95 protein-coding genes, 1 tRNA gene and 2 riboswitches (1 of these 98 running past the window's edge) are annotated in these 115,343 nt (G+C 72.6%); of the genes, 49 read left to right on the top strand and 47 right to left on the bottom strand.

What is annotated here, in order from left to right:
• Positions 1–217: 217 nt before the first annotated feature.
• Positions 218–1,942: a DUF885 domain-containing protein gene (locus ACIQ87_RS04215; RefSeq protein WP_402401239.1), complete on the bottom strand. Its 1,725-nt coding sequence runs from the start codon at positions 1,940–1,942 to the stop codon at positions 218–220.
• A 119-nt stretch (positions 1,943–2,061) separates the two neighbouring features.
• Between ACIQ87_RS04215 and ACIQ87_RS04220 the strand changes: the two genes are divergently transcribed.
• A complete protein-coding gene (locus tag ACIQ87_RS04220) occupies positions 2,062–2,811 on the top strand; it encodes a TetR/AcrR family transcriptional regulator (protein ID WP_402401242.1) in 750 nt (249 codons plus the stop codon).
• A gap of 65 nt (positions 2,812–2,876) precedes the next feature.
• Here ACIQ87_RS04220 and ACIQ87_RS04225 read toward each other — a convergent pair whose 3' ends face one another.
• From ACIQ87_RS04225 to ACIQ87_RS04255, 7 genes are all read right to left on the bottom strand, one after another.
• Positions 2,877–4,082, bottom strand: coding sequence for a protein kinase (locus ACIQ87_RS04225; RefSeq protein ID WP_402401244.1), 1,206 nt, complete (start codon positions 4,080–4,082; stop codon positions 2,877–2,879).
• A 112-nt stretch (positions 4,083–4,194) separates the two neighbouring features.
• Positions 4,195–5,181 carry an ABC transporter substrate-binding protein gene (locus tag ACIQ87_RS04230; RefSeq protein WP_402401247.1) on the bottom strand — a complete coding sequence of 329 codons (987 nt, stop codon included), beginning with the start codon at positions 5,179–5,181 and terminating at the stop codon, positions 4,195–4,197.
• A gap of 59 nt (positions 5,182–5,240) precedes the next feature.
• A complete protein-coding gene (locus tag ACIQ87_RS04235; RefSeq protein ID WP_402401846.1) occupies positions 5,241–5,993 on the bottom strand; it encodes an amino acid ABC transporter ATP-binding protein in 753 nt (250 codons plus the stop codon).
• 38 nt (positions 5,994–6,031) lie between these two features.
• The gene (locus tag ACIQ87_RS04240) at positions 6,032–7,024 is read right to left on the bottom strand and encodes an amino acid ABC transporter permease (RefSeq protein WP_402401249.1); all 993 of its coding nucleotides are present in this window, start codon (positions 7,022–7,024) and stop codon (positions 6,032–6,034) included.
• A 28-nt stretch (positions 7,025–7,052) separates the two neighbouring features.
• The gene (locus tag ACIQ87_RS04245) at positions 7,053–8,003 is read right to left on the bottom strand and encodes an ABC transporter substrate-binding protein (RefSeq protein WP_402401251.1); all 951 of its coding nucleotides are present in this window, start codon (positions 8,001–8,003) and stop codon (positions 7,053–7,055) included.
• Between the two features lie 10 nt (positions 8,004–8,013).
• Positions 8,014–8,532, bottom strand: coding sequence for a GNAT family N-acetyltransferase (locus ACIQ87_RS04250; RefSeq protein ID WP_402401253.1), 519 nt, complete (start codon positions 8,530–8,532; stop codon positions 8,014–8,016).
• The gene (locus tag ACIQ87_RS04255) at positions 8,529–9,680 is read right to left on the bottom strand and encodes an LLM class flavin-dependent oxidoreductase (protein WP_402401256.1); all 1,152 of its coding nucleotides are present in this window, start codon (positions 9,678–9,680) and stop codon (positions 8,529–8,531) included. The genes ACIQ87_RS04250 and ACIQ87_RS04255 overlap by 4 nt, the downstream gene beginning before the upstream one ends.
• A 662-nt stretch (positions 9,681–10,342) precedes the next feature.
• Between ACIQ87_RS04255 and ACIQ87_RS04260 the strand changes: the two genes are divergently transcribed.
• A complete protein-coding gene (locus ACIQ87_RS04260) occupies positions 10,343–11,296 on the top strand; it encodes an amino acid ABC transporter permease (protein ID WP_402401259.1) in 954 nt (317 codons plus the stop codon).
• Positions 11,293–13,224, top strand: coding sequence for an FAD/NAD(P)-binding protein (locus ACIQ87_RS04265; protein WP_402401261.1), 1,932 nt, complete (start codon positions 11,293–11,295; stop codon positions 13,222–13,224). Before ACIQ87_RS04260 ends, ACIQ87_RS04265 begins: the two co-directional genes overlap by 4 nt.
• A 72-nt stretch (positions 13,225–13,296) precedes the next feature.
• On the opposite strand, the gene ACIQ87_RS04270 is transcribed toward ACIQ87_RS04265, so the two are convergent.
• Positions 13,297–15,159, bottom strand: a complete 1,863-nt coding sequence (locus tag ACIQ87_RS04270) for a protein kinase (protein WP_402401264.1) — start codon at positions 15,157–15,159, stop codon at positions 13,297–13,299.
• A gap of 157 nt (positions 15,160–15,316) precedes the next feature.
• Here ACIQ87_RS04270 and ACIQ87_RS04275 point away from each other — a divergent pair, with 157 nt between their 5' ends.
• Entirely contained in the window at positions 15,317–17,596 is a 2,280-nt protein-coding gene (locus ACIQ87_RS04275; protein ID WP_402401266.1) for an FdhF/YdeP family oxidoreductase, read from the top strand.
• A gap of 72 nt (positions 17,597–17,668) precedes the next feature.
• Here the strand turns inward: ACIQ87_RS04275 and ACIQ87_RS04280 are convergent, their stop codons facing one another.
• Positions 17,669–19,207, bottom strand: a complete 1,539-nt coding sequence (locus ACIQ87_RS04280; RefSeq protein ID WP_402401269.1) for an NlpC/P60 family protein — start codon at positions 19,205–19,207, stop codon at positions 17,669–17,671.
• Between the two features lie 337 nt (positions 19,208–19,544).
• Here ACIQ87_RS04280 and ACIQ87_RS04285 point away from each other — a divergent pair, with 337 nt between their 5' ends.
• Positions 19,545–20,723 carry an anion permease gene (locus ACIQ87_RS04285; RefSeq protein WP_402401272.1) on the top strand — a complete coding sequence of 393 codons (1,179 nt, stop codon included), beginning with the start codon at positions 19,545–19,547 and terminating at the stop codon, positions 20,721–20,723.
• 20 nt (positions 20,724–20,743) lie between these two features.
• The gene (locus ACIQ87_RS04290; RefSeq protein WP_402401274.1) at positions 20,744–20,998 is read left to right on the top strand and encodes a hypothetical protein; all 255 of its coding nucleotides are present in this window, start codon (positions 20,744–20,746) and stop codon (positions 20,996–20,998) included.
• 113 nt (positions 20,999–21,111) lie between these two features.
• On the opposite strand, the gene ACIQ87_RS04295 is transcribed toward ACIQ87_RS04290, so the two are convergent.
• Positions 21,112–22,668: an MDR family MFS transporter gene (locus ACIQ87_RS04295; protein WP_402401277.1), complete on the bottom strand. Its 1,557-nt coding sequence runs from the start codon at positions 22,666–22,668 to the stop codon at positions 21,112–21,114.
• A 174-nt stretch (positions 22,669–22,842) separates the two neighbouring features.
• Positions 22,843–23,292, bottom strand: coding sequence for a MarR family winged helix-turn-helix transcriptional regulator (locus ACIQ87_RS04300; protein WP_402401279.1), 450 nt, complete (start codon positions 23,290–23,292; stop codon positions 22,843–22,845).
• Between the two features lie 126 nt (positions 23,293–23,418).
• Here ACIQ87_RS04300 and ACIQ87_RS04305 point away from each other — a divergent pair, with 126 nt between their 5' ends.
• Positions 23,419–24,489, top strand: coding sequence for a DUF3533 domain-containing protein (locus ACIQ87_RS04305; RefSeq protein WP_402401282.1), 1,071 nt, complete (start codon positions 23,419–23,421; stop codon positions 24,487–24,489).
• Between the two features lie 119 nt (positions 24,490–24,608).
• On the opposite strand, the gene ACIQ87_RS04310 is transcribed toward ACIQ87_RS04305, so the two are convergent.
• From ACIQ87_RS04310 to ACIQ87_RS04325, 4 genes are all read right to left on the bottom strand, one after another.
• Positions 24,609–25,799: an ROK family protein gene (locus ACIQ87_RS04310; RefSeq protein WP_402401849.1), complete on the bottom strand. Its 1,191-nt coding sequence runs from the start codon at positions 25,797–25,799 to the stop codon at positions 24,609–24,611.
• Between the two features lie 66 nt (positions 25,800–25,865).
• Complete coding sequence (locus tag ACIQ87_RS04315; protein ID WP_402401285.1) at positions 25,866–26,435, bottom strand: GtrA family protein; 570 nt, start codon at positions 26,433–26,435, stop codon at positions 25,866–25,868.
• A gap of 110 nt (positions 26,436–26,545) precedes the next feature.
• A complete protein-coding gene (lon, locus tag ACIQ87_RS04320) occupies positions 26,546–28,960 on the bottom strand; it encodes an endopeptidase La (protein ID WP_402401287.1) in 2,415 nt (804 codons plus the stop codon).
• A gap of 206 nt (positions 28,961–29,166) precedes the next feature.
• Positions 29,167–29,934 carry a rhomboid-like protein gene (locus ACIQ87_RS04325; RefSeq protein WP_402401290.1) on the bottom strand — a complete coding sequence of 256 codons (768 nt, stop codon included), beginning with the start codon at positions 29,932–29,934 and terminating at the stop codon, positions 29,167–29,169.
• A 561-nt stretch (positions 29,935–30,495) separates the two neighbouring features.
• On the opposite strand from ACIQ87_RS04325, the gene ACIQ87_RS04330 reads away from it, so the two are divergent.
• The 7 genes from ACIQ87_RS04330 (at position 30,496) to ACIQ87_RS04360 (ending at position 41,145) form a co-directional block, all read left to right on the top strand.
• On the top strand, positions 30,496–31,233 hold the full coding sequence (locus ACIQ87_RS04330; RefSeq protein WP_392874216.1) for a response regulator transcription factor: 738 nt from the start codon (positions 30,496–30,498) through the stop codon (positions 31,231–31,233).
• Between the two features lie 92 nt (positions 31,234–31,325).
• Positions 31,326–32,513, top strand: a complete 1,188-nt coding sequence (locus ACIQ87_RS04335; protein WP_402401292.1) for a sensor histidine kinase — start codon at positions 31,326–31,328, stop codon at positions 32,511–32,513.
• A gap of 233 nt (positions 32,514–32,746) precedes the next feature.
• Positions 32,747–36,505: a multifunctional oxoglutarate decarboxylase/oxoglutarate dehydrogenase thiamine pyrophosphate-binding subunit/dihydrolipoyllysine-residue succinyltransferase subunit gene (locus ACIQ87_RS04340; protein ID WP_402401295.1), complete on the top strand. Its 3,759-nt coding sequence runs from the start codon at positions 32,747–32,749 to the stop codon at positions 36,503–36,505.
• A 259-nt stretch (positions 36,506–36,764) separates the two neighbouring features.
• The gene (locus tag ACIQ87_RS04345; RefSeq protein ID WP_402401298.1) at positions 36,765–38,738 is read left to right on the top strand and encodes a serine/threonine-protein kinase; all 1,974 of its coding nucleotides are present in this window, start codon (positions 36,765–36,767) and stop codon (positions 38,736–38,738) included.
• A 60-nt stretch (positions 38,739–38,798) separates the two neighbouring features.
• Positions 38,799–38,978, top strand: a complete 180-nt coding sequence (locus ACIQ87_RS04350) for a DUF6104 family protein (protein ID WP_049649445.1) — start codon at positions 38,799–38,801, stop codon at positions 38,976–38,978.
• 222 nt (positions 38,979–39,200) lie between these two features.
• The gene (locus tag ACIQ87_RS04355) at positions 39,201–40,109 is read left to right on the top strand and encodes a DUF4097 family beta strand repeat-containing protein (protein ID WP_402401301.1); all 909 of its coding nucleotides are present in this window, start codon (positions 39,201–39,203) and stop codon (positions 40,107–40,109) included.
• 1 nt (position 40,110) lies between these two features.
• On the top strand, positions 40,111–41,145 hold the full coding sequence (locus ACIQ87_RS04360; protein ID WP_402401304.1) for a PadR family transcriptional regulator: 1,035 nt from the start codon (positions 40,111–40,113) through the stop codon (positions 41,143–41,145).
• A gap of 98 nt (positions 41,146–41,243) precedes the next feature.
• On the opposite strand, the gene ACIQ87_RS04365 is transcribed toward ACIQ87_RS04360, so the two are convergent.
• Both ACIQ87_RS04365 and ACIQ87_RS04370 read right to left on the bottom strand, forming a co-directional pair.
• Positions 41,244–42,206, bottom strand: coding sequence for a zinc-binding dehydrogenase (locus tag ACIQ87_RS04365; protein WP_402401307.1), 963 nt, complete (start codon positions 42,204–42,206; stop codon positions 41,244–41,246).
• A gap of 168 nt (positions 42,207–42,374) precedes the next feature.
• Positions 42,375–43,568, bottom strand: a complete 1,194-nt coding sequence (locus ACIQ87_RS04370; protein ID WP_402401310.1) for an NADP-dependent malic enzyme — start codon at positions 43,566–43,568, stop codon at positions 42,375–42,377.
• Between the two features lie 576 nt (positions 43,569–44,144).
• Between ACIQ87_RS04370 and ACIQ87_RS04375 the strand changes: the two genes are divergently transcribed.
• The 5 genes from ACIQ87_RS04375 (at position 44,145) to ACIQ87_RS04395 (ending at position 48,938) form a co-directional block, all read left to right on the top strand.
• Positions 44,145–45,071, top strand: coding sequence for an ABC transporter substrate-binding protein (locus ACIQ87_RS04375; RefSeq protein ID WP_402401313.1), 927 nt, complete (start codon positions 44,145–44,147; stop codon positions 45,069–45,071).
• Positions 45,072–45,489: 418 nt separating this feature from the next.
• Entirely contained in the window at positions 45,490–46,413 is a 924-nt protein-coding gene (locus ACIQ87_RS04380) for an ABC transporter substrate-binding protein (RefSeq protein ID WP_402401316.1), read from the top strand.
• Positions 46,414–46,449: 36 nt separating this feature from the next.
• A complete protein-coding gene (locus tag ACIQ87_RS04385; RefSeq protein ID WP_402401319.1) occupies positions 46,450–47,424 on the top strand; it encodes an amino acid ABC transporter permease in 975 nt (324 codons plus the stop codon).
• 47 nt (positions 47,425–47,471) lie between these two features.
• On the top strand, positions 47,472–48,224 hold the full coding sequence (locus ACIQ87_RS04390) for an amino acid ABC transporter ATP-binding protein (RefSeq protein ID WP_402401851.1): 753 nt from the start codon (positions 47,472–47,474) through the stop codon (positions 48,222–48,224).
• Between the two features lie 132 nt (positions 48,225–48,356).
• Positions 48,357–48,938, top strand: a complete 582-nt coding sequence (locus tag ACIQ87_RS04395; RefSeq protein WP_392913634.1) for a CGNR zinc finger domain-containing protein — start codon at positions 48,357–48,359, stop codon at positions 48,936–48,938.
• Positions 48,939–48,982: 44 nt separating this feature from the next.
• Here ACIQ87_RS04395 and sodX read toward each other — a convergent pair whose 3' ends face one another.
• Positions 48,983–49,345, bottom strand: a complete 363-nt coding sequence (gene sodX, locus ACIQ87_RS04400) for a nickel-type superoxide dismutase maturation protease (RefSeq protein ID WP_402401854.1) — start codon at positions 49,343–49,345, stop codon at positions 48,983–48,985.
• 268 nt (positions 49,346–49,613) lie between these two features.
• On the opposite strand from sodX, the gene sodN reads away from it, so the two are divergent.
• From sodN to ACIQ87_RS04440, 8 genes are all read left to right on the top strand, one after another.
• Positions 49,614–50,009: a superoxide dismutase, Ni gene (sodN, locus tag ACIQ87_RS04405; RefSeq protein WP_045699892.1), complete on the top strand. Its 396-nt coding sequence runs from the start codon at positions 49,614–49,616 to the stop codon at positions 50,007–50,009.
• A gap of 102 nt (positions 50,010–50,111) precedes the next feature.
• Positions 50,112–50,243: riboswitch (cobalamin riboswitch) on the top strand.
• Between the two features lie 95 nt (positions 50,244–50,338).
• Positions 50,339–51,418: a FecCD family ABC transporter permease gene (locus ACIQ87_RS04410; protein ID WP_402401321.1), complete on the top strand. Its 1,080-nt coding sequence runs from the start codon at positions 50,339–50,341 to the stop codon at positions 51,416–51,418.
• 5 nt (positions 51,419–51,423) lie between these two features.
• Positions 51,424–52,233 (top strand): ABC transporter ATP-binding protein, encoded by an 810-nt coding sequence (locus tag ACIQ87_RS04415; RefSeq protein WP_402401858.1) that lies wholly within the window; start codon positions 51,424–51,426, stop codon positions 52,231–52,233.
• Positions 52,234–52,254: 21 nt separating this feature from the next.
• Positions 52,255–53,247, top strand: a complete 993-nt coding sequence (locus tag ACIQ87_RS04420) for an ABC transporter substrate-binding protein (RefSeq protein ID WP_402401324.1) — start codon at positions 52,255–52,257, stop codon at positions 53,245–53,247.
• Between the two features lie 88 nt (positions 53,248–53,335).
• Positions 53,336–53,719: a nuclear transport factor 2 family protein gene (locus tag ACIQ87_RS04425; RefSeq protein ID WP_402401327.1), complete on the top strand. Its 384-nt coding sequence runs from the start codon at positions 53,336–53,338 to the stop codon at positions 53,717–53,719.
• A gap of 10 nt (positions 53,720–53,729) precedes the next feature.
• Positions 53,730–54,206, top strand: a complete 477-nt coding sequence (locus ACIQ87_RS04430; RefSeq protein WP_402401330.1) for a GNAT family N-acetyltransferase — start codon at positions 53,730–53,732, stop codon at positions 54,204–54,206.
• A 191-nt stretch (positions 54,207–54,397) separates the two neighbouring features.
• Positions 54,398–54,808, top strand: coding sequence for an anti-sigma regulatory factor (locus ACIQ87_RS04435; protein ID WP_402401333.1), 411 nt, complete (start codon positions 54,398–54,400; stop codon positions 54,806–54,808).
• A 169-nt stretch (positions 54,809–54,977) separates the two neighbouring features.
• Positions 54,978–55,991, top strand: coding sequence for an RNA polymerase sigma factor SigF (locus ACIQ87_RS04440; protein ID WP_402401336.1), 1,014 nt, complete (start codon positions 54,978–54,980; stop codon positions 55,989–55,991).
• Positions 55,992–56,047: 56 nt separating this feature from the next.
• Here the strand turns inward: ACIQ87_RS04440 and ACIQ87_RS04445 are convergent, their stop codons facing one another.
• Complete coding sequence (locus ACIQ87_RS04445; RefSeq protein WP_402401339.1) at positions 56,048–56,476, bottom strand: hypothetical protein; 429 nt, start codon at positions 56,474–56,476, stop codon at positions 56,048–56,050.
• Positions 56,477–56,526: 50 nt separating this feature from the next.
• Here ACIQ87_RS04445 and ACIQ87_RS04450 point away from each other — a divergent pair, with 50 nt between their 5' ends.
• Both ACIQ87_RS04450 and ACIQ87_RS04455 read left to right on the top strand, forming a co-directional pair.
• The gene (locus ACIQ87_RS04450; RefSeq protein ID WP_402401341.1) at positions 56,527–57,498 is read left to right on the top strand and encodes a diacylglycerol/lipid kinase family protein; all 972 of its coding nucleotides are present in this window, start codon (positions 56,527–56,529) and stop codon (positions 57,496–57,498) included.
• Between the two features lie 368 nt (positions 57,499–57,866).
• Positions 57,867–58,118, top strand: coding sequence for a WhiB family transcriptional regulator (locus tag ACIQ87_RS04455; protein ID WP_014138019.1), 252 nt, complete (start codon positions 57,867–57,869; stop codon positions 58,116–58,118).
• Between the two features lie 476 nt (positions 58,119–58,594).
• Here the strand turns inward: ACIQ87_RS04455 and ACIQ87_RS04460 are convergent, their stop codons facing one another.
• The 7 genes from ACIQ87_RS04460 to ACIQ87_RS04490 all read right to left on the bottom strand — a co-directional run bounded on the left by ACIQ87_RS04460 (position 58,595) and on the right by ACIQ87_RS04490 (position 68,379).
• A complete protein-coding gene (locus ACIQ87_RS04460) occupies positions 58,595–60,115 on the bottom strand; it encodes a sensor histidine kinase (protein WP_402401344.1) in 1,521 nt (506 codons plus the stop codon).
• A 461-nt stretch (positions 60,116–60,576) separates the two neighbouring features.
• Positions 60,577–61,635, bottom strand: a complete 1,059-nt coding sequence (locus ACIQ87_RS04465; RefSeq protein ID WP_402401347.1) for an SIS domain-containing protein — start codon at positions 61,633–61,635, stop codon at positions 60,577–60,579.
• 238 nt (positions 61,636–61,873) lie between these two features.
• Entirely contained in the window at positions 61,874–63,154 is a 1,281-nt protein-coding gene (locus ACIQ87_RS04470; RefSeq protein ID WP_402401350.1) for an extracellular solute-binding protein, read from the bottom strand.
• A gap of 455 nt (positions 63,155–63,609) precedes the next feature.
• Entirely contained in the window at positions 63,610–65,163 is a 1,554-nt protein-coding gene (locus ACIQ87_RS04475; protein WP_402401353.1) for a glycoside hydrolase family 3 protein, read from the bottom strand.
• A gap of 6 nt (positions 65,164–65,169) precedes the next feature.
• Positions 65,170–66,000 (bottom strand): carbohydrate ABC transporter permease, encoded by an 831-nt coding sequence (locus ACIQ87_RS04480; RefSeq protein WP_392873278.1) that lies wholly within the window; start codon positions 65,998–66,000, stop codon positions 65,170–65,172.
• Positions 65,997–67,016, bottom strand: a complete 1,020-nt coding sequence (locus tag ACIQ87_RS04485) for a carbohydrate ABC transporter permease (RefSeq protein WP_402401356.1) — start codon at positions 67,014–67,016, stop codon at positions 65,997–65,999. Before ACIQ87_RS04485 ends, ACIQ87_RS04480 begins: the two co-directional genes overlap by 4 nt.
• 91 nt (positions 67,017–67,107) lie before the next feature.
• A complete protein-coding gene (locus tag ACIQ87_RS04490; protein ID WP_402401359.1) occupies positions 67,108–68,379 on the bottom strand; it encodes an extracellular solute-binding protein in 1,272 nt (423 codons plus the stop codon).
• A 337-nt stretch (positions 68,380–68,716) separates the two neighbouring features.
• Between ACIQ87_RS04490 and ACIQ87_RS04495 the strand changes: the two genes are divergently transcribed.
• The 5 genes from ACIQ87_RS04495 to ACIQ87_RS04515 all read left to right on the top strand — a co-directional run bounded on the left by ACIQ87_RS04495 (position 68,717) and on the right by ACIQ87_RS04515 (position 73,456).
• Positions 68,717–69,508, top strand: a complete 792-nt coding sequence (locus tag ACIQ87_RS04495; RefSeq protein ID WP_402401362.1) for a GntR family transcriptional regulator — start codon at positions 68,717–68,719, stop codon at positions 69,506–69,508.
• A gap of 364 nt (positions 69,509–69,872) precedes the next feature.
• Positions 69,873–70,169 (top strand): DUF3311 domain-containing protein, encoded by a 297-nt coding sequence (locus ACIQ87_RS04500; RefSeq protein WP_402401366.1) that lies wholly within the window; start codon positions 69,873–69,875, stop codon positions 70,167–70,169.
• Positions 70,166–71,776 (top strand): monocarboxylate uptake permease MctP, encoded by a 1,611-nt coding sequence (gene mctP / locus ACIQ87_RS04505; RefSeq protein WP_402401369.1) that lies wholly within the window; start codon positions 70,166–70,168, stop codon positions 71,774–71,776. Before ACIQ87_RS04500 ends, mctP begins: the two co-directional genes overlap by 4 nt.
• Positions 71,777–71,930: 154 nt before the next feature.
• Complete coding sequence (locus ACIQ87_RS04510; RefSeq protein ID WP_402401372.1) at positions 71,931–72,809, top strand: histidine phosphatase family protein; 879 nt, start codon at positions 71,931–71,933, stop codon at positions 72,807–72,809.
• Positions 72,810–72,961: 152 nt separating this feature from the next.
• Complete coding sequence (locus ACIQ87_RS04515; protein ID WP_402401375.1) at positions 72,962–73,456, top strand: GNAT family N-acetyltransferase; 495 nt, start codon at positions 72,962–72,964, stop codon at positions 73,454–73,456.
• A 25-nt stretch (positions 73,457–73,481) separates the two neighbouring features.
• Here the strand turns inward: ACIQ87_RS04515 and ACIQ87_RS04520 are convergent, their stop codons facing one another.
• The 3 genes from ACIQ87_RS04520 to ACIQ87_RS04530 form a co-directional block, all read right to left on the bottom strand.
• On the bottom strand, positions 73,482–75,170 hold the full coding sequence (locus tag ACIQ87_RS04520; RefSeq protein ID WP_402401378.1) for an ArnT family glycosyltransferase: 1,689 nt from the start codon (positions 75,168–75,170) through the stop codon (positions 73,482–73,484).
• 182 nt (positions 75,171–75,352) lie between these two features.
• Positions 75,353–76,741: a LamG-like jellyroll fold domain-containing protein gene (locus ACIQ87_RS04525; RefSeq protein ID WP_402401381.1), complete on the bottom strand. Its 1,389-nt coding sequence runs from the start codon at positions 76,739–76,741 to the stop codon at positions 75,353–75,355.
• Positions 76,742–76,835: 94 nt separating this feature from the next.
• On the bottom strand, positions 76,836–78,050 hold the full coding sequence (locus ACIQ87_RS04530; protein ID WP_402401384.1) for a ricin-type beta-trefoil lectin domain protein: 1,215 nt from the start codon (positions 78,048–78,050) through the stop codon (positions 76,836–76,838).
• A gap of 435 nt (positions 78,051–78,485) precedes the next feature.
• Between ACIQ87_RS04530 and ACIQ87_RS04535 the strand changes: the two genes are divergently transcribed.
• From ACIQ87_RS04535 to ACIQ87_RS04560, 6 genes are all read left to right on the top strand, one after another.
• A complete protein-coding gene (locus ACIQ87_RS04535; RefSeq protein WP_402401861.1) occupies positions 78,486–79,904 on the top strand; it encodes a glycosyltransferase family 2 protein in 1,419 nt (472 codons plus the stop codon).
• Positions 79,905–79,909: 5 nt separating this feature from the next.
• Positions 79,910–80,995, top strand: a complete 1,086-nt coding sequence (locus ACIQ87_RS04540; protein WP_402401387.1) for a glycoside hydrolase family 26 protein — start codon at positions 79,910–79,912, stop codon at positions 80,993–80,995.
• Positions 80,992–82,671: a glycosyltransferase family 39 protein gene (locus ACIQ87_RS04545; RefSeq protein ID WP_402401390.1), complete on the top strand. Its 1,680-nt coding sequence runs from the start codon at positions 80,992–80,994 to the stop codon at positions 82,669–82,671. Before ACIQ87_RS04540 ends, ACIQ87_RS04545 begins: the two co-directional genes overlap by 4 nt.
• Before the next feature lie 49 nt (positions 82,672–82,720).
• Positions 82,721–82,876, top strand: a riboswitch (cobalamin riboswitch).
• A 191-nt stretch (positions 82,877–83,067) separates the two neighbouring features.
• On the top strand, positions 83,068–85,473 hold the full coding sequence (locus tag ACIQ87_RS04550; RefSeq protein WP_402401865.1) for a ribonucleoside-diphosphate reductase subunit alpha: 2,406 nt from the start codon (positions 83,068–83,070) through the stop codon (positions 85,471–85,473).
• Between the two features lie 20 nt (positions 85,474–85,493).
• Positions 85,494–86,489, top strand: coding sequence for a ribonucleotide-diphosphate reductase subunit beta (locus ACIQ87_RS04555; RefSeq protein ID WP_392874237.1), 996 nt, complete (start codon positions 85,494–85,496; stop codon positions 86,487–86,489).
• A 269-nt stretch (positions 86,490–86,758) separates the two neighbouring features.
• On the top strand, positions 86,759–87,817 hold the full coding sequence (locus ACIQ87_RS04560; protein WP_402401393.1) for a ferritin-like protein: 1,059 nt from the start codon (positions 86,759–86,761) through the stop codon (positions 87,815–87,817).
• 83 nt (positions 87,818–87,900) lie between these two features.
• Here the strand turns inward: ACIQ87_RS04560 and def are convergent, their stop codons facing one another.
• The 8 genes from def to ACIQ87_RS04600 form a co-directional block, all read right to left on the bottom strand.
• Positions 87,901–88,542, bottom strand: coding sequence for a peptide deformylase (def, locus tag ACIQ87_RS04565; protein ID WP_402401396.1), 642 nt, complete (start codon positions 88,540–88,542; stop codon positions 87,901–87,903).
• A gap of 43 nt (positions 88,543–88,585) precedes the next feature.
• Complete coding sequence (locus ACIQ87_RS04570) at positions 88,586–89,578, bottom strand: tetratricopeptide repeat protein (RefSeq protein ID WP_402401399.1); 993 nt, start codon at positions 89,576–89,578, stop codon at positions 88,586–88,588.
• Positions 89,579–89,920: 342 nt separating this feature from the next.
• Positions 89,921–91,183, bottom strand: coding sequence for an HD-GYP domain-containing protein (locus tag ACIQ87_RS04575; protein ID WP_402401402.1), 1,263 nt, complete (start codon positions 91,181–91,183; stop codon positions 89,921–89,923).
• Positions 91,184–91,329: 146 nt separating this feature from the next.
• On the bottom strand, positions 91,330–92,745 hold the full coding sequence (locus ACIQ87_RS04580) for an HD-GYP domain-containing protein (protein WP_402401405.1): 1,416 nt from the start codon (positions 92,743–92,745) through the stop codon (positions 91,330–91,332).
• A gap of 411 nt (positions 92,746–93,156) precedes the next feature.
• Entirely contained in the window at positions 93,157–93,564 is a 408-nt protein-coding gene (gene rsrA / locus ACIQ87_RS04585) for a mycothiol system anti-sigma-R factor (protein WP_402401408.1), read from the bottom strand.
• Positions 93,561–94,466 carry a sigma-70 family RNA polymerase sigma factor gene (locus ACIQ87_RS04590; RefSeq protein WP_402401411.1) on the bottom strand — a complete coding sequence of 302 codons (906 nt, stop codon included), beginning with the start codon at positions 94,464–94,466 and terminating at the stop codon, positions 93,561–93,563. The genes rsrA and ACIQ87_RS04590 overlap by 4 nt, the downstream gene beginning before the upstream one ends.
• Positions 94,467–94,618: 152 nt before the next feature.
• Positions 94,619–95,287 carry an alpha/beta family hydrolase gene (locus tag ACIQ87_RS04595; protein WP_402401414.1) on the bottom strand — a complete coding sequence of 223 codons (669 nt, stop codon included), beginning with the start codon at positions 95,285–95,287 and terminating at the stop codon, positions 94,619–94,621.
• Positions 95,288–95,308: 21 nt separating this feature from the next.
• Positions 95,309–96,061: an SOS response-associated peptidase gene (locus tag ACIQ87_RS04600; RefSeq protein ID WP_402401417.1), complete on the bottom strand. Its 753-nt coding sequence runs from the start codon at positions 96,059–96,061 to the stop codon at positions 95,309–95,311.
• A 151-nt stretch (positions 96,062–96,212) separates the two neighbouring features.
• Here ACIQ87_RS04600 and ACIQ87_RS04605 point away from each other — a divergent pair, with 151 nt between their 5' ends.
• From ACIQ87_RS04605 to hisN, 5 genes are all read left to right on the top strand, one after another.
• Positions 96,213–96,938, top strand: a complete 726-nt coding sequence (locus ACIQ87_RS04605) for a M50 family metallopeptidase (protein ID WP_402401419.1) — start codon at positions 96,213–96,215, stop codon at positions 96,936–96,938.
• 79 nt (positions 96,939–97,017) lie between these two features.
• Complete coding sequence (aroA, locus tag ACIQ87_RS04610) at positions 97,018–98,349, top strand: 3-phosphoshikimate 1-carboxyvinyltransferase (protein WP_402401422.1); 1,332 nt, start codon at positions 97,018–97,020, stop codon at positions 98,347–98,349.
• Between the two features lie 15 nt (positions 98,350–98,364).
• Complete coding sequence (gene rsgA, locus ACIQ87_RS04615) at positions 98,365–99,417, top strand: ribosome small subunit-dependent GTPase A (RefSeq protein WP_402401425.1); 1,053 nt, start codon at positions 98,365–98,367, stop codon at positions 99,415–99,417.
• Positions 99,418–99,544: 127 nt separating this feature from the next.
• Complete coding sequence (locus tag ACIQ87_RS04620) at positions 99,545–99,868, top strand: DMT family transporter (protein ID WP_402401428.1); 324 nt, start codon at positions 99,545–99,547, stop codon at positions 99,866–99,868.
• A 41-nt stretch (positions 99,869–99,909) separates the two neighbouring features.
• Entirely contained in the window at positions 99,910–100,707 is a 798-nt protein-coding gene (gene hisN / locus ACIQ87_RS04625) for a histidinol-phosphatase (protein ID WP_402401430.1), read from the top strand.
• A 131-nt stretch (positions 100,708–100,838) separates the two neighbouring features.
• Here the strand turns inward: hisN and ACIQ87_RS04630 are convergent, their stop codons facing one another.
• The gene (locus tag ACIQ87_RS04630) at positions 100,839–102,314 is read right to left on the bottom strand and encodes a catalase (protein ID WP_402401433.1); all 1,476 of its coding nucleotides are present in this window, start codon (positions 102,312–102,314) and stop codon (positions 100,839–100,841) included.
• A gap of 104 nt (positions 102,315–102,418) precedes the next feature.
• On the opposite strand from ACIQ87_RS04630, the gene ACIQ87_RS04635 reads away from it, so the two are divergent.
• A complete protein-coding gene (locus ACIQ87_RS04635) occupies positions 102,419–102,832 on the top strand; it encodes a Fur family transcriptional regulator (RefSeq protein WP_402401436.1) in 414 nt (137 codons plus the stop codon).
• 94 nt (positions 102,833–102,926) lie between these two features.
• Here the strand turns inward: ACIQ87_RS04635 and ACIQ87_RS04640 are convergent, their stop codons facing one another.
• From ACIQ87_RS04640 to ACIQ87_RS04650, 3 genes are all read right to left on the bottom strand, one after another.
• A complete protein-coding gene (locus tag ACIQ87_RS04640) occupies positions 102,927–104,903 on the bottom strand; it encodes a tetratricopeptide repeat protein (RefSeq protein ID WP_402401439.1) in 1,977 nt (658 codons plus the stop codon).
• 368 nt (positions 104,904–105,271) lie between these two features.
• Positions 105,272–105,345 (bottom strand) — tRNA-Met (locus ACIQ87_RS04645).
• A 64-nt stretch (positions 105,346–105,409) separates the two neighbouring features.
• Positions 105,410–108,358, bottom strand: coding sequence for a UPF0182 family protein (locus ACIQ87_RS04650; RefSeq protein ID WP_402401868.1), 2,949 nt, complete (start codon positions 108,356–108,358; stop codon positions 105,410–105,412).
• Positions 108,359–108,515: 157 nt separating this feature from the next.
• Here ACIQ87_RS04650 and ACIQ87_RS04655 point away from each other — a divergent pair, with 157 nt between their 5' ends.
• Positions 108,516–109,088 (top strand): PPA1309 family protein, encoded by a 573-nt coding sequence (locus ACIQ87_RS04655; RefSeq protein WP_402401442.1) that lies wholly within the window; start codon positions 108,516–108,518, stop codon positions 109,086–109,088.
• A gap of 112 nt (positions 109,089–109,200) precedes the next feature.
• Here ACIQ87_RS04655 and ACIQ87_RS04660 read toward each other — a convergent pair whose 3' ends face one another.
• The 4 genes from ACIQ87_RS04660 to ACIQ87_RS04675 all read right to left on the bottom strand — a co-directional run bounded on the left by ACIQ87_RS04660 (position 109,201) and on the right by ACIQ87_RS04675 (position 112,548).
• A complete protein-coding gene (locus ACIQ87_RS04660) occupies positions 109,201–110,310 on the bottom strand; it encodes a PDZ domain-containing protein (RefSeq protein ID WP_402401444.1) in 1,110 nt (369 codons plus the stop codon).
• Positions 110,311–110,352: 42 nt separating this feature from the next.
• Positions 110,353–110,544 (bottom strand): hypothetical protein, encoded by a 192-nt coding sequence (locus tag ACIQ87_RS04665; protein WP_392913660.1) that lies wholly within the window; start codon positions 110,542–110,544, stop codon positions 110,353–110,355.
• Between the two features lie 256 nt (positions 110,545–110,800).
• Complete coding sequence (locus ACIQ87_RS04670) at positions 110,801–111,241, bottom strand: molybdenum cofactor biosynthesis protein MoaE (RefSeq protein ID WP_392873376.1); 441 nt, start codon at positions 111,239–111,241, stop codon at positions 110,801–110,803.
• A gap of 158 nt (positions 111,242–111,399) precedes the next feature.
• On the bottom strand, positions 111,400–112,548 hold the full coding sequence (locus ACIQ87_RS04675) for an NAD-dependent epimerase/dehydratase family protein (RefSeq protein ID WP_402401448.1): 1,149 nt from the start codon (positions 112,546–112,548) through the stop codon (positions 111,400–111,402).
• A 199-nt stretch (positions 112,549–112,747) separates the two neighbouring features.
• Here ACIQ87_RS04675 and ACIQ87_RS04680 point away from each other — a divergent pair, with 199 nt between their 5' ends.
• Entirely contained in the window at positions 112,748–114,271 is a 1,524-nt protein-coding gene (locus tag ACIQ87_RS04680) for a zinc-dependent metalloprotease (RefSeq protein ID WP_402401451.1), read from the top strand.
• On the top strand, positions 114,268–114,855 hold the full coding sequence (locus tag ACIQ87_RS04685; RefSeq protein ID WP_402401453.1) for an NUDIX hydrolase: 588 nt from the start codon (positions 114,268–114,270) through the stop codon (positions 114,853–114,855). Before ACIQ87_RS04680 ends, ACIQ87_RS04685 begins: the two co-directional genes overlap by 4 nt.
• Before the next feature lie 127 nt (positions 114,856–114,982).
• Here the strand turns inward: ACIQ87_RS04685 and ACIQ87_RS04690 are convergent, their stop codons facing one another.
• Positions 114,983–115,343: the 3' portion of a M48 family metallopeptidase gene (locus ACIQ87_RS04690; protein ID WP_402401456.1), read on the bottom strand. 191 nt of this gene lie beyond the right edge of the window; only the last 361 of its 552 coding nucleotides appear in the window; its start codon lies beyond the right edge, outside the window — the gene reads right to left on this strand; it ends in the stop codon at positions 114,983–114,985.

The following is a 115,343-nucleotide window of genomic DNA, read 5'->3' on the forward strand; positions in this document are numbered from 1 at the left end:
CGAGCCTTCCGGTGTGGGGCGGAGAGGTCACGCAGTCGCCTTCCAGCGAAACTCCGACCGGGACGGATCGCAAGGAAAAACCTCACCAAACCGGACCTTTGGGACAAAAGAACCAGGCCCCGGGACTCCGGACCGAGTCCCGGGGGCCTGGTTCCCCCGATCGCGGCTACCGCGGGTGCCCCGGCCCGCTCAGCGCATCGTCACCGGGGCGCGGCCGTCACAGCGCCGAGAGCTCCTCGACCAGGTCGTCCAGCCCCAGCGAACCCTGCGAGAGCGCCGCCATGTGCCAGGCCTTGAGGTCGAACTCCTCGCCGCGCGCCTCGTGCGCCGCCTTCGCCGCCGCCCGCCCCCGCAGCCAGGCGCGCTCGCCGAGCTTGTAGCCGATCGCCTGGCCGGGCAGGCCCAGGTAGCGGACCAGCTCGCTGTCCAGGAACTCGGCGGACAGGCCGCAGTACAGGCCGAAGAACTCCCGGGCGTGCTCGGGGCCGACCGGCTCGCCCGGCCGGTACGGGGAGTCCGCCGGGAAGTCCATGCCCACGTGCATGCCGATGTCGACGATGACCCGCAGCGCGCGCATCATCTGCGCGTTGAGGTAGCCCAGGCGGTGGCCCGGGTCGGTGAGGTAGCCGAGCTCGTCCATCAGGCGCTCGGCGTACAGCGCCCAGCCCTCCAGGTTGGCGCTGACCCCGCCGAGGCTCACCTGGTAGGTGGAGAGCCGGTCGGCGACGTAGTTCCACTGCGCGAGCTGGAGGTGGTGGCCCGGCACGCCCTCGTGGTACCAGGTGGAGACCAGGTCCCAGACCGGGAAGCGGTCCCGGCCGACCAGCGGCAGCCAGGTCCGCCCCGGGCGGCTGAAGTCCAGCGAGGGCGCGGTGTAGTACGGCGCGGCGGCGCTGCCGGCCGGCGCGATCCTCGACTCGACCCGGGTGACCGGCTCGGCCAGGTCGAAGTGGGTGCCCTGGAGGTCCCCGATGGCCTGGTCCATCAGGCCCTGGAGGTACTCCCGGGTGGCCTCGGCGCCCTCGATCGCCGGGCCGTCGGACTCCAGCCACTGCATCGCCGCCAGCGGGCCCGCGCCCGGCAGGACCTTCTCGGCCTCGACCTCCATCTGCGCCAGCAGGTCGTGGAACTCGCTCCACGCCCAGGCGTAGGCCTCGTCCAGGTCCAGGTCGGCACCGGTCCAGTAGCGCACCCAGCGGGCGTAGCGCTCCCGGCCCGCGGTGTCCGGGGCGTCGGCCACGGCCGGGCCGTACACGTCGCGCAGCCAGTCGCGCAGCTCGGCCAGCGCGTCGGCGGCGGCCACCGCGTGCTTCGACAGCTCGGGCCGCAGCGATTCCGGCGCACCCTGGACGAACTGGCCGAACCACGCACCGGGAACCCGCTCCTCGGCGGGCTCGTCCTCCCCCAGCCACTCGGCGAACTGCACCAGCACCGTGGCCACCTGGCGCGGGCCGGACAGCAGCCCGCGCTCGACGCCCTCGGCCAGCGTCCGCCGGTACTGCTCGAACGCCACCGGGATCCTCGCCATGCGGCGGCCGATCACCTGCCACTCGGCCTCGGTGTCGGTGCCCATCAGGGTGAAGGACTCCCGCAGGTCGTGCACCGGGGACCCGAGGTTGCGCAGCGAGCGGAAGCTCTCCCCCGCGTCGTGGACGGCGAGTTCGGCGGACAGCCGCTCGCGCAGCAGCCGGGCGCAGCGGCGCTCCGCCTCGTCCTCGGCGGCACCGGCGCGCTCGGCCTCGTCGAGCTTCGCCAGGGTGCGGCGGGCGAGGTCGGCAACGGCCTCGGGACCGGCCGGGGAGAGGTCGGGCAGCCGGTCGTCGTCGAGGTTGAGGCCGAGGTAGACCGCGGTCAGCGGGTCGAGGTCGGCCAGTTCGCGGACGTGGTCGTCGGCGATGCGGCGGGGGGTGGCGCCGTCGGCGGTGATCAGTTCTTCAGGCATTCCGCCATCATTGCGTGGCACCGCCGCTTTGCAACCCCTTTGCGAGTGGGGTTCGTCTGCGAAAATCCGTTCGGCCCGACAGGATCGGATCGGCCCGACGCCGATTACGCTTGGCCGCCATGGAAGCCAGCCCCACTTCGGCAGGTCAGGCGCCCGTTCCGGCCTCGTCCGAGCCGCGTCCGCGCCGCACCGGCTACCGGCGGTTGCCGGTCCAGCAGCGGCGCGAGCAGCTGATCGCGGTCGCCCTGGAGCTGTTCGCCTCCCGGCCGCCCGAGGAGGTCGGCCTGGACGACGTCGCCGAGGCCGCCGGAGCCTCCCGCCCGCTGGTGTACCGCTACTTCGCGGGCGGCAAGCAGCAGTTGTACGAGGCCGCGCTGCGCACCGCGGCCGACGAGCTGACCAGCCGCTTCGCGGTACGGGTGAGCGGGACGCCGTCCGAACAGCTGTCGACGGTGCTGGACGGCTACTTCGCCTTCGTGGCCGAGCACGACGCGGGCTACTCCGCGCTGCTGCGCGGCGGTTCGGTGGTGGAGACGGCCCGCACCTCGGCGATCGTGGACGACGTCCGGCGGGCGGCGCTGCGCCGGACGCTGCGCCACCTGGGCGTGCGGGAGGCCGGGCCGCGGCTGACGCTGCTGGTGCGCTCCTGGATCGCGGTGGTCGAGGGGGCGTCACTGAGCTGGCTGGACGAGGGGCGCGCGCTGCCGGTGGCGGAGCTGCGCGACTGGCTGGTGGACCAGTTCACCGCGATGGCGGCGGCGACGGCGCTGCACGACCCGCAGACGGCCGAGGTGCTGGCGGGGGTGCTGGCGCTGGAGGGGCCGCGGCCGGAGCGGGCGGAGCGGCTGCGGGCGGTGCTGGGCGGCTGAGTGAGGCCCCCGGCCCCGTGCCAGGGTCGGGGCGGGTGACCGGGGTCGGCAGCCGCCGAGCCCGGTCACCCGCCGAGCAGCGCCCCCAGGCTCACCGCCTCGCCGGCCCGCGGCCTGCCCGGGCCTGACCGCGCGACCTCCCGCTGCCAGTGCGCGAGGTCGCGCCGCGCGTCCGCCCGGGCCTCCGGGGTGGCGCCGGGCGCCCGGGTCAGCTCGTCCAGCAGGTCGACGGCGGCGCCGGGGCTGCCGTCCGCGGCCAGCCAGAGGGCCAGGTCGTGGCAGGTGCGCAGGGTGCGCGGGTCCTCCGGGCCACAGATCCGGGCGAAGGCGGGGACGAGCGCGGTGAGGATCTCCACCGCCTCCGCCGTCTCGCCGGCCTCGCCGTGCCGCCAGGCCCGGTCGGCCCGCCGGCGCAGCTGCTCCGGGCTGGGGTCCTCCGGGCGCAGCATCCCGGGCCGGATGCCGCGCAGCCGCTCCAGCACCTCGGCGGCGCCGGCCGGCCGCTGTTCGGGCCGCTTGGCGAGCAGCTCGGCGATCAGCCCGGCCAGTGCCGGGTCCTTGCCGCGCACCCGGGGCGGGACCTCCTCCAGGTGCTTGTACATGTACTCGGCGGCCGAGGCGGCGCGGAACGGGCGCGCGCCGGTGCAGGCCTCGTACAGCATGATGCCGAGGGCGTAGAGGTCGGCCCGGCCGTCCACCGTGCCGCCGGACCAGCACTCGGGGGCCAGGTACGGGACGGTGCCGACCACGTTGCCGGTGGAGGTGAGCCGGACGGTCTGGGTGACCAGCCGGGCGATGCCGAAGTCCAGGACCTTGGCCCGCTCCCCCTCCTGCGCGATCATCACGTTCTCGGGCTTGATGTCCCGGTGGACGATCCCCGAGCGGTGCGCGGCGTCCAGCGCCTTGCACACGTGCCGCATCCAGCGCAGCGCCTGCTTGTGGTCCGGCCGGCCGGCCTTGAGCACCTCGGACAGCGCCCGGCCGCGGACCAGCTCCATGACCAGGTACGGGATCTTCCCGGAGCCGGTCTCGGTCCACCCGTAGTCGTACACCGTCACGATGTGCGGATTGTTGAGGCCGCCGGCCGTCCGGGCCTCGCGGACGAAGCGGCTGACCGCCTCCCGGTCGGTGGCGTGCTCGGCGAGCAGCACCTTGACCGCGACCTCCCGGTCGATGGTGGTGTCGGTCGCCCGCCAGACCACGCCGAACCCGCCCCTGCCCAGCTGCTGCTCCAGCCGGAAGCGACCGCCGAGCACCTCGCCCTTCTCCATGCCCTCCCCCAACTCGACCGCGCCCGCCCGGCGTTCGCCGTCGGAGGGGTCACCATAGCGGCGGGTGGGGACGAACGGGTGAACGACCGCGGGCCGGTGTGCCCGGATCCCGCTACGGCTTGGGCTTGGGAAGGCCGGGCGGGTTGATCTCGGACTTCTGCACCGCCTCGCCGTCCAGGCCCCAGCGCTTGAGCACCTGCCCGTACGTGCCGTTCCTGATCACCTCGTCGATCGCCCCGTTCAGCGCCCTGACCAGCCCGTTGTCCTTCCGGGTGGTCGCCGCGATCTTGCCGAGGACGTCCGCGCCGCCGCCCGAGTAGGTGCCGACGACCTCGGTCTCGCCGGTCTGCACGGCGTGGAAGGCCAGGCTGGGGTTGGGGCCGCTGTAGGCCTCGATCCGGCCGGAGGCGAGCGCCAGGTAGTACTCGGTGCCCTGGAAGTACTTGATGTCGATCGGCTTGAGGCCGTTCCTGACGTTCTCCTCGCTCCAGGAGACCAGCAGCTTCTCCTGGTTGGTGCCGGTGGCGACACCGACCGACCGGCCGGCGAGGTCCTTGGGGCCGGCGACCTTGAGGCCGCTGCCCTTCTTCGCCTCGAAGCCCAGGACGTCCAGCCGGTAGGTGGCGAAGTCGTACTTCTCCTTGCGCTCCTCGGTGACGGTGATGTTGGAGACGCCCGCGTCGTACTTGCCGCTGTCCAGGCCGACGAAGATGTTCTCCCAGGAGACCGTGTCGTACGCGACCTTGAGGCCCAGTACGTCGCCGATCAGCGAGGCGAGGTCCGGCTCGACGCCGATGATCGTCTTGTCGTCGTCGGCGTAGAAGCCCAGCGGCGGGATGCTGCCGACCGAGCCGACGACGGCCAGCGTCCCCTTCTTCCTGATCTCCTCCGGGACGAGCGCGGCGATCGCGTCGACCTTGGGCGTGGTGACCCGGTTCTGGTTCGGCGACAGGTTCACCACCGTGCCGTTCGGCGCGGTGCTGCCCTTGGCCGGGGCGGGGCCCGCCGCGCCGGTGGCACTGCCGCCGCAGCCGGTCAGGGCGAGGGCGGCGGTGAACGCGCCGGCGGCGGCCACCAGGGTGCGACGGGGTAGGGACATGGCGGAACTCCTGTTCGATGAAAGGGAATCGGTGCGTGTGTGAGAGAAAGGGGGACGGGTCAGAGGACCTTGGCCAGGAAGGCCCGGGTGCGCTCGTGCCGCGGCCGGTCCAGGACCTCGGCGGGCGGGCCCTGCTCGACCACCACACCGCCGTCCATGAAGACCACGGTGTCGGCGACCTCGCGGGCGAAGCCGATCTCGTGGGTGACCACGATCATCGTGGTGCCGCTGCGGGCCAGGTCCTTGATGACGTCCAGCACCTCGCCGACCAGCTCCGGGTCGAGCGCCGAGGTCGGCTCGTCGAACAGCAGCACCTTCGGCTCCAGCGCCAGCGCCCGGGCGATCGCCACCCGCTGCTGCTGCCCGCCGGACAGCTGCCGGGGGTAGGCGGCTGCCTTGTCGGCCAGCCCGACCCGCTCCAGCAGCGCCAGCGCCGTCGCCCTGGCCTCGGCCCTGGGGCGGCGCAGCGCGGCGACCGGCGCCTCGACCAGGTTCTCCAGCACGGTGAGGTGCGGGAACAGGTTGAAGTTCTGGAACACGAAGCCGATGCCGGTGCGCTGGCGCAGCACCTCGCGCTCCCTGAGCTCGTACAGCCGGTCGCCGGAGCGCCGGTAGCCGATCAGCTCGCCGTCGATGGCGACGTGGCCGCGGTCCAGCTTCTCCAGGTGGTTGATCGCCCGCAGCAGGGTGGACTTGCCGGAGCCGGACGGGCCGAGCACCACGGTCACCGAGCCGGCCGGGACGTCCAGGTCGACCCCGCGCAGCACCTCCAGCCGGCCGAAGCTCTTGTGCAGGCCGCGGACCTGCACCATCGGGGCGGCCGGGGCCGGGGCGGGCTTCGTCAGGGCGGTCACGACTGTCCTCCGGGGGTACGGGCGGCGGCGGGCCGGGTGCGGTCGGGCAGGCTCCGGGCGAAGGCCCGGACACGCTGCCACGGAGTGGGCGGCGGGGTGCGTTCGGCGCCGCGGGCGAAGTGGCGCTCGACGTAGTACTGGCCGATCGAGAGCACGGTGGTCAGCAGCACGTACCAGACGGTGGCGACCATCAGCAGCGGCACCACCCGGCCGGTGCGGCCGTAGATGACCTGCGCCTGGTAGAAGAGCTCGCCGATGGCCATCACGTAGACCACCGAGGTGCCCTTGAGCAGGGAGATCACCTCGTTGGCGGCGGCCGGCAGGATGCCCCGCATGGCCTGCGGCAGCACGATCCGCCACCCCTGGCGCCAGCGCGGGATGCCGAGCGCGGCGGCGGCCTCCCGCTGGCCGGGGTCCACCGCGATGATGCCGCCACGGATGATCTCGGCGGCGAACGCGGCCTGGTGCAGCCCGAGGCCGAGCACCGCCGCGCCGAGCGCGCCGAGCACCCCGACCGTCTCCACGTCGCCGAAGGTCGGGCCGAACGGGATGCCGATCCCGAACCGCTTGTACAGGTAGGAGAGGTTGAACCAGAACACCAGCTGGACGATCAGCGGGATCGAGCGGAACACCCACACGTAGGCCCAGGCGACGGACCGCAGGATCGCGCTGCGGGACAGCCGCATCGCGGCCACCACGGTGCCCAGCAGGAAGCCCAGCACCGTGCCGTAGGCGGTGAGTTCGAGGGTCCGCCCGATCGCCCGGAGGATGGTGTCGGCGGTGAAGTAGAGCCGGAAGGTGGCCCAGTCCCAGCCGGGGTTGGTGGCCAGGCCGTGGGCGAACTGGGCGAGCACGACCAGCGCGGCGACCCCGAGGGCCCAGCGCCAGGGGTGCCGGGCCGGGACGGTGCGCAGGCCGGCCAGTTCGTCGAGGTCGGGGGCGGCCGCCGGCCTCGACGGGGCCGGCGGTGCTTCGGTGCTGACGGTCATCGGAGGTCTCCTCGGACGGGAACGGCGCTCAGGCGTGCTCGGGCGGGCTGATCCGCGATTCCGTGATCGCCGACTCGGTGACCCCCCACTTGCGCAGGATCCGCTCGTACGTCCCGTCCTTGATCAGCTGGTTGACCGCCGCCTGCAGCGCCGGGGCGAGCTTCGAGCCCTTCTTCAGGGCGAAGCCGACGTCGAGGCGGTGGAACTCACCGAGGAAGCGGGTGCCGGAGGCCTCCTGGGCGGCCTGGTGGCGCAGGCCGTTGATGGTGGACATCTCGACGTCCACCCGGCCCTGCTGGAGGCTGGTCAGCAGGGCGCCGCTCTCGCTGAACGCCTTGACCTCGTACGGCTTCTTCCCGGCGTCTGCGCAGGCCCCGCGCCGGCTGTTGAGGGTGGTCTCGAAGGTGGTGCCGGCGCCGGTGCCGACGGTCAGTCCGCACAGCTGGAGCAGGTCGGTGACCGGCTGGATCGCGGTGTTGTCCTTGCGCACCGCGAAACCCTGGCCGTCGTCGATGTAGGTGACGAAGTCGATGGTCTTCAGCCGGGCCGTGGTGACCCCGAAGTTGCCGGTGCCGACGTCGTACTTCCCGCTGTCCAGGGCGGGCAGGATGGTCTCGAAGGCCGCCTCCTCGCGCTGCACGGTCAGGCCGAGCACCCGGGCGGCGGCGTCGGTGAGCTCCACGTCGATCCCGGCGGGCTTCTTGGTGACCTGGTCGACGTAGAAGGCGCTGGGCGGCGTGCCGAAGGACGAGCCGAACTTCAGCGTGCCGGCCTTGCGGACCTCCTCGGGCAGCAGCGCGGCGGCGGCGTCCGACCTGGTGAGGCCGGAGACGAGGTCCTCGGTGGCGGCGGACGGGCCGCCCGCCACCGCCGCGCCCGCGATCTTCGGGTCCGAGCCGCAGGCGGTCAGGGTCAGGGCCAGGACCGGCAGCAGGGCGGTGGTCGCGAGCAGGCGGCGGCGGGCGGTGCTGGTTCTCACGGGGGGCCTTTCAGGAGGTCGGGGCCAGGACGGGCGGCTGCGCCGCGCCGGCGGGCAGCCGCTTCTCGAAGGGGAGCGGGCCGATGGTCAGGGGATCGGCCGAGACGTCGAACAGCGGGGCGTAGCCGGCCGCCAGATAGAGGTTCCTGGCCTCGGGCTGGCGCGGCCCGGTGGTCAGGTGGACCCGGGTGTAGCCCGCCGCGGCGGCCGTCCGCTCCAGCTCGGCCAGCACCCGGCGGGCCAGGCCCCGGCGGCGGTGCGCGGAATGCGTCCACATCCGCTTCACCTCGGCGGTGTGCTCGTCGAAGCGCTTGTACGCGCCGCCGGCCACCGGTTCGCCGTCCTCCAGCAGGAGCAGCAGCACGCCGTGCGGCTCGGCGAAGGCGTCGGCCGGGTAGCGGGTCATCTCCTCGCGGGCCTCGGGGCCGTACCGGGTGACGTACTCGTGGGTGAGCTCGCGCAGCAGCGGCTCGACCAGCGGGTCGTCGATGGCGACCCGGCGGAACCCGGAGCGGGCGGCCGCGCTCACGCCTGCGCCGCGATCAGCTGGTGGCGGTCGCGCTCGGCGCGCTCGGCCGCGGCCGCGTCCCGCTTGGCGACCTCCTCACGGACGATCGGGATGACGTACCGGCCGAAGTCGATCGCGTCGTCCAGCAGGTCGTAGCCGCGCGCGGAGAGGATGTCCACGCCGAGGTCGTGGTAGTCGAGCAGCGCCTGGGCGACCGTCTCCGGGGTGCCGACCAGGGCGTTGGAGTTGCCCGCCCCGCCGGTGGCCGCGGCCGTCGGGGTCCACAGCGCGCGGTCGTAGCGCTCGCCGGCCTCGGCGATCTCCAGCAGCCGCTGGGAGCCGGCGTTTTCGGGTGTCACGGCCTCGGGCGCCGCGGTCCCCGGAGCCCCGGGCCGGCCGGAGCCCCGGCGGGCCCTGATCGCGGCCACCGTCCGGTGCGCCTTCTCCCAGGCCAGCTCCTCGGTCGGCGCGATGATCGGCCGGAACGCCACCTGGATCCGCGGCACGTCGGTGCGCCCGGCCGCCCGCGCCGCCTCCTTCACCCGCTCGATCTGCTCGGCGGTGCGGGCCAGCGGCTCGCCCCAGAGGCAGTAGATGTCCGCCTCGGCGCCGCCGGCCGCGTAGGCCGCGTCCGAGGAGCCGCCGAAGGAGACGGCCGGGCGCGGCTGCTGGACGGGGAAGACGTCCGAGACGAAGTCGTTGAAGCGGTAGTGCGGGCCCTCGTGGTCGAAGGGCTCCCGGCTGGTCCAGGCCTTCTTGACGATGCCGATGTACTCGCGGGTGCGCTCGTAGCGCTGGTCCTTGGTCAGGAAGTCGCCCTCGCGCTGCTGCTCGTGGTCGTTGCCGCCGGTGATGAAGTGCACGGTCAGCCGGCCGTCGCTGATCTGGTCGAGGGTCGCGAAGGTCTTGGCCGCGAAGGTCGGGTAGGAGACGTTCGGCCGGTGCGCCAGCAGGATCTGCAGGCGCTCCAGGTGCGAGGCGAGGTAGGCCGCCGCGGCCGCCGGCTCCGGGGCGCCGGCCCCGTACGCGAAGAGCACCCGGTCCCAGCCGTGGTCCTCGTGCGCCCGGGCCAGCCGCAGGGTGTAGTCGCGGTCGAAGGCGGCGGTGGTGCGGGCGGCGGTCTCCGAACCGTCGCCGGTGGCGGCGATGCCGAGGAATTCGACGGGCATGGCGGAACCTTTCGGGTGGGCGGAAGTCCGTCGGGCCGCGGGCAGGTCGCGGCGGGCCGCGAGCGGGCTGAGGGTGGACGGACCGGAGGCGGCCGCGGCGGGGCGGCCGCCGGACGGGTGGCGGCGAGGGCGTACGGGAGGGACTGCCGGAGTGCGGGAGAGCCGGAGTACGGGAGAGCCGGAGCGCAGTGCGAAGTCATCGGTGACAGCGAGGGCCTGACGCGTCGTCGGTCACCGACGACGGATCCGGGCCACGACGGGGCGAGCCGAGGGAGGGCACCCCACCGGGAGTTCAGGCCGGACGGACGGCCCGCTGCCTGGTCAACCGCGACACGCCGCGGACCACACCCGACCGAAGTCGATGTGGTCGCGGCTGACCAGGGGCTGCGAGGCGTACATGGCCTCAAGTTGAGCAGTCGGCCGATCGGTCCGTCAACCATCCATCATTGCCGCACTGTTGCGATCTCCTGTCACTTTTCCGACAGGCCCCGGACCGGCCCTCCCGCGCCCCGATCACCCTTGACAGCCGTCGATCGCGCATGCGTACGATCGGCGCGGAGTGCAGTGCCACGCGCCGGCCGTGTTGAGGGACACGGGCCGCGCCCGCGTACGTGACCACCGCCGTACCTCTCCCGCCCGCACTCCGCCCAGGAGCCGCCGCCATGGCCACCCCGCAGGACGTCCTGCCCGCCCCCTCCCCGCTCGACCACCCCGCCGCGCCACCCGCCCCCGAGGCCCGGATCGTCGCCCGCCGCAGGCCCGGCCAGTGGGCCGCCGCCGGCGTCGCCCTGCTGCTGGCCGCGATGGCGGTCAACTCGGTGATCCGCAACGAGGCCTTCCAGTGGGGCCTGGTCGCCGACTGGTTCACCGCCCGGTCGGTGCTCAACGGGCTCGCCCTCACCCTCTGGCTGACCGCCGCCACCCTCGCCCTCGGCTTCCTGCTCGGCACCCTCCTCGCCACCATGCGGCTCTCCGCCAACCCGGTGCTGCGCACGCTGAGCTGGGGCTACGTCTGGCTGTTCCGCTCCACCCCGCCGCTGGTGCAGCTGCTGTTCTTCTTCAACATCGGCGCGCTCTACCCGACCCTCGGCCTGGGACTCCCGTTCGGCCCCGAGTTCGTCACGGTCAAGACCGTCAACCTGATGGGCCCCACCCTGACCGCCGTCATCGGCCTCACCCTGCTGGAGACCGCGTACGCCGCCGAGGTGATCCGCGGCGGCATCCTCTCCGTGGACCGCGGCCAGCTGGAGGCGGCGGCCGCGCTCGGACTCGGCCGGTGGCGGGTGCTGCGCCGGATCGTGGTGCCGCAGGCGATGCGGGCGATCGTGCCGAGCGCCGGGAACATGCTGATCGGCGCGCTCAAGGGCACCAGCATCGTCAGCGTGCTGGCCGTCTCCGACCTGCTCTACTCGGTACAGCTGGTCTACCTCCAGTCGTACCAGGTCATCCCGATGCTGATGGTCGCCACCCTCTGGTACCTGGTGGTCACCACGCTGCTGTCCGTCGGCCAGTACTACGTGGAGCGGCGCTTCGCCCGCGGCGCCACCCGCGACGGCCTGCCACCCACCCCGCTGCAACGGACCCGCGCGGCCCTCGCCAGGGCGGTGCGGGCATGACGTCGTCGCTCGTCATCGTCGGCGCCGGCCCGCGCGGCACCGGACTGCTGGAGCGGATCGCCGCCAACGCCGCCGAACTGCTGCCCGCCGACCGGCCGTTGGCGATCCACCTGGTCGACCCGTACCCGCCCGGCGCGGGCCGGATCTGGCGCCACGACCAGTCCCCGCTGCTGCGGATGAACTCGATGGCCGAGGACGTCACCATGTTCACCGACGAGCGCTCCACCCTCGAAGGACCGGTCCGCCCCGGCCCCTCGCTCGCCGAATGGGCCCGGCGGCAGCGGGAGTTCACGCCCTACCGGGAGGTCGCCGACCCGGCCGTCCGGGCCGAGCTGCGCACCCTCGCGCCCACCGACTTCCCCACCCGACGGGCCCAGAGCGCCTATCTGGACTGGGTGTTCCGCCGCGCCGTCGCCGACCTGCCGGCGCACATCACGGTCACCGTCCACCGCGACACCGTCCGGCGGATCGAGGGCCCGGCCGACGGCCCGCAGACCGTCCACCTCGGCGACCGGACCCTCACCGCCGACCACGTGGTGCTCACCCTCGGCCACCTCGACTCCGCCCCCCACCCGCGCTACGCGGCCGACGCCGAGTTCGCCGCCCGGCACGGCCGCTTCCACCTCCCGCCCGCCTACTCCGCCGACGTGACCGCCGAGTTGGCCGCCCTCGCCCCCGGCGAGCAGGTGGTGCTGCGCGGACTCGGCCTCGCCTCGGTGGACCTGGTCGCCCTGCTCACCGAGGGCCGCGGCGGCCGCTTCGAACCCACCGGGGACGGGTCCGCGCTGCGCTACCTGCCGTCCGGCCGGGAGCCGGTGCTGCACCTCGGCTCCCGGCGCGGCGTCCCGTACCACTCCAAGACCGGCTACCGCCTCCAGGGGCCGCCCGCCCCGCTCCCCCGGTACTTCGACGCGGCCGCCGTGGACACCGTGCTCGCCACCGGAGGGCAACTCGAACTGCGGCGCGACTTCTGGCCGTTGATGGCCAAGGAGATCGCCTTCGGGCACTACCACGAGCTGTTCCACGCCCACCCCGAGCGCACCGCCCTGCCCTGGCCGGAGTTCCTCGCCCGCTACGACCGGCACGGCTGGTACACCCCCGAACGCGCCGCCCTGGTCGCCGAGGCCGTCCCCGACCCCGCCGACCGGATCGACTTCGAACGGCTCGACCACCCGCTGGCCGGACTCGAACTCGGCAGCGACGAGGAACTCCAGGAGCACCTGCGCGGGTACGTCGGCGCGGACGCCGACCGCCGCGCCGATCCCGCCCACAGCGCCGACCTCGGCGCCTTCCTCGCCCTGCTGTCCCTGTTCGGCCAGCTCCCCCGGGTGACGGCGAGCGGCCGGCTCACCGCCCGCTCGATCGCCGAGGAGGTGGACGAGTGGTTCTTCGGCTACTTCGGCTTCCTCGCCTCCGGCCCGCCCGGCTTCCGGCTGCGCCAGCTGATCGCCCTCTCCGAGGCCGGGGTGGTGCGCTTCCTCGGCGCGGACGTCCGGATCGAACGGGACGAGGAGAGCGGCACCTGGCGGGCCTCCGGCGCCACCGTGCCCGGCCACCACGTCACCGCGACGGCGCTGGTCGAGGCGTACCTGCCCAAGCACGCGCTGGCCCGCACCCTGGACCCGCTGCTGGGCGAGCTGCACCGCACCGGACGCGTCGTCGAGGAGGTGGTCACCGACCCGGACCACACCCACCGCTCGGGCCTGGTCACCATCGCCCCCGCCGACAGCCGGCTGCTCGACCCGGCCCTCGGCGGCGCCCCGCACCCACGCCGCACCGCCCTCGGCCCGCACACCAGCCTGCGCGCGGCCGCCGCCTTCGCCCGCCCCCGCACCGACGCCCCGGGCTTCCGCCAGAACGACGCCGCCGCCCGCGCCCTGCTCCGCGCCCTGGCCGCCCTCCCGGCGGCCCGGGTCCTGGCGGCGTGAGCGCCGTGAGCGCCATGAGCGCCGTGAGCGCCGTGAGTTCCATGGCATCGGCGCCCGGGCACCGGGGAGCACTCAGGCGCCGAAGATCTCCTCCACCAGGTCCTCGTCCGAGACGTGGTCCGGGGCCTCGAACACCACGTCCGCGACGCCCTTCAGGCCGATCCCCCGGTCCAGGGCGTCCATGCAGGCCCGGGCCTGCGCGTCGGTGGCGAAGTCCCACACCCGCAGCCGCCGCACCAGCACCAGCGCCTCCATCGGGCTCATCCGCGGGGTCCGGCGGCGCGGCCCCGGCCCCTTGCGGCCGACCTGGGCCAGCTGCTGCTGGTAGCCGGCCAGGTCCTGCCAGGCCTGCGCGGTGCTCGGGTGGTGCTCGCCCAGTACCCGGGCGAGGTCCGGCAGCAGCCCGTGCAGCTGGATCACCGCGCCCTGGAGGTCGCCCCGGTTGGCGTGGTGCAGCGCGAGGTCGTGCCGGGCCTTCAGGACCCGCGAGTCGTACGGGCCCCAGGCGGCGTGCAGGTCGGGCAGCAGCTCGTTCATCAGCCGGACCGTGGTGACGGGCGCACCGCTCTCGCCGACGCACCAGACCAGGTGGTAGCGGGCGCCGAGGGTGTCCGGGTCGATCGGGCCGAGGGCCGCGCGCATGTCGGCCACCAGGGCGGTCAGCAGCCGGATCGCGCCGTCCAGGTCACCGGTCCGGCTGAGGTACCAGGCGAAGTCCCGCCAGGTGCACAGGGTGTCCCGGTCGCTCGCGCCGAGCGCGGTCACGCACTCCTGGGCGACGGCCTGCAGCAGTACCGCCGACTCGCCGGCGGTCGCCGCCCGGTACGCGGCCGAGCGGCGCTCGCCCAGCGCGGCCCGTACCGACCCGGCCGGCGGCGTGGCCGTCACCGGCGGCGTGGTCAGCGGCGGCAGCACCGAGGAGACGGGCGGCGCCGACGGGACGACGGGCGGCACGACCGGCGCGGGCACGACCGGCGGCACGACCGGCGGGGGCACGACCGGCGGGGCGCTCGGCGGTGGGGCGCTCGGCGGTGGCGGCACGGGCGGCGCTGGGCGTTCCACCACCGTCGGCACGGGCACCGGCGCCACCGCCTGGCCGCCCTGCCACCCCGCCAGCTCGGCGAGCCGCCGCTCGACCGTACGGGCGTCGGCCGGCCGGGACGCCGGGTCCTTCGCCAGCAGCTCCGCGACCAGCCCGGCCACCTGCGGCGGCAGCCCGAACTGCGCCGGGTCCAGCGGCGGCGGCACCTCGTTGAGGTGCCGGTACATCAGCACCGGCGTCGAGTCCCCGCCGAACGGCTGTGCCCCGGTGAAGAGTTCGACCAGGACGCAGCCGAGCGCGTAGAGGTCCGCCCGCCCGTCCACCCGGCCGCCGGTCCAGCGCTCGGGCGCCATGTACGCCGGACTGCCGACGATCGTCCCGGTGGTGGTCAGCCCGCCCGCGCCGGTGTCCAGCTGGGCGATGCCGAAGTCCAGCACCTTCAGGTGCCCGGCGTCGGTGATCATCACGTTGTCCGGCTTGATGTCCCGGTGCACCATGCCCGCGTCGTGCGCCGCCGCCAGCGCGCCGCTGATCTGCCGCCCCCAGCGCAGGCTGAGCGCCGGCCCGGGCACCCCCGCCCGCAGCACCTCGGTGAGGGTGCGGCCGGTGAGCAGCTCCATCACCAGGTAGGTGACCTCCTCGCCGTCGAGCTCGCACTGCCCGAGGTCGTGCACCGTGACGATGTGCGGGTGCGAGAGGTTGCCGGCCGCGCCGGCCTCCCGGACGAACCGCAGCGCGGCCTTCGCCCGGTCACCGCCGTGGTGCCCGATGACCTTGACCGCCACCGGCCGCCCCATCCGGGTGTCCTGGGCCCGCCACACCACCCCGAACCCGCCCTGCCCGAGCTTCTCCACCAGCTCGTACCGGCCGTCCAGGACGTCCCCGACTCGCACGCGCCCTCTCCCCTCCCACCATGACGCCCAGACTCTACCGACGGCGCGCCCCCCGCGACGGAGACGGCCCTCCCCCTCTCAAGCGGCAGGTGGAAGGATGGACGGTGAGCCCCGCGACGGTGCGGCGGCCCGAACCAGCAGCCCGAGGAGAGCGGCCATGGCCAAGCAGGCCCCGCAGAGCGACCCGGCCCAGGACGCCCCCGAGGTGTCCGCGCCCCAGCACGCGGCCGCCGGGCTGCCCGCCGTCGGCCACAGCCTGCGGATGGCCACCGAGCAGATGGGCGCCCGCCGCACCCTGGCCACCCTGCTCAAGGTCAACCAGCCGAACGGTTTCGACTGCCCCGGCTGCGCCTGGCCGGAGCCGGACAAGACCCACACCGCCGAGTTCTGCGAGAACGGCGCCAAGGCCGTCGCCGAGGAGGCCACCGAGCGGCGCGTCCGCGCCGAGTTCTTCGCCGCCCACCCGGTCGCCGACCTGGCCGAGCGCTCCGGCTACTGGCTCGGCCAGCAGGGCCGGCTCACCCAGCCGATGCTGCTGGACGAGGGCGCCACCCACTACCGGCCGGTCTCCTGGGACGAGGCCTTCGCGCTGGTGGCCGAGGAACTGAAGGCCCTGGACACCCCGGACGGCGCCGCCTTCTACACCTCCGGCCGGACCAGCAACGAGGCCGCGTTCGCGTACCAGCTGTTCGCCCGCCGGCTCGGCACCAACAACCTGCCGGACTGCTCCAACATGTGCCACGAGTCCTCCGGTTCGGCGCTCACCGAGACGCTCGGCGTCGGCAAGGGCAGCGTCAGCCTGAAGGACCTCTACCAGGCCGACCTGATCATCGTGGCGGGCCAGAACCCGGGCACCAACCACCCCCGGATGCTCTCCGCGCTGGAGCGCGCCAAGCGGGCCGGCGCCACCATCGTCAGCGTCAACCCGCTGCCGGAGGCGGGCCTGGAGCGGTTCAAGAACCCGCAGCAGGCGCGCGGCCTGGTCGGCCACGGCACCAAGCTGACCGACCTCTTCCTGCAGATCCGGCTCGGCGGCGACCTCGCGCTGTTCCGCGCGCTGAACCGGATCGTCCTGGAGCGGGACGGCGTCGACCGCGATTTCGTCGCCGAACACTGCCACGGCTTCGAGGAGTTCGAGGCCCAGGCCCGGACGACCGACCGCGCCGAGGTGCTCGCCGCGACCGGCCTGCCCTGGGAGCAGATCGAGGAGCTCGGCCGGCTGGTACTGAAGTCCGAGAAGATCATCGTCTGCTGGGCGATGGGCCTCACCCAGCACAAGCACGCCGTGCCGACCATCCGCGAGGTGGTCAACTTCCTGCTGCTGCGCGGAAACGTCGGCCGCCCCGGCGCCGGGGTCTGCCCGGTGCGCGGGCACAGCAACGTCCAGGGCGACCGGACGATGGGCATCTTCGAGCGCCCCACCACCGCCTTCCTGGACGCGCTGGGCGGGGAGTTCGGCTTCGAGCCGCCGCGCGAGCACGGCCTCGACTCGGTGGACACCATCCGCGCGATGCGCGACGGCAGGGTCAAGGTCTTCTTCGCGATGGGCGGCAACTTCGTCGCGGCCACCCCGGACACCGAGGTCACCGAGGCCGCGATGCGCCGCTGCCGGCTGACCGTCCACGTGTCCACCAAGCTCAACCGCTCGCACGTGGTCACCGGCGCCCGCGCCCTGATCCTGCCCACCCTGGGCCGCACCGACAAGGACGTCACCTCGCGCGGCGCCCAGTTCGTCAGCGTCGAGGACTCGATGGGCCAGGTGCACGCCTCGCGCGGCGGCCTGCGCCCGCCCGCACCCGGCCTGCTCTCCGAGACCACGATCGTCTGCCGGCTCGCCCGCGGCGTGCTCGGGCCGCAGGACACCGTGCCGTGGGAGGACTTCGCCGAGGACTACGACACCCTGCGGGAGCGGATCGCCCGCGTCGTCCCCGGCTTCGAGGACTACAACGAGAAGGTCCGCCGCCCCGGCGGCTTCACCCTGCCGCACGGCCCCCGCGACTCCCGCACCTTCCCGACCGCGACCGGGAAGGCCAACTTCTCCGTCAACCCGCTGACCGCCCCCGAGGTACCGCCGGGCCGGCTGCTGCTCCAGACCCTGCGCTCGCACGACCAGTACAACACCACGATCTACGGCCTCGACGACCGCTACCGCGGCATCAAGGGCGGCCGCCGGGTGGTCCTGGTCAACCCCGCGGACGCCGCCGAACTCGGGCTCGCCGACGGCCTGTACGTCGACCTGGTCAGCGAGTGGAGCGACGGCGTGGAGCGCCGCGCCCCGCACTTCCGGGTCGTCCACTACCCCGTCGCCCGCGGCGGCGCGGCGGCCTACTACCCCGAGACCAACGTCCTGGTGCCGCTCGACTCCACGGCCGACGTCAGCAACACCCCCACCTCCAAGGCCGTCGTGATCCGCTTCGCCCCCGACAGCGGCGCCTGACTCCGAACGAACGCGAAGGCCGCCCCACGTCATCGGACGTGGGGCGGCCTTCGTACCGGCCCGGTGGGCCGGTCAGTGCGTCGGGGTGCCCAGCGGCAGCGTGGCGGTCGCGCTGCCCGGGGCCGAGGCGGTCGCCGAGCCGGTGCCGCTCGGGCCCTCCGTCGGGGTGCCCGTCCCGGTCGGGGTGGGCGTGCCGGTCCCGCTCGGGGTGCCCGGTGTCCCGGTCGGGGTCGGCGTCGGGGTGCCCGGCCCGGTCGGCGTGCCGGTCGAGGGCGCGGTCGGCGTGGCCGGGTCGGTCGGCGTACCCGCCCCGCCCGGAGTGGCCGGGTCGGTCGGCGTGCCCGGCACGACCGGCGGCGTCACCGCTCCGCCCGGGGCCGGCGGGGCCGGCACCTGGTTGGCCGGGCTCGGCGCGATCGGCGTGACGGAGTCCCAGCCCGCCGGGAGGTCCGGCACCTTCCACGCGCCGCCGGCGTCGTCCGCCGTGCCGGACGGGTCGGGCCGGACGGCCCCGAGGATCGGCATGGAACCGACCGGCGAGATCTTGATGAACGCCCCGGGCCGCGGCGCCTGCACGATCAGCCCGCCGCCGATGTACATCCCGACGTGCGAGGCGTCCTGGAAGTAGATCACCAGGTCACCGGGCCGCAGCTGGTTGAGCGCCACGTGCGGCAGCTGCGCCCACTGCTCCTGGCTGGTGCGCGGGATCGGCTTGCCGGCGTGCAGCCAGGCCTGCGAGGTGAGGCCGGAGCAGTCGTAGGCGCCCGGGCCGGTGCCGCCCCACAGGTACGGCTTGCCCAGCTGCGCCAGCGCGAAGGCCACGGCCCCGCGCCCCTGCAGCGAGGGCGTGCGCTCCCCCTTGCCGAGCGCCCCGGAGGCGAGGAACGCGAGCTGCGCCTCGTCCGCCTTGGCCTTCTCCAGCTGCTCCAGCTCGGCCCGCTGGGCGCCGGTCAGCGAGGAGACCACCTGCTCGACCGAGGCGAGGTCGGCGGCGGCCTTGGCCTTGGCCGCGTCCTGCTGGGCGACCAGCGTCTGCGAGGTCTTCAGCGCCTCCTCGTTCTGCTTCCTCAGCCCGTCCAGCTCGTCCCGGTCGCTCTTCAGCTTGTCCAGGAACTCCGACTGGGAGCGGCTGGCCGAGGCCAGCAGCTCGGCGATGACGACCGCCTCGTACGGGTCCTTGGAGAGCAGCAGCTCGGCGTAGGCCGAGGCGGCCCCGTTGCGGTACTGCGCGGCGGCGAGCTGGGAGGCGATGTCGGTGCCGGCGTCGACCTGCTTCTGCTGGCGGTCCAGCCGGCCCTGGAGGTCGGTGAGCGAGGTCTGCTGCTCCGCGACCTTGGCGACGGCGCCGTTGTACTGCTCGGTCGCGGCCTCGGCGCCCTGGTAGAGCGCGTGCAGCTGGTCGAGCAGCGGGCCGAGGGTGGCCTTGGCGGCGGCGAGCGGGTCCGCGTCGGCGGCGACCTGGCCGGTGCCCGGGTCGGGTGCGGCCCAGGCGGCCTGGGCGCCCACCGGCAGTGCGAGCGCCGCGGCCGCGAGGACGGCTCCGCAGCGCAGCGCCGCCCGTACCCAGGGCCGTACGCGTGCCGTCTCCGCTCTCTGTCCCGCCCCGCCCATGACCTGGCCCTCCCCGCCGCGCACTGCCCCTGTCCCGGGTACCCGGATCCCGCAGATCCTCCCACGGGTTACTCGCCGGAAACAGGGCGCGGGCGGACTGGGAGGTTAATTCTCGATTGATCTGTGAGACAGCTCTCAGCAAACCGGGTCGAACCGGTGCGTTCTTCGCTGAAGTCCAGCTCAGCGCGGCCGATGTCACTCCGACGAAAGGCAATGGTCACCGCGAGTCAACCATCAGAACCACGATTCCCGGTCCAGTTCACCTTCCGTTTACCAAGCAGACTTACGGTCGCGACGTCATCAACGTCCGTGCGACAACTACGACGATTGTTTGGGTATGGAACACATCTCGTTCCTGGTGGCCGTTGTGATCATCACGGCGCTCGCCTTCGACTTCACCAACGGGTTCCACGACACCGCCAACGCGGCCGCCACCGCGATCGCGACCGGAGCCCTTCGTCCGAAGGTCGCGGTCACCATCGCGGCCCTGCTCAACTTCGCGGGCGCGTTCCTGTCCGTGAAGGTCGCCACCACCATCTCCGGCGGCATCGTCAACGAGAAGGCCGGAGTCCACCCCGAGATCATCTTCGCCGCACTGGCCGGAGCGATCCTCTGGAACCTGCTGACCTGGCTGCGCGGCCTGCCGTCCAGCTCCTCGCACGCCCTGTACGGCGGCCTGATCGGCGCCACGGTCGTCGGGGTCGGCATGAACGGCGTCAACTTCGACACCGTGGTCACCAAGATCCTCATCCCGGCCGTCGCCTCGCCGTTCGTCGCCGGCCTGGCCTCCTGGGGCGCCACCAAGATGGCGTACCTGATCACCCGCAAGGGCGACACCGCGGCCACCGAGAAGGGCTTCAAGACCGGCCAGGTCTTCTCCTCCTCGCTGATCTCGCTCGCGCACGGCACCAACGACGCCCAGAAGACGATGGGCATCATCACCCTGACCCTGGTCTCGGTCGGCGCCCTGCCGCACGGCGCGCTGCCCCCCACCTGGGTGATCGTCTCCGCGGGCGCCGCGATCGCGCTCGGCACCTACATGGGCGGCTGGCGCATCATCCGCTCGATGGGCAAGGGCCTGGCGGACATCCGCCCGCCGCAGGGCTTCGCCTCCGAGTCGGCCGCCGCGACCGTCATCCTGACCTCCTCGCACATGGGCTTCGGCCTCTCCACCACCCAGGTCTGCTCCGGTGGCATCATGGGCGCCGGCCTCGGCGGCCCGAAGGGCGAGCTGCGCTGGAGCCTGGTCCGCCGCATGGTCTACACCTGGGGCCTGACCCTGCCGGCCGCCGCCGTGGTCTCCGGCGGCGCTGCCCTGCTGGCCGAGCAGGGCAGCTGGGGCGTCGCCCTGGTCGGCGCCGTGCTGGTGGCCGGCGCCGGCGCGATGTGGCTGATCTCCCGCCGCCAGCCGGTCGGCGCGGACAACGTCAACGACGTCGACGTCACCCCGGTCGAGGTCGCACCGGCCGGTACCGCGAACGCCCCCACCCCCGCCTCGACCACCGTCGCGGCCTGAGCGGACCGAGGACACTCACCATGCACATCAAGTGGAACGCCCTGGCCCAGACCGCCGGGGTCAGCTTCGGCATCACCGTCGCCGTGGTCACCGTCTTCGCGCTCGGCATCCTGGCGCTGTCCCGGCGCGAGACCGCGCTGAGCGCCGCCCGTGAGAACGGGGGCACCGCGGGGGCCGCGGGCGGCGGCAGGCTCGCCCTGGCCGGCGCGTGCGTCTGCTTCGCGCTCTGCGGCGGGGTCGTCCTCTACGGGCTGTCGCTGATCGCCGGTCACTGACCGCACGGCCGGACGCGGCTGACCGGCCGGACGCGACAGAACGGGCCGGGGAGTGTCTCCACACTCCCCGGCCCGTTCGCGTATCCCGACGGCCGGTCGGTCCCGCCGGCCGGTCAGCCCTCCTGGGTGGTGGTCTTCAGCGCGGTCTCCCGGATGAACAGCACGGTGACGAAGGCCAGCGCCGCGAACGGGGCGGCCCACAGGAAGACGGTGCCGACGCCGTGACCGAAGGCGTCCGTCACCAGCGGCACGATCGGGGCCGGCAGCTTGGCCAGGTCCGGGATGCCGCCGCCGGAGGCCGCGGGCGACGCCGGGACGTGCGCGGCGGCCAGGTTCTCGGCCAGGTAGTGGCCGACCTTGTTGGTCATCAGCGCGCCGAGCGCGGAGACGCCCATCGCGCCGCCCATGGTGCGGAAGAAGGTGACCACCGAGCTGGCCGCGCCGAGCTCGTGCCGGGGCACCGTGTTCTGCACCGCGAGCACCAGGTTCTGGCTGGTCAGACCGAGGCCGACGCCGGTGATCGCCATGTAGACGGAGAGCAGCACGTAGTCGGTGTCGGCCCGGGCGGTGCCGAGCAGGCCGAAGCCGAGGGCGAGCAGCGCGGTGCCGGAGACCAGGTAGGCCTTCCACTTGCCGTACTTGGTGATCAGCCGGCCGGCGACCGCCGAGGAGACCGCCAGGCCGAGGATCATCGGCAGGGTCATCAGGCCGGCCATCGTCGGGGACTTGGCGCGGGCCAGCTGGAAGTACTGGCTGAGGAAGGTGGTCGCGCCGTACATCCCGACGCCGACCAGCACGCTGGCGATCGCGGCCAGGGTGACGGTGCGGTGGCGGAAGAGGCTCGGCGGGATGATCGGCTCGGCGGCGCGGCGCTCGATCACGATGGCCAGGGCGCCCAGCAGGACGCCGCCGCCGACCATGGCCGCGGTCTGCCAGGACAGCCAGGCGTAGTTCTTGCCGGCCAGGGTGATCCAGATCATCAGCAGGCTGACCGAGGCGGTGATGACCAGCGCGCCCAGGTAGTCGATCTTCGCCTGGCGCTTGACCACCGGCAGCTTGAGGGTGCGCTGCACCACCAGGATCGCGACCAGCGCGAACGGGATGCCGACGTAGAAGCACCAGCGCCAGCCCAGCCAGGAGGTGTCCACGATGACGCCGCCGATCAGCGGCCCGCCGATGGTGGCGAGCGCGAAGACCGCGCCGAAGTAGCCGCTGTAGCGGCCGCGCTCGCGCGCCGGGACCATCGCGGCCAGGCAGATCTGGCCGAGCGCCACGACACCGCCGGCGCCGATGCCCTGGAGCGCGCGGCAGGCGATCAGCTCGCCGGTGTTCTGCGAGAGGCCGGCCAGCGCTGAGGTGCCGATGTAGATCAGCAGCGCGATCTGGAGCAGCAGCTTCTTGCTGACGAGGTCGGAGAGCTTGCCCCAGATCGGGGTGGAGGCGGTGAGGCTGAGCAGGGCCGCGGTGATCACCCAGGTGTAGGCGGACTGGCCGCCGTGCAGGTCGGCCAGGATGTGCGGCAGGGCGTTGGAGACGACGGTCGAGGAGAGCACGGCCACGAAGAGGCCGAGCAGCAGGCCGGAGAGCGCCTCCATCACCTGCCGGTGCGTCATCTGTTGACTGTCGGCCGCGGCGGCGGTTCCGCTCGCGGCCTCGGTGGTCACGGTCATCTGGATCCTTCGGCGAGGCGCGGGATACGCGGATCATGAAATTTCGTTGCCGTAAGCAACCATAAGACGAGATGGTTGAATTAGGCAACTTTCTTCAAGGGCAAGTAAAGCCCGCGGGTGCGGGCCCCGCTCACGCCGCCGACGACCGCCTCGGAACGGCTTCCTCCGCCACGGTCACTCGGCCGGCGGGTCCTCCAGCACGTCGTTGAAGCGGTGCAGCAGCTCCGCGAAGCGGCTCACGTCCTCCGGTGACCAGCCGCCCATCACCTCGCGCACCCGCCGCATCCGGACGTCCTGCGCGGCCAGGTAGCGCCGCCGCCCGTCCCCGGTGAGCGAGACCAGCGCGGACCGGCGGTCCAGCGGATCCGTCTCCCGGGCCACCAGGCCCAGTTCCTCCAGCGTCCGGATCTGCCGGCTCACCGTCGCCTTGCCGATCGAGAAGTGCACGCCGACGTCGGTCACCCGCACCGGCCCGGCCTGCTCGATGTAGCCGAGCAGGCTGTACGCCATCCCCTCCAGTCCGGGGTGCACCCGCCGTGAGAGTTCCGCCACTCTGGCCCGGCCCCGCCGGAACATCAGCGCGACCTCGCGCTCCACCGCCACCAGGGCTTCCTCGTCGCTCACCGCGCCAGTATCGCGCAGTGGCACCGGCCACGATCCGGCGCGGCCGGTGCGACAAGCCAACTACTTCATGGTATGAAGTATCGGTTCTGGAAGGACCGTTTTTCCCCGTTACGCAAGGAGATGTGGATGGCAGCCCCGGGGCAGGGTTTCGTCGCCGAACTGAAGAGTGCGGTCACCCCGCGCGCGGCACTGCTCGTGATCGGCGTGCTGCTGCTCCAGCTCGGCTTCATCACCTCCTACATCGGGGCGCTGCACAAGCCGACCCCGCAGAACCTCTCCATCGCGGTGGTCGCCCCGCCGCAGGTCACCCCGAAGCTGGTCGGCGCCCTGGAGTCGGTGCCGAACGACGCCGTCCGGGCCGTCACCGCGCCGGACGCCGAGACGGCGATCCAGCAGATCAAGGACCAGAAGCTCTACGCCGCGCTGGTCGTGGACCCGACCTCCACCCAGGACACCCTGCTGGTGGGCAACGCCCGCGGCACCGCCGCCGCCAAGGCCGCCGAGAGCATCACCACCGCGATCGACCAGAGCCAGGGCCGTACGGTCAAGGTCCAGGACGTGGTGCCGCTCGCCAAGGGCGACAACAACGGCCTCTCCGCCTTCTACCTGGTGATCGGCTGGTGCGTCGGCGGCTACCTGGTCGCCTCGATCCTCGGCATCAGCGCGGGCTCCAAGCCGGCCAACGTCCACCGCCTGCTGATCCGTCTCGGCGTCCTCGCGGTGTACTCGATCGGGGCCGGCGCCCTCGGCACGATGATCGCCGGGCCGGTGCTCGACGCCCTGCCGGGCTCGGTGCTCGCCCTGAGCGCCATCGGCGCCCTGGTGGTGTTCACGGTCGGCGCGTTCACCATGGCCCTGCAGTGCATGTTCGACATCCTCGGCATCGGCGTCGCGGTGCTGATCTTCGTGGTGCTCGGCAACCCCAGCGCGGGCGGGGTGTACCCGGCTCCGATGACGCCGCCGTTCTGGCGGGCGATCGGCTCCTGGCTCCCGAACGGCGCCGGCACCACCGCCACCAAGTCGATCGCCTACTTCGGCTCCACCAACCTGGGGATGCCGATCCTGGTCATGGTGGTCTGGGCGCTGATCGGCATCGGCGTCGCCCTGCTGGCCGTGCTGCGCGGCCCGCGCTCCGGCGGCCGCGAGCTGGTCTCCGAGGAGGCCGAGAACGGGACCGAGGCCGTGGCCAAGGCCTGAGCCGCCCGCCACTGATCGTCACCGAGCCCCCGGCCGCCACGGCCGGGGGCTCGGACGCTTTCCGGGCCCCGCGTGCCGAGGCCCCGCGTTCCCTGCCTCCGCGTTCCAGGCCCCGCGTTTCAGGCCCCCGTGCCCGCCCCGAGCGTTCCCGGGTCGGCCAGGACGGCCCGGACGACCCGCGCCGCCGCGCCCAGCAACGGGCCCCGCCGGCCCAGCCGGGAGACCGTCAGCCGGTCCCCGGACCAGGGCCGCACCGCCACCCGGGCGGTCAGTTCAGCCCGCATCGCGGGCAGCAGCCAGGGCGCCAGCCGGGCGTAGCCGCCGCCCAGCACCACCTCGGCCGGGTCCAGCAGGTTGACCGCGCCGGCGGCCGCGGTGCCGAGCGCCGCACCGGCCCCGGCCAGCGCCGCGAGGGCGGCCGTGTCCCCGGTCCCGGCGCGGTCGGCGAGCAGCGTCACCCAGTCGCCCCGGGCTCCGGTCAGGCCGGCCGCCCGCAGCACCGCCGCCTCGCCCGCGTACTGCTCCAGGCAGCCGTGCGCCCCGCAGGCGCAGGGGGGTCCGTCCGGGTGGACCGGCACGTGGCCGAACTCGCCGGCGTAGCCGCCGGCCCCGCGCAGCAGCCGGCCGCCGACCACGATCGCCGCACCGACCCCGGCCTCCGCGGAGACGTACAGGAAGTCCTCCGGGCCCTCGCCCAGCCAGCGCTCGGCCAGTCCGCCGAGGTTGGCCTCGTTGTCCGCCTCGATCGGCAGCTCGGCCAGGCCGTCCCCGACCGGGCCCGCCCCGGCCGCCCGCAGCGCCGGGCGCAGCGCGGCGGCCAGCGGGACGTCCTGCCAGCCGAGGTTGGCGGCCCGCCGGAGCACCCCGCCGGAGCCGCCGACCAGCCCGGGCACGGCCAGGGTGAGTCCGGCCGGGCGCAGCCCCGACGCGGCGACGGCCTCGTGCAGCAGGTGGGCGAGCTCGGCCATCACGACGGCGGGCTCGCGGCCGTGGTTGGAGACCTCCCGGCGCCGCCAGGCGCGGACCTCCCCGCGCAGGTCGACCACGCAGGCGCCCAGGTGCCGCACCCCGATCTCGGCCCCGAGTCCGCCGGGCCCGGCCGGGTTGAGGCCGAGCGCGGTGCCGGGGCGGCCGACCTTGCCGCTGGGCGCGGCGGGACCCTCCTCGACCACCAGGCCGGCGGCGATCAGCTGTTCGGCGAGGGAGGAGACGGCGGCTCTGGTCAGCCCCGTCCCGGCGGCCACCTCGGCGCGCGAGCGCGGTCCGCTCGCGATCGTCCCGAGCACCAGCGCCAGGTTGGCCCGGCGCATCCCCTGCTGGCTGGCGGGCGCGGTCCGAACGGGGTCCGGCTCCTGCACAAGGCTCACCTCGCCCCTCTACGGCACGTCCCGTGGCATCTCGGGTGCAGCGTAACCGGGTTCCGGGGGCACCGTCGCCGGCGCCGGGACGGGCTGGACGGCGGCTGTCCGGGCGGACGGGGCGAAGACCCACCGCCGCATCGCCCAGTAGCGGAACACCATCGCCACGACGGTGCCGACGACCATGCCGCTGAGGAAGTCCGCGACCTCCTGCCCGACCGGGTCGACGTACGGCTCGCGCAGGTCCAGGAGGTACCGGGAGACCGCCAGCGGTACGTCGTTGACGACGATCGCCACCGCGCTGACCAGGACGAACATCAGCGCCTCGCGCTGTCTGCCGGCGGCCCGGAAGGCCCAGCGGCGGTTCAGCACGTACGAGACGACGGTGCCGATCACGGTCGCGACGGTCAGCGCGACCACCGGCTTGTGCTGCAGCACGGTGAGCTTGAGCTCGAAGTCGACCACCGTGGTGAGCACGAAGCAGCCGCTTCCGACCAGCAGGAACTTCACCAGCCGGCGGTGCCGCACCAGGACGGGGCGCAGCCGGTCGGGCACCCGGGCCAGAACGCGCTGCGTGGGTGACGGCATCTCCGCAGTCTCGCACGCGGGGATGCCGTCGGCCCGTCAGACCGCCGCGGTCCGCCCGGGCCGGCGCCGGGTGCCCGGGCCGCCGCCGCGGCGGCGGCCCGGGCTCCCGGTCAGGCGGCCACCAGCACCGCGGCCCCGGCCGGCTCCAGCGCCAGCTCCAGCACCTCCCGCACGTCCGCCACCGGGTGGACGGCGAGCCGCTCCAGCACCTCGGCCGGGACGTCGTCCAGGTCGGCCTCGTTGCGCCTGGGGATGATCACCGTGGTGATCCCGGCCCGGTCGGCGGCCAGCAGCTTCTGCTTCAGCCCGCCGATCGGCAGCACCCGCCCGGTCAGCGACACCTCGCCGGTCATCGCCACGTCGGTGCGCACCTTGCGGCCGGAGAGCAGCGAGGCCAGCGCCGTGGTCATGGTGATGCCGGCGCTCGGCCCGTCCTTGGGGATGGCCCCGGCCGGGATGTGCAGGTGCACGCCGCGGTCACGCAGCGAGGTGACCGGCAGCTCCAGTTCGGCGCCGCGCGAGCGCAGGTAGGAGAGCGCGATGTGCGCGGACTCCTTCATCACGTCGCCCAGCTGCCCGGTGAGGGTCAGCCCGGTGCCGCCGGTCTCGGCGTCGGCCAGCGAGGCCTCGATGTAGAGGACGTCGCCGCCGGCGCCCGTCACCGCGAGGCCGGTGGCCACGCCGGGGACGGCGGTGCGGCGCTCGGCCGACTCCTGGGCGGACTCCGGCACGTGGTGCGGCCGGCCGATCAGGGCGCGCAGGTCCTGCGCGCCGACGGAGGCGGGCAGCTCGCGCTCGCCCAGCTCGGCCTGCGCGGCGATCTTGCGCAGCACCCGGGCGATCGAGCGCTCCAGGTTCCGGACGCCCGCCTCCCGGGTGTACTCCCCGGCGAGCCCGCGCAGCGCCGACTCGTCCACGGTGACCTGCTCGCCGCCCAGGCCGGCCCGCTCCAGCTGGCGCGGGAGCAGGTGGTCCCGGGCGATGACGACCTTCTCGTCCTCGGTGTAGCCGTCCAGCCGGACCAGCTCCATCCGGTCGAGCAGCGGCTCGGGGATGGCCTCCAGCACGTTGGCGGTGGCGAGGAAGACGACGTCGGAGAGGTCGAGCTCGACCTCCAGGTAGTGGTCCCTGAAGGTGTGGTTCTGCGCCGGGTCCAGCACCTCCAGCAGGGCGGCCGCCGGGTCTCCCCGGTAGTCGGAGCCGACCTTGTCGATCTCGTCCAGCAGGACGACCGGGTTCATCGAGCCGGCCTCCTTGATCGCCCGCACCAGCCGGCCGGCCTGGGCGCCGACGTAGGTGCGCCGGTGGCCGCGGATCTCCGCCTCGTCCCGGACGCCGCCGAGCGCGACCCGGACGAAGGAGCGGCCCATGGCGCGGGCCACCGACTCGCCGAGCGAGGTCTTGCCGACGCCGGGCGGGCCGACCAGGGCCAGCACCGCGCCTCCCCGGCGGCCGCCGACCAGCCCGAGCCCCTGGTCGGCCCGGCGCTTGCGGACGGCCAGGTACTCGACGATCCGGTCCTTCACGTCGGCCAGGCCGGCGTGGTCGGCGTCCAGCACCGCGCGGGCGCCGGCGATGTCGTACGCGTCCTCGGTGCGCTCGTTCCAGGGCAGCTCCAGGACGGTGTCCAGCCAGGTGCGGATCCAGGAGCCCTCGGGCGACTGGTCGGAGGCGCGCTCCAGCTTGTCGACCTCCTTGAGCGCGGCCTCGCGGACCTTCTCCGGGAGGCCGGCGGCCTCGACCCGGGAGCGGTAGTCGCCGTCCTCGTCGGCGGCCTCGCCGTTCAGCTCGGCCAGCTCCTTGCGGACGGCCTCCAGCTGGCGGCGGAGCAGGAACTCCTTCTGCTGCTTGGCCACGCCCTCCTCGACGTCCTTGCGGATGGTGTCGTTGACCTCCTCCTCGGCGAGGTGGTCGCGCAGCAGGGTGAGCGCGTACTCCAGACGGGCGAGCTGGTCGGCCTCCAGCAGCACCTTGAGCTTCTGCTCGGCGGTGGCGAAGGGCGCGTAGCCGATGTTGTCGGCGAGCTCGCCGACGCCCTCGATCCGGTCGACCCGGTCGACGATCTGCCAGGCGCCGCGCTTGCGCAGCCACTGGGTGGACAGCGCCTTGTACTCCCTGACCAGCTCGGCGGCCCGGCCGGTCACCGGGGTGCCCACCGAGGACTCCCGGAACGGCGTGGTCTCCACCCAGAGGGCGGCGCCGGGGCCGGTGGTGCCGACCCCGATCCGGAGCCGGCGCACGGCGCGCACCAGCGCGGCCGACTGCAACAGGGTGTTGGGGCCGTCGGCCAGCCGGCCGACCTGCTCCACGGTGGCCAGCGTGCCGACCGCCGCGTACGAGCCGTCCACCCGCGGGACCAGCAGGACCTGCGGCTTGCCGGCGCCGGTGGCGGCGGCCCTGGCGGCCTCGACCGCGGCGCGCACCTCGGTGTCCTTCAGGTCCAGCGGGACCACCATGCCCGGCAGGACGACCTCGTCGTCGAGCGGCAGCACGGGCAGGGTGAGCGGTGTGGACGTCGATGCCATGATCTCTCCCCAGTCAGCGAACTTGAGTCGACCTGACTAAGGCCTGACGGCCGCCGGATGTTCCCGGCACTCTGTTCGCCATGAGCGAACGGGGATCGGTGCGGAAAGCCCTTCCCACGACCGCGTCAAAAGGACCCCAAGGACTCCTGGGGAAGTCCTGACAGACGAGCGTCCGAGCCTGGGCGAACCCCGACCGGGCGACGGTGTCAACGCACCGCCCGCACCCGCGCCGGCGCACCGCCGGAGGCCGTCGCGGCGACCGGCCGCGGCCTGGGCGGGCGCCGCTCGACCCGGCGCAGCCAGCGCCACAGCGCGACCCCGGTCAGCACCGCGGCCGGGTGCCCCACCCCGGTGATCACGTCCCGGTCGGAGGCGATCTGCTCGGCGATCATCAGCCCGGCACCGCCCAGCGCCAGCAGCCGCCCGCGCCAGGAGAGCAGCCCGGCGACCGCGCCCAGACAGGCGAGCACGCCGTAGCTGACCCCGATGTCCAGGTAGTCCATCACCTCGGGAGCCATCCGCCCGGCCTCCACCGCGGTGATCACCACACCCTGGGAGAGCAGCGTCGCGGCGACATGCCCGGCCGCGAACACCGCCGCCGCCCTGGCCGGGCCGACCCTGCGCTCCAGCGGCGCGAGGGTGAGGGCGAATCCCCACAGGTACGGCATCCACACCTCGCCGGCCACCCAGAATCCGCTCAGCACAAGAGCGCGCAAAGGGTGCTGGAGCAGGTTGTGCCCGTCCGAACTGGAGGCTTCCTGCAGACGCTGGACGAGTTCCGGATCGGCGAGCCTCGCGAAGGTCGTGGTGACTCCCACGACGGCGAGGTATCCGATGGTGAAGGGCGTTCCCCGGGGCGTCGGCACCCGTTCCAGCAGCCATTCCACGACGCCGGCGCGCAGCCCGAGGCGGAGCATTCCGTACGGCGCCCCCGCGGCCCCGAACCCCTCGGCGCCCCGCCCGAGTCCCGCCATGCCGCCTCCGCTCCACGCCGCAGCCACCGACTCCTCGTCAGGTGCCCAACGTACCGGCGCGCGCCGCGGATTCCGCCCGGTCGGGTCTTGTCGCGGCCACGGTACGTCGAGGTTCTGGGAGGCACCTGGGAAAAGCCCGTGAAGACCGTCGTCGCGGCGGACCGCCGGATTCCCGGCATTGGTCCAGACCTTCTCCCCCACAACGCGGCAACAGGGCCTCTGACCGGCGCCTTGGCGTCAACTGGACTGCATACGTACCGTTACGCAGAGAAAATTCGCCGGGTAAGGTATCGGCCCGTGCCCACTCGTGCAGTGGGTCCGAGGGCGGCCCGAGAGCCGGCCCACGGGCCGGAAACGTCCGGTCCACCTGCCGGGAAGCATCCGCTGTCCGTACGCTGCGAAGTGCGCGGGAGAAGTGGGCGGCCGACCATCCGTCCCCGTCTCCCGATCGCGCGGCGGGACGGCGGACCCGGCACAGTCCACGACGGAACAAGACTACGAGCGGAGCCCCGCCATCCCCACAGGTGGCCGGCCCGCAGCCCTGGGGGCGGTGGCGTGACCGTGACAGAAATCCAGCAGGACAACCAGCACACCGGTGGCACTGTGAGCAGCCAGCGCAGAGTGCTGGTGGTGGAGGACGAGCCCACGATCGCCGAGTCGATCGCCGCCCGGCTGGGCGCCGAGGGCTTCAAGGTCGCCGTGGCCCACGACGGCCCCGGCGCGGTCGACGGCTTCCACACCTGGCAGCCGGACCTGGTCGTCCTCGACATCATGCTGCCCGGCTTCGACGGCCTGGAGGTGTGCCGCCGGATCCAGGCCCAGCGCCCGGTGCCGGTGCTGATGCTGACCGCCCGCGACGACGAGACGGACCTGCTGGTCGGTCTCGGCGTGGGCGCCGACGACTACATGACCAAGCCGTTCTCGATGCGCGAGCTGGCCGCCCGCGTCAACGTCCTGCTGCGCCGCGTGGAGCGCGCCCAGCAGGCCGCCCGCACGCCCGCGCTGGGCAGCCTGCGGTTCGGCGAGCTGGAGATCGACCACGTGCAGCGCCGGGTCCGGCTGGCCTCGGGCGACGTCCACCTGACGCCGACCGAGTTCGACCTGCTCGCCTGCCTGGCCGCCCAGCCGCGCGCCGTGCTCACCCGCGAGCAGCTGCTGGCCGAGGTCTGGGACTGGACCGACGCATCCGGCACCCGCACCGTCGACAGTCACGTCAAGGCGCTGCGCCGGAAGATCGGCGCCAGCTGGATCCGCACCGTCCACGGCGTCGGCTACGCGCTGGAGGCCCCGCTCTCCTAGCGTTCGCCTCACGGGCGACGGGCCACCGGGGGGCCCGTGTCCGGACGACGCCGTGCCACCACGCGGGGGACAACGCGGGACCACAGGGGACAATGACCTTTCCACAGCAACGCAACGGGGATTCCGACGGCACGCGGCAGCAGAACCTGGCCGCCCGCGCCGCCCGCCGGGTCTGGGCCGACATCCGGCCGCTCGACCCGGTCCGCTCGATCAAGGGCAAACTCGCCCTGCTCGTGATCGTCTCCGTGTTCCTGGCCACCGGGATGGTGGTCGTGGCGATCCGGTCCGAGACCCAGATCCGGATCATCGTGGTCTTCTCCATGATCGCCTCGCTGCTCTTCATGCAGTTCCTCGCGCACGGGCTGACCGCCCCCCTGCGCGAGATGACGGCCGCCGCCCGCGCGATGGCCTCCGGCGACTACAGCCGCCGGGTCGAGGCGGGCTCGCGCGACGAGATCGGCGAGCTGGCGGCCGCCTTCAACGCCATGGCCTCCGACCTCCAAGCCGCCGACCGGCACCGCCGCGAGCTGGTCGCCAACGTCTCGCACGAGCTGCGCACGCCGATCGCCGCGCTGCGCGCCGTCCTGGAGAACGTGGTGGACGGCGTCGTCCAGCCCAATCCGGCCACCCTGGAGGCTGCGCTGGAGCAGACCGAGCGGCTCGGCCGGCTGGTCACCCACCTGCTCGACCTCTCCAAGATCGACGACGGCGTGGTCGACCTGGACGCCCGCCCCTTCGAGGTGCGCGAGTTCCTGGACGGCGTGCTGCGCGGGGTCACCGTGGACGGCGCGACGGCCGGCGGCGCCTTCTCCCGGCGCGGGGACGTCCGGCTGGCCCTGGAGGTCAGCCCGACCGGCCTGACCGGCGTGGCGGACCCCGAACGGCTGCACCAGGTGGTCGCCAACCTGGTCGACAACGCCTGCAAGCACTCCCCGCCCGGCGGCACCGTGACGGTGCGGGCGAGACCGGAGGGCGAGCCGGGCGGCCTGCTGCTGGAGGTCGAGGACGAGGGCCCCGGCATCCCGCCGGCCGACCGCACCCGGGTCTTCGAGCGGTTCGGCCGCAGCGGCACCGCCACCGCCGCCGGACCGGGCGCGGACGGCGGCACCGGGCTGGGTCTGGCCATCGCCCGCTGGGCGGTGGACCTGCACGGCGGGCGGATCGCGGTGGCCGAGTCCCCGCGCGGCTGCCGGATCGAGGTCCGGCTGCCCGGGCAGCGCCAAGGTGACGGTCGGGACATTTGTCACAGATCCGACACAGACGCATACGAAGATCGTTAACGGATTCGACCGAGTTTTTGTCCGGTTTGGTCCGGGTATAGGCCCTGTTCGGCGCCGATCGCTTCCCCTCAGATGCGGCTTCCTAACGCACTTTTTCAGCCAAAGTGCAGGTCAACACTGTGATCTGGGCGACGCCTGGGCCCCGGGGACTGCGCGATCACTGGTCAGGGGCGTAGCCTTAATCCCCGCTGTCCAAACATCCCAAAAGGAAGCGGAAGAGGGCGGTTGCCGCCGTGTCGCCACAGTCCCCTGAAACCCCCAACAGCTCGGCAAGTTCCACTGGCTTCGGCCCCAATGAGTGGCTCGTCGACGAGATCTACCAGCAGTACCTCCAGGACCCGAACTCGGTCGACCGAGCCTGGTGGGACTTTTTCGCCGACTACAAGCCCGGTACCGAGGTGACCCCAGTGACCCAGGCCGCGACCCAGGCCGGCCCCGCGCCGACCCCTGCCGCTGCCCCCGCGCCCGCCGCTGCTGCTCCGGCTGCGCCCGCCGCTGCTGCTGCTCCGGCCGCGCCCGCCGCCCCGGCTGCTCCGGCCGCCCCGGCTCCGCTCGCCGCCGCGCCCGCCGCGCCCCCGGCCCCCAAGGCCGCCGCCCCGGCGCCGGCCGCGCCCGCCGCCGCCACCACCGGGCCCGAGCTGATCCAGCTGCGCGGCCCGGCGAAGGCCGTCGCCACCAACATGGACGCCTCGCTGGAGGTGCCGACCGCGACCTCGGTCCGCGCCGTCCCGGCGAAGCTGTTGATCGACAACCGCATCGTCATCAACAACCACCTGCAGCGCGCCCGCGGCGGCAAGGTCTCCTTCACCCACCTGATCGGCTACGCCCTGGTCCAGGCCATCAAGGCCGCCCCGGGCATGAACCACAGCTACAAGGTGGAGGACGGCAAGGCCTTCCTGGTCAAGCCGGAGCACGTCAACCTCGGCCTGGCCATCGACCTGGTCAAGCCGAACGGCGACCGCCAGCTGGTCGTCGCGGCCATCAAGAAGGCCGAGACGCTCGACTTCTTCGGCTTCTGGCAGGCCTACGAGGACATCGTCCGCCGGGCCCGCGCCAACAAGCTGACCATGGACGACTTCACCGGCGTCACGGTCTCGCTGACCAACCCCGGCGGCATCGGCACCGTGCACTCCGTGCCGCGCCTGATGCAGAACCAGGGCACCATCGTCGGCGTCGGCGCCATGGAGTACCCGGCCGAGTTCCAGGGCTCCGCCCCGGAGACCCTGGCCCGCCTGGGCGTCTCCAAGATCATGACGCTGACCTCGACCTACGACCACCGCGTCATCCAGGGCGCGGCGTCCGGCGAGTTCCTGCGCGAGATCCACCGCCTGCTGCTCGGCGAGAACGGCTTCTACGACGAGATCTTCGAGTCGCTGCGGATCCCGTACGAGCCGGTCCGCTGGGCCACCGACGTCGCCACCACCCACGACGACGAGGTCAACAAGACCGCCCGCGTCATGGAGCTGATCCACTCCTACCGGGTCCGCGGCCACCTGATGGCCGACACCGACCCGCTGGAGTACAAGCAGCGCAAGCACCCCGACCTGGACGTCACCACCCACGGCCTCACCCTGTGGGACCTGGAGCGCGAGTTCGCGGTCGGCGGCTTCGGCGGCCAGAAGATGATGAAGCTCCGCGACATCCTCGGCCTGCTGCGCAACACGTACTGCCGCACCGTCGGCGTCGAGTACATGCACATCCAGGACCCGAAGCAGCGCCAGTGGCTGCAGGAGCGCCTGGAGAAGCCGTACACCAAGCCGGAGCGCGAGGAGCAGCTGCGGATCCTCCGCCGCCTGAACTCGGCCGAGGCCTTCGAGACCTTCCTGCAGACCAAGTACGTCGGGCAGAAGCGCTTCTCGCTGGAGGGCGGCGAGTCGCTCATCCCGCTGCTGGACGCCACCATCGACGCCGCCGCCGAGCACCGCCTCGACGAGGCCGTCATCGGCATGGCCCACCGCGGCCGCCTGAACGTGCTGGCCAACATCGTCGGCAAGCCGTACGGCAAGATCTTCGGCGAGTTCGAGGGCAACCTCGACCCGAAGTCGATGCACGGCTCCGGCGACGTCAAGTACCACCTCGGCTCCGAGGGCACCTTCACCGGCCTGGACGGCGAGACCATCAAGGTCTCGCTCGCCGCGAACCCCTCCCACCTGGAGGCCGTGGACCCGGTCGTCGAGGGCATCGCCCGCGCCAAGCAGGACATCCTGGACCAGGGCGGCACCACCTTCCCGGTGCTGCCGATCCAGATCCACGGTGACGCGGCCTTCGCCGGCCAGGGCGTCGTCGCGGAGACCCTGAACATGTCGCAGCTGCGCGGCTACCGCACCGGCGGCACCGTGCACATGGTGGTCAACAACCAGGTCGGCTTCACCGCCGCCCCGGCCAGCAGCCGCTCCTCGATGTACTCCACCGACGTGGCGCGCATGATCGAGGCGCCGATCTTCCACGTGAACGGCGACGACCCGGAGGCCGTGGTCCGCGTCGCGCGACTCGCCTTCGAGTTCCGTCAGGCGTTCCACAAGGACGTCGTGATCGACCTCATCTGCTACCGCCGCCGCGGTCACAACGAGGCCGACAACCCGTCGTTCACCCAGCCGCTGATGTACGACCTGATCGACAAGAAGCGCTCGGTGCGCAAGCTGTACACCGAGGGCCTGATCGGTCGCGGCGACATCACCATGGAAGAGGCGGAGCAGGCGCTCCAGGACTTCCAGGGCCAGCTGGAGAAGGTCTTCGCCGAGGTCCGCGACGCGGCCCAGGCGCCGGCCGCCACCACCGCCGGCAAGCCGGTCGCCGACTTCCCGGTCTCCATCCAGACCGGCATCTCCCAGGAGATGGTCAAGCGGATCGCCGCCTCGCAGGTCAACCTGCCGGACTGGCTGACCGTCCACCCGCGCCTGATGCCGCAGCTGCAGCGCCGCGCCGCCTCGGTCGAGGACAACACCATCGACTGGGCGATGGGCGAGACCCTCGCCATCGGCTCGCTGCTGATGGAGGGCCACCCGGTCCGCCTGGCCGGCCAGGACAGCCGCCGCGGCACCTTCGGCCAGCGGCACGCCGTCCTGATCGACCGCAAGACCGGCGAGGACTACACCCCGCTGCAGTACCTCACCGAGGACCAGGCCCGCTACACCGTCTACGACAGCCTGCTGTCGGAGTACGCGGCCATGGGCTTCGAGTACGGCTACTCGCTGACCCGCCCGAACGCGCTGGTCATGTGGGAGGCGCAGTTCGGCGACTTCGTCAACGGCGCGCAGACCGTGGTGGACGAGTACATCGCCTCCGCCGAGCAGAAGTGGGGCCAGCACTCCGGCGTCACCCTGCTGCTGCCGCACGGCTACGAGGGCCAGGGCCCGGACCACTCGTCCGCCCGCCCGGAGCGCTTCCTCCAGCTGTGCGCGCAGAACAACATGACGGTCGCCATGCCGACCCTGCCGTCGAACTACTTCCACCTGCTGCGCTGGCAGGCGCACAACCCGCACCACAAGCCGCTGGTCGTCTTCACCCCGAAGTCGATGCTGCGTCTGAAGGCCGCGGCGAGTGCGACCGAGGAGTTCCTGTCCGGCTCGTTCCGCCCGGTCATCGGCGACACCAAGGTCGACCCGGCGCAGGTCCGCAAGGTGGTCATCACCGCCGGCAAGTTCTACTACGACCTGGACGCGGCCCGCACCGAGCGCGGCGTCACCGACACCGCGATCGTCCGGGTCGAGCGGCTCTACCCGCTGCCGGTGGCCGAGCTCCAGGAGGAGCTGGCCCGCTACGGCGACGACGTCCAGTTCGTCTGGGCGCAGGAGGAGCCGGCCAACCAGGGCGCCTGGCCGTTCATCGCGATGAACCTGGTCGACCACCTGCAGGTCGTCATCGGCCGCAGCGGCGGCGACGCCCGTCTGCGCCGCGTCGCCCGCACCGCGGCCTCGTCCCCGGCGGTCGGCTCGGCCAAGCGGCACGCCGCCGAGCAGCAGGCCCTGGTCGAGGAGGTCTTCGCGCTCTGACGCGCTGAAGCCCGCACTCTCCACGCCCGCGGCCCCGTCCTCCCACCGGAGGGCGGGGCCGCGGGCGTTCCCGCGTACCCGTCAGGGGTCCGTGCGCGCCGACCTTTTGGTCCCAGCTCTGCAACCAAAGCGGAACCGCGGTGCGCGCGCTCCTGACGGGTCGGTAGGTTATGCCTCGCCGTCCGGCGGCCCGGTGCCCGTCCGCGCGCCCGACCGCCACGGCCGTACCGCCTCACCGCTCTCCCAGGGGGACCACCACATGACCGCCGACACGCCTCGGGACGCCGGAAAGCTCCCACCGGTCTTCCAGCCGCTCCTCCCGGACGACCCGCGGGAGGTCGGCGGCTACCGGCTGTTCGCCCGGCTGGGCGCCGGCGGCATGGGCCGGGTCTACCTGTCGTACACCCCGGGCGGGCGCCCGGTCGCGCTCAAGGTGGTGCGCCCGGAGTTCGCCGAGGACGGCGAGTTCCGCCGCCGCTTCGCCCAGGAGGTCAGCAACGCCCAGCGCATCCACGGGCTCTACACCGCGCAGGTGATCGACTCCGGCGGCCTGGACGGCGACGCCCCCTGGCTGGTCACCGCGTACGTCCCCGGTCCGTCCCTCCAGCAGGTGGTGCGCGAGAACGGCGCGCTCCCGGTGCGCACCGTGCTGCTGCTGATGGGCGGCATCGCCGAGGCCCTCCAGGCGATCCACAGCGTCGAGGTGGTCCACCGCGACCTCAAGCCCGCCAACGTGCTGGTCGCCGGGGACGGCCCCCGGGTGATCGACTTCGGCATCGCCCGGGCCGCCGACGCCACCGCGCTGACCGGCACCGGCTACCGGATCGGCTCCCCCGCCTTCATGTCCCCCGAGCAGGCCCAGGGCCGCCCGGTCACCCCGGCCACCGACGTCTTCGCGCTCGGCGCCCTGGCCGCGTACGTGGCCGGCGGCACCGCGCCGTTCGGCGACGGCCCGGACACCGCGGTGCTCTACCGGGTGGTGCACGAGGACGCGGACCTCACCGCCGTCCCGGCGGACCTGCGCGAGCTGATCCAGCGCTGCCTGGCGAAGTCCCCGGAGGACCGCCCCGCGCCCGCCGAGATCATCCAGGTCGCCCGCAACCACCCGGAGGTCGGCGGCCAGCTGCGGTTCGGCGACGACTGGCTGCCGCGCGAGGTCAACACCGAGATCACCCGCCGCTCGGACCTCCCGCAGCAACAGTTCCTTCTGGCACCCCCGACCCCGCCGCCGGCCGCGCCCGCCACCCCGCCGACCGCGCCGCCCGCGATGCCGGCCACTCCCCCGCCGCCGCCCGGCGCGCCGACCCACCCGGCCACCGCGGTGCACCCGCCGCAGCAGCCGCCGACGCCCCCGCACGGCTTCACGCCGCCGCCGGTCGGCTCGTACGGCGCCCCGCAGCCGCCCACCGAGTCGCCGACCGCGCCGGTGCTGCCCACCCCGCCGACCGTCCGGCTCCAGTCGGAGCCGCCGTCCTACGACACCCCGCCGCCCGGGCCGGCGCTCACCGCCGACCCGGCGCCCGCCGCGGCCCCGGAGCCCGGGCCCGGGCGCAAGGGCGGGGTGTCCTGGAAGGTGCTGCTCACCGTCGCCCTGGTGATGGCGGTCGGCGGCACCGCGGGCGGCGTGGTGCTGATGAAGAAGCTGGACGACGGCAAGGCGTCGGACGCCAGGCCGGCCCCGGCGGTCACCGTCACCCAGGGCCCGGATCCGACCAAGCCGGCCTCCTCCCCCAGCGCCTCCGCCTCCACCGACCCGGTGACGGCCTCGACCCCGAAGCCCGGCCAGAGCACCGTCTCGGCCCCGGCCCGGCCCACCGGCTACTCCCCGATGCTGGACAAGAAGTCGCTGGCGATCCCCAGCGCCGACTACTCCTCCGACGCCTACCGGATCGACCTGGACTCGGGCACCGTGGTGCCCCGCTCCACCGACCTCAAGTGGGGCTTCGGCGTCACCAACAACAGCAGCGGCAGCAAGGCCAACGCCTTCGCCAGCTACGGCGACAACAAGTCGGACTTCGCGGTGATCACCGAGCCGTCCGTCACCGCCGAGCAGTGCGCCGCCGCGATCGACTCCCGGCCGGACACCGACCTCTCGTACAACCGGGTCGCGCCCGGCCGGCTGCTCTGCGTCCGGGACCGGGTCACCCGCAACATCGCCATCGTGGCGATCGAGCAGGCGGACCCGACCTCCGGGGCCGCCAAGGTCACCGTCAGCACCTGGCGGGCGAGCTGACCCGACCAGGTCGCACGCCCTATCCTGACCAGGTCAATCCCCACCGGACCGGAGCGAACCGTGTACTTCACCGACCGAGGCATCGAGGAGCTGGAGAACCGGCGCGGCGAGGAGGAGGTCACCCTCGGGTGGCTGGCCGAGCAGCTGCGCACGTTCGTCGACCTCAACCCGGACTTCGAGGTCCCGGTCGAGCGGCTGGCCACCTGGCTGGCGCGGCTCGACGACGAGGACGACGAGTGACCCGGTGACGGCCGTCGTGAGGCCCGGGAGGCAGCCGCCTCCCGGGCCTCACGCGTGTTCGGGCACGGAGCTCCGCCGTCCCCGTAGGGGAAGCCTCGGGGACGGATCGGGGACGGATCGGGGTCGGGACGGGGGCCGGAGCGCTTGACTCTGCCAGCACGCGATATATCGTCTTTAAAAGAGAACGCGATACATCGCGATCGCCAACGGGAGGCGGCAGAGATGAGCCAGTGGACGGTCGAGGGCACCGAGAGGATCACCTTCGACGAGTCGGTGCGCGCGCTGCACGTGCGGACCATCGAGGGCACGGTGAACGTGGTGGCGGCCGACGGCCCGGCCCGTCTCGAGGTCACCGAGCTGGTCGGCGACCCGCTGCACGTGACCCTGGTGGACGGCGTCCTGACCGTCACGTACAAGGACATCAACAGCTGGGGCGAGTTCGGCGACTGGGTCAAGTCCGTCGGCTCGGTGCGGAACTTCTTCGGTTCCTTCAAGCGCAAGCGGATCGCCGGCGTCACCGTGACCGTCCCCGCCGGGGTCGAGGTCAAGGTCGGCACCGTGTCCGCCCACGCCACCGTCAGCGGCATCGACGGGCGGGTCTCGGTGCAGAGCGCCAACGGCGACACCACCCTCGCCGGGGTGACCGGCCGGATCGACGCGAGCACCGTCACCGGCGACGTCGACGCCCAGGCGGTCGGCGGCCAGCTCAAGGTCAACACCGTCTCCGGGCAGCTCACCGTGATCGCCGGCACCGCCGACCGGATCCAGGCCAACACCGTCACCGGCGCCGTCACCCTGGACCTCGACGTGGCCGGTGAGACCGACGTCAAGGTCAACACCGTCAGCGGCGAGGTCGTGGTCCGGATCCCCTCCGCGGCCGACGCCACCGTCGAGGCCGGCTCCACCAGCGGCGACGTCTCCAGCACCTTCGAACAGCTCCAGATGAGCAGCACCTGGGGCGCCAAGAAGATCTCCGGCCGACTCGGCGAGGGCCGCGGCAACCTCAACGTCACCACCGTCTCCGGCGCGGTCACCGTGCTGCGCCGCCCCGACTCCGAGGAGGAGGGCCCGGTGGTGGTCAAGGAACTCCCGGCCGGCCCCGGCACTCCGAACCTCACCAAGGAGGCCTGAGATGACCCCTGTGTTCGGCCACGGCCGGCTCCGCCTGTACCTGCTGAAGCTGCTGGACGAGGCCCCGCGACACGGCTACGAGGTGATCCGGCTGCTGGAGGAGCGCTTCCAGGGCCTGTACGCCCCCTCGGCCGGGACGGTCTACCCGCGGCTGGCCAAGCTGGAGCAGGAGGGCCTGGTCACCCACAGCACCGAGGGCGGCCGCAAGGTCTACCGGCTGACCGACGCCGGACGTACCGAACTCGAAGCCCGGCAGGGCGAGTTGGACGAGCTGGAGCTGGAGATCCACGACTCCGTGGCGCAGCTCGCCGGGGCGATCCGCGAGGACGTCCGGGACAGCGCCAAGGACCTGCGCGAGGAGCTGTGGAACGCCGCCAGGCAGGCGCCCCGGCCGGAGCGCGCCGCGAGCGGCGACCCGTGGGCCGGGCCCTGGGGCGACAACGAGTCCTGGCAGCGCGCCAAGGAGGAGTTCGCCCAGTTCAAGCAGCAGGCCAAGGAGCAGGCCAAGCGCGCCCGGGAGCAGGAGCAGGCCGCCAAGGCCAAGGCGAAGGCCGCCGAGGCGGAGGCCCGCCGGCTGCGCGAGCAGGCCAAGGCCTCGCGCACCGCCGCCCAGCAGGAGGCGCTGCGGATCAAGCGCCGGGTCGAGCAGCAGGTGCGCGAGCACGCCGCGAAGGGCGACTGGCCGACCGGGCTGGCCGAGGGCCTGTCCGAGCTGACCAAGGGCCTGGCCGGGCTGGCCGACGCGGCCCGCTGGGGCCACGGCCCGGAGGAGCCGGCCGCGGAGCCCGGCGAGAAGGTCACCGTGACCAGGATCGACCTGGACAAGGACGAGAACGAGCCCCCGGCCGACCTTCCGTCGTGGGCCCGCACCGACCCGGCCGGGGACCCGGCCCGCGAGCTGGAGCGGCTGCTCGACCGCTTCCGCGACCAGGTGCGGGACGCGGCCAGGGACGGCGGGGTGGGCGCGGACAAGCTTGCCGAGGCCCGTACGGTGCTGGGCACCGCGGGCGAGCGGCTGAAGCGACTGCTCGGCTGACGCCGACGGTCCGGAACGGCGGCCCGGTGCCCCCTTCGGGAGGTGCCGGGCCGCCACATGTGCCGGGGCGCTCAGGGCGCCGTCGGACGCGCCCCGGGTCAGGGGTTGAGGACGACCTTCCCGAAGACGTCGCCCTTGGCGAGCCGGGCGAAGCCGTCCCTGGCCTCGGCCAGCGGCAGCACCGAGTCGATCACCGGCCGGACACCGGTGTTGGCGCAGAAGGCGAGCAGCCCGGCCAGCTCCTCCTTGGTGCCCATGGTCGAGCCGACCACCTTGAGCTCCAGGAAGAAGATCCGGTTCAGCTCGGCGGAGCTCGGGCTGGGGCCGGAGGTGGCCCCGGAGATGACGATGGTGCCGCCCGGGCGCAGCGACTTCACCGAGTGCGACCAGGTCGCGGCGCCGACCGTCTCCATGACCGCGTCCACCCGCTCGGGCAGCCGGGCGCCGCTCTCGAAGGCCGCGTCGGCGCCGAGCTCCACCGCCCGGGCGCGCTTGGCCTCGTCCCGTCCGGTGACCCAGACCCGCAGGCCGGCCGCCTTGCCGAGGACGACCAGCGCGGTCGCCACCCCGCCGCCCGCGCCCTGCACCAGGACGGTGTCCCCGGGCTTGACCCCGGCGTTGGTGAACAGCATCCGGTACGCCGTCAGCCAGGCGGTGGGCAGGCAGGCGGCCTGCTCGAAGCTCAGCTCGGCGGGCTTGGGCAGCAGGTTCCAGGTGGGTACGGCCACCCGCTGGGCGAAGGTGCCCTGGTAGCGCTCCGTCAGGATGGACCGCGGCTCGTCCGGGCCGACCCCGTGGCCGCTCTGGCCGATCACCGAGTGCACGACCACCTCGTTGCCGTGCTCGTCGACGCCGGCGGCGTCACAGCCGAGGATCATCGGCAGCTTCTCGGCGGGCAGGCCGACCCCGCGCAGCGACCAGAGGTCGTGGTGGTTGAGGCTGGCGGCCCGGACCGTGACCACGCTCCACCCGGGACGGGCCTGCGGCTCGGGGAGGTCGCCCAGCTCCAGCCCGCTCAGCGGGTCGGCGGCGTCGATACGTGCGGCGTAGGCAGCGAACATGCCCCGGACGATAGCCCCGACGGCCGGGGCCGGGAACCACGCGAACGTGTGACGCGTGTCCCGGCTCTGACTCCCCCGCTCGCCTCCGGGCGCTCTGACCCACTGTCGACGCTCGGGGGGTGCGGGGGGAGCGGCCGCGGTGGCCGGCGCGCTCCCCCCGGCGCATCGTCAGATCCGCGCCACGCCCTCCGCCCGGGCGGCCTCGGCGACGGCCTTGGTGACCGCCGGCGCGACCCGCTCGTCGAACGGGGAGGGGATGACCTTCTGCGGCGTCAGCTCGTCGGCCACGACGCCGGCCAGCGCCTTGGCGGCGGCCAGCTTCATGCCCTCGGTGATCCGGGAGGCGCGGACCTGGAGGGCGCCCGCGAAGATGCCCGGGAAGGCCAGCACGTTGTTGATCTGGTTCGGGAAGTCGCTGCGGCCGGTGGCGACCACCGCGGCGTACTTGTGCGCGACCTCGGGGTGGATCTCCGGGGTGGGGTTGGCCATCGCGAAGACGAACGCGCCCTCGGCCATGGTCGCGACGACCTCCTCCGGCACGGTGCCGCCGGAGACGCCGATGAACACGTCGGCGCCGGCCATCGCGTCGGCCAGCGAGCCCTTGAGGCCGGTGCGGTTGGTCTGCGCGGCGATCTCGGCCTTGACGTCGGTGAGGTCGCCGCGGCCCTCGTACACCACGCCCTTGCGGTCGCAGACGGCCACGTCGCCGATGCCGGCCGCGACCAGCATCTTGGCGATGGCGATGCCGGCCGCGCCGGCGCCGGAGATGACGGCCCGCAGCGAGCCGATCTCACGGCCGGTCACCTTGGCGGCGTTCCACAGGGCGGCGGTGGAGACGATCGCGGTGCCGTGCTGGTCGTCGTGGAAGACCGGGATGTCCAGGGCCTCCTGGAGCCGGCGCTCGATCTCGAAGCAGCGGGGCGCGGAGATGTCCTCCAGGTTGACGCCGCCGAAGGAGGGCGCCAGCCGGACCACGGTCTCGACGATCTCGTCGACCTCGGTGCACGCGAGCGCGATCGGCACCGCGTCCACGCCGCCGAACTGCTTGAACAGGATGGCCTTGCCCTCCATCACGGGCAGCGAGGCCTGCGGGCCGATGTCGCCGAGGCCCAGCACCGCGGTGCCGTCGGTGACCACCGCGACGGTGTTGGACTTCCAGGTGTAGTCGTTGACCAGTTCCGGCTGCTCGGCGATGGCCGTGCAGACCCGGGCGACACCGGGGGTGTAGGCGAGGGACAGGTCGTCCGCGTCGCGCACCGGGACGGTCGCCCGGATCTCCATCTTGCCGCCGCGGTGGAGCGCGAAAACCGCGTCGACCGGATCGTCGGTGTCCTGGGTGCTGCTGATGATCTCCGCTGCCACGATGACCTCTTCGTCATTGATCTGGCGAGGACGCGCGGCCGACGGGAGGACGACCCGGCCGGAAACCGGAAACCGGGTACGCCGAAGCGGACCCGGGGCCAGGGTCGGGGCGCTGCCGTCGGGCGGCGCCCTCGGATGAGGGTTTTATGGGTCTTCTGTTGTCCGCGTTGTGCTTACGGGCCGAGCGTAGGTCGGACGACGGCATCGCACCTATGCCTTTTCGTCCTCGTCACGTACGGTTCATCGCCGAGCCGTCGCGTCACGGGAACCCGGCGTCGCAGCGCAGGGCACCGGCGGCGGCAGCGGCATGAGCGCACCCGCAGGAGTGAACGCAGGTCCGAAGGGAGTCGGCGCCCCGGATACGGAGCCGCGTGAGGACTTCCGTTCCCGAGCACCGCGAGCCTGTCGGGACTCGTCGGTCTCTGGTTCGAGCGTTCGGGGGTCACCCGGTACCGAATTCTGACACACCCGCTGCCGGGCCCGGCAGGCCGGGATGGCAGGATCGCTTGTCCGCCATTTCGCGTACACCCGCGCGACACCGTGGCGGCGCACGTCCCTCCCACAGGAGCCGCCCTCATGCGTCACGCCCGCCTCGCCCGCCGTCCGATCCCGGCCACCGCCGCCCTGGCGACCGCCGGAGCCCTGCTGCTGACCGGCTGCGGCGGCGGGCAGGCCGCCGCGGAGGACCCGGTCAAGGACCTGCGCGGCAAGCTGCCGAAGGCCCTGCGGTCGGCCGGGGTGCTGCGGGTGGGCATGGACCTCAACTACGCCCCGGTGGAGTTCCGCGGCCCGGACGGCACCCCGACCGGCCTCGACCCGGAACTCGCCGCCGCTCTGGGCCGGATCCTCGACGTGCGGGTCGAGTTCGTCGACACCCCCTTCGACAAGCTGGTGCCGAACCTCCAGGCCAAGCAGTACGACATGGCGATGTCGGCGCTCAGCGACACCCGCAAGCGCCGTGACGCCCTGGACGAGAACGGCAAGCAGGCCGGCCCCGGCGTGGACTTCGTGGACTACTTCATCGCCGGCACCTCGATCGTCGTCCCGAAGGGCAACCCCAAGGCGATCAAGAGCCTGGACGACCTGTGCGGCAAGACCGTCGCGCTCCAGCAGGGCACCACCCAGGACGAGGTCGTCACCCGCCAGGTGTCCGTCTGCGCCCGGGCCGGCCGTCCCGCGCTGGTCCCCCACAAGCTGGACACCGACACCAAGGCGCTGGCCGAGGTCGCCTCCGGCGCGGCCGCGGCCGGCCTGAACGACTACCCGGTGGCCGCCTACGCGGCGAAGACCACCGACGGCGGCGCCCGCTTCGAGGTGACCGGCGGGCAGTCCACCTCCAACCCGTACGGGATCGCGCTGCGCAAGGACGACGGGCAGCTGCGCGACGTGCTGGCCAAGACGATCGACCAGCTGATCCGCAGCGGCGAGTACGACAAGATCCTGGCCAAGTGGAACGTGAGCGCCGGCGCGGCGCAGAACGCGGTGGTCAACGGGGGCATCTGACCGGCGGGCGGCGGGCCTCCGGGTACGGCACGAACCGGTCTGCATACTTATGCGCAGAGTGACAGGGGCACGGGATAAGTCCGAATAGCGGACAGTGCGACCCCTCGTTATCCGATTTTGATCTGGATAAGGGCCACCTGACTGTCATCAGATGGCAGGATTCCCCCCATCTCGGATCGAGCCGGCCACTGGTCGAGGCCGTCCGGTCAACGTCCACCTCGGCGGAGGGTGGCGGAAGCAGTACCTCGTACACCCCCGGGCGGCACCCCCGCCCCGGGCAACTGCACGACCCGGCCTGCACGTACGACGACGTACGGCGACACGCACCCGTACCGAGCCGCGCGGCTCGCCGCTCCGGTGCGCCGCTCCCGCGGCGCGCTCCGCCCGACCTCTCTCCCCCAGGATGGAGATCCCCCTCATGACCACCCGTACCCAGCGCAGCCGGCTCCTCGCAGCCGGTGTGGTCGCCGCGTCGGTCTCCCTCGTGCTGACCGGCTGCAGCAGCAGCAAGAGCGACGGCGGTGGCGCCCCCAACGCCTCCGCGACCGTCAACGAGGTCAAGGCCGATCCCAAGCTGGCCTCGCTCGTCCCGGATGACGTCAAGGCGGCCGGCAAGCTCGTGGTGGGCGCGGACGCCTCCTACGCGCCGGACGAGTTCAAGGACGACAGCGGCAAGATCATCGGCATGGACGTCGACCTGGCCAACGCCATCGCCGCCAAGCTCGGCCTGAAGGCCGAGGTCCAGGACTCCGGCTTCACCGCGATCATCCCCGGCATCCAGTCGAACAAGTTCCAGCTCGGCATGTCGTCCTTCACGGACAACAAGGAGCGCGAGCAGATCGTCGACATGGTCACCTACTTCAACTCCGGCAGCGCCGTCGCGGTGAAGAAGGGCAACCCGGAGAAGATCGACCCGAAGGACCTCTGCGGCAAGAAGGTCGCCGTCCAGACCGGCACCACCCAGGCCGACGAGATCAAGGACACCCGCGACCCCGACTGCGCCAAGGCCGGCAAGCCGGGCATCCAGAACGGGGGCGACAAGTTCGACCTCCAGACGGACGTCACCAACGCCGTGGTCTCCGGCCGCGACCAGGCGCTGATGGCCGACTCCCAGGTCGTCGACTACGCGGTCAAGCAGTCCGGCGGCCAGCTGGAGAAGGTCGGCGAGACCTACGGCGTGGCCCCCTACGGCGTGGCCCTGGCCAAGGGCTCCAAGCTCACCCCGGCCGTCCAGGGCGCCGTCCAGTCGCTGATCGACGACGGCACCTACAAGCAGATCCTCAGCAAGTGGGGTGTCGAGGCCGGCGCCATCGACAAGTCGGTCGTCAACGGCGCCTCCTGACCCTCGTACGCTTCACTTCTCCCCCGAGGCCACACCGTGAACTCTTTGGACAAGGGGACGGCGGAGAAGGGGCGGCCCGAGATCATCAGGGCCGTCCCCGTCCGTCACCCCGGACGCTGGGCCGGCGCCGTCGTCATCGCCGTACTCGCGGCGATGCTCGTGAGCGCCCTCTTCACCAACCCCGCTTTCAAGTGGGACATCGTCGGTCAGTACCTGTTCCACGACAGCATCATGCACGGCCTGCTGGTGACGCTGGAACTGACCGTTCTCGCCATGCTCATGGGCGTGGTCGGCGGCATCGTCCTCGCGGTGATGCGGCTTTCCCCGAACCCGCTGCTGGCCGGCGTCGCCTGGGTCTACATCTGGATCTTCCGCGGCACCCCGGTCCTGGTGCAGCTGGTGTTCTGGAACTTCCTCGGCCTGATCTGGGCCAAGCTGTCGATCGGCGTGCCGTGGGGGCCGGAGTTCTGGTCCGAGCAGACCAACGTGCTGATCCCGACCTTCGTCGCCGCGCTGCTGGGCCTCGGCCTCAACGAGGCCGCCTACATGGCGGAGATCGTCCGCGGCGGCATCCAGTCGGTCGACGAGGGCCAGACCGAGGCCGCGCACGCGCTCGGCATGAGCCGGTTCCAGACCATGCGCCGGATCGTCCTGCCGCAGGCCATGCGGGTGATCATCCCGCCGACCGGCAACGAGACCATCTCGATGCTCAAGACCACCTCGCTGGTCTCCGTGATCTCCCTCGAGGAGATCTTCCGGGCCGGCCAGGTCATCTACTCCCGCAACTACCAGAACATCCCGCTGCTGATCGTGGTCAGCCTCTGGTACCTGTTCTTCACCTCGGTGCTGACCATCGGCCAGTACTACATCGAGCGCCACTACGCCCGGGGCTCCAACCGCACCCTGCCGCCCACCCCGCTGCAGCGGCTGCGGGGCCTGTTCTCCGGGAAGCCCGCCCCCAAGACGAACGCCGACGTCGTCCCGGGGCTCGAGGGAGGTGGTCACGTATGACCGACCTGAGCAAGACACCCGCCGACGCCGCGGCGTCCACCGAGCCCATGGTCCGCGCCGAGAACGTGCACAAGTCCTACGGCCCGGTCGAGGTGCTCAAGGGCATCGACCTGGAGGTCAGGCAGGGCGAGGTGTTCTGCCTGATCGGCCCCTCCGGCTCCGGCAAGTCGACCTTCCTGCGGTGCATCAACCACCTGGAGAAGATCAACGGCGGCCGCCTCTGGGTGGACGGCGAGCTGGTCGGCTACCGGCAGAAGGGCGACCGGCTGCACGAGCTCAAGGACCGCGAGGTCGCCCTCAAGCGGCGCGACATCGGCATGGTCTTCCAGCGCTTCAACCTGTTCCCGCACATGACCGCCGTCGAGAACGTCATGGAGGCGCCGGTCCAGGTCAAGGGCGAGAGCAGGGCCGACGCCCGCGAGCGCGGCATGGCCCTGCTGGAGCGGGTCGGCCTGGCCGACAAGGCCGGGAACTACCCCTCGCAGCTCTCCGGCGGCCAGCAGCAGCGCGTGGCGATCGCCCGCGCGCTGGCCATGAAGCCCAAGCTGATGCTCTTCGACGAGCCCACCTCCGCGCTCGACCCGGAGCTGGTCGGCGACGTCCTGGACGTCATGCGCGGCCTCGCCGAGGAGGGCATGACCATGGTGGTCGTCACCCACGAGATGGGCTTCGCCCGCGAGGTCGGCGACGCCCTGGTGTTCATGGACGGCGGTGTGGTGGTCGAGTCCGGCAACCCCCGCGAGGTGCTCACCAACCCGCAGCACGAGCGCACCAGGGCCTTCCTGTCCAAGGTGCTCTAGGCCGTACCGTCGGCGCCCGGCAGACCCGTCCTGCCGGGCGCCGGCCTTTCCCCGCCGGGAAAGGAGGCCGGAACGCCGTACGAGTAATAGGCTGGAGGCAGTCAGCCCGTTACCGAATCTGGAAGGACCCCTGTGGAGCTCGCCGCCTACGCCGATCTCGCCGTTCGGCTGGTGAACACCGAGGAGCCCGAGCGCGGCACCGACACGCTGACCTCCGTGGAGGCGGTGCGCGGCCTGTTCTCCGACTCCTCGCGGGCCGCCGCCCTCGCCGACGAGTCCGACCTGCCCCGGCTGCGGGCGGTGCGGACCAGGCTGCGCGGGGTCTTCGAGGCCGCCGCCGAGGGCGACGAGGTCCGCGGCGTCGACCTGCTGAACAGCCTGCTGATGGAGTACCCGGTCAGCCCGCTGGTCTCCGGGCACGACTACCTGGACGACGCCGGGCGGCCGCGCTGGCACCTGCACCTGGCCGACAACTCCCCCACCGCCACCGCGCACTTCACCGCGGTCGCCTGCATGGGCCTGGCCGTCCACCTGACCGAGCTGGGCGCCGACCGGCTCGGCATCTGCCAGGCCGCGCCCTGCCGCAACGCCTACCTGGACACCTCGACCAACCGCTCCCGCCGCTACTGCTCGGACCGCTGCGCGACCCGCGCCAACGTGGCCGCCTACCGGGCCCGCAAGCGCCAGGAGGCGGAGGCCGCCGCCCGGGCCTAGGCCCTCGGCAACCCGGGGCCTCGGGAGGTCGGGGCCCCAGGGCCTCAGACCTCCTCCACCCAGGCGCCGAACCGGCGGGCCAGGCCCGGCACCCGGGCCAGCCGCGGGGTGAGCAGCAGCCGCTCCAGCCGGCGCCCCGGCGCCAGCCAGACCGGGCTCGGGCTCAGCCGCAGCAGCACCCGGCCGAGCACCAGCTCGTCCGGGACGGCGCCGTAGCTGCGGCTGTCGCTGTCCACCGGGCGGTTGTCGGACAGCAGCCACCAGCCCTTGGGCCGGCGCTCGGCGGCCCGCTTCACCACCAGCAGGTCCTGCTGGAAGGGGTGCCGGAAGACCACCACCGCGCCCGGCCGGATCGGCGCGCCGTAGCGGACCAGCAGCCGGTCGCCCTCGCGCAGGGTCGGGACCATCGACGGCCCCGCCACGTCGACCAGCCCGAACGGCAGCACTCCGCCCCGGTCCCCGGCTCCGACGTCCTCCGGTCGCGTACTCCGCGCCACGACTCCTCCTCCCGCTCCGCCCGTCCCCCAGTCTGCCGTACGGGCCGTCAGCGCTCCGATGTCCGGAATACCCCGGTTCCGGGTCCGTCTTTCGCCCTAGGCCCGCCGCCCGATCGCGAAACCGGGAGGGCGGAAGGGTAATCTCGGGCGCGGGAAGACGATCTAAGGAAGGACTCCCATGTTCTCTCGTCTGTTTGCACCGCGCGCCACCGCCCACGCCCACTGCGACCTGCCCTGCGGCGTGTACGACCCCGCGCAGGCCAAGCTCGAGGCCGAGTCCGTCAAGGCCACCCAGGAGAAGTACCAGGCCAACGAGGACCCGCACTTCCGCGCCCGCGCCATCATCATCAAGGAGCAGCGCGCCGAGGCCGTCAAGCACCACATCTCGGTGCTGTGGAGCGACTACTTCAAGGCCCCGCACTTCGAGAAGTACCCGCAGCTGCACCAGCTGATCAACGACACCCTGAAGGCCGCCTCGGCCGCCAAGGCGTCCACCGACCCGGCCACCGGCCAGGCCCTGCTGGACCTGATCGCCGAGGTCGACAAGATCTTCTGGGAGACCAAGCAGGCCTGAGCCTGACGCGTCGCCACCCGACCGCCCCCGTCCGGACCGCCGGACGGGGGCGGTCGTGCGTTCACGCCCGATCCCCGACCGGTAAGGGTTGCCTGCCCTGAGTGGCTGTTATGCTGCCAGGGCGTCCGAGGGAGAAGTCCGGTGTGAATCCGGCGCTGACCCGCAACGGTGAGCACGGCCCGTACCAGCCCGTACGGCCGCGCCAGCCCGATCGCCCTCGGCCGCCGAACTCCCGACAACTCGCCGTGGACTGCGAGGGGAACGGCGCTCCGGCACGCCCCGGCCCGCGCCCGCCCCGGCGCACCCCCGGCCCGAGGCAAGGCGCACCCGTGAACCGCGCACCCGCAGACCGTGCAGTCGGCCCGCCCACTCGTCGCATACCCGTCGTCCCGCTCGCCGCGGGCCTCGGCGCCGCCCTCCTGCTCTCGCTGGTCTGCGGGGTCGCCCTCGGCTCCTCCGGGCTCGGCCTGCCCCGGGTGCTGCGGCTGCTGGGCGCCGGGCTGACGGGCGGTCGGCTGGACGCGGACGAGGCGGCCGCGTACGCGATCGTCTGGGAGATCCGGCTGCCGCGCACCGTGCTGGCCGCCGTGGTCGGCGCCGGACTGGCCGCCTGCGGCGTCGCCGTCCAGGCCCTGGTGCGCAACGCGCTGGCCGACCCCTTCGTCCTCGGCATCTCCTCCGGCGCGGCCGTCGGCGCCAACGCCGTCCTGCTGTTCGGCGCCTTCGCCTCGCTCGGCGTGTGGGCGATCTCCGCCTCCGCCTTCGGTTCCGCGCTGACCGCCATGACGCTGGTCTACCTCGCCGCCCGCACGGCGCACGGGCTCACCCCGCTGCGCCTGGTGCTCACCGGCACCGCCCTGTCCTACGGGTTCTCCGCCGCCACCACCCTGATGGTCTTCGCCGCCGACCGCGGCGAGGCCGCCCGGGACGCCATGATGTGGCTGCTCGGCAGCCTCGGCGGCGCCACCTGGGGCTCGGTGCCGATCGCCGCCGTCACCGTCCTGGCCGGCCTCGCCTGTCTGGCCTGCGCCGCCGGGCGGCTGGACGCGCTCGCGATGGGCGACGAGACCTCCGCCTCGCTCGGCGTGGACCCGGACCGGCTGCGCCGCGAACTGTTCGTGGTGACCGCCGCCGTCACCGGCACCGTGGTCGCGGTCAGCGGGGCGATCGGCTTCGTCGGGCTGCTGATGCCGCACCTGGCCCGGATGCTGGTCGGCGCCGGGCACCGCCGGGTGCTGCTGATCGCCCCGCTCGCCGGAGCCCTGCTGCTGGTCTGGGTGGACATCGCCTCGCGCACCCTGCTGGCGCCCGCCGAACTGCCCGTCGGGGTGTTCACCGCGGTGCTCGGCGTGCCCGCCTTCCTGCTGATGATGCGCCGCCGCGGCCAGTCCTTCGGAGGCACCCGGTGACCGACGTGACCGCGGTGGACACCGCGACCGGGCCGGCCCAGGACCTCGCCGTCGACGCCGTCTCGGTGGAGCTGGCCGGCACCCGGCTGGTCCACGAGGTGAGCCTGGCGGCCGCCGCCGGACAGGTGGTCGGGCTCATCGGCCCGAACGGCAGCGGCAAGTCGACGCTGCTGCGCTGCGTCTACCGGGTGCTGAAGCCGGCCGGCGGCGCGGTCCGGCTGGCCGGCGACGACCTGCACGCCCTCACCGCCCGCGAGACGGCCCGCCGGGTGGCCGCGCTGACCCAGGAGCACTCCGCCGAGTTCGACTTCACCGTCGCCGAGGTGGTCGCGATGGGCCGGCTGCCGCACCGCCGCGGCTTCGGCGCCCCCACCGACGGGGACGCGCGGCGCTGCGCCGAGGCGCTGCGCAAGGTCCGGGCCTGGCACCTCGCCGAACGCGGCTTCCTGAGCCTGTCCGGGGGCGAGAAGCAGCGGGTGCTGTTCGCCCGCGCCCTGGTCCAGGAGCCGCGCCTGCTGGTGCTGGACGAACCCACCAACCACCTCGACATCGCCCACCAGTTGGAGGTGCTGGCCCTCGCCCGCGAGGCCGGCCCGACGGTGCTCACCGCGCTGCACGACCTCAACCTGGCGGCGGGTCACTGCGACCTGCTGTACGTGCTGCGGGCCGGCCGGATCGTCGCCTCCGGCACGCCCGAGGAGGTGCTCCGACCCGCCCTGCTGGCCGAGGTGTTCGGCGTCCGGGCCACCCCGGTGCGGCACCCGGAGAGCGGCGCCCTCCAGCTGCTGTTCGACCGTCTCGACCGCTCCGCCTGACCCCCCTCCGGAGGAACCACCGTGCGCACCAAGGCCGTTGCCGCCACCGCCCTGCTCGCCCTCGGACTCACCGCCTGTGGGGCCGAGATCGCCCCCAGGGAGACCGCCGCCGCCTCCGCCCACTACCCGGTGACGGTGGACAACTGCGGCGAGAAGCTCACCTTCGAACGGAAGCCCGCCCGGGTGGTGACCAACGACGTCGGCATCACCGAACTGATGCTCTCCCTCGGCCTCGCCGACCGGATGGCCGGCTACGTGATGCCCGACGACAAGGGGAAGATCGACCAGGTCGCCTGGAAGGACGGCTACCGGCAGACGAAGTGGCTCTCCAAGCAGATCATCACCAAGGAGATCGCCCTGGACGCCAAGGCCGACCTGGTCTTCGCCGGCTGGCACTACGGCTTCGACGAGGGCCGCGGCGTCACCCCGCAGACCCTCAAGGCGCTCGGCATCGACTCGTACGTGCTCAGCGAGTCCTGCCGCAGCGGCAAGGGCACCGAGCGCGGCGTGATGGACCCGCTGGAGGCGCTCTACACCGACCTGGCCAACCTCGGCGAGGTCTTCGACGTCAGGGACCGCGCCGACGGGCTGATCGCCGACTTCAAGGCGCGGATCGCCGCCGTCCCGCAGCCCGAGCGCCGCCCGTCCGTCTTCCTGTACGACAGCGGGCAGGACAAGCCGTACACCGCGGGGAAGTTCGCCGCCGCCAACGAGATCATCGCCAAGGCCGGCGGGACCAACGTCATGGGCGACCTCACCGACACCTGGCTCACGGCCGGCTGGGAGAGCGTGGTGCAGCGCGACCCCGAGGTGATCGTGATCAACGACTACGGCAGCACCGGCGCCGAGGAGAAGCGGAAATTCCTCAAGTCCTTCCCTCCGCTGGCCGGCGTCGACGCGATCCGCAACGACCGGATCTTCGTCATGGACTACGTCGACCTGGTGGAGAGCCCGCGCAACCCGGCCGCGATCGGCGCACTGGCCGAGTACCTGCGCACCGTCCCGGCCCGCTGACCGACCCCGGTCACGCTCCTCCGGGCCGGTGGCCGCGGGCGTACGCTCAAGGTACGAGCCGACGGACCCCGACCGGAGGAGCGAGATCATGACCACCACGGCGGCCCCCGCCGCCTTCGACACCCGCGCACTGCGCCAGGGCATCGAGCGCCGCGACGCCGAGACCCTCCTCGCGCTCTACGCGGAGGACGCCGAACTGCGCATGGTCGATCGCAAGACCCAGCCCAGCCACCCCCTGGTGATGCACGGGCGGGAGGAGATCGGCGCCATGCTGGACGACATCTACAGCCGCGAGATGACCCACAAGCTGGAACAGGTGGTGGTCCAGGGCGACCACGTCGCCTTCCTGGAGTCCTGCCGGTACCCGGACGGCGTCCGGGTGCTGATGTCCTCGATGGCCGGGCTGCGGGACGGCCGGATCGTCGACCAGACCTCCGTCCAGGCCTGGGACGAGACCGGTCCCGGGCAGTAGGCTCACTGGCATGATCCGCACCGCCGTCGCCACCGACGTCCCCGTCATCCACGCCATGATCCGCGAACTCGCGGAGTACGAGCAGGCACTGCACGAGGCGAAGGCCACCGAGGAGCAGCTGCACCAGGCCCTGTTCGGCGAGAACCCGGCCCTGTTCGGGCTGATCGCCGAGGACGACACCACCGGCGAGCCGGTCGGCTTCGCCGTCTGGTTCCGCAACTTCTCGACCTGGCGCGGCACCCACGGGATCTACCTGGAGGACCTGTACGTCCGCCCGCAGTCCCGCGGCGGCGGCCACGGCAAGGCGCTGCTGCTGGAACTGGCCCGGATCGCCGTCGAGCGCGGCTACTCCCGGGTCGAGTGGTCGGTCCTGGACTGGAACCAGCCCTCGATCGACTTCTACAAGTCCATCGGCGCGGTGCCGATGGACGAGTGGACGGTGTACCGGCTCACCGACGAGGCGCTGGCCGACGCCGGACGGCGCTGAACAGCCCTTCGGAGTCCGGGGAAAGGGTCTGCCACCCTGCGTCGCAATGCCTTACCATGAGTAACTCCCGAACCGGGGTTGCGGAAGGCAGAGCGATGGCGGATCCGCCGCGCCGGGCCCCCCTTCGGGGGTGGCAAGCGGTAACAAGCGGGGTACCACAGAAGGCACAGCGCGTCACCCAGGAGGCAAGGGTGTCCCAGATCGACGGCGATCTCGGTGTTCAGGACTTCGTGGAGGTCCGGCTGCCCGCAGCCGGGGCCTACCTCTCCGTCCTGCGAACAGCGACGGCCGGGTTGGCGGCCCGGCTGGACTTCACGCTCGACGAGATCGAGGACCTGCGGATCGCGGTCGACGAGGCCTGCGCCATCCTGCTCCAGCAGGCGGTGCCGGGCTCCGTCCTGTCCTGCGAGTTCCGGCTGGTCGGCGACTCGCTCAAGGTCACCGTCTCCGCCCCGACCACCGACGGCAAGGCCCCCGAGCGGGACACCTTCGCCTGGACGGTGCTCTCCGCCCTGGCCGGCGAGGTCGACTCCTCGGTCGGCGAGGACAACACCGTGTCGATCAGCCTGCACAAGAAGCGCGGCGGCTCTCCCACCCACTAGCCGGGCGCCGAGCCGAACCGCACGACCGAGCAGCACCCGCGCAAGGGCCGTCCGCCGATCCCCGCCCCGGGGCCCGACGGACGGCTCCCGGTACCGCCACCCACGCGGTACGACCAACGAGACGATTCCGGGGCCGTCGGCCCCGGTGCTCCCGGAACGGAACGGGGGAATGGCCGTGAGTGATCTGGACCGTACCGGCCTCGCGACGGCGGGACCTGCCGTACCGACCCAGGCGAGCGTTCCCGGCCTCGCCGCCAACGACGAAGCGCACCCGAAGGACGCCCAGCGGATGAGCCACCCCACCGAGCCGACGTCCGAGCCGACGCCTGCCGCCGCGCCCCCGCCGGACCAGGCGGACGGGACGGCCCCGGCGGACGAGGCCGAGCTGCACGGAGCCGTCCCCACCCAGGGCTCGCACCGCACCGGCGCCCCGGACCGGGAGGCCGCCCGCGCGCTGTTCGTCCGGCTGTCCGCGCTGCCCGAGGGCTCCCCGGAGCGGGTCGAGCTGCGCAACCAGCTGGTGCGGATGCACATCCCGCTGGTCGAGCACCTGGCCCGGCGCTTCCGCAACCGGGGCGAGCCGCTGGACGACCTGACCCAGGTCGCCACCATCGGCCTGATCAAGTCGGTGGACCGCTTCGACCACGAGCGCGGGGTCGAGTTCTCCACCTACGCGACGCCGACCATCGTCGGGGAGATCAAGCGGCACTTCCGCGACAAGGGCTGGGCGGTGCGCGTCCCGCGCAGGCTCCAGGAGCTGCGGCTGTCGCTCACCACGGCGACCAGCGAGCTCTCCCAGCGGCACGGCCGCTCCCCCACGGTCCACGAGCTGGCCGAGCACCTGGGGATCTCCGAGGAGGACGTCCTGGAGGGCCTGGAGTCCGCCAACGCGTACTCCACGCTGTCCCTGGACGTGCCGGACAGCGACGACGAGTCGCCGGCCGTCGCGGACACCCTGGGCGCCACCGACGAGGCGCTGGAGGGCGTCGAGTACCGCGAGTCGCTCAAGCCGCTGCTGGCCCAACTGCCGCCCCGGGAGCAGAAGATCCTGGTGCTGCGGTTCTTCCGGAACATGACCCAGTCGCAGATCGCCGCCGAGGTGGGGATCTCCCAGATGCACGTGTCCCGGCTGCTCGCCCGGACCTTGGCGCAGCTGCGGGAGAAGCTCCTGGTGGAGGAGTAGGACTGACGGCCGCTCAGCTCGGGCGGCCGCGCGTACGACTCCCGGCCCTGTGTGCCCTAGTCCTCGGACGGGGCGTACAGGGCCGCCGTCGACTTCGGGTTCAACAGGCAGCCGATGCCCACCAGGCCGAGCACGCCGACCAGCACGCCGACCGCGATCATCGCGCCGCCGCTCTCGAACATGTAGTAGGCGACCGGCAGGCAGATCGAGTTGGTCAGCACGGCCGGACTGCGGCCCCAGCGGCGCTCCTTGAGCAGCGCGCGGGCGGCCAGCACCGGCAGCACTCCGAGCAGCACGATGACGGCTCCGCCGAACTCGTTCAGGGCGAGCTGCTTGGCCTGGCCGGACAGCGCGGACACCATGTCCGAGACGCCGACGAGGGCCAGCGCGACGCCCTCCAGGGCGGTGATGGCGGCGCCCAGCGTCAGGGCGGCCGGGCGGCCGGAGCCGGCCGAGGGTGCGGGGGCGGAGGTTTCTGCGGTCACTCCAGCAGGGTAGCCGCCGGTTGGTCCGTACCGACCCGTAGGCTTTCCCCATGCGCGCTCTCCTGGTCGTGAACCACAAGGCCACCACCACCAGTGGCCGGACCAGGGACGTCCTGATCCACGCCCTGCGCAGCGATCTCAAGCTGGAGGTCGCCGAGACCCAGTACCGGGGCCACGCGCGCGACCTGGCCCGCGAGGCGGCGGAGGACGGCACGGTCGACCTGGTGGTGGCGCTGGGCGGGGACGGCACCGTCAACGAGGTGGTGAACGGGCTGCTGGCGCACGGCCCGGGCGAGAAGGTCCCGCGACTGGCCGTGGTGCCGGGCGGTTCGACCAATGTGTTCGCCCGCGCGCTGGGCCTGCCCAACGACCCGGTGGAGGCCACCGGTGTCCTGCTGGACGCGCTGGAGCACGGCCGGGAGCGGCCGATCGGGCTGGGCAAGGCGATGACGGAGGGGCTGCCGGACCGCTGGTTCACCTTCACCGCCGGCCTCGGCTTCGACGCCGGGGTGGTCGGCCGGGTCGAGGAGCAGCGACGGGCCGGGCGCAAGTCCACCCACGCCCTGTACGTCGGCCAGGCCCTGCGGCACTACTTCACCCAGCGTGAGCAGCGCCGTTCCGGCCCGGTCTCCCTTGAGCTGCCTGGCCGCGGGCGGGTTTCGGGCCTGGTCCTGTCGATAGTCAGCAACACCTCGCCGTGGACCTTCCTCGGCAACCGTCCGGTCTACCCCTCACCACTCGCCTCCTTCGACACGGATCTGGACGTCTTCGGCATCACCCGGATGACGGCGTTCGGCACGGCTCGAACGGTCCGTCAGATCCTGCGGTCGTACGCGCCTTCGAGCGATGGCGCCCCTCCGGCCGGCCCTTCCGGGAAGCACGTCGTCTCCTATCACGACGTCAGACACTTCACCTTGGTTTCGGAGGAAGCGGCCCCGTTCCAGGTCGACGGGGACCATCTTGGAGACAGGAGTCGCGTCAGTTTCACAGGCGTACGGCGGGCACTGCGTGTGATTGTGTGACTGGAAGGGGGGTTCCTCCTTCTTCTCGAACGCACAAGCCCCCTTCACTCCATAGAAGTACTGGCTGTGAGCTAGGCGACACCGAAGAATCCAAAATTCCTCCCCGAAGGGGGTTGTATCCGAGCCCGAGGTTTGCGAACCTCTACATGGCGATCGGGACACATCGCAGCGACGGCAACTCCGGAACCACAGGAGCGCCGACCGCGGTTCGTCCCTCGAATCGCCGAATCCCCTCAGCACAGACCACCCGGGCCCGGCGGGCCTTTGGTCTCTTTTGCTGTTGCGGGATTCGTGAAAGCGTTCACATTCACAAGCCATTCGATTATGCCGATCGGGCCACCCCCCGCGGCAGGAGGAGTTGGACGACCATGGACTGGCGCCACCGCGCTGTCTGCCGCGAAGAGGACCCGGAGCTGTTCTTCCCGATCGGGAACACCGGTCCTGCTCTGCTGCAGATCGAGGAAGCCAAGGCCGTGTGCCGCCGCTGTCCGGTGATGGAGCAGTGCCTCCAGTGGGCGCTCGAGACCGGCCAGGACGCCGGCGTCTGGGGCGGCATGAGCGAGGACGAGCGTCGCGCGATGAAGCGCCGCGCCGCCCGCAACCGGGCCCGCACCGCCTGATCGCCCGGCGATCACACGCCGTAGCACCAGCAGTAACGCAGTACCGATCGACACATGATCAAAGGCTTCCCTGCACCTCCTGGTGAAGCCTTCCGCACAAAGGACCTCGCCCAGCCAGGTCCCGCGACACCGGACCCGCCCAGGCACTTGATACTGTTCACTTAGAGCAATATTGTGGAGCTATGGCGCTCACCGTGTGCAATGCACCGGCGAGGTGTCGCACCACCCAGAGCCCCCGTTCCGGCCGACTCCCCCCGACGGCCGGAACGGGTTGAGAGGCCCTGTCGACCCACCCCCCCCGGTCGACAGGGCCTCGTTTCTGTTTCCGCACCCGGTCCCGCACCCGGCCCCGCGCCTGGTTCCGCGCCCCGGTCCCGCGCTCCGCACGCCGGTGCGTGAAGCGTGCACCCGGCGCTTCCGCCGCGTGCACGCCCCCGTCGCACACCTTCGCGCACGTCGCGCACCTTCGCGCGGCCTCAGCGGACCGGGATCTCCAGGATCACCTTGGTCCCGCCGTTCGGGCCGGCCACCATGTCGAAGGTGCCGCCGAGCTCACCGGTGGCCAGCGTCCGGACGATCTGCAGCCCGAGGTTGCCCGCCGTCTTCGGGTCGAACCCCTCCGGCATGCCGCGGCCGTCGTCCTGCACCGTGATCAGCAGGTACTCCTCCGGCCGGGCGCCGCCGTTCCAGCTGTCCGACCAGCCCGCCCCGGTCGCCGGAGCCCGGCCGCGCAGCGCGCTGACCTCCAGGTTCCCGGAGGCGGTCGGGCCGAACGCGTGCTCCAGGGCGTTCTGGAGCAGTTCGGTCAGCACCATCGACAGCGGGGTCGCCACCTCGGCGGACAGGATGCCGAAGCTGCCGGTGCGGCGGGTCGCCACCCGGCCGTCCTGGGACAGCTCCATCGCCATCGCCAGCACCCGGTCGGCGATCTCGTCGAAGGCCACCCGCTCGTCCAGCGCCTGGGAGAGCGTCTCGTGCACGATCGCGATCGAGCCGACCCGGCGCACCGCCTCGTCCAGCGCGGCCCGGCCGGACTCCGAGTCCATCCGGCGGGACTGCAGCCGCAGCAGGGCCGCGACGGTCTGGAGGTTGTTCTTCACCCGGTGGTGGATCTCCCGGATGGTGGCGTCCTTGGTCATCAGCTCGCGGTCCCGGCGGCGCAGCTCGGTGACGTCCCGGCACAGCACCAGCGAACCCGTCAGGGTGCCCTTGGGCTTGAGCGGGATCGCCCGCAGGGTCACCACTCCCCCCTGCGCCTCGACCTCGGTCTGCCGGGGCGCCCAGCCGCTCGCCAGCTTCACCAGCGCCTCGTGGACGGCCGAGCGGGACGGCGGGGCGAGGTCGGCGGTGGCCCGGCCGAGGTGGCTGCCGACCAGGTCCGTGGTGAGGCCGAGCCGGTGGTAGGCGGAGAGGGCGTTGGGGCTGGCGTAGGTGACGATGCCGTCCGCGTCCAGCCGGATCAGGCCGTCGCCGACCCGGGGCGCGGCGTCCATGTCGGCCTGCTCGACGTCGGGGAACGGGAAGGAGCCCGCCGCGATCATCTGGGCCAGGTCGGAGGCGCTCTGGAGGTAGGTGAGCTCCAGCCGGCTCGGGGTACGGACGGTCAGCAGGTTGGTGTTGCGGGCGATCACGCCCAGCACCTTGCCCTCGCGCCGGACCGGGATCGACTCGACCCGGACCGGGACCTCCTCGCGCCACTCCGGGTCGCCCTCGCGCACGATCCGGCCCTCGTCGAAGGCGGCGTCCAGCAGCGGGCGGCGGCCGCGCGGGACGAGGTGGCCGACCATGTCGTCCTGGTAGGAGGTGGGCCCGGTGTTGGGCCGCATCTGCGCCACCGAGACGTAGCGGATGCCGTCCCAGGTGGGGATCCACAGCACCAGGTCGGCGAAGGAGAGGTCGGAGAGCAGCTGCCACTCCGAGACCAGGTGGTGGAGCCATTCCACATCGGCCCCGGTGAGGGTGGTGTGGCGGCGGACGAGTTCGTTCAGCGAGGGCACATGGCGAGCGTATCGCCGCCGGTCCGGGCGGGGCGCGGCGGACCTGCGAGCGGGCCTGCGGGCACGCCCGCGGGAGGGTCCGGGCGGGGTCCGGCGGGAGGCCCGGCGGGGTCCGGCCAGCCCCTGAGTTGTTTAGACCAATTTTCCGGGAGGCCTGGACAACCGAGATTGGTCTAGTCCACAATGAAAGAGCACCAAGGAGAGGCCCCCGCGCAACTGCCCTGACCGCGCGCGGCCCCTCCTCGGTCGGACGCCACTGATCGAGGACCCCGCACAGTTCTCGGCCGACTCCGGCGCCCGACGACAGCTCCGGGCTGCGGTGCCGCACGGGTTGAGGGTCCCGTGTCGGCGCCGTGGCCCGTAGTGCTTTCCACCCCCGGAACCACCTGTCCGCCGCTCAGGACGTCGGCCCCCGGTCCACAGGCGCGTGGACCGGGGGCCGACTCCTCGCCCGGGGCGGGCTACCGCGTCTCGGTGACCTTGGCCAGGGCGCGCGGGGCGTCCGGGTCCTGGCCGCGGGCGATGGTGACCTCGTAGGCCAGCAGCTGCAGCGGCAGGATCTCCAGGATCGGCTGCACCTCCTCGGGCACGCCGGCCGGCAGCGCGAAGCCCGCCGAGGCGGCGTCCACCTGCTCCTGCCGGCCGACCACCACCAGGTCCGCGCCGCGCCCGCGCAGGCGGTCCAGCACCGGTTGGAGGGCCTCGCCGCCCTTGCCGTCCGGGACGATCGCGATGACCGGCGAGACGTTGTCCACCATGGCCAGCGGACCGTGCAGCAGGTCCGCTCCGGAGAACGGGGTGGCCGGGATGTAGGTGGTCTCCATCAGCTTGAGCGCCGCCTCGCGGGCGGTCGGGTAGCCGTAGCCGCGCGAGGTGATCACCAGCCGCTGGGCGAAGCGGTAGCGCTCCGCCAGCGCCTTCACCTCGGCCCTGCGCGCCAGCACCCCGGCGGCCAGCCCCGGCAGGCCCTCGGCGGCCGAGCCGTCACCACCACGCAGCCCCTCGACCAGCAGGTAGAGCGCCAGCAGCTCGGCGGTGTAGGTCTTGGTGGCCGGCAGCGCCTTCTCCGGGCCGGCCAGCACGTCGATGTGGAACTCGGAGACCTCGGCCAGCGGCGAGGCGGCGTTGTTGGTCACCGCGAGGGTGATGGCGCCGGCCTCGCGGGCGGCCTTGGTGGAGGCCACCAGGTCGGGCGAGCCGCCGGACTGGCTGACGGTGACGACCAGGACGTCGGTGAGGTCCGGCTTGGCCCCGTACGCGGTGGTGGTGGACATCGAGGTCAGTCCGGCCGGCTTGCCCAGCAGGATCTCGATCAGGTACTTGGCGTACAGCGCGGCGTTGTCGGACGTGCCGCGCGCGGTGAGCAGGACGAAGCGCGGTTTGCGGGCGGCGATCTGCGCGGCGACCTCGCGGATCTTCGGGGCACCCTCGTCGAGGATGCGCTGGAGGACGGCCGGCTGCTCGGCCATCTCCGCCGCCATGATCCGGCCGGGGACGGAAACAGTCTGCGGGTCGGACATCTGGGTCTGCCTCCATGAGACGGTTCGACCCCGCGCGGGCGGCTGCCCGGCGGGGACCTCCACGGCGGCGAGTCCGCACACTCGCTGCGGTCCTTCGTGCGGCAATCCTACGGTCGCACCTGCCGCCGGGCACTCCGTCCGCGCGTGCCCCGCGCGGACGGAGTGCCCGGCCGGAAGCCGGAAGGACGCGCCCCTCCGGAGGCCGGAGGGGCGCACCACGACGGGCCGCGACGGAGGGTCAGGACGCCTTGTTGATCAGCTGGTCGATCGCGGCGTCGGCCTCCTTGGTGGCCTGGTCCACCGACTTGCCCTTGAGGATCGAGGCCAGCATGTCCGGGATGATCTTCTGCTTCTCGATCGCGCCCCAGCCGGGTGCCAGCGGGGTGAACCAGGCGTCCGGGACGGCGTTGGCCGCGGCGGCGGTGGTCGGCTTGTTCTTCAGCGGGTTCAGCTGGGTCAGGTTGTTCGGCAGGATGTCCTTGTCGGCCAGCGCCTGCTGGGACTTGGTGCCGGTGAACATCCGGATCCAGTCGGTGGCCGCCGCCGCCTGCTGGGACTTGGCGGTGAGGGCGAGGTCGGAGCCGCCGATGAAGGTCGGCAGCGGCTTGCCGTCCGGGCCGGGCATGGTGGCCACCTTGACGGCGTCCTTGAGGCTCGGGTCGCCGGTGACCGGCGCGGTGACGCTGGCCGCCTCGTAGCCGTTGCCGTAGAAGGACGCGGCGTGCCCGCGGGCCATCGACTCGAACTGGTTCTGCTCGTTGACCGTCAGGTCGCCCTTGTTGTACTTGCGCACCAGGTCGACGAAGTGGGCTATGCCCTGCTGGGACTTGGGGTCGTGCAGGGTGCCGTGCCAGTTGCCGGAGCCGTCGAACTTGGCGATGGCGCCGCCGTACGCGGCCACGTAGCTCATCGCGGCGTACCAGTACGGGCCGGGCAGGTAGAGCGGGGAGAAGGTCTTGTCGGCCTTGTTCCGGTCCGCGATCTTGTCCAGCGCGGCCAGCAGTTCCGTCTCCGTCTTCGGGAAGTCGGCGCTGCCGGTGGCCTGCTGGAAGGCGGTGGAGTTGTAGATGGCGACCCGGGAGCCGGCGTAGTAGGGCACGCACCAGAGCTTGTCCTGGTAGGTGCAGGTGTTGGCGAGCGCCTTGATCCAGCTGTCGGAGTTGTCGAAGGTGCCGCGGTCCACCGGGGCCAGCGCGCCGGAGAGCACGTACTTCATGGTCTCGGTGTTGCCCAGCTCGACCACGTCGGGGGCGCTGCCGTCGGCGATGGCCTTGTCGAGCTTGCCGACCTTGTCGGCCCAACCCTGGTAGACGAGCTTGAGGCTGATGTTCGGGTACTTCGCCGCGAACTCGTCGTTGACCCGCTGGACCAGGTCCGGCCAGTTCTTCTGGGCGTCGTCCATCAGCCAGACGGTGACGGTGCCGGCGGCGCCCTTCGCGTCCGCGGAGCCGGCGGGACCGCCGCCGGCCGCGGGCTTCGCGGTCGAGGAACAGGCCGTCAGACCGACTGCCAGTGCCATGGTCCCGAGCGTCGAGACGAGCTGACGCTTCTTCACGCCGTCCTCCGAGGGTTGTAGAGCCGTGTTGCCCGCCGGCAGCGTGATTGGCGCCCGTGGCGGAGAGTCCGGACAGGGGGCGGCGAAGAGCTTCGGGGAGGGCCGATACCACATCCGGCGAGGTTGAATCTCGAACCGGATGACTGGACTCTGGCCTAGACCATAGGTGGTGTCAACGACCAAAAGCCCTCCTCGGGGCGGCCGTTGCAGAGCTGTTGTACCGCGTGGCGGCCAGTCGCCGTTCCGTCACCCCAGGTGAAACTTAAGGTGGATTTAAGGCCCACTTGAGGGAACACGGTCACCCGGAGGATCCGCAGGTCGACGCGGGGAAACGGAACGGGCCCGCCATGCGACACGCGCATGACGGGCCCGTCGGCCGACGCCCACCGGACACGGCCGGTGACGCCTCGTCGGTCGGTTCAGCCGACCGCTCCCGGCTGTCCGGTGAGGACCTCCACGGCCGCCAGTCCGCAGACCCGGGCGGCGCCGTGGGTGGCGATGTGGAGGGCGCCGACCGGCTCGGACTGGGGCAGGCCCATCTCGACCACGGCGGCGTCCGGCCTGGCCGCCACCAGGCGGCCCAGCGCGGCGGACATCCACGCGTGCCGGTGCGCGTCCCGGACCACCAGCACCAGGCGGCGGCCCTCGGCGCCGGCCAGCAGCTCGCCGACCAGGGTGTCCAGCAGCTCCGGCGCGGCCTCGGCCGCCGACACCTCGCGGGTACGGGTGCCGGGGAAGCGGTCGGCCAGCATGCCGGCCACGCCCCACGGGGTGACGTCGCCGACCGCGATGTTCGGCTCGTCCGAGAACGAGGCCACGTACGGGCGCTCGCTCACCGGGGGCACCGCCAGGCCCGGCGCCCGGACCACCCGGAGCGCCCGGCGCGCGGCCCGCAGACCGACCGCCAGGTCCGGCTCGATCCGCTCGCCCTGGGCCGCGATCCGGCCCCAGCTGCCCAGCGCCCTGACCCGCTCGGCGGCGTCCGCCAGCCGCTCCTCGGCGAGCCGGCCGGAGCGCACGCCCGCCACGATGGCGTCGCGCAGCATCAGCACGGTCTCCTCGTCGGCGAGCCCGCCGCCGACGCAGATCGCGTCCGCGCCGGCCGCCAGGGCCAGCACGGTGCCCTCGCCCATCCCGAAGGTGTCGGCGATGGCGCCCATCTCGATGGCGTCGCTGACGATCAGGCCCTGGTAGCCCAGGCCGCCGTCGGCCGGGGCCGCGCGCAGCAGGTCGCGCAGCACGGCCGGGCTGAGGGTGGCGGGCAGCTTCGGGTCCAGCGCCGGGATCATGATGTGGGCGGTCATCACGGCCTTGGTGCCGGCCGCGATCGCCGCCTGGAAGGGGATCAGGTCGCGGGCCCGCAGCACGTCCAGGTCGACGTCGATGACCGGCAGGCCGTGGTGCGAGTCCACCGCGGTGTCGCCGTGGCCCGGGAAGTGCTTGGAGCAGGCGGCCACGCCGGCCGACTGCAGGCCCTCGACCCAGGCGGCGGTGTGCCGGGCGCACAGCTCGGGGTCGGCGCCGAAGGAGCGGACCCCGATGACCGGGTTGCGCGGGTTGGAGTTGACGTCCGCGGTGGGCGCCCAGTTGTAGTTGACGCCGGCCGCGGCCAGCGCCCGGCCCAGCTCGCGGGCGACGTCCCGGGTCAGCGCCGGGTCGTCGATCGCGCCGAGCGCGAGGTTGCCGGGCCAGGACGAGCCGGAGCCCGCCTCCAGCCGGGTGACGTCACCGCTCTCCTCGTCGATGGCGATCAGCAGGTCGGGGTTCTCGGCGCGCAGCGCCCCGGTGAGCGCGGACAGCTGGCCGAGGTCGACCACGTTGCGGTCGAACAGCGCGACCGAGCCGAGGCCCGCGGCGAGGTGGCGGCGCAGCCACTCCGGCGGCTCGGTGCCGACGAAGCCGGGCTGGAGGACGGTCAGGGCGTCACGGTGCAGCTGGTCGCTGTCCGGCACGGTGGGAACGAGGATGCTCACGTGGACTCAGCCCTTCACGGCGCCGTCGGTCAGTCCGTTGACCGCCTTGCGCTGCAGGAAGATGAACAGGATCAGGATCGGTACGGCGAACAGGGTCGACGCGGCCATGGTCGCGCCCCAGTCGGTGCCGAACGCGGTCTGGAACGAGGACAGCCAGAGCGGGAGGGTCTGCGCCGCCTCCTTCTTGTTCAGCATGTTGACCAGCGGGAACTCGTTCCACGCGGTGATGAAGCCGAACAGCGAGGTCGACATCAGGCCGGGGGCGAGCAGCGGGAAGATCACCTTCACGAAGGCCTGGGTGCGGGTGCAGCCGTCCACCATGGCCGACTCCTCCAGCTCCTTCGGCACGGCGGCGATGAAGCCGCGCAGCGTCCAGATCGTGAAGGGCAGCACCATCATCAGGTAGAAGGCGGTCAGCGGCACCAGGCTGTTGAGCATGTCGTTGTCGCGGACGATCAGGTACGCCGCGATGACCATGACCTCCCAGGGCGCCATCTGGGCGGCCATCACGACCAGGACGAAGCCCTTGCGGCCGCGGAAGCGCATCCGGGCGATCGCGAAGGCGGCCAGGGTGGCGATCACCAGCGAGCCGAGCACCGCGCCGACGGTGACGATCAGGCTGTTGGTGACGTACGTCCAGAAGTGCGGGACGTGCACGGCGCGGTCGAAGTGCTCGAACGTGCCGTTCAGCGGCAGGAAGACGGGGTCCCGGCTGACGATGTCCTTGTTCTGCTTGAACGCCGTCGTGAACATCCAGTAGACGGGGAACAGGAAGAAGACGAAGAGGACGACCGCGATCAGGTTCGGCCAGGTGCGTCCGATGAGCGAGCGCCTCACAGCTCGTCCTCCTGCTTGAGAATGATGCGGAAGTAGTAGGCCATCAGCGCGGCCAGCATCAGGATGGTGAGCACCGCGATCGCGGAGCCGACGCCGAAGCGCTGGGAGCCGATGCCCTCGAGGAAGGCGTGCACCGGCAGGGTGCGGGTCAGGCCGTCCGGGCCGCCCTTGTTGATCAGGTAGACCTGGGTGAAGGCCTTGAACACCCAGATGACCTCCAGGAAGGTCGTGGCCAGGAGGAAGGGCTTCATGATCGGGAAGATCACCGAGCTCCAGATCTTGCCCGCGCCGGCGCCGTCCATCCGGGCGGCCTCGTAGAGCTCCTTGGGGATCGTGGTCAGGCCCGCGTACATGTTGAACGCCACGAACGGGACCGACTGCCACACGATCAGCAGGATGATCACGAAGAAGGTGGAGTACTGGCCGCCGGTCCAGTTGAAGTGGGCCATGGAGTGCCAGCCCAGCTTGTCCAGGAACCAGTTGACGACGCCGAAGTTCTGGTCGAAGAGCCAGGTGTAGACGGTGGTCGCGGCGACCACCGGCATCGCCCAGGCCAGCAGCAGGGCGACCGAGAGCGCCAGCCGCATCCACTTGCCGAGGGTGTTGAGCAGCAGGCCGATCAGCGTGCCGAACACCATGATCAGCACGACGTTGACCGCCGTGAAGACCACCGTGCGCAGGGTGATCGTCCAGAACTCCGAGCCGGAGAGCTGGTCGGTGTAGTTGCCGAAGCCGTTCCACTCGGTCAGGTGCTGGATGAACTGCCGCTTGTTGAGGTTCTGGAACGACACCACGGCCGTCTCGACCAGCGGCCAGAGCAGCAGGACGAGGGTCACCGCGATGGCCGGCAGCAGCAGCAGGTAGGGGGCGAACCTGGACGCCACGCCGGGCCCGTCCGACGGTCTGCCGCCCCTGCTCGGGGTGCGCTCGGCACCGGGGGTGGTGGGCCTGGACGCCACCACGGAATTCGTTGACTCCGGGGACTGTGTCTGCACCCGTTCCGACTGCGCAGCCATCGCTCTCTCTTCCTTGCAAACCCGACCACGACGGAAGGCGCCGCCCACCGGCCCCCCGCCGGGAGCCGGTGAGCGACGCCGCTCGACTGCCTTACTGCTTCTGGTTGAGACGCTTCGCGATCTCGTCGTCGGCCTTCTTGGCCGCGGCGGCGTAGTCGCCGGTCAGCGCCGAGGTCAGGAAGTCCTTGATCGGGTTCGGCTCGTTCTCGACGTTGGTCCAGGTCGGGACGTTCGGGGTGGTCGCGCCGTTGGCCGAGGCCGGCAGGGCGGCCTTGGCGAAGTCGCCGGTGACCTTGTCGTTGAGCGCGACCTTGTTCGGGATGAGGCCGGAGGAGGCGACCATGCCCTCGTTCTTGTCGCTCATGGCGATCTTCAGGAAGCCCTTGGCCAGCTCGGGGTTCTTGCTCTGCTGGGCGATCGCCAGGTTCGAGCCGCCGAGGAAGACGCTGGACGGCTTGTCCGCGGTCTTGCCGGGGAGGGCGAAGTAACCGATCTTGTCGGCCGCCAGCTCCTCGGGCTTCGGGACCTCCCAGCCGAGGCCGATGATGGTGCCGATGTCACCCTTGGCGAAGACGTCCTTCTGCTGCGGGGTGGCCTCGTCCTTGTCCTTCGGGGCGGTGGCCGAGTAGCCCTGCAGCTTCTTGTAGGTCTCGAACGCCTTCTGGCCCTCGGGGCTCGACAGGCCGCCGACCCACTTGTCGCCCTCCTTCTTGGCGAGCTTGCCGCCCTCGCTCTGCAGCAGGCCGAAGTAGACGTACCACTCCTGACCGGGCATGTAGAGGGCGTCGTTGACGCCGGGGACGGCCTTGACCTTGTCCAGGTCCTGGTACAGCTCGTCCAGGGTCTTCGGCGGGGCGGCGATGCCGGCCTTGGTCCAGATGTCCTTGTTGTAGGTCACCACGCGGTTGGTGAAGTACCACGGGGCGGCGTACTGCTTGCCCTCGATGATCGAGGACTCGCTCAGGTTGGCGGCCCAGTCGGCACCGCCCAGGTCGGCCTTGTCCTTGGTGATGTCGAGCAGACCACCGGTGGCCGCGTAGCCCGCGGTCTGGGTGTTGCCGATCTCCAGGACGTCGACCGAACCCTCGGAGAGGGCGGCGGTGACCTTCTGGCCGATGCCGTTCCACTTCTGGGTCTGGATCTCCAGCTTGGCACCCGGGTAGGCGGCGGCGAAGTCCGCCTTGACGCTGTCCTCCCAGCCCTTGGGGGCCGAGCCGTCCATCAGCCACACGGTGAGGGTCTTGCCGTCGTAGTTCTTGGCCGCCGAGGAGGAACCGCCCTCCTTCTTGCCGTCCGAGCCGCAAGCCGCCACGCCGACGACCATTGCTGCGACGCCGACCGCCGCGATGAGCTGACGCTTCACGCCATCCTCCTGAGGGATGCCTGGGTTGCCCCCGTCGGGCGGCAGCGGCAGACCCACACAAAGCGGGGGGAATGGTGCCGCGGACCCCTTCGAACGGGTGGGGGGATTCATAGTTACCGGCCTAGTGGTGTAGACCAGCTGCCTGGAGCTTGGCCTAGACCAATGGGCCTGTCAACGGCTGTTCGACCGATCCCGACCACCCGTTATCAAGCCGACACCGCACATCGTTCATCGCGTGATGAGGTATTCGTTCCGTAGCCATACATGCAACGATGTGAGCCGTTAACGATGTGGCGGGGTCAGTGAGGACCTCGCGAGAAGCGGGAGAACAGGTCCGATGAGCAGCGACGGGGGATCCACCGCCCAGGTCAACGACCCCGAGGTGAACAGCCTCCCCACGCAGGCCGGCACCGATCCGACCGCGCGGGTCCCCAAGTACTACGGCCTGAAGCGGCACCTGCTGCAGCTCACCGAGACCCAGCCCGCCGGCACCCCGGTGCCGCCCGAGCGGGCGCTGGCCGCCCAGTTCGACACCTCGCGCACCACCGTGCGCCAGGCCCTCCAGGAGCTGGTCGTCGAGGGCCGCCTGGAGCGCATCCAGGGCAAGGGCACCTTCGTCGCCAAGCCCAAGGTCGCCCAGGCCCTCCAGCTGACCTCCTACACCGAGGACATGCGCGCCCAGGGCCTGGAGCCCGCCTCCCGGCTGATCGAGATCGGCTACATCACCGCCGACGACCGGCTCGCCCCGCTGCTCGACATCAAGCCGGGCGGCCGGGTGCTGCGGATCGAGCGCCTGCGGCTGGCCAACGGCGACCCGATGGCCATCGAGGTCGCCCACCTGTCCGCCAAGCGCTTCCCGGCCCTGCGCCGCAACCTGGCCAAGCACAACTCGCTGTACGCGGCGCTGCGCGAGGTGTACGGGGTCACCGTGGCCGAGGCCGAGGAGACCATCGAGACCACCCTGGCCAACCCGCGCGAGGCCGGCCTGCTCGGCTCCGACCTCGGCCTGCCGATGCTCCAGCTCTCCCGGCACTCCTTCGATGCCGGGGGCGAGCCGGTCGAGTGGGTCCGCTCGATCTACCGCGGCGACCGCTACAAGTTCATCACCCGGCTGAAGCGTCCGGAGTAGCCGCACTCCCCCACCGCACTTCGGGCACCGGCGCGCGCGACCCGCGCGCCGGTGCCTTTCGCGTTCCGCGACGGCTTTTCCCGGCCCCGCGCCGACAGCGCCTCTCCGTCGTACGTCCGCCGCGTTCCCGCCGGGCTCGCTCCCGCCGCATTTCCGCCGCACGGAGGGCGGACATCGGCCGCTCGCGTCCGACTGGCGGGAAGTTGCGTCAATTCCGGTGACATGGATCACCCCATGCTCTAGATTGCGCAGCCGTACAGACCTGACTGCCGATCACCGATGGTGCTGCTCGGCGGGCCCGTGCGGCGCTCGGCGCCGACCGGGCTGCGGCGCCGACGGGGAACCCTCCGGAGCGGAGCCGAAGATGCCGTCTGATCCCCTCACCGTCGAAGATGTCATGCCCGAGCCAGGCGGGAGGCCCGTCCCGGCGGTGACGCCCGAACGGGTGCTGGCCGGCCTGGCCCTGCTCGTGCCGATCGTCGCGATGCTCTGGGTGTCCTCGTACGACAAGAGCGACCCGGCAGCGGCCGGCATGCCGTTCTTCTACTGGTACCAGCTGCTCTGGGTGCCGGCGTCGGCCGTGTTCACCGTCGCCGCCTACCTGCTGATCAACCGGGACGAGAAGGCCCGCAAGGCGGCCCGGAAGGGCGGTGCGCGATGAAGGACGTCAACGTGCCGGCCCTCGTGGTCTTCGTGCTGTTCTTCGCCCTGGTCACCGTGATGGGCTTCCTCGCCTCGCGCTGGCGCCGCGCGGACAACGCGGCGCACCTGGACGAGTGGGGCCTGGGCGGGCGCAGCTTCGGCACCTGGGTGACCTGGTTCCTGCTCGGCGGGGACCTCTACACCGCGTACACCTTCGTCGCCGTCCCGGCGGCGGTGTACGCGACCGGCGCGGCGGGCTTCTTCGCGGTGCCGTACACGATCATCGCCTACCCGCTGGTCTTCCTCTTCCTGCCCCGGCTCTGGTCGGTCTCCCGGGTGCACGGCTACGTGACCCCGGCCGACTTCGTGCGCGGCCGGTACGGCTCGCGGCCACTGTCGCTGGTGGTCGCGCTCACCGGCATCCTGGCCACCATGCCGTACATCGCCCTGCAACTCGTGGGCATCCAGGCCGTGTTGGACGTGCTGGGGGTCGGCGGCGGGGAGAACGCCAACTGGTTCGTCAAGGACCTGCCGCTGTTCATCGCCTTCGGTGTGCTGGCCGCCTACACCTACTCCTCCGGCCTGCGCGCCCCGGCGCTGATCGCCTTCGTCAAGGACGCCCTGGTCTACATCGTGATCATCGTCGCGGTGATCTACATCCCGATCCGGCTCGGCGGCTACGGCCACATCTTCGAAGCCACCGCACAGCACTTCAAGGAGGCCAAGGCCGGCTCGCTGACCATCCCCGAGAACAAGCAGTGGACGTACGCCACGCTCGCCCTCGGATCGGCGATGGCGCTGTTCATGTACCCGCACTCGGTGACCGGCGTGCTGGCCTCCAAGTCCCGCAACACCGTGCGCCGCAACATGGCGATCATGCCCGCCTACTCGCTGATGCTGGGCCTGCTGGCGCTGCTCGGCTTCATGGCGGTCGCGGCGGGCGTCGGCAAGGGCGTCAAGGGCTACAACTCCCAGCTGTCGGTGCCCCAGCTGTTCGCGGACATGTTCCCGGACTGGTTCACCGGCGTGGCCTTCGCCGCGATCGGCATCGGCGCGCTGGTGCCGGCCGCCATCATGTCCATCGCGGCGGCCAACCTGTTCACCCGCAACGTCTACAAGGAGTGGCTGAAGCCCGCCGCCACCCCCGCCGACGAGACCCGGGTCGCCAAGCTGGTCTCGCTGCTGGTGAAGGTCGGCGCGCTGGTCTTCGTGCTCGGCATGGACAAGCAGGCCGCGATCAACCTCCAACTGCTGGGCGGCCTGTGGATCCTGCAGACCTTCGTGTCGATCGTCGGCGGCCTGTTCACCCGCTGGTTCCACCACTGGGCGCTGTTCGCCGGCTGGGCGGCCGGCATGGTGTACGGCACCTGGAAGGCGTACGGGATCGCCAGCCCCGCCACCAAGCACTTCGGCGGCAACTCGGCCGAGATCCCCGGCATCGGCGAGATCGGCTACATCGGCCTGACCGCCTTCGCGCTCAACCTGATCGTCTCGGTGGTGCTCACCCTGGTGCTGCGGGCGCTCAAGGCGCCGGAGCTCCCGGACGAGACCAGGCCGTCCGACTACAGCGCCGAAGCCGGCGACGACGAGCTGAAGAACGCGCCGGAGCCCGTAGCGGCGCACTGATTGACGCGGTACGCGCCCTGTGATCGCGCCGCCTTCTCCGTGAACACTGGAGGAGGCGGCGCGATCATATGTATGAACAGGCGTGCACGCCGGGCACCACCAGACCGGACCGGCATCCGGCCGGGACCTGATCGACCACGGGGAGCTCGCGGCCATGGCAGAACTCGGCACCACCCTCAACGGCCAGCACCAGTCCACCCAGAGCCAGCACCACCACGCCACCACGCAGGGCCAGCACGGCACCGCCCAGGCCCAGCACGGCACCGGCCACGGCCAGCACACCGGCGGTCACGGGCAGCACGCCGCCGCCCACCGCCCGTCGACGGCCGGCCGGCTGCCGTCCGTACTGATCGCCACCCGGCACGGGGAGTCCACCGCCAACGTCGAGTTCCAGCTCGCCGAGGCCGTCGGCGCCCTCAGCGTCCCGATCAGCTGCCGCGACGCCGACATCCCGCTGTCGCTGAACGGCCGGCGGCAGGCCCAGGCGCTCGGCCACTGGTGGGCCGCTCTGCCCAGCGCCGACCGCCCGCGCAGCGTCTGGTGCTCGCCGTACGCGCGCACCGCCGAGACCGCCCGGATCGCGCTCGCCCAGGCCGCCGGACTCGGCGCCGTCCCGGTCACCCTGGCCGTCCGCTACGACGAGCGGCTGCGCGACCGCGAACTCGGCGTCCTGGAGATGCTGCCCAAGGCCGCGATCGAGGCCAAGCACCCGGAGGAGGCGGCCCGGCGGCGCAAGATGGGCGAGCTGTACTACCGCCCGCCGGGCGGCGAGTCCTGGGCCGACGTCGCGCTGCGGGTGCGCAGCCTGCTGCGGGACCTCTGCGAGGAGGAGGCCGGACGGCCCGTCCTGCTGGTCGCCCACGACTGCACGGTGCTGATGCTCCGCTACGCGCTGGACCGGCTCACCGAGGAGCAGCTCACCGCGCTCGGGCCGGTGCACAACTGCTCCACCAGCCTCTGGCGGGCCCAGGACGGGCGGCTGCGGCCGGACGGCTGGAACGGGGTCGGGCACCTGGCGTTCGGGGAGGACTGACGGCCGCCCTCCCCGGCGGGCCACCCGGCGGGCCACCCGGCCGGTCGCCGGGCCGTCCAGCCGACCGTCCAGCCGGCCGTCCGCCCTGCCGCCCTCGGGGCCCGTTCGACCCCGGAGAACCGCCCCGCACCGGGCTCCGGCACACTGGCCCGATGGACTTCCTCATCCGTCAGGCCCTCCCCGAGGACCTCGCCGACGCCGGCCGGATCACCGTCGAGGCCTTCGTCGGCGACGGTTTCACCAACCCCGCGAGCGGCTACGTCGACCTGCTGCGCAACTCGGAGCGCCGGGCCCGGGAGGCCGAGCTGCTGGTCGCCGTCGACGCCGCCGGAGCCGGGGTCCTCGGCTGCGTGACCTTCGCCGTCGGCGGCACCGAGTGGGCGGACATCGCCACCCCGCGGGAGGGCGAGATCCGGATGCTCGCCACCGCCCCTGCCGCCCGCGGCCGCGGCGTCGGCGAGGCCCTGGTCCGCGCCGCCGTCGCCCGCAGCCACGAACTCGGCCTGGCCGGCATGGCCTTCTCCACCCGCCCGGAGATGACCACCGCCCACCGCATATACGAGCGGACAGGTTTCCGCCGCACCCCCGAGCGGGACTGGGCCCCGTACCCGGGGATGGACCTGATGGTCTACACCATGGCGTTCTGAGCGGGCGGCCCGCCCTGAACACCCGTCACGGCTTCTTGTCGTACCCGGGCGCGACGTAGACGGTGTACCGGCCGTGCTTTCCGCTCGTCACCACGGTGACCACCCGGTACCCGGCGGCCTTCAGGGTGGGCTGGATCGCCTTGTCGATGGCCGCGGTCTGGGTGAAGTCCAGGACCACGACCTTCCACTCGTGGGCCTGGATGCCTGCCTGGATCGCGGGCACCCCGTTCTGCATCTCACCCGTGGCCGGGTCCCGGCGGAAGACGGCCACCAGGTCGTGCCACTGCTGCCAGTTGGTCTGCTTGCGCAGGTAGTACGCGGGGACGTTGTAGTTCTCGACCAGGTACCGGTCCTCACCCTTGACGATGTACGGCTCCAGGGCGGCCACGAACTCCTTCGAGTTCGACCACTCGCCGTACATCTCGCGGCCCTGGGCCGAGCCCGCCCAGGCCAGCGGGCCGACCACCAGGGCGGCGGCCGCGACCCCTGCCACCAGGTGCAGACGACCCTTCAGCCAGAGCACCGTACGGGCCAGGACCAAGCCCACCACGATGCAGGAGAACCAGGCGCCGAAGTCGACGTGCTTCTGCAGGGACAGCCAGGTGTGGATGCGGATCTGGTTCACCGGCGCCATCAGTCCGGCCAGCAGCAGGAGCAGCGCCAACCAGAACCCTGGCCAGGCCGCACCACCGCGCCGCCGCGCCCGCACCAGCTGCACCAGCACCCCGGCCAACGCGACCACCAGCAGCGGGCCGACCCAACGGGCGGCCTCCGAGGCCACGTAGGAGTACGAGTCGTGGCCCGGGGCGCGCTTGAGCGTGGTGTGGTTGAAGCCGTTGACGTACTTCTCGCCGGCCGCCAGCGCCGCCGCGCCGACCGCCACCACGAAGGTCAGCAGCACCAGCAGCCCGCGCCGCCATGCCTCCCAGCGACGCAGCGACCCGCGCGGCCCGGCCAGCACCGCGATGCCGCACACCACCGGCACCCACAGCAGCGCGGCGTACTTGGTGGCGCCGGCCAGGGCCAGCAGCAGCCCGGAGGCGATCAGGCTCGGGTGGCCGCCGCCCGTGGTCAGCCGCACCGCGAAGTACCCGGCCCAGGCGAGGACCGCCAGCGCCATCGCGTCGTAGGTGGCCAGGCCGCCGAGGAACTGGGTGGGGCCGAGCGCGACGAAGGCCATCGCCGCGCAGAACGCCGCGAGCGAGCCGTGCAGCCGCCGGGTGGCCAGGTGGACGGCGACCGTGGCGGAGAGCATGAACGCCAGGCTCAGCAGCCGGGCGCCGTTCAGCCCGCCGAGGAAGTCCGCGACGGCCACCACCACCGGGTAGATCAGCGGGGAGCCGGAGAAGAAGGTTTCGTACGTCGCCACCGGGGTGCCGTGCCGCAGGTGCGCGATCTCCTGGTAGCCCGCGTAGATGTAGGTGCCTTCGTCGATGAAGGCGGTGTTGCTGAGGATCAGGTGGTACGAGAGCGCCGCCTGGATCAGCAGCACGGCAGCCAGCGGCAGCCAGTCGGCCCGCAGCACCGGCCGGGCCGGGTGCGGCACCCTCGGCAGGCCGGGCTTGCGACGGCGCCGGTCGGCCGCCGGGTAGGCCTGCGCCGCCCCGGTCGCCGTCCGGTCGCGCTCGCCGAGCGCCGCCCTGGCCGGCCTGGCCCCGCCGAGAACGGGCTTGCGGGTGGACTCGGGCCGGATCCAGCGGCCGTCCGCGCTCATCAGTACTGCTCCTCATCTGGGACTTCGCATCCGGACGGACCCTGAGCCCGCGTCCCGGGGCGCGATTCGGCCGCCGCCCCACACTGCCGGGGCGGCGGCCGGACGTTCACGAGGGCCGGTCGGCCCTGCGGCAGGTCCTGCGGGTCGTGCTCACCGGACCACCGGACCCGTCCCCGGCGGGCTCAGCCGCCGAGCCAGGCGGCGATCGGCGCGATGGACGGCGGCGAGCTCGGGCCGGCCACGATCTTGACGATGTCGGCCTCCGGCAGCACCTGGTCCCACACCTGGATGTCCGCGACGGCACCGTGCCAAGGGTCGGCCCACTGCGAGTTGGAACTCAGCCGGCCGACCTGCAGGGAGTTGGTGCCGCTCGGCTGCACCCCGGCGGACTTGGCCGAGGACTGCGGAGCGCCGTTGACGTACAGAGTGAGCTGGCCCGACGGGTCGTCGTACACGCCGGTCAGCAGCACCCACTGGTTGACCGTCGCGTCGCCCTTGGACCAGGCGATCACCGAACCGCCGCCCGGCACCTGGACCTTGAAGTACCACTGGTCGTGCCCGTTGTTGCCGGCCCGGCCCAGCGAGTACGAGTAGTACTGGCCGTCGCCCTGGCTGACCGCGCTGCGGTTGCCGTTGGGCACGTCGACCAGCACCCGCGCGGAGACGGTGAAGCTCTTGTTCACGTCGATGACCGAGGTGGACGTCGAGGCGAACGAGTCCTGGCCGCTGGGCAGTTTGAGGACCTGCCCGGAGAAGCCGGCCATCGCCCCCTGTTTGGCGTCGGCCCCCAGGTTGAGCGCGGCCGAGCCCTTCTTGGCGGGCAGCGAGCCGACGGTCGGCGGGCTGTCGATGCCCTTGACCGGCGGAGCGCTCACCGGCGGGCTCGATGGACCGGGGGACGTCGGTCCAGGCTTGCCGGGGCCCTGGGCCACCGGCTCCTTCTCCTTGCCGCGCTGGAGGTACCAGTACCCGCCGCCACCGGCGGCGGCCACCACGACCACGGCGGTCACCACACCGATCAGCTTGAGCCGACGGCCGCGCTTGGCGGACTGCTCGTTCTGCTCGGCCAGCGCCTCCCAGTCCGGTGTGCTGGACTGGGAGACCGGCAGACCGGACGGGGGGACCGGCGGCTGGAAGCCGCCCTGCTGCTGCCAGTGCGCCACGGGCTGGGCCGGCTGCGCGCCCGGCGCGAAGGGCTGCCGACCGACCGGCGGGCCGGGCTGCGGCATCGGCGCCTGCGGCTGGGCCGGCTGCGGCTGGACGGGCTGTCCCTGCGGCGGCATCACAGGACCCGGCTGCGGCTTCACCGGGCCGGGCTGCACCGGCCCCGGCGCCAGCGGAGCCGGTCCCCCGCCCGACTGCGGCACCGGCTGCGCGGCCGGATGCGGCGTCGACTGCTGGGGCTGCGCGGGCGCGGCGGGCGGCGGCCCGTAGCCGGACGCGGGGCCGAAGGCTCCGCTCGGGGACTGCGGTGGCACACCGGTGGCCGGAGCGGCCCCCCCGGCCGGTGCCTGCTGCGGTGGCGTGGGGGGCTGGCCCGGCTCGCCACTCGGTACCGGTCGATCGCTCATGGCCCGAATGCTAGGGCATCCACCCCGCCACGCCCATGGGGGGTGCGCGGACGAAACGTCAGCGCGGCCGCGGTTTCCCGTGGGCGACGCCGACTCACGCGACTCCGTTGTACGGCAGCTTCCAGCGCTGCGAAACGGTGTCCGCGCACGGTCTCAGAAGTGCCGGTGTGCCGTCCGTGAGCGCACCGCCCGCGGTGCCCAGGCACAGCCCGCTGTCCTGGTGCTTCAGCCGCTGCCCGGGGGCGGTGACCCAACGCTGCGCCGTACCGCCGGTGCACTCGGCCAGCGTCACCGAGGCGCGGTCGGCGGCCGGTGCCAGGCAGGCCGCTCCCCCGCGCAGCGAACCGTCGTTGCCCACCGTCCACCCGGTCGAAACGGCCTGGTCGCCGCAGGATCCGACGGTCACCGGAGCCCCGGCGATCCCGCCGCCGTGCCGCAGACAGATCCCCGGAGCGCCCGCCGGGACCTCGCCCGCCGGCAGGCCGACCCGGTTGTGGAAGGCGAAGGAGTTGCTGCGCAGGCCGGTCCCGCCGCTCCAGACCTCGAAACCCGCCTGCACCCGGCACAGGTAGGAGCCCTTGGGGACGTACCCGCGCGCCATGGCGTCGGCGGTGAACAGCCGCAGGTTGAGGCCACGAGTGGTGTGGGTCGGTGCCGTGCGGACGTAGCTGATCACACTGTGCGGGCCGGTGATCGGCGCCTGGTAGACGTGGTAGCTGGCGTCGCCGAACGGCAGGGCGTCCGACACCTTGTCACCGGCGGGCCGCACGTTGTCGGTGGCGTCCAGCCAGATCATCACCTCGGCGCTCTCCCCAGGGAGGCAGTTGTCCGGGCTGGAGCCGTACCAGAGGTCGAAGGAGAGGTTGAAGGAGCCGCTCACCCGGCCATTGGCGTCCCAGTCGGCGGTGGCGTCGCCGAGGGCGCTGACCGGCACCGGCAGTCCGCTCGCGCCCGGCGCGGTGGACACGTTGGGGTAGGCGCCCGGGGCGAGCGGGTTCTTCGGGACGAAGTCATCGGTCCGGGACAGCGAGAACCCGCTCTCCCCGACCGGGTCCACGCAGACCGTGCCGGCGGTGTTCCACGGGTTCGGTTCGAGGATCTTGGCGCCACCGTCCAACGCCAGCTTGGGGAACGGCTCCTGCGCGGTCGAGCAGAGCCCCGGCCCGGACGCCGCCGTCGTGGCGGTCGGTGGCTCCACCGCCCCGACCTCGCCGCTGCACCCGGCCAGCAACGCGGCGACCGCACCGAACGCGGCGACCGCCCGCAGGCCCCGCGCCACGCGTCCGGCCGCGCCGTCCTCGATGATCATCACTCTTCCCCGACCCGTTCTCGACCGTCGAGCGGACAACCGTACACAAGCGCTCTGGCCGCACCCCCGTTCACATCACGATCGGAACTCGATATCGGTTCCGGACGGCAGGCCGAAGAGGGGGGAGCGAACTCCGGGCGATCGGTCCCGTACGATCCTGGCGTCCCCTGGTGCCCGAGCGGCAACGGCCGCCGTGCGGGGACAGTTCAGACTCAGTACGGCTTCGGGGGAGTAGAGCACGTGACTGTCACCGAGAGCGCGCGACTCGCGGGAGGCGGTCAGCCGCCGGTCTCACGACGCCGGAACCGGCGCGACCCGGCCGCCCGCAAGCGGTGGGGCCTGCTCCCCCAACCTCCGGACAACACCGAGAAATACCTCTACGCCCGCACCAACCTGTGGGTGCTGACCTGCTTCTCCCTCATCAGCTTCGCCTGCATGGTGGCCAGCGAGATCGGGCTGCTGAGCGCGACGCCGTGGTTCCTCTTCTTCATACCGCCGCTCGCCTTCACCATCGTCTACTACCTGATCTCCCGTTGGGTGCACGGCTTCAACGAGACCTTCGACCTGTCGGCCCACCGCGCCCTGGTCAAGTCGTGGCAGCCCGAGCGCTACCCGACCGTCGACATCTTCCTGCCCGTCGCCGGCGAGCCGATCGAGGTGCTGCACAACACCTGGACCCACGTGGCCCGGCTGCGCGACCAGTACCCGGGCGAGGTCACCCCGTACGTCCTCGACGACAGCAACAGCCCACAGCTCGCGCAGATGGCCGTCGACTTCGAGTTCGTCTACGGCACCCGCGACAAGCTCGGCTGGTTCAAGAAGGCCGGCAACCTCCAGTTCGGCTTCCGCAACTCCGACAGCGACTACATCCTCATCCTGGACGCCGACTTCGCGCCACGACCGGACCTGCTGAACGAGATGCTCCCCTACATGGAGGCCAACCCGCGCCTCGGCATCGTCCAGTCCCCGCAGTTCTTCCGCATCCTCGACTCGCAGAACTGGATCGAGCGCGGCGCCGGCGCCGTCCAGGAGCTGTTCTACCGGACCGTCCAGGTCTCCCGGCAGCGCAACGACGGCGCGATCTGCGTGGGCAGTTGCGCGGTCTACCGGCGCGCGGCGTTGGAGGAGAACGGCGGCACCACCCTGATCGGCCACTCCGAGGACGTGCACACCGGCTTCGACCTGCGCCGCCTGGGCTGGGACCTCCAGTACATACCCGTCGCCCTGGCCACCGGTGTCTGCCCGGACAACGTCGGCGGCTTCTTCAACCAGCAGTACCGCTGGTGCACCGGCTCGATGAGCCTGCTCGGCAGCAAGAAGTTCTGGCGGACCAAGCTGCGGCCGGTCACCCGGGCCTGCTACCTGTCCGGCTTCTTCTACTACATCCACACGGCGCTGTTCACCGTCGTCTCCCCCCTCATACCGATCGTCCTGCTGCTCGCCCGCCCCGACCTGATCCGCTGGGAGAACACCGCGCTGGTGCTGCCCGGCCTGATCTACGCGACGATCGTCTTCCCGCTCTGGCACCGCAATCCCTACCGGCTGGAGGCCTGGGCCGCCCGCATGATGTACGGCTGGGCGCACGTCTTCGCCATCTGGGACATCGTGCGCCGCAACCGGATGGCCTGGCAGCCGACCGGCTCCAGCGGCGCCAAGAGGAACAAGACCCGCCGGTTCTGGATCGGCGTCATCGTCTGGGGCGGCGGAACGGCCCTGCTCTGGGTGCTGCTGAGCATCTGGCGGATGCTCACCATGGGCCCCCTGAACTTCGCCCTCGTCCTCGCCTCCGGCCTCTTCTACGCCACCATCGTGGGCCGGGTCCTCGTCCAGCCGCGCCCCACGGAAGCAGTGTGATCGCCATGACCGCCCCCCTCCGGCGGGCCGGCCGACTCCGTCGCCGGCTGGCGCTCCCGCTGCTGACCGCCGTCGGCCTGCTGCTCGTCACCGCGTGCGGCCCCCAGGACCCCGGCTTCGCGATGCAGAAGGACCTCGCCCCAGCCCCCGCCGCTGCCGCCGCGCCCCCCGGAGCCGCCGGCAGCGCCGCACCGACGGCGCCGGCCCGGCCCAAGGCCCTGCCCGCCGGCGTCCCGTACGACGTCACGCCGCTGCTCAAACCGAGCCACAAGTACCTCGGCGCCGCCCTGCCCGACGTCCCCGCCACGATGGACGCGCTGCCCGGCTACAGCTCCGCGATCGGAAAGCAGCCCAACGTCCTGGAGTACTACGCCCACTGGAAGGGCGGCTTCGACACCGCCGGCGTGCGCCGGATCCACGAGGCCGGGGCTCTGCCCTTCATGGCCTGGGAGCCGCACGACCGCTCGCTCGCCTCGATCGCGGCCGGCGACACCGACGACTACGTGCGCGGCGTCGCCAAGGCCGTCGCCAAGCTCAACCTACCGATCGCCATCAGCATCGCCCACGAGATGAACGGCGACTGGTACCCGTGGGGCCGTCAGGCCACCACCCCCCAGGACTTCGTGGCCGCCTGGCGCCACGTCCACGACCTCTTCGACCAGGCCGGCGCCACCAACGTGATCTGGGTCTGGAGCCCCAACATCACCGACCCCGCGCCCAACACCCGCCTGGCGCCGTACTACCCCGGCGACACCTACGTCGACTGGGCCGGCATGACCGGCTACTTCACCCGCACCGGGCCGAAGACCTTCGAGACCCTCTACGGGCCGACCATGGCCGAGATCCGCACCTTCTCCGACAAGCCCTTCTTCATCAGCGAGACCGCCTCCGAGCAGGGCAAGCGCCAGCACGCGGACATCGACCAGCTGTTCTCCGGGCTGGAGGCACACGACGACATCGTCGGCTTCGTCTGGTTCAACATCGTCAAGCGGGCGGACTGGCGGGTCGAGGCCGTCCCGGACACCCTCGCCGCGTTCAAGCAGCGCGTGTCCGACCCCCGTTACGGCTTCGACATCCGGAACCCCCGATGAACACTGATTCCGACTTCCCTCCCGTCCCGCGCAGCCGCTCCGCCCACGGCAGCCCCGCCCACGGCCAGACCACCGAACCGGAACCCGACCCCACCGGGTCCCGCACGGCCGTGGCGGTGGACAACCCCGACGGCGTCGACCTCGCCCCGTACACCATCCCACCGGTCCCCGCGATCGGCTGGGACCCGGGCGCCAGCCCCCGCCGCCGCCGGATCGCCCTCGGCCTGCTGGGCGCCGTCCTGACCGTCCAGGCCGCGCTCTCGCTGCGCCTGCTGGCCGCCGCGCACCCCGACGAGGCCGCCGCCATGGTCGCCGGGCGCCAACAGCTGGCCCACCTCCTACACGGCACCCCCGTCACCACCGACCTGGTCGACCGGGTGCACGGCTCACCCTGGCTCTACCCACCACTGGCCGGCGCCGCCGCCGACGCCAACGGCATCTGGGGCACCCGGCTGCTCAGCCTCGGCTTCGCGCTGCTCACCACCGTCCTGTTGTACTCGCTGACCCGGCGGCTGTTCAACGAGCGGGTCGCCATCTGCGCGATCGCCGTGTACGCCGTCCTCCAGTCCACCGTCGTGGTCGGCTTCTACGCCGCGCCCGAGTCCCTCGCCGTCCTGCTGGTCGCCCTCGCGGCCTGGACCACGGTGTTCACCGCGAGACGCCATCCGGCCCTGGCTCTGCTCGCCGCCCCGCCCACGGCGCTGGCCTGCACCGTGGCCTACTCCGCGGCCTTCGCCGTCCCCGCCCTGATGGCCCTCGCCTTCGCCTGCGCCCGGCCGTACCACCGGGTCGGCCCGGCCGGCCTTCGCGCGCTGCTGGCGGCGCTCGGCACCCTCGTCCTGCTGCTCCCGTACGGCACCCTCGGCAAGGTCGCCGGGTGGTCACCCTCGCACGGCAACGCCCCCGGCTCGGCCGGCTCGATCCTGGTCGCCACGCTCCAGTGGGCGGGCCTCTTCACCGTCCTCGCGGTGGCCGGCACCATCGCCTACGCGCGCCGCGAACAGATGAACGAGCACGACGCGCCGGAGAGGGACGCCGTCCCCACCACCCGGGGCCTGCGCGCCCTACTCGGGGCCACCCTGACCGTCACCGCGCTGCTGGTCCCCGCCGCCCACCTGTGGACCGGCACGTCCGGCGCGCTGTTCCGCCACCTCGGCTACGGCATGCTGCTCGCCGCCCCGCTCGCCGGGGTCGGCCTGACCCGGCTGGTCGGCGCCCACTTCCGCCATCCCCAGCTCGGCATCCTGGCCTGGGTCGCCCTGCTCGCCCTCGGCCTGGAACAGTCCGCCCTGCGCTACCAGAACGGGCCCGACTCCGGCCGCCTGCTGGCCGTCCTGGCGGCCCACACGCAGCCCCAGGGCCGCTATCTCACCGAGGTCGACGGACTCGCCGAGTACTACCTCGGCAGCGTCTCCAAGCCCGAGCAGTGGGTCTCCGCGCGCACCGGCACGGAGTACCGCGACGGGGCCGGCGTCCAGCACCACGGCGACGACGGCAGCGTGGCCGCGATCCGGGACGGCTGGTTCACGATGGTCGTCCTCGACAGCACCGCGCCGAGGGCCACCGACCGGGCCGTGAGCGAGGCCCTGAGCACCGCCGGGCACTACCGGCTGGTCGCCCAATTCACCTCGCCGACCGGTGATTCGAGTACGTACAAGGTCTATCTCAAGCACTGACCGGCCGCCCGTCCCACGCACATCCGCGACACGACAGGCACAACATATGGTGCCACCACAGTCCGGCGGCACTACATGTATGCTCGCTTCTGCTGTCGATGCAGGGGAACCCGGTGCGAATCCGGGACTGCCCCGCAGCGGTGTGCGGGCGGCTCCAGCAGCCGTACCGCGAGTCCGATGACCTGCCGCCAGCGTGCGCCACGGCCCTCCCGCAGAGGCCGCGCCGGCACGAGCAGTACCCCTCCGGGCCTCGCGGGCGGGCCGGGGAGTCACCGTCGCGCGACGCCATCTGCGTTCGTGCCGTGCTCCCCTGCCCCGATCGGCCCGGTGGCCCCCGATCACCGCCGCCGATCGCCGCCAGGAGAGAGCGCCTTGACCACCGCCGCCTCAGCCACCCTGCCCGCCCAGGGCACCGGTACCGCCTTCACCGACCCGACGGTCTCCGACCCCGGCGGCGCCCTGCTGCGGCTTCTCACCGACCGCAGCACCGACCTCACCGAGGTCGACCCCGGCCATGTCGCCGCGGCCGCGCTGCGCGGCCGCCACGCCGGCTCGGACTTCGCCGAGCTGCGCGGGCTGGCCGTGGACGCCGCCGCGTCGATGATCGCCGAGGACCCCCAGTACTCGAAGCTGGCCGCCCGCCTGCTCGCCCTGGAGATCGTCGACGAGGCGAACAGCCAGGGCTCGGTGTCCTTCTCCGCCTCGATCGCCGTCGGCCACGCCGAGGGCCTGATCGGCGACACCACCGCGGACTTCGTCACCAAGCACGCCGCCGCCCTGGACGCGCTGATCGACACCACCGGCGACGACCGCTTCGAGTACTTCGGCCTGCGCACCGTGCAGTCCCGCTACCTGCTGCGCCACCCGATCACCCGCAAGGTGATCGAGACCCCGCAGCACTTCCTGCTCCGCGTCGCCTGTGGCCTGGCGGTCGGCGACAGCGAGCAGTCCGTGCGCGAGGTGGCCGAGCTGTACGGCCTGATGAGCCGCCTGGAGTACCTGACCTCCTCGCCGACGCTCTTCAACTCCGGCACCCGGCACCCGCAGATGTCGAGCTGCTACCTGCTCGACTCGCCGCTGGACAACCTGGACTCGATCTACAACCGCTACGCGCAGATCGCCCGCCTCTCCAAGCACGCCGGCGGCATCGGCCTGTCCTACTCGCGCATCCGCTCGCGCGGCAGCCTGATCCGCGGCACCAACGGCAAGTCCAACGGCATCGTGCCGTTCCTGCGCACCCTCGACTCCTCGGTCGCCGCCGTCAACCAGGGCGGCCGCCGCAAGGGCGCGGCCTGCGTCTACCTGGAGACCTGGCACGCCGACATCGAGGAGTTCCTGGAGCTCCGCGACAACACCGGCGAAGAGGCCCGCCGCACCCACAACCTCAACCTGGCGCACTGGATCCCGGACGAGTTCATGCGCCGGGTCAACGCCAACGAGGACTGGTCGCTGTTCTCCCCGGCCGACGTGCCGGAGCTGGTCGACCTGTGGGGCGCCGACTTCGACGAGGCCTACCGCAAGGCCGAGCAGGCCGGCAAGGCCGTCCGCACCATCCCGGCGCAGACCCTGTACGCCCGCATGATGCGCACCCTGGCGCAGACCGGCAACGGCTGGATGACCTTCAAGGACGCCTCCAACCGCGCCGCCAACCAGACCGCCCTGCCGGGCCGCACGGTGCACTCCTCCAACCTGTGCACCGAGATCCTGGAGGTCACGGACGACTCCGAGACCGCCGTCTGCAACCTGGGCTCGGTCAACCTGGGCGCCCACGTCGCCGTCGGCGCCTCGGCCGACGACCTGATCGGCGCGATGGACTGGGACCGGCTGGACGCCACCGTGCGCACCGCCGTCACCTTCCTCGACCGCGTGGTGGACATCAACTTCTACCCGACCACCGAGGCCGGGACGTCCAACTCCCGCTGGCGGCCGGTCGGCCTCGGCGTGATGGGCCTCCAGGACGTCTTCTTCAAGCTGCGGCTCGACTTCGACTCGGCCGAGGCCAAGACCCTCTCCACCCTCATCGCCGAGCGCATCATGCTCACCGCGTACGAGCGCTCCGCCGACCTGGCCGAGCAGCTCGGCCGCCACGAGGCGTACGGCGAGACCCGCGCCGCCCGCGGCGAGCTGCACATCGACCACTTCCCGACGGCCGCCCCGCAGTGGGCCGACCGCTGGACGGCGCTGCGCGCCCGGATCGCCGAGACCGGCCTGCGCAACTCGCTGCTGCTGGCCATCGCGCCGACCGCGACCATCGCCTCCATCGCCGGCGTGTACGAGTGCATCGAGCCGCAGGTGTCCAACCTGTTCAAGCGCGAGACGCTGTCCGGCGAGTTCCTCCAGGTCAACCCGTACCTGGTGCGCGAGCTCAAGGATCTCGGCGTCTGGGACCAGCAGACCCGCGACGCCCTGCGCGACGCCAACGGGTCCGTCCAGGAGCTGAACTGGCTGCCGGCCGAGGTGCGGTCGCTGTACCGCACGGCCTGGGAGCTGCCGCAGCGCGCCCTGATCGACCTGGCCGCGGCCCGCATGCCGTACCTGGACCAGAGCCAGTCCCTGAACCTGTTCATGGCGGCGCCGACCATCGGCAAGCTCAGCTCGATGTACGCCTACGCGTGGAAGGTCGGTCTGAAGACCACCTACTACCTGCGTTCGCGCCCGGCCACCCGCATCGCCCAGGCCGCGTCCGGCACCGCCCGGGCCGCCGCGCCGGTGCCCGTGAACACTCCCTCCCTCACCCCGGAGCAGGAAGCCGCCATCGCCTGCTCCCTGGAGAACCCCGAGTCCTGCGAGGCCTGCCAGTGAGCACCCCTGAAGACCGCAAGATGCTGCTCGACCCCGGCTTCGAGCTGACCCTGCGCCCGATGCGCTACCCGTCGTTCTACGACCGGTACCGGGACGCCATCAAGAACACCTGGACGGTGGAGGAGGTGGACCTGCACTCCGACGTCGCCGACCTCGCCAAGCTGAGCGAGGGCGAGCGGCACATGATCGGCCGCCTGGTCGCCTTCTTCGCGACCGGTGACTCGATCGTCGCGAACAACGTGGTGCTGAGCCTCTACAAGCACATCAACTCGCCCGAGGCGCGGCTGTACCTCTCGCGGCAGCTGTTCGAAGAGGCCGTCCATGTGCAGTTCTACCTGACGCTGCTGGACACCTACCTGCCCGACCCGGAGGACCGCGCGGCCGCGTTCGCGGCCGTGGAGAACATCCCCTCCATCGCGCAGAAGGCCAAGTTCTGCTTCAAGTACATGAACGCGGTCGACCACATCGACTCGCTGCAGACCAAGGAGGACCGCCGCGCGTTCCTCCTGAACCTGATCTGCTTCGCGGCGTGCGTCGAGGGCCTGTTCTTCTACGGCGCGTTCGCCTACGTGTACTGGTTCCGCAGCCGCGGCCTGCTGCACGGCCTCGCCACCGGCACCAACTGGGTGTTCCGCGACGAGTCCATGCACATGGACTTCGCGTTCTCCGTGGTGGACACCGTCCGCGAGGAGGAGCCCGACCTCTTCGACGACGAGATGGCCAAGCAGGTCACCGAGATGCTGGAGGAGGCCGTCGAGGCCGAGCTCCAGTTCGCCCAGGACCTCTGCGGTGACGGCCTGCCCGGCATGAACACCGCCTCCATGCGCCAGTACCTGGAGGCCGTCGCCGACCAGCGCCTGGCCCGCCTGGGCCTGCCGATCCGCTACGGGTCGACCAACCCGTTCGGTTTCATGGAGCTCCAGAACGTCCAGGAGCTGACCAACTTCTTCGAGCGCCGCGTGTCGGCGTACCAGGTGGCCGTCGAGGGCTCGGTGTCCTTCGACGACGACTTCTAAAGAAGAGCGAATGACAGTGGTGCCCCGCACGGCGACAGCCCGTGCGGGGCACCACTGTCGGTTCGGTCGGCCGAGGACTCCCCGCGATCTCTCCGGGCAACCCCGGCACCGCCTGCCGATGATCCCCTCGGCCACTCCAGGACGTCCCCCTGACGGCTCCCCGCCCCGGCCCGTCCGGATGAATCCCGGGCCCGCACCGGCACGACGCGCACACGCACCACCGGCAGGCGGCTACGGTCCGGCGCACAGCCGAGCGAAAGGGGAACACCGTGGCAACGACCGGAATCCTGGACTACGAGAGCGACGCGATCGTCCAGCTCATGAGCATGGCCGAGGAGGACTGGGGCGAGCAGGAGCTCAAGGACGCGCTGCAGCGGGCGATCATGCTGGAGCTCTCCACCATCCCGCCCTACGCCACCGCGCTCTGGTCGATCACCGGCCAGGACCCCTCCCAGCCCGTCCGCCACACGATCCGCGAGATCGTCTTCGACGAGATGTCGCACTTCGGCCTGGTCTGCAACATGCTCACCAGCATCGGCGGCACCGTCGTCCTCACCGACCCCGCCACCGTCCCCAAGTACCCGGGCGAACTGCCCGGCGGGGTCAACCCGGGGCTGATCGTCTCCCTCGGCGGGCTGACCCGGGAGTCGGCGTACCTCTTCTCGGACATCGAGAAGCCCGAGAACCCGCTCGCCTTCGCCGCCGACGGGAACACGATCGGCGCCTTCTACCAGCGGATCGCCGATGTCTTCCCGAACTTCGCCCACCTGCTGACCGGGCAGAACCAGGTGACCTTCCCGCTCGGGTCGAGCCACGGCGCCGGCAACGACATCGTCGCGATGAACACCATCGACGACGTCCTGAAGGCGATCGACATCATCCAGACCCAGGGCGAGGGCACCACGGCCTCCCCGGACAACCCGTTCCCCGGCGCCCCGGGCGAACTCGCCCACTACTACGCGTTCAAGGAGATCGCGGTCGGCAAGAAGCTCGTACAGGACCCCGTGACGGGGAAGTTCGACTTCACCGGCCCCGACGTCCCGCTCCCGGACACCTCGCCGGTCGCCCGGGTCCCCGCCGGCGGCTGGGCCAACGACCCCGCCAACGCACCCGACCAGTCCACCGCCGCCGCCCTGCTCGACTTCAACACGGCCTACAGCGCCATGCTGACCTCCCTCGAACACGCCTGGGGCGGCAACCCGAACGAGCTCTTCACCGCGATCGGGAACATGAGCGACCTGGCGGACGCCGCACGGAAGATCAACGCCGTCAAGCTCCCCGCGGACCCCAACTCCACCTACGGCCCGGAGTGGCTCTTCGTCCGGTAGCGGTCCGGGACCGGGGAAGAAGGCCGAAGGCCGGCGCGGGGTGGTCCACCCCGCGCCGGCCTTCGGCGACTACCGCTCCGCCGTCACGCGTTCGGCACCGTCGCGTACTTCGGGGTGCCCTCGGCCATCTGCCGCAGGGCGTCCTTGCGGTCCCGCTTCGACAGCTTGTCGATGTAGAGGGTGCCGTAGAGGTGGTCGGTCTCGTGCTGCAGGCAGCGGGAGAAGAAGCCGGTGCCCTCGACGCGGATCGCCTTGCCGTCCTTGTCGACGCCGGTGACGGCGGCGTAGTCCGGGCGGGCCAGCTCGGCGTAGGCGGTGGGGACGGAGAGGCAGCCCTCGTTGCCGTCGTCCAGGACGCGGCGGCGGTCGGCCGGGTACTCCTCCAGCACCGGGTTGATCACGTGGCCGATGTGGCGCACGCCGTCGTCGTCCGGGCAGTCGTAGACGAAGACCTTGAGGTCGACGCCGATCTGGTTGGCGGCGAGGCCGACGCCCTCGGCGGCGTACATCGACTGGAACATGTCGTCGATCAGCGCGGACAGTTCGCCGTCGAAGACGGTGACGTCCTTGACCTCGCGGTGCAGGACCGGGTTGCCGACGACGGTGATCGGACGCGCGGTGCCCTTGCTGAGGTCGGGCTCCTCACCGATCACCTTCACGGGCGTCTCGGGCGCCGTCCCCTCCACGTCGTGCTCGTGCTCGTGCTGCTCGGCCTGCTCCGCCATGTCTTCCGCTTCCGTAGGTGTACGCGTTACCTCACCAGGGTACTCAGCACACCTCTTCGAGATCCCGGTAAGCCCGGCTTCCCGGGGCCGCCGCGACCCAGCGGTCCAGCAGGGTGCGCACCAGGTGCGCCGGGGCGGCGATCCCGCACTCGCGCTCGACCAGCCAGGACATCCCGGCCGCGCCGCCCTGGCTGAGGTGGCTGAGGTGGCCGGGGTGGGCGGCGTCGCCGTCGTCGTGGGGGTCGTGGTGGGCGGCGACGCCGTCGTCGGAGGCCATCCGGCTCTCCGAGCAGGCCCGGCACAGCAGCCGCACCGAGGACGTCCAGTCCTCGGCCGCGTAGCCGGCGTCGGCGACCAGCCGCTCCAGGGCGTCCCGGTCACCGGCGGTGGCGGCCTGCAGCAGCACCACGTACGTCGGCACCGGGGAGGGCGCCCACAGCTCGATCTCGTCGAACACCGGGTAGGCGACGCCGTCGGTGACCCGCTCGCCGTGCGGGGCGCCGTCGTGCAGCACCACCTCGCCCCAGCGGCGGCCGGAGGAGGGCAGCGGGATGGACAGCACCTCGATCCTGGCCGGGTCCAGCCGGCGGCCCCAGACCACCTCGGACTCGCCGTCCGGGGAGAGCCGCACCGGGGTGGTGCCGAGGTCCAGGCTGACCGGGCCGTCCTGCTGCGTGCCGGGGCCGCCGGGCAGCTTCAGGCCGTACGCCTGCCAGGCGCGGCGGGCCAGCGGCCAGTCCTGGAGGGCGGTGGCGGTGATGCCGAGGTTCCACCAGTCGGGGGCGCCGTGTTCGCGGTCCAGCAGGGCGACGGCGCGCAGGCCGGCCGAACGGGCCTGTTCCCAGTCCCGGCGGAACTTGTGCAGCAGGGCGAGGTTGAACCAGGAGTCGGAGAGCCACGGCTCCAGGTCGGCGGCCATCACCAGCAGCGCGCCGGCGTCCTCGTAGCGGCCGTCGCCGATCAGCGTGAAGGCCCGGTCGGTCGTCTGCCGCCAGGTGGCGGACGGCCGGTGCCGTGCCCGGTGGAAGATCCTCACGTTCGTCCCTGCCGTCGTCGTCCGCTCAAGTCCCGTGCCACCGTGCCCGTACCGCCTCCGACGGTGTGCGGGGCCCGGTGCCCCGGGTCGGTGTTCCACGCTACGACCGCATCCAACCACGCCCGCCCCCGCCCGCGCTCCCCACCGCCGAGGTTGGGGCCCGCCCCTCCCCAGCCTGCCTGTCCGATCCCGCCCGCTCAACCCCTGACGGCCGCGGCCCGGTTCCCGGAGGCCGCGACGGCGGCGGACGGACCCGCGCGGCGCGGGCCCGGAGCACCCCGCGGCGGCCCCCGGACGCCCTGGCCGGACGGGCCTGCCGGGCCCGGCGGCGGCCCCGGCCGTTCAGCGGCGGCCCCGGCCGTTCAGCCTGGCCAGGGCGTCCACCACGCGGGCGTCGTAGACCCGGCCGCGGCCCAGTCGCAGCACCTCCAGCACCTCCAGCCGCCCGACCGCCTCGCCGATGCCCCGGCCGCGGGCCGCCGTGAGCAGGTCGTCGTGGGCGTTGGCGACCCGGATGATCCGGGACGCGAGCGGCACCTGGCCCTCACCGGGGGCGGGACCGGTCCAGGGGTCGGCCAGCCGGGCGACCTGCTCGGCGACCTGCCGGGGCACTCCGGTGCGGCTGATCACCTCGCTGCCGAGGCGGGCGATCCGCCGCTGCTCGGCGCCGGGCAGCAGCGCGGTGGCGCCGTCCGGCACCGGCTCGACCAGGGACAGCTGGCCGACGTCGTGCATCAGCGCGGCGTACTCCAGCAGAGCGAGCTCGTGGGTGCCCATACCCAGCTCGCGGCCGAGCGCGCACGCCGTGTCCGCGACCCTGCGCGCGTGCCCGTGCGGGGTGTAACCGGCCACTTCGGTGGCCCGGGCGAGGCTGGCGATGGTCTGCCCGGTGGTGGCCCGTACGGCGGCGGCGCGGCGGAAGGACACCTGGGCGAGCAGCAGCGGGGTGCAGAACAGCGGCAGCGCCCACAGCCCGACCTCGCCGGCCGCCAGGCTGACCAGCATCCCGGTCGCGACGATCGCCGAGCCGATGCCGAACAGCGAGCGCAGCTCGTCCTCCAGCGCGGCCGGGAACCGCGGCCCGCCACCGGAGCGGCGCAGCAGCGCCGCCAGGGTGGCGTCACAGAGCGCGGCCAGCCCGGCCACGGTGGTCAGGAACACCCCGTACGCCGGGCCCTCGGGCGAGAAGCGGTCGACCATGCCGCCGTTGTAGAGCGGCTGGAAGACGGCGGCCGCGAAGCCGACGGCGAGCAGCCGGCGGGCGGCGCCGTCGCGGCGGGCCGGGTCGGCCCAGGGCGGGCGGCGGTGCGGGTGACCGGCGCCGCCGACCAGCCAGCCCAGCAGCAGGCCGGCCCCGGTCACCGCGACCACCTGAAGCGTCCCGTGCGCGGTCGGCACTCCGCGCAGCGGCCCGAGCACGGCGTACGCCAGCCCGGCGGCCGCGCCGATCGGCGCCTGCTCCCGATCGCCCGGAAGGGTGATGCGGACGCACTCGCCGAGCGTGATCAGCGCGGTGAACGCCAGCGCGACCCCTGGCTCCGCGACCCCGCGCACCACGACCGCGCCCAGCGCGAGCGCCAGCAGCGCGGCGGCCGCGGCATGCACCCCGCGCGCGGTGCGCCCGTGGGGCGTGCACCCCAGGAGCACACGCCCCAGCCTCCGGAGCCCGAACACCCCGGGCCCCGGCACCGTCCGCCCGGCAGTCGTCCGGCCGGCTGCGGTACGGCGCACGGCGCCGCGCCCGCCGGCCCTCACGGCTGCCCGACCGGGGGGAAGCTCCCGCCCTGGGGCGGCACCCGACCCGGCGGCACCCGACCCGGCGCCGCCCGGACCGGCTCGGGCACCCCGAGCGGGATGTCCGGCACCGCCTGGATGGAGTCCTCGGAGTGCACCACCGGCTGCCAGTCGTGCCCGGCCAGCGCGTCGATCAGCGCCCGCACCATCACCGGGTCGAACTGGCTGCCCGAGCAGCGCTCCAGCTCCGCGACCGCCTCGCCGACCGGGCGTCCGCGCCGGTAGGAGCGGGTGGAGGTCATCGAGTCGAAGGCGTCGGCGACGGAGATGATCCGGGCGAACTCGGGGATCTGCTCGCCGGCCAGCCCGCTCGGGTAACCCCGGCCGTCCATCCGCTCGTGGTGGTGCAGGATCCCCGCGTGCGCCTCGCCGAGGAAGTCGATCCCGCGCACCAGCTCGTACCCGTACACCGGGTGGATCTCCACCGCCCGGCGCTCCGCCTCGGTGAGGGGACCGTTTCTGCGCAGCAGCTCGGTGGCCACCCCGAGCTTGCCGACGTCGTGCAGGATGCCGGCGAAGCGCAGGGTGCGCAGCCGCTCGGCCTCCATGCCGAGCTGAGTGGCGATCAGCACCGAGGCCAGGCCGACGCGTTCGCTGTGGCCGCGGGTGTAGGAGTCCTTGATCTCCACGGCCTGCACCAGCGACTGCACGGTCGCCTGGTGGGCGTCGCGCTCGCGCTGGCCCTGGGCGAACACCCAGGCCGAGATGGACAGCGGCAGCAGTGCGAGCAGCGCCGCGAACGCGCCGTACGGGCCCTGCCAGAGCACCGCGACCATCAGACCGCCGGCCGCGTGCACCAGCACCGGCAGCCCGTACACCGAGTGCGCCCCGCGCAGCAGCACCCGCGGCCCGCGGCCCTCGCTGAGCATCAGCATGACGCCCACCACCACCCCGTTGACCAGGCAGAACACCGCGACGGCGGCGAATCCGGGCAGCAGCGCGGCCGGGAAGCGGGAGCCGAGCAGCAGCTGCGGGCCGTGCAGCAGGTGGAAGGCGGCCGAGGAGGCGAAGGCGCACAGCGCGAGCTGGGAGCCGTTGAACAGCTGGCGCGGGCGGCAGCCGCGCCCGTTCGGTCCGCCGAGCACCGCGGCCGGGGCGGCGACCAGGGCGGCGGCGGCCGGCGGGAGCATCAGCACCCCGGCGAACAGCACCGGGAAGAAGGCGTTCACCCCGGGCCTGGCGGGCACCCGCTCGGGCAGCGCCGGGCGGCGCAGCAGCCGGCGCACCAGCACCAGGCAGGGCGTGGGCAGGCCCTGGGCCAGGGACTCCCAGCAGCCGTGCAGGAAGGCCAGCAGCGCGACCTTGGGCCAGTCCACCGGCGCGCCGAGCCAGTGCGGCACCCCGGGGGCGGCCCCGGCGGGCAGCAGCGGCACCAGGCAGCACAGCGCCGCCGCCGGGACGGCCGCCAGGTAGCGCGCCGCCCCTCGTGGCAGGGCCGGTCCTCCACAGTCGGTAGCGATCTCGACCTCCCCGCCGTACGGACCCCGTGCTGCCTCGACGCGCCGGACGGACCGACGGTGAGTGACCGTCAGGAGAATAGGCGGCCACCCGGGCATGGGGACGCATGATGCCGCAACGGCACAGGCGGCGCACCGCCAACTCACCCGAACGAGTGAGGACGCCCGCGGGCGGAACGGAAGCGGCCCCGGGAGCTCACGCTCCCGGGGCCGCTGTACTCCTTGCCCGAACCACCGACCCCGCCCTCAACGGCGGGCCGGCGGACTACCGCGCCCGGCCGTCGACCGACTGGTCGACCACCGCACGGACGTTCGGCCGACGGGCCGTCACTCCGCCTGGGCGCCGGCCTCGACCGGTGCGCCGGGGTGCGCCGGCTCCTGTCCGGCCGCTCCGCCCGGTCTGGGCGCCGGCCGCGCCGACTCGGCGTGCACCTCGACGGTGGTCTCCACCGCGACCACCACCGGCTCGCCCGAGCGCTGCCCGGCCCGGATCGAGTCGATCCTGGCCAGGACCTTGCTGCGCAGGTCCGTCGGCGTGTCGTCGCACCCGCAGGAACGCTTGATCAGCGCCTTGATCGCCTGCTCCAGCCCGTACTGCTTCAGGCAGGGCGAGCACTCCTCGAAGTGCACCCGCAACTTTACGCAGTCGCCCTCGGGCATCTCGTTGTCGAGGAATTCATAGAGGTGGTCGAGGACCTCGCCACACTCGGTTTCGTGCGGATCGCCGCAGCTCATGAGCCCGAGCCCTTCGCTTCCTGCCCTGCCCCGCTGCCGGCCGGGACGAGCCCGCGCTCACGGGCGTAATCCTCCAGCATGCCGCGCAGCTGACGACGGCCGCGGTGCAGCCGGGACATCACCGTACCGATGGGAGTACCCATGATGTCCGCGATCTCCTTGTACGCAAAGCCTTCTACGTCCGCGAGATAGACGGCGATCCGGAATTCCTCCGGGATGGCCTGGAGCGCGTCCTTCACATCGCTGTCGGGGAGGTGGTCGAGCGCCTGGGTCTCGGCCGAGCGCAGACCGGTCGACATGTGCGACTCGGCCCGGGCCAGCTGCCAGTCCTCGATCTCCTCCGCCGCGGTGCGCTGGGGCTCCCGCTGCTTCTTGCGGTACGAGTTGATGAACGTGTTGGTGAGGATGCGGTACAGCCAGGCCTTGAGGTTCGTGCCCTCACGGAACTGGTGGAACGACGCGTACGCCTTGGCGAACGCCTCCTGGAGCAGGTCCTCCGCGTCGGCCGGGTTGCGCGTCATGCGCAGCGCCGCCGAGTACATCGGATCCAGGTAGCCCAGGGCGTCGCGCTCGAAGCGCTCCCGCCGGGCCTCCTCGCTCTCCTCCGCCGACACCCGGTAGGTGTCCTCACCGATCGCCTCGGCCAGCTCCTCACCGGTGAGCGCCTCGCCCGTGGGCATGGCGTCGCCCGGGCCACGGCCCGGATCGGCCTCGTGCTCGGTCCCGACGACCGGACCCACCTCCTCGGCATGACGGGAACGGCCCACGGCGGGCCGCCCAGAAATGGAGGATATAGGGCTGACGGGCTTCTCGCCCGCGTCGAGCCACTCCGACCAGGAGGGGGCGAACGCCGCGGTGGCCTCGCGCTCCTCAGGCCGTTCCGGGCACGCGATCGAACCCATCTGCCCTGCCTCTCTCACCGGTGACTCATGCTGACGGACACGACAACCACCCCGGCCCCGCCCGCATTCCCGGCCCCGAGCACCGTTCACTCGCACGAGTGATCGAACAGAAACGGTCCGCGCACGGCCCGAGGCCCCGCCACCGCCCGGCCTCACACCAGCCGCAGCACCCAGTCCCCCACCGACGAACAGATCAGGTCCAGCACCTCGTCCCGCCCCACCGGCGCCCGCTTGGGCACATCGAACCCGTGGCTGCCGTACGGCACCGGCACCAGCTCGTGCCCCGCCGGCAGCTCCGGGAACTCCCCCGGCCCGCCGAACGGATCCGCCGCACCCTGCACCACCAGCGTCGGCAGCCCGGACCCCAGCAACTCCTCGGCCCGGCTCTTCTCCGGCCTGCCCGGAGGGTGCAGCGGGAACGCCAGCGCCACCACCCCCACCGCCCCGCTCGCCGCCCCCGTCCGGCAGGCCACCCGCGCCCCGGCGCTGCGCCCGCCCACCACCAGCGGCAGCCCCGCCCCCGCCAGCCGCTCCGCCACCGGACGCCAGCCCAGGTCCAGCGTCCTCGGCGCCGGAGCGAGCCGCTTGCCCGCCACCCGCCAGGGCTGCTCGACCAGCGCCACGGTGATCCCCCTGGCCGGCAGCGCCCCGGCCAGCGCCACCAGGTCCCGGGCCTCGATCCCGCCGCCCGCGCCGTGGCCGAGCGCCAGCACCGCCACGGGCTTCGCGGCCCGGTGCCAGGTGATCCGGGCCTCCCCGGCGTCGGTGGGGACCGGTTCGGTGGGGACCGGTTCGGTGGGGACCGGTTCGGTGGCGCTCATCTCGGCGACTCCAGGAGTGGTTCAGAACAGCGTGGTCTCGTACTCGGCCTCGGCCCACGGCTCCTTGAGCCCGGGACCGTTGTTGCGGATGCTGCCGACCGCCGGCGACACCGGGGTGGCCAGCAGCGCCCCCGGCGGCGGGGGCGTCAGCAGGCGGCGCAGCCCGTCCGGATCGGTCAGCCGCGGGTCCAGCCACTCGTCCCAGTCCGCCCGGTCCAGGAACAGCGGCATCCGCTCGTGGATCGGCGCCAGCGCCTCCTCGGCGTCCGTGGTGACGATCGTGAACGTCACCAGCCACGCCTCCGGATGCCCCGGCGGCACCGCCCGGTCGCGCCAGAACTCGTACAGCCCGGCCAGCGCCAGCGGGCTCCCGTCCACGCGGGAGACGAAGTACGGCTTCTTGCGGGCCTTCCCCCGCTCCCCCGGCACCGTCTGCCACTCGTAGTAGCCGTCCACCGGCAGGACGCACCGGCGCGCGGCGAAAGCCTGCCGGTACGAGGGCTTCTCGTGCACCGTGTCCGACCGCGCGTTGATCATCTTCACCGCCGTCTCGGCGGAGTTCGACCACTGCGGCACCAGCCCCCAGCGCAGCACCCGCAACTGCCGCACCGGCCGCGACTGCTCCCGCCCCAGCCGCTCCAGCACCACGAAGGCGCTGTTCGTCGGCGCGACGTTCCAGTTCGGGTCCAGGGTCTCCTCCGGATCCCACTGCTCGACGCCGAACAGCTCGACGATGTCCTCGGGCTTGCCGCTCGCTGCGAACCGACCGCACATGCGGGCCAGCTTGCCATGCCGCCCGTCCTCAGGACTTCCTCATCCCCCGGCCAGAACCACCCGCTCCCTCCCGCCCGTCCCCGCATGGGAGGCTGCCCCGAACGGCCCAACGCGACGGCCCAGTGCGGCGGACGGAGGCGGAGAGACACCGATGAACGCGAACGACGGGACCCTCGGCGACCTGTGGAACCAGGTGGCCGGCACCCAGACCGCCCCGCCCGGCTGGCTCGTCCTGGCCACCGGCGCCGCCGCCCTGCTCACCGTCCTGGCCCGCCCGCTGTGGCACGTCGCCCGCAACGCCGTGACCATCGCCCACGAGGGCGGCCACGGCCTGGCCGCCGTCGCCACCCGCCGCAAACTGACCGGCATCCGACTGCACTCGGACACCTCCGGACTCACCCTCTCCTACGGCCGCCCCACCGGCCCCGGCATGGTCCTCACCCTCGCCGCCGGCTACACCGCCCCCGCCCTGCTCGGCCTCGGCTGCGCCGCCCTGCTCGCCGCCGACCGGATCACCCTGCTGCTCTGGCTGGCGATCCTGCTGCTGCTCGCCCTGCTCCTGCGCATCCGCAACGCCTTCGGCTTCCTCAGCGTGCTCGTCGCCGGCGGCGCCTTCTTCCTGGTCTCCTGGTTCGGCAGCGCCGAGGTCCAGGCCGGCTTCGCCTACCTCGGCTGCTGGTTCCTGCTGTTCGGCGCCGTCCGCCCCGTCCTGGAACTCCAGCACCAGCGCCGGATCGGCTGGGCCCGCGACTCCGACGCCGACCAGCTCGCCCGGCTCACCCACGTCCCCGCCCTCGCCTGGGTCACCGTCTTCCTGCTCGTCGCCCTCGCCTGCCTCGCCCTCGGCGCCGCCTGGCTGCTCCAGCCCCTCCAGTAGGCGTCCCGCCGTCCCCAGCAGGTGTCCCGCCGTCCGACCGCAGCCAGGACTGTCCGGGCAGGGCCCCTAGACTTGCCCCATGACCGAGACCCTGTGGCCCGCCCCCGTCGCGACCAGCCCCGTCGACGCCACCGTCACCATCCCCGGCTCCAAGTCGGTCACCAACCGGGCCCTGGTGCTGGCGGCACTCGCCGACGGGCCGGGCTGGGTGCGCCGCCCGCTGCGCAGCCGCGACTCCCAGCTGATGGCCGACGGCCTGCGCGCCCTCGGGGTCACCATCGAGGAGAAGGTCAACAACGACTCCGGCGGCACCGGCGGCGGCGAGGCCTGGCGGGTCATCCCCGCCCCCGCCCTGCTCGGCCCCGCCTCGGTCGACGTCGGCAACGCCGGCACCGTGATGCGCTTCCTGCCCCCGCTCGCCGTCCTCGCCGACGGCCCGGTGCACTTCGACGGCGACCCGCGCTGCTACGAGCGCCCCCAGCACGGCGTGATCAACGCCCTGCGCGCGCTCGGCGCCCGGATCGACGACGGCGGCCGCGGCGCCTTCCCGCTCACCGTGCACGGCACCGGCTCGCTGGACGGCGGCCCGGTCGAGCTGGACGCCTCCTCCTCGTCCCAGTTCGTCTCCGCCCTGCTGCTCTCCGGCGCCCGCTACAACCACGGCATCGAGGTCCGCCACGTCGGCGGCCCGGTCCCGTCGCTGCCGCACATCCGGATGACCGTGGAGATGCTGCGCCTGGCCGGCGCCCAGGTCGACGCCCCCGAGGACGGCGGCGAGAAGGACGTCTGGCGGGTCACCCCGGGCGCCCTGATCGGCCGCGACCTGGTGGTCGAGCCGGACCTCTCCAACGCCGCGCCGTTCTTCGCCGCCGCCCTGGTCACCGGCGGCCGGGTCACCGTGCGGGACTGGCCCGGGCACACCTCCCAGCCCGGCGACCAGCTGCGCGAGATCTACACCCGGATGGGCGGCGCCTGCGAGTTCACCGACGAGGGCCTCCAGTTCACCGGCACCGGCCGGATCCATGGCATCGAGGCCGACCTGCACGACGTCGGCGAGCTCACCCCGGTGATCGCCGCCGTCGCCGCGCTCGCCGACTCCGAGTCGCACCTGTACGGCATCGCCCACCTGCGCCTGCACGAGACCGACCGGCTCGCCGCGCTCGCCAAGGAGATCAACGACCTGGGCGGCGACGTCACCGAGACCGAGGACGGCCTGCGGATCCGCCCCCGCCCGCTGCGGGGCGGCATCTTCCACACCTACGAGGACCACCGCCTCGCCACCGCCGCCGCCGTGCTCGGCCTCGCCGTGCCCGGCGTGGAGGTCGAGAACGTCGCCACCACCGCCAAGACCCTCCCCGACTTCCCGGCGATGTGGGCCGAGCTGCTCGGCGAAGCGGCGGCGGGCGCCTGAGCGGAGACTGAGCACATGCGCCGCTACGGCAAGGACGCCGACGAGGACGACATCCGCAACCGCCCCGCCCGCCGGGGCTCCCGGCCGCGGACCAGGATCCGGCCCAAACATGAGGACGCCGCCGGGGCGATGGTGCTGACCGTCGACCGCGGTCGGGTCACCTGCCTGGTCGACCCGGGGACGAAGCAGGAGCGCCAGGTCGTCGCCATGAAGGCCCGCGAGCTGGGCCGCAAGGGCGTCGTCGTCGGCGACGTGGTCAACCTGGTCGGCGACCTCTCGGGGGACGCCGACACCCTCGCCCGGATCGTCCGGGTCGAGGAGCGCGGCTCGGTGCTGCGCCGCACCGCGGACGACGACGACCCGTACGAGCGGATCGTGGTCGCCAACGCCGAGCAGCTGGCCATCGTCACCGCGCTGGCCGACCCAGAGCCGCGCCCGCGGCTGATCGACCGCTGCCTGGTGGCGGCGTACGACGCGGGCATGGAGCCGCTGCTGGTGCTCACCAAGTCCGACCTCGCGCCGGCCTCGACGCTGCTGGACTCCTACGCCCCGCTCGGCATCAAGTACGTGGTCACCCGCCGCGACGAGCTGGAGACCACCGGCGCCGAGGCCGTCCGCGAGCACCTGCGCGGGCTGTCCACGGTGTTCATCGGCCACTCCGGCGTCGGCAAGACCACCCTGGTCAACGCGCTCGTCCCGGACCGCCAGCGGCAGACCGGGCACGTCAACGCGGTCACCGGCCGCGGCCGGCACACCACCGTCTCCGCCCTGGCTCTGCGGCTGCCCCCGCCGCCCGGCGCCAAGCCGGGTTCGAAGAAGGCCCTGAACCCCGGCTGGGTGATCGACACCCCCGGCTTCCGCTCCTTCGGGCTCTCGCACATCGACCCGTCCCGGGTCATCCACGCCTTCCCCGACCTGGAGCCCGGCACCGTCGGCTGCCCGCGCGCGTGCAGCCACGACGAGCCGGACTGCGCACTGGACGCCTGGGTCGCGGACGGCCACGCGGAGGCCGCCCGGCTCTACTCGCTGCGCCGGCTGCTGGCCAGCAAGGAGGGCGAGGCCGACTGAGTCCGCCTTCCCCCGTTCTTCCCCGGGGTTGGTGGCCCGTTCGAGGTGTCGGAGCGGCCCCTCCTGGCGATCATAGGAAAGTCGGGCCATCCGCGGTCCGACCGTCGATCGACAGGAAGGGCACCCGATGGCATGGGCCCTGGTGGTCCTGGCCGGCCTGCTGGAGACCGGCTTCGCGGTCAACCTCAAGCTCAGCGAGGGCTTCACCAAGCTCTGGCCCACCATCAGCTTCTGCGTGTTCGCCCTCGGCAGCTTCGGCCTGCTCACCATCTCGCTGAAGACCCTGCCGGTGGGCCCCGCCTACGCGGTGTGGACGGGCATCGGCGCGGCCGGCACCGCGATCTACGGCATGCTCTTCCTCGGCGAGAGCACCTCGGTGCTCAAGCTGGTCTCGATCTCGCTGGTGATCGCCGGTGTGATCGGCCTCCAGCTCAGCGGCACGGCGCACTGAGACCGAGCACCGCGGCGCACCGACCGGCTAGGGTTTCCGGCATGGCCGACTACCACGACGATCTCCGACTCGCCCATGTCCTCGCCGACTCGGCCGACTCGGTCACCCTGGAGCGTTTCCGCGCCCTCGACCTGAAGATCGAGACCAAGCCCGACCTGACGCCGGTGAGCGACGCCGACAAGGCCGCCGAGGAGCTCGTACGCAGCGTGCTCCAGCGCGCCCGGCCGCGTGACGCCGTCCTCGGCGAGGAGTTCGGTCTGCAGGGCTCGGGCCCGCGCCGCTGGGTGATCGACCCGATCGACGGCACCAAGAACTACATCCGCGGCGTCCCGGTCTGGGCGACCCTGATCGCCCTGCTGGAGGACGGCCCGGACGGCGTCGAGCGCCCGGTGGTCGGCATCGTCTCGGCCCCGGCGCTGCAGCGGCGCTGGTGGGCGGCCAAGGGCCTGGGCGCGTTCGGCGGCCGCAGCCTGGCCAAGGCCTCCCGGCTGCACGTCTCCGCTGTCTCCCGGATCGAGGACGCGTCCTTCTCGTACTCCTCGCTCACCGGCTGGGAGGAGCGCGGCCGTCTGGACCCGTTCCTGGACCTCACCCGTGCCTGCTGGCGCACCCGCGCGTACGGCGACTTCTGGTCGTACATGATGGTCGCCGAGGGTGCCGTCGACATCGCGGCCGAGCCCGAGCTGTCGCTGTGGGACATGGCGGCCAACTGCATCATCGTCGAGGAGGCCGGCGGCCGCTTCACCGGCCTGGACGGCGTCCCCGGCCCCGGCGGCGCCGACGCCGTCGCCTCCAACGGCCTGCTGCACGAGGAGGCCCTGCGCCGGCTGAGCGTCTGAACGGCCGGGGCCTCGGAGGTGTGAGCGCCTGAGCGCCTGACTGTCCGAGCGCCTGGGGTGTCCGAGAGACGGTCGCGGCCCCCTGACCGGTGGGAGCCGGTCAGGGGGCCGCCGCCGTGCCGGCCCGGTGCCTACTGCTTGCGCAGCTCCCGGACCGCCGCGTCCAGCCGCTGCCCGAAGTCGGCGTCGGCCTTGCGGAAGTTGTCGACCGCGCGCTCCACGATGTCCTCGCGGTCGGCGGAGACCTTGGCGATGAAGCCCGACAGGTTGCCGATCAGGCGCTGCTTCTCCTCCTCGGAGAGCAGCCGGTACAGGTCGCCGGCCTGCACGAAGTCGTTGTCCTCGGCGTGCGAGGGCGCGGCGTGGGTGCCGGTGGAGCCGTCGACGGCGGTCGCGGCCCACAGCGGGCGGCCGGTCTCCACCGGGCCGCCGAAGCTGTTCGGCTCGTAGTTCTTCCGCCGGCCGTGGCGGCCGTCGTACAGGTAGCCGTCCCGGCTGTTGGTGCGCGCCTCGGTGGCGTGCGGGCGGTTCACCGGCAGGTGGTCGGCGTTGATGCCGACCCGGTAGCGGTGGGCGTCACCGTACGCGAACAGGCGGCCCTGGAGCATCTTGTCGGGGGACGGGCCGATGCCGGGCACGAAGTGCGCCGGGGAGAAGATCGACTGCTCGACCTCGGCGAAGATGTTGTCGGGGTTGCGGTTGAGCTCCAGCTTGCCGATCTCGATCGGCGGGTAGTCGGCGTGCGGCCAGACCTTGGTGAGGTCGAAGGGGTTGAAGCGGTAGTTCGCCGCGTCGGCCGCCGGCATGATCTGGACCTGCACCGTCCAGCTGGGGAACTCGCCGCGCTCGATCGACTCGCGCAGGTCGCGCTGGTGGCTGTCCGGGTCCTGGCCGGCGAGGGTGTTGGCCTCGTCCTGGGTGAGGCTGCGGATGCCCTGGTCGGTCTTGAAGTGGTACTTGACCCAGAAGTGCTCGCCGGCCTCGTTCTGCCACTGGTAGGTGTGCGAGCCGTAGCCGTTCATGTGCCGGTACGAGGCGGGGATGCCGCGGTCGCCGAAGAGCCAGGTCACCTGGTGGGTGGCCTCGGGCGACAGGCCCCAGAAGTCCCAGACGTTGTCCGCCTCCTGGGAGCCGGTGTACGGGTCCCGCTTCTGGGTGTGGATGAAGTCGGGGAACTTCAGGGCGTCCTTGATGAAGAAGACCGGGGTGTTGTTGCCGACGAGGTCGTAGTTGCCGTCCTCGGTGTAGAACTTCACCGCGAAGCCGCGCGGGTCGCGCACCGCGTCGGCCGCGCCGAGGTTGCCGGCCACGGTGGAGAAGCGCAGGAAGACCTCGGTCTGCTTGCCGACCTCGGACAGGAAGGCCGCCCGGGTCCAGGGCGTCACGTCGGCGGTCACGGTGAAGGTGCCGTACGCGCCGGCGCCGCGGGCGTGCACCACGCGCTCCGGGATCCGCTCGCGGTTGAAGTGCGCGAGCTTCTCGAACAGCTGCTGGTCCTGGATGAGCGCCGGGCCGCCGACGCCGGCCGTCTCGGTGTTCTGGTTGTCGGCGACGGGGGCACCCGCCTCCGTGGTCAGGGTCGGGCGCAGCTCGTCCTGGGTCGTCATGGGTGTGCCTCCGCGATGTCCGGTCGTGATGACACGATCCTAACTTGGACTTTGTCCAAGTCAACACTGGAACCAATCTCAGAGCCTGACCTACCCTGGATGACATGAGCGACCTGCTGGAGAGACTGCGCGGAAGAGGCTGGCGGCTGACCTCGCAACGCCGGGTCGTGGCCGAGGTCCTGGACGGCGAGCACGTCCACCTCACCGCGGACGAGGTGCACACCCGCGCGACGGCCCGGCTGCCGGAGATCAGCCGCGCCACCGTCTACAACACGCTCGGCGAACTCGTCGCCCTCGGCGAGGTCATGGAGGTCGCCACCGACGGCCGCGCCAAGCGCTACGACCCCAACGCGCACCGCGCCCACCAGCACCTGGTCTGCTCGGGCTGCGGCGCGATCCGCGACGTCCACCCCCAGGGCGACCCGCTCGCCGCCCTCCCCGCCGCCGAGCGCTTCGGCTTCGCCGTCACCGCCGCCGAGGTCACCTACCGCGGCCTGTGCCCCGACTGCCGGCCGTGACCGGACCGATCCGACCTGGCCTGGCCTGACCTGGCCTGACCGCCAGGTCCGACCCGACTCCCGCCACCCGCACGGGACTTGGCAGGGCCAGGCGCTACGCGCTCAACTCCGCGTCGAGCGCGCCCAACAACCGCCCGGCCCGCTCGGCCACCTCGGCCGGCCCGGAGTCGATCGCCCGCCGGCACCAGTTCTCCGCCTGCACCGGCTCCCCGCGCCGCAGCGCCAGCAGCGCCAGGCGCAGCGCCGCCCGACCGTGCCCGGCGTCCGCGGCCCGGGTGTACCAGAGCATCGCCTCCGCCTCGCTGTCCTGCCGGGCCAGCAGCAGCCCCAGGTTGAACGCGGCACTGCGGCTGCCCGCCTCGGCGGCCCGCCGGTACCAGCTCTCGGCGATCTCCAGCGCCCCGCGCTCGGCCGCCCGCACACCCATCCGCACCTGCGACCGGCGGTGCCCGGCGTCCGCCGCCAGCGCGTACCAGTGCTCGGCCTCGGCGTCCGCGTCCCCGCGCCGGTCCAGCAGCGAGGCCAGCCGGAACGCGCCCTCCGCCGAACCGCCCGCCGCCGCCTGCCGGTAGCGCTCCAGCGCCCCGGCCAGGTTGCCGCGCTGCTCCTGGACGACCGCCAGCTGCAGCGCCGCCTCGCCGTGCCCCTCGGCCGCGGCCCGCGCGTACCACTCGTGGGCCTGCTGCTGCTCGCCGCGCCCGGCGTGCAGCACCCCGAGGTTGAACGCGCCGTCCACGCTGCCGGCCTCGGCCGCCTTGGAGAACCAGGGCTGGGCGCCGGACTCGTCGCCGCGCTGCAGCAGCACCACGGCCAGCGCGTTGCAGGCCTCCCGGTGCCCGGCGTACGCGGCCCGGCGGTACCACTGCTCGGCCTGCTGCTCGCGGCCGGTGCCGGCGCAGAGCAGGCCGAGGTTGAAGGCGCCGTTCTGGTCGCCGGCGTCCAGCGCGACGCGGTACCAGTGCTCGGCCTCGGCGGCCTCGCCGCGGCTCGCGTGCAGCGCGCCCAGCGCGTTGGCGGCGTTGCCGTCCCCGGCCTCGGCGGCCTCCTGCCACCACTCGGCGGCGGCCGCCAGGTCCCCGGAGTCGCGCAGCAGGAAGCCCAGCGCGCACGCCGCGCGCGACTCCCCGTTCTGCGCGGCCTGCCGGTACCAGCGGGCCGCCTCGTCCAGCAGCGACCGGTCGGTGCGGGCACGCTCCTCCAGCAGCACGCCCAGGCGCAGCGCGGCGCGGGCGTGGCTGCGGGCGGCGGCGGTGCGGTACCAGGTCTCGGCGGTCTCCTTGTCCCCGGCGGCCTCGCGCATCCGGGCCAGCCGGTAGGAGGCCTCCCGGTGCCCGGCGTCGGCGGAGACCTTGAACCAGCGCTCGGCGCGCACGTCCCGCCGGTGCTCCATCAGGTCGCCCAGCGCGTAAGCGCCCAGCGGGTGGCCGTGGTCGGCGGCGAAGTGCAGCCAGTACTCGGCCGCCTCCTCCTCGCCCTGGTCGCGCAGTTGCAGCCCGAGCGCGTGCGCGGCCGGCGCGCTGCCGGCCACGGCGGCGTGGCGCCACCACTGGCCGGCCTCGGCCCGGTGGCCCTGCTGGTGCAGCAGCACACCGAGGTTGTTGGCGGCGGCGCGCACCCCGGCGGCCGCGGCGGCGCGCAGGTACGGCTCGGCGTCCTCCAGCTCCCCGCGGCGCAGCAGCAGGGTGCCGAGCCGGCAGGCGGCGTCCGGGTCGCCGCCGTCGGCGGCCTGCCGGTGACGGGCCTCCAGGGCGGCGGACTCGCGGGCGGCCAGGGCGGTCTCGAAGCTGGTCGAGTCGAGGCCCGCCGGGTCGAGCGCGGCACCGGTGGCCGACTTCCCGCCGGCGTCCTCCCCGTACGCGCCGACGGCGGCGGCGAACTGACGGGTCGACACGTGGACCAGGCTGTCAGGCCCGTAGCCCGGGGCCGGGGGGCGTTCGGACAGTCCGCTGGTGCGCTGGGCGGGCAGGGCTCCGGGGTGGTTGGCGGTGGCCTCGGCGCTATCCGCCCAGGCGTCGGTGTCCGCCTCGACGGCCGCCGAGGACCTGGCGCCTGACTTGCCGATCAGCCTCATGCCGACTCCCGCTCCCCCAGAGTGTCGCGGCATCGTGCCCCGGCGCGCGGCCGGGGGGACTCCCAGGAGAGGCGCCGGACCCGACGGCCGGTCAGCGGCCGTGCACCGTCCCCCATGTGTCCCATCGTCGCATCACCCAGTACCCGCGTACACCTGCCCCGGCCGAATTCCGGCGGGGCCGACCCGAAGCCGACGGAATTGCTTCGGCGCTTTGTCGATTTCCCGACACTTCAACCCCACAAACCCCGCTGCCGTCGTCCTTGGCGACGGTCGATAGTACCGGAGCGGTTCCTGCCGCTTCCGGGGCGAGAACGGCACGGAAAACACCAGAGGCCCGGAGGAAGGATCCTCCGGGCCTCTGGCCTTTGTAGCGGGGACAGGATTTGAACCTGCGACCTCTGGGTTATGAGCCCAGCGAGCTACCGAGCTGCTCCACCCCGCGTCGGTGATTGAACCTTAGCACGGGTGCGGGGTGGAACGGAAAACGGTTGCCGCAGCTCAGCGGGCTACGGCTGCGGAGCGGGCGATCCGGCGCCGGTGGCACCGGGGGCGGGAGTGCCGCCCGGGGCCGGCGCGGCACCGGCGCCGCGCGCCGCCTCGGCGGCCTTCAGGGCGTCGCCGAGCGCCTTCTGGGCGTTGCCGTACGCCACCCAGTCGCCGTTCTTGAACGCCGTCTGGCTGTCGCCGTACGCCTTCTGCGCGTCCGTGAGCGCCTTCTGGAGCTCCGGCGAGATCGTCCCGCCCGGCGCCGGCGTGGTCGGGTTGGTCGGCGCGGTCCCGGTCCCGGGCGTGGACGGCACGATCGGGGTGGTCGCCGGGGGCGCCCCGCCGAACACCTTCTTCAGCGCGGCCTCCAGGGTGTCCTCGAACGCCACGTTGTCGTCCCCGTACACCGCCAGGACCTTCTGCATCGTCGGGTACTTGGCACCGCGCCCGCGCACGTACACCGGCTCGATGTTGAGCAGCCCGCCGCCGACCGGCAGGGTCAGCAGGTTGCCGTACTCCAGCTCCGAGTCACCGCCGCTCTTCAGCAGCGTGATCTGCGAGGCCACCTCCTGGCGGGAGTTGAACTTCGACTGCACCAGGCCGGGGCCCGGGGCCCCGCTCTCGCCCGTCATCTTCAGGATGCGGATCTTCCCGTAGTCGTCCCCCGGGTCCGCGTTGACGGCCATGAACGCCGCCAGGTTGGGCCGCTGGTTGGGCACGAAGGTACTGGTCAGCGAGAAGCTCGCGGCGTTGGTGTCCGGCATCCGCACCGTCACGTAGTACGGCGGCTGGACCTGCTTGGTGTCGCTGGTCGGGTCCACCGGGGTCTGCCAGATGTCACTGCCGTTGAAGAACGAGTTCGCGTCGGTGACGTGGTACTGGCCGAGCAGGTCGCGCTGCACCTTGAACATGTCCTGCGGGTAGCGCAGGTGCGGCATCAGCGTCTGCGGGATGTCCGCCTTCGGCTCGACGGTGCCGGGGAAGGCCTTCATCCAGGTCTTCAGCACCGGGTCCTTGTCGTCCCACTGGTACAGCTTCACCTCACCGGTGTAGGCGTCCACCGTGGCCTTGACCGAGTTGCGGATGTAGTTGACCTGGTTGGCGGCCGTCAGCAGCTCACCGCGCTGATTGGTCAGCGAGTCCTTGGTGGCGGTGCCCAGCGTCGTCTTCGAGGAGAACGGGAAGCCGTCCGAGGTGGTGTAGCCGTCCAGCACCCACAGGATCCGGCCGTCCTGCACCACCGGGTACGGGTCGGCGTCGATCGACAGCCACGGCGCGACCTTCTCCACCCGCTCCTTCGGCGTCCGGTTGTAGATCACCTTGGCGCCGTCGGTGATCGCCCCCGCGTAGAGGATCTGAGGCTCCGCGAAGCGCACCGCGTAGGCGGCACGGGTCAGCGGGTTGTCCAGCGAGACCCCGCTGTCGCCCTCGTACGTGGTCTCCGCGTTCTGGCCCGTCTTGGTGTCGGTGTAGTCGATCTCCTTGTTGGAGCCGCCGACGATCGAGTACGTGGTGGTCTTCTCGCCGTAGTAGATCCGCTGCTGGTAGTCGCCCAGCGTGCCGGTGGCCGGCAGACCCGACTCGGTGAACACCGGCTGGCCCTTGTCGTCGACCTGGTTGCCCTTGGCCACCACCGCGCCGTAGCCGTGGGTGTACTTGAAGTGGTCGTTGATCCAGTTGCGCTGCACGCCGTTGAGGTCCAGCTCGCGCAGGCCGATCACACTGTCCTGCTTGTCCTGCCCGCTGCCGTACCGGTCCACGTCCAGCGTGTTCGGGAAGGCGTAGTAGTTGCGCTGCTGCTCCAGCGACTGGAACGCCGGCGAGACGACGTTCGGGTCCAGCAACCGGATGTCCGAGATGGTCTGGGCGTCCGGCTTGAGCGCGTCCGCGGTGGCCGTGCCCTGCGGGGTGTACGGGATGGTCTGCGCGTCGGCGATCCCGTACGCCTGACGCGTCGCGTCGATGTTCTTCTGGATGTACGGCGTCTCCTTGGCCTGCTCGTTCGGCTTGACCTGGAACTGCTGCACGATCGCCGGGTACAGCCCGCCGATCAGCACCGCCGACAGCACCATCAGCCCCAGGCCGATCAGGGCCGGGGCCCAGGTGCGGCGGATCGGGGTCAGGAAGAACAGCACCGCGCAGATGATCGCGACGAAGAACAGGATGGTCTTGGCCGGCAGGAACGCGTTGGCGTCCACGTACCGCAGGCCGGTCCACCCCGAGACGCCCTTGTACGAGCCGGTCTTCACCGCCAGCGCGTACCGGTCCAGCCAGTACGCGACCGCCTTCAGCAGCACGAACACGCCCAGCAGCACCGCCAGGTGCCCCTGCGCCCCCACGCTCGCCCGGCGGCCCGGACCCTGCAGCCGCAGCCCGCCGTACAGGTAGTGCACCATCGCCGACGTCAGCAGCGAGACGATCACCGCACTGAACGCGAAGCCCAGCACGAACTCGTAGAACGGCAGGTCGAACGCGTAGAACGAGACGTCCATGCCGAACTGGGCGTCCTTCTCACCGAAGGAGGTCGCGTTCGTCCACATCAGCCAGGTCCGCCACTGCCCGGAGGCCGCGGCACCGGCCACCAGACCGATCACCAGCGAGACGCCGATCAGCGCCCAGCGCTTGAACGGCGCCAGGCCCGACCGGTAGCGGTCCAGGCTCTGCTGCTCCACCGACATCGCCGACAGCGGCGGCCGCAGCCGGTGCGCCAGCCAGATGTTGAAGCCGACGATCACCGCCATCAACAGGCCGAAGACCCCGAACAGTCCGACCTTCGTCCACAGCTGGGTGGTGAACACCGAGGAGAAGCGGACCGACTTGAACCACAGCCAGTCCGTCCAGAAGCCCGCGAACATGACGAACAACAGGAAGAGCACCGCGAGCACGCCCAGGGTCAGCAGGGCCACCCGCGCCCGCCGGGAGGGCGGGCCTACCCTTCGCCGGAAACCCGGCCCTGAGCGTTCGGGCATCTGGAAGACCACGGTGGCACCTCGGCTGTGTCGTCTGAATGGGGTCGGTCGTCAGAGAAACTTAACCAGGCTTTGGCCGAGTTCCCACCGTTAGCAGACGGTTACGACAGCCACCCGCCCGGCGGGCGCGCCCCGCCCGGCGTGTGAGGATTGAGGCATGTCCGACGCGTCTGATCTGAACAACTCCCCCGACGACGTCTCCAAGCTCCCGGCCGCCACCCCGCTGACCCGGGCCGCGCTGGAGATCGACGAGTACGCCGCCACCCTCGGCTGGGACCTCCCGGCCCGACTCTTCGCCCTGGTGGACAGCGCCGCCCTGCGCAAGGCCAACCCCAAGATCGCCAAGCAGCTCGGCCTCGCCGAGGGCGACGAGGCCGGCCTCACCCCGATCGAGCAGGACGAGCTGCCCGCCGGCATGGAGCTCGACAAGTTCCTCGGCACCATCGCCTGGCCCGACTCCGTGGCCGGCTGCGCCCTGGTCGTCGAGCGCCTGATGCTGCCCCCGGGCGCCGAGCAGTCCCGCCCGCGGGGCGCCAGCGACGCCCAGCTCGCCGAGTGGGTGGCCAACCACCCCAAGCGCGAGGAGGTGCGGATCACCGCCGCGGTGCTCCGCGACGGCAAGAAGGAGATCGCCCTGCGGCTGCGCTCCAAGGACGTCGCCCGCGAGGTGCTGACCGGCCCCGACCTGGTGCCCGGCCTGACCGACGCGCTGCTGGCGACCTTCTCCTGACGCCTTCCCGGCGGCGGCCTTCCCGGGCCGCCGGCGGCTCCTTGGCCCGGAGGTTCGCCGACGGCTCCTTGGCCCGGAGGTTCAGCGGCCCGGCGGCTCCTTGGCCCGGCGGCTACTTGGCGGCGCAGGACGGCAGCGCGGAGGTCTGCCCGGAGCGGACCTGCTCCAGCGACTTCAGCGCGCCGTCCAGCGTGTCCGCCTTGATCAGGGTCAGCCCGGACGGGACGTTCTTGCTCGCCTCGGCGCAGTTCGAGGACGGGGTGAAGAAGTACTGGGCCCCGGCGTCCCGGGCGGCGATCAGCTTCATCGAGATGCCGCCGATCGGGCCGACCTTGCCCTCGTCGTCGATGGTGCCGGTGCCGGCCACGAACTTGCCGCCGGTGAGGTCACCGCCCGGGGTGAGCTTGTCGATGATGCCGAGCGAGAACATCAGGCCCGCGCTCGGGCCGCCGACGTCCTGCAGGCCGATGTCGATCTGGAACGGGTAGGTGTGCCGGAGCCCGGTGCCGATGCCCACCACCGCGAGCTCCGCCCGCTCGGCCGGGGCCTGCGGGTCGAGGTCCTTGGCCCGTGCGGTCGGCACCGTGACGTCGGTCTTCCCGCCCGCGGCGGCGGCGCCGTTGCCGTCCTTGACCCGCGGCACGACGGTGAAGACCGCCGACTCGCCCGGCTTGTGCTTGGTGACGGCCGCGACCACCTGCTCGACCGAGCCCACCGGGGTGCCGTCCACGGCCACGATCTGGTCGCCCGCGTGCAGCCGCCCCTCGGCCGGGGCGCCCGCGGTGACCGACTTCACGATCAGCTCGCTGCCGACCGGGATGCCCAGCTGCTTGAGCGCCGCGGTGCGGGCGCTGTCCTCGGAGGAGGCGAACTCCTCGGCGTTCTGCTTCTTGGCCTCCGCGTCCGACTGCCCCTTGGGGTAGACGTTGTCGTGCGGCACCACCAGCACGTCGTCCCGCAGCCAGCCGACCACCGCGTTGACCAGGCTGGGCTCGTACTTGGCCCCGGTGACCTGCACCGTGGTCATGTTCAGGTTGCCCGTCGTCGGGTACGAGTCGTGCCCGCTGATGCTGATCACCGGCTTGCCGCCCTGATTGCCGAGCGTGTTGTACGTCGGCCCCGGGCTCATCTCCGTGTACGGAACCTTCATCAGCACCGAGACGCAGAGCAGCGCTATGAGCAGCAGGGTGGCAGCGAGCATCGTCGCGGAGCGGCGTGGCATGCCTCGACAGTACGGGACGGGCGTGAACAGGCGCCCGCCGGGCTACCTGCCGGAGCCCTCCCCCGGGGCCGCGGTGCCCGCGGTGGTGCGCTCCATGGCGGCCATGAAGCGCTGGTGTTCGGCGAGCGAGGCCGGATCCCCGGCGGCCCGCGGTTCCCGCTGGGCCCACAGTGCCCAGAGGCCGGCGGCGACGCCGGCGACACCCGGAATGATCAGCCAGGCGAGCGCACTCATACCAGTACTCCCAGCTCGTCGTGTCTATGAGCAGATTAACCACTCCGGCGGACAACGCGGCCGGCGCCGTCCGGGTTACGGGACGGCCGATCGCTCACTTCCGGGGAGTATTCGGAGCGCCGTCACAGGCCCGTTGGAGTGAGATCCCGGCGCGCCTCACCCGTCGGACGCGCGAGGTGTGCCGATCGGTTCCGCGCGGTGCGCAGGCCGGTTCCGCGAGGCGCGCCGGTCGGTTCCGCCGGGCCGGGAGCGGTCCTCAGCAGCCGCCGGCGCCGACCCACTCCTCCTCGCCGTCGGAGAAGACCTGGTGCTTCCAGATCGGCACCTCGTGCTTGAGGTCGTCGATCAGCCGGCGGGCGGCGGCGAAGGCCTCGCCGCGGTGGGCGCAGGAGACGGCGACGATCACGGCCTTGTCGGTGATCTCCAGCCGGCCCACCCGGTGGACCGCGGCGAGCGCCCGGACCGGGAAGTCCGCGGCCACCTTCTCGGCGATCCGGCGCATCTCCCGCTCGGCGGTGGGGTGGCAGCTGTACTCCAGCGCGGAGACCGACTTTCCGCCGTCGTGGTCCCGGACCGTCCCGACGAAGACGGTGGTGCCGCCCGCCGCGTCGTCACCGACTGCCTCGTACACCTCGTCCAGCGAGAGCGGGGTGTCGCGGATGGCGAGCAGGCGGATGGGGTCGTGGTTCTCGGACATGGCCCCATGATTCCCCATCCGGCACCGGACGGGGCAAGCCCCCTTCCGCATCACGAGGCGGGGATTTCGCATCGTGAGAAGCCCCGCCGCCGCCCGCCGACCCGCCCCGTCGGCACCGGCCGGTCAGGACCGCCACCCACCGACCCGGCACCGGCCGGTCAGAACCGCCGCCGCCTGCGGGCCCGGCGCACCAGCGCCGCCGTACCGACCAGCGCCACCGTCGCCCCGGCCGCCCCCAGACTGGTCGCCGCCTCCTTGCCGCCCAGCCGGCGCCCGGCCACCGCGTGCTTGCCGGACACCTGCTCCAGCAGCTCGGCCAGCACCTGCTCGTTGGTGTGCGCCGGGCGCCAGCCCGCCTCGTGCAGCCGGCTGCCGGACACCACCCACGGGTACATCGTGTACGCCAGGTCCCCGGCCGGGGCCGGGGTCAGTCCCAGCCGGTGCAGCCGCGCCGCCGTACCGAGCGCCAGCGAGGCCGGCAGCTCCATCCGCCGGATCCCGGACAGCCGCTCCACGTCCTCCTGCTCCAGCCAGCCGTCACAGCCGACCGTCACCTCGCCCTCGACCAGGCCCAGCACCGCGTACTCCAGCGCCGCCGCCAGGTCGTCCACGTGGCAGAACTGCCAGCACGGCCGGGACCCGGCCACCACCAGCAGCCGGGGTGCCTCGAAGTGCCGGGTCAGCACGGTGTCCACGCCGGGGCCCACCACCACGGCCGGGCGCAGCACCGTCACCTGGAGGCCCGGGTGGGCGCGCGGCGCCCGGCGGGCCAGCCGCTCGATCTCCAGCAGGTCCCCGACCAGCGAGGCCTCCTCGGTCGCCCGCAGCTCGGAGTCCTCCGCCAGCGGCACCTCGTTGTCGGCCAGCGCCCCGTAGACCATCGCCGACGTGCACAGCACCACCCGGTGCACCCCGGCGGCCGCGGCGGCGGTCAGCACCGTCTGGGCGCCGCGCACGTTGTAGGCGCTGCGGGCCCGGGCGTCGGACTCCATGCCGAAGTCCATCGCCAGGTGCACCACCACGTCGACCCCGGCCAGCCGCTCGGCCACCGCCGGGTCCCGCACGTCGAGCACCCGCCACTGCACGCCCGGCACGTCGCCCCGCCGGTCGTCCACCGCGAGGACCTTCCGCACGTGCGGAGATGCCACCAGCCGGGCGGCGACCCGCTCGCCCAGCACTCCCGCGGCACCCGTGACCGCCACGGTCAGCAGCCGACCGCCGTAGGCTGGAGGCGGCGACTCCGTGGTGTCCGACGCGTCCTCTCCTCCGGTCAGCCCAGAGCGAACGTCCGAGGGCGGGGAACTCACCGGCCATCCTCCACGGTTAGCTTTATGTGCGTACGGACGTGTGTCACGTACGCCCATCCTGCCCGAGGCGAAGGCCCGGCGGTGCACCCGGCGCGGGCCTGCCGCGCGGGAGCCGCCCCCGAGTCCCCCACTCCGCCGCCGCCCCGGGCGCAGACTTTTCCGCCACACCCGCATGACGGCCGACCGGATCGAGGACCCCGTGAGCGACCTTCCCTTCGGATTCGGCGTTCCGCCCGAGGAGCCCGAGGACGGCAAGGCCAAGCCCGACGACGCGCAGAAGAAGAAGGACCAGGAGCAGTCCGGCAACGGCCCGCAGCCGTTCGGCTTCGGCGGCGGCAACCCCTTCGGCGCGATGTTCGGCCTGCCCGGCACCCCGGGCGGCCCCGGCGGCGCCGGAGCCGACAACCCCTTCGCCGCGATGTTCGGCGGCATGAACCCGGGCGACCTCGGCGCCGCCTTCCAGCAGCTCGGCCAGATGCTCTCGTTCGAGGGCGGCCCGGTGAACTGGGACCTCGCCAAGAACATCGCCCGCCAGACCGTGGTCGCCGAGCCCGCCGAGGGCAAGAGCAAGGACCGCTCGGTCAGCGACGCCGAACGCTCCGCCGTCGCCGAGGCCGTCCGCCTGGCCGACCTGTGGCTCGACGGCTCCACCGAGTTCCCCTCCGGCGCCGGCACCGCCGTCGCCTGGAGCCGCGCCGAGTGGATCGAGGCCACCCTCCCGGTCTGGAAGGACCTGGTGGACCCGGTCGCCGAGCGCGTCGGCAACGCCATGGGCGGCGTCCTGCCCGAGGAGATGCAGGCCATGGCCGGCCCCCTGATGGGCGTGATGCGCTCGATGGGCGGCGCCATGTTCGGCACCCAGATCGGCCAGGCGCTCGGCGCGCTCGCCGGCGAGGTGGTCGGCTCCACCGATGTCGGCCTGCCGCTCGCCCCGGCCGGCAAGGCCGCGCTGCTGCCCCAGAACGTCGCCGAGTTCGGCGAGGGCCTGAACGTGCCCGCCGACGAGGTCCGGCTCTACCTCGCCCTGCGCGAGGCCGCCCACCAGCGGCTCTTCGCCCACGTGCCGTGGCTGCGCGCCCACCTGCTGGGCGCCGTCGAGGCCTACGCCCGCGGCATCAAGGTGGACACCTCCCGGATGGAGGAACTGGTCGGCCAGCTCGACCCGAGCAACCCGGAGGCGCTCCAGGAGGCCTTGGCCGGCGGCCTGCTCCAGCCCGAGGACACCCCCGAACAGAAGGCCGCGCTCGCCCGCCTGGAGACCGCGCTCGCGCTGGTCGAGGGCTGGGTCGACGCCGTCGTGCACGCCGCCGCCGAACCGCACCTGCCGCAGTCCGGCGCGCTGCGCGAGACCGTCCGCCGCCGCCGCGCCGCCGGCGGGCCCGCCGAGCAGACCTTCGCCACCCTGGTCGGCCTGGAGCTGCGCCCGCGCCGGCTGCGCGACGCCTCCCGGCTCTGGGCGCTGCTCGCCGACGCCCGCGGCGTCGAGGGCCGCGACGCGCTTTGGCAGCACCCGGACATGCTGCCCACCGCCGCCGACCTGGACGACCCGGACGCCTTCGTGCACCGGGGCTCCGCCGACGATCTGGAGGGCGGCATCGACTTCGACGCGCTCGACAAGCTGCTCGGCGAGGCCGCGGCCGGCAAGCCCGACCTCACCAAGAAGGACGAGCAGCCGAAGACCGACGAGGACGGCACCGACGGAAAGGGCGAGCCCACCGCATGACGGACACCGAGACGCCCGCCACCACCCTGCACGCGGACGCCGTCCGCACGCTGACCGGGTGGCGGCCCGCCGACCAGGACCAGGAGCGGCTGCGGCTCGACTACCTGGAGCACCTCGCGGCGCGGCCCGACGGCCTGTACCGCTCCTGCCTGCCCGCGCACATCACCGCGAGCGCGGCGGTCGTCGACCCGGCCGCCGGGCGGGTGCTGCTCACGCTGCACCCCAAGGTCGGCATGTGGCTCCAGATGGGCGGGCACTGCGAGCCCGGCGACCCCGACCTCGCCTCGGCCGCGCTGCGCGAGGCCGTCGAGGAGTCCGGCATCCCCGACCTGGTGCTGCTGGAGAGCGACGGTGCCCCGGTACCGGCGAAGCTGGACCGGCACCTGGTGCGCTGCACCGGCAAGGACCGGCCGGAGAACACCCACCTGGACGTCCAGTACATCGCGCTGGCCCCGGCCGGCGCTCAGGCGCTGATCAGCGAGGAGTCGCTGGACCTGCGCTGGTTCGACTACGACCGGCTGCCGGAGCTCACCGACCACTCGGTGCGCGACCTGGTCGCCCGGGCACGGCAGCTGACCGGCTGAGGCGTGACACCCGAAGGGGGCGCGGAGCCTATTGGCCCGCGCCCCCTTCCGTCGCTCCTCCGGTCAAACCGACCGCGCCCCACCGCTCCTGCCGCCCCGACCCCGCCCGCACCGCCCCCGCTCACCCTCAGCCGCAGGAGGACGTGGCCGGATCCGGCCCGGTCGGGTCCGGGGCCGCGTGCCGAGCACCCGGGATGTGCGGCAGCCGGGCGGCGGAGACCACACCCTCCAGATAGCCGCGGGCCCGCTCGGTCCGCGGATAGGACTCCAACAGGGCCCAGAACGCCGGGCCGTGGTCCGGCACCAGCAGGTGCGCCAGCTCGTGCAACAGCACGTAGTCCAGCACGTACTCCGGCATGCCCTGGAGACGGTGCGAGAGGCGGATCGTCCCCTCGCTCGGGGTGCAGGAACCCCAGCGGGAATTCTGGTTGGTGACCCAGCGGACCTGGCTCGGCCGGGCCCGATCGCCCAGGTAGGAAGCCGACAGC

It is taken from the genome of Kitasatospora sp. NPDC096204 (genome assembly GCF_044763205.1).
Taxonomy (GTDB): Bacteria; Actinomycetota; Actinomycetes; order Streptomycetales; family Streptomycetaceae; genus Kitasatospora.

Coding starts and splice junctions, on each gene's coding strand:
- aroA (WP_402401422.1), top strand. CDS start 97,018: ATGACCGAGACCCTGTGGCCCGCCCCCGTCGCGACCAGCCCCGTCGAC.
- ACIQ87_RS04685 (WP_402401453.1), top strand. CDS start 114,268: ATGACGGACACCGAGACGCCCGCCACCACCCTGCACGCGGACGCCGTC.
- ACIQ87_RS04485 (WP_402401356.1), bottom strand. CDS start 67,016: ATGGCTGCGCAGTCGGAACGGGTGCAGACACAGTCCCCGGAGTCAACG.
- ACIQ87_RS04620 (WP_402401428.1), top strand. CDS start 99,545: ATGGCATGGGCCCTGGTGGTCCTGGCCGGCCTGCTGGAGACCGGCTTC.
- ACIQ87_RS04640 (WP_402401439.1), bottom strand. CDS start 104,903: ATGAGGCTGATCGGCAAGTCAGGCGCCAGGTCCTCGGCGGCCGTCGAG.
- ACIQ87_RS04655 (WP_402401442.1), top strand. CDS start 108,516: ATGTCCGACGCGTCTGATCTGAACAACTCCCCCGACGACGTCTCCAAG.
- ACIQ87_RS04235 (WP_402401846.1), bottom strand. CDS start 5,993: ATGGTGCAGGTCCGCGGCCTGCACAAGAGCTTCGGCCGGCTGGAGGTG.
- ACIQ87_RS04540 (WP_402401387.1), top strand. CDS start 79,910: ATGACCGCCCCCCTCCGGCGGGCCGGCCGACTCCGTCGCCGGCTGGCG.
- ACIQ87_RS04255 (WP_402401256.1), bottom strand. CDS start 9,680: ATGCCCGTCGAATTCCTCGGCATCGCCGCCACCGGCGACGGTTCGGAG.
- ACIQ87_RS04660 (WP_402401444.1), bottom strand. CDS start 110,310: ATGCCACGCCGCTCCGCGACGATGCTCGCTGCCACCCTGCTGCTCATA.
- ACIQ87_RS04455 (WP_014138019.1), top strand. CDS start 57,867: ATGGACTGGCGCCACCGCGCTGTCTGCCGCGAAGAGGACCCGGAGCTG.
- ACIQ87_RS04390 (WP_402401851.1), top strand. CDS start 47,472: ATGGTCCGCGCCGAGAACGTGCACAAGTCCTACGGCCCGGTCGAGGTG.
- ACIQ87_RS04315 (WP_402401285.1), bottom strand. CDS start 26,435: ATGCCGTCACCCACGCAGCGCGTTCTGGCCCGGGTGCCCGACCGGCTG.
- ACIQ87_RS04240 (WP_402401249.1), bottom strand. CDS start 7,024: ATGACCGTCAGCACCGAAGCACCGCCGGCCCCGTCGAGGCCGGCGGCC.
- ACIQ87_RS04260 (WP_402401259.1), top strand. CDS start 10,343: ATGGCCACCCCGCAGGACGTCCTGCCCGCCCCCTCCCCGCTCGACCAC.
- ACIQ87_RS04555 (WP_392874237.1), top strand. CDS start 85,494: ATGCTGCTCGACCCCGGCTTCGAGCTGACCCTGCGCCCGATGCGCTAC.
- ACIQ87_RS04335 (WP_402401292.1), top strand. CDS start 31,326: ATGACCTTTCCACAGCAACGCAACGGGGATTCCGACGGCACGCGGCAG.
- ACIQ87_RS04500 (WP_402401366.1), top strand. CDS start 69,873: ATGCCGTCTGATCCCCTCACCGTCGAAGATGTCATGCCCGAGCCAGGC.
- rsrA (WP_402401408.1), bottom strand. CDS start 93,564: ATGAGCTGCGGCGATCCGCACGAAACCGAGTGTGGCGAGGTCCTCGAC.
- ACIQ87_RS04525 (WP_402401381.1), bottom strand. CDS start 76,741: ATGAGCGATCGACCGGTACCGAGTGGCGAGCCGGGCCAGCCCCCCACG.
- ACIQ87_RS04275 (WP_402401266.1), top strand. CDS start 15,317: ATGGCCAAGCAGGCCCCGCAGAGCGACCCGGCCCAGGACGCCCCCGAG.
- ACIQ87_RS04535 (WP_402401861.1), top strand. CDS start 78,486: ATGGTGGCCAGCGAGATCGGGCTGCTGAGCGCGACGCCGTGGTTCCTC.
- ACIQ87_RS04380 (WP_402401316.1), top strand. CDS start 45,490: ATGACCACCCGTACCCAGCGCAGCCGGCTCCTCGCAGCCGGTGTGGTC.
- sodN (WP_045699892.1), top strand. CDS start 49,614: ATGTTCTCTCGTCTGTTTGCACCGCGCGCCACCGCCCACGCCCACTGC.
- mctP (WP_402401369.1), top strand. CDS start 70,166: ATGAAGGACGTCAACGTGCCGGCCCTCGTGGTCTTCGTGCTGTTCTTC.
- ACIQ87_RS04325 (WP_402401290.1), bottom strand. CDS start 29,934: ATGGCGGGACTCGGGCGGGGCGCCGAGGGGTTCGGGGCCGCGGGGGCG.
- def (WP_402401396.1), bottom strand. CDS start 88,542: ATGGCGGAGCAGGCCGAGCAGCACGAGCACGAGCACGACGTGGAGGGG.
- ACIQ87_RS04465 (WP_402401347.1), bottom strand. CDS start 61,635: ATGTCCGACCCGCAGACTGTTTCCGTCCCCGGCCGGATCATGGCGGCG.
- ACIQ87_RS04310 (WP_402401849.1), bottom strand. CDS start 25,799: ATGCGCCGGGCCAACCTGGCGCTGGTGCTCGGGACGATCGCGAGCGGA.
- ACIQ87_RS04365 (WP_402401307.1), bottom strand. CDS start 42,206: ATGTTCGCTGCCTACGCCGCACGTATCGACGCCGCCGACCCGCTGAGC.
- ACIQ87_RS04355 (WP_402401301.1), top strand. CDS start 39,201: ATGAGCCAGTGGACGGTCGAGGGCACCGAGAGGATCACCTTCGACGAG.
- ACIQ87_RS04280 (WP_402401269.1), bottom strand. CDS start 19,207: ATGGGCGGGGCGGGACAGAGAGCGGAGACGGCACGCGTACGGCCCTGG.
- ACIQ87_RS04360 (WP_402401304.1), top strand. CDS start 40,111: ATGACCCCTGTGTTCGGCCACGGCCGGCTCCGCCTGTACCTGCTGAAG.
- ACIQ87_RS04670 (WP_392873376.1), bottom strand. CDS start 111,241: ATGTCCGAGAACCACGACCCCATCCGCCTGCTCGCCATCCGCGACACC.
- ACIQ87_RS04665 (WP_392913660.1), bottom strand. CDS start 110,544: ATGAGTGCGCTCGCCTGGCTGATCATTCCGGGTGTCGCCGGCGTCGCC.
- ACIQ87_RS04450 (WP_402401341.1), top strand. CDS start 56,527: ATGCGCGCTCTCCTGGTCGTGAACCACAAGGCCACCACCACCAGTGGC.
- ACIQ87_RS04595 (WP_402401414.1), bottom strand. CDS start 95,287: ATGAGCGCCACCGAACCGGTCCCCACCGAACCGGTCCCCACCGAACCG.
- ACIQ87_RS04345 (WP_402401298.1), top strand. CDS start 36,765: ATGACCGCCGACACGCCTCGGGACGCCGGAAAGCTCCCACCGGTCTTC.
- ACIQ87_RS04430 (WP_402401330.1), top strand. CDS start 53,730: ATGATCCGCACCGCCGTCGCCACCGACGTCCCCGTCATCCACGCCATG.
- ACIQ87_RS04425 (WP_402401327.1), top strand. CDS start 53,336: ATGACCACCACGGCGGCCCCCGCCGCCTTCGACACCCGCGCACTGCGC.
- ACIQ87_RS04635 (WP_402401436.1), top strand. CDS start 102,419: ATGAGCGACCTGCTGGAGAGACTGCGCGGAAGAGGCTGGCGGCTGACC.
- ACIQ87_RS04375 (WP_402401313.1), top strand. CDS start 44,145: ATGCGTCACGCCCGCCTCGCCCGCCGTCCGATCCCGGCCACCGCCGCC.
- ACIQ87_RS04515 (WP_402401375.1), top strand. CDS start 72,962: ATGGACTTCCTCATCCGTCAGGCCCTCCCCGAGGACCTCGCCGACGCC.
- ACIQ87_RS04530 (WP_402401384.1), bottom strand. CDS start 78,050: ATGATCATCGAGGACGGCGCGGCCGGACGCGTGGCGCGGGGCCTGCGG.
- ACIQ87_RS04295 (WP_402401277.1), bottom strand. CDS start 22,668: ATGACCGTGACCACCGAGGCCGCGAGCGGAACCGCCGCCGCGGCCGAC.
- ACIQ87_RS04545 (WP_402401390.1), top strand. CDS start 80,992: ATGAACACTGATTCCGACTTCCCTCCCGTCCCGCGCAGCCGCTCCGCC.
- ACIQ87_RS04590 (WP_402401411.1), bottom strand. CDS start 94,466: ATGGGTTCGATCGCGTGCCCGGAACGGCCTGAGGAGCGCGAGGCCACC.
- sodX (WP_402401854.1), bottom strand. CDS start 49,345: ATGGTCCCGACCCTGCGCGAGGGCGACCGGCTGCTGGTCCGCTACGGC.
- ACIQ87_RS04220 (WP_402401242.1), top strand. CDS start 2,062: ATGGAAGCCAGCCCCACTTCGGCAGGTCAGGCGCCCGTTCCGGCCTCG.
- ACIQ87_RS04225 (WP_402401244.1), bottom strand. CDS start 4,082: ATGGAGAAGGGCGAGGTGCTCGGCGGTCGCTTCCGGCTGGAGCAGCAG.
- ACIQ87_RS04305 (WP_402401282.1), top strand. CDS start 23,419: ATGGCAGCCCCGGGGCAGGGTTTCGTCGCCGAACTGAAGAGTGCGGTC.
- ACIQ87_RS04605 (WP_402401419.1), top strand. CDS start 96,213: ATGAACGCGAACGACGGGACCCTCGGCGACCTGTGGAACCAGGTGGCC.
- ACIQ87_RS04215 (WP_402401239.1), bottom strand. CDS start 1,942: ATGCCTGAAGAACTGATCACCGCCGACGGCGCCACCCCCCGCCGCATC.
- ACIQ87_RS04265 (WP_402401261.1), top strand. CDS start 11,293: ATGACGTCGTCGCTCGTCATCGTCGGCGCCGGCCCGCGCGGCACCGGA.
- ACIQ87_RS04510 (WP_402401372.1), top strand. CDS start 71,931: ATGGCAGAACTCGGCACCACCCTCAACGGCCAGCACCAGTCCACCCAG.
- ACIQ87_RS04520 (WP_402401378.1), bottom strand. CDS start 75,170: ATGAGCGCGGACGGCCGCTGGATCCGGCCCGAGTCCACCCGCAAGCCC.
- lon (WP_402401287.1), bottom strand. CDS start 28,960: ATGGCATCGACGTCCACACCGCTCACCCTGCCCGTGCTGCCGCTCGAC.
- ACIQ87_RS04495 (WP_402401362.1), top strand. CDS start 68,717: ATGAGCAGCGACGGGGGATCCACCGCCCAGGTCAACGACCCCGAGGTG.
- ACIQ87_RS04285 (WP_402401272.1), top strand. CDS start 19,545: ATGGAACACATCTCGTTCCTGGTGGCCGTTGTGATCATCACGGCGCTC.
- ACIQ87_RS04230 (WP_402401247.1), bottom strand. CDS start 5,181: ATGTCCCTACCCCGTCGCACCCTGGTGGCCGCCGCCGGCGCGTTCACC.
- rsgA (WP_402401425.1), top strand. CDS start 98,365: ATGCGCCGCTACGGCAAGGACGCCGACGAGGACGACATCCGCAACCGC.
- hisN (WP_402401430.1), top strand. CDS start 99,910: ATGGCCGACTACCACGACGATCTCCGACTCGCCCATGTCCTCGCCGAC.
- ACIQ87_RS04650 (WP_402401868.1), bottom strand. CDS start 108,358: ATGCCCGAACGCTCAGGGCCGGGTTTCCGGCGAAGGGTAGGCCCGCCC.
- ACIQ87_RS04600 (WP_402401417.1), bottom strand. CDS start 96,061: ATGTGCGGTCGGTTCGCAGCGAGCGGCAAGCCCGAGGACATCGTCGAG.
- ACIQ87_RS04630 (WP_402401433.1), bottom strand. CDS start 102,314: ATGACGACCCAGGACGAGCTGCGCCCGACCCTGACCACGGAGGCGGGT.
- ACIQ87_RS04470 (WP_402401350.1), bottom strand. CDS start 63,154: ATGGCACTGGCAGTCGGTCTGACGGCCTGTTCCTCGACCGCGAAGCCC.
- ACIQ87_RS04290 (WP_402401274.1), top strand. CDS start 20,744: ATGCACATCAAGTGGAACGCCCTGGCCCAGACCGCCGGGGTCAGCTTC.
- ACIQ87_RS04440 (WP_402401336.1), top strand. CDS start 54,978: ATGGCCGTGAGTGATCTGGACCGTACCGGCCTCGCGACGGCGGGACCT.